Origin of the sequence: Pseudoxanthomonas suwonensis, from assembly GCF_000972865.1 — a bacterium.
In the GTDB taxonomy this organism is placed as follows: domain Bacteria; phylum Pseudomonadota; class Gammaproteobacteria; order Xanthomonadales; family Xanthomonadaceae; genus Pseudoxanthomonas; species Pseudoxanthomonas suwonensis_B.
In genome coordinates this window covers 2,509,894-2,621,980 of sequence record NZ_CP011144.1, presented here as the reverse complement: position 1 = coordinate 2,621,980, position 112,087 = coordinate 2,509,894, and the positions used below count along the sequence as shown (strand labels likewise).

The 112,087-nt window shown below is 69.1% G+C and carries 107 protein-coding genes, 1 tRNA gene and 2 pseudogenes (2 of these 110 running past the window's edge); 45 read left to right on the top strand and 65 right to left on the bottom strand.

From position 1 onward, the window contains the following. The 7 genes from WQ53_RS10920 to WQ53_RS10890 all read left to right on the top strand — a co-directional run. Positions 1-1,267, top strand: partial view of an efflux RND transporter periplasmic adaptor subunit gene (locus WQ53_RS10920; protein WP_052632313.1) — the 3' portion only. It extends 5 nt beyond the left edge of the window; 1,267 of the gene's 1,272 nt are visible here — the last part of the coding sequence; the start codon falls outside the window, past its left edge; the stop codon is at positions 1,265-1,267. 209 nt (positions 1,268-1,476) lie between these two features. Beyond that, positions 1,477-2,205: an ABC transporter ATP-binding protein gene (locus WQ53_RS10915; protein WP_052632311.1), complete on the top strand. Its 729-nt coding sequence runs from the start codon at positions 1,477-1,479 to the stop codon at positions 2,203-2,205. 10 nt (positions 2,206-2,215) lie between these two features. Next, the gene (locus WQ53_RS10910; RefSeq protein ID WP_052632310.1) at positions 2,216-3,517 is read left to right on the top strand and encodes an ABC transporter permease; all 1,302 of its coding nucleotides are present in this window, start codon (positions 2,216-2,218) and stop codon (positions 3,515-3,517) included. A gap of 66 nt (positions 3,518-3,583) precedes the next feature. Continuing rightward, positions 3,584-4,816 carry an ABC transporter permease gene (locus tag WQ53_RS10905; protein ID WP_052632308.1) on the top strand — a complete coding sequence of 411 codons (1,233 nt, stop codon included), beginning with the start codon at positions 3,584-3,586 and terminating at the stop codon, positions 4,814-4,816. A gap of 31 nt (positions 4,817-4,847) precedes the next feature. Then, positions 4,848-5,345, top strand: coding sequence for a nuclear transport factor 2 family protein (locus tag WQ53_RS10900; protein WP_052632305.1), 498 nt, complete (start codon positions 4,848-4,850; stop codon positions 5,343-5,345). A 37-nt stretch (positions 5,346-5,382) separates the two neighbouring features. Further along, complete coding sequence (locus WQ53_RS10895) at positions 5,383-6,720, top strand: sigma-54-dependent transcriptional regulator (RefSeq protein ID WP_052632302.1); 1,338 nt, start codon at positions 5,383-5,385, stop codon at positions 6,718-6,720. A gap of 40 nt (positions 6,721-6,760) precedes the next feature. Beyond that, the gene (locus WQ53_RS10890) at positions 6,761-8,101 is read left to right on the top strand and encodes a sensor histidine kinase (protein ID WP_052632299.1); all 1,341 of its coding nucleotides are present in this window, start codon (positions 6,761-6,763) and stop codon (positions 8,099-8,101) included. A gap of 451 nt (positions 8,102-8,552) precedes the next feature. On the opposite strand, the gene glmU is transcribed toward WQ53_RS10890, so the two are convergent. Continuing rightward, on the bottom strand, positions 8,553-9,926 hold the full coding sequence (gene glmU, locus WQ53_RS10885; protein WP_052632296.1) for a bifunctional UDP-N-acetylglucosamine diphosphorylase/glucosamine-1-phosphate N-acetyltransferase GlmU: 1,374 nt from the start codon (positions 9,924-9,926) through the stop codon (positions 8,553-8,555). Positions 9,927-10,115: 189 nt separating this feature from the next. On the opposite strand from glmU, the gene WQ53_RS10880 reads away from it, so the two are divergent. Further along, on the top strand, positions 10,116-10,499 hold the full coding sequence (locus WQ53_RS10880) for a GtrA family protein (RefSeq protein ID WP_052632293.1): 384 nt from the start codon (positions 10,116-10,118) through the stop codon (positions 10,497-10,499). A gap of 169 nt (positions 10,500-10,668) precedes the next feature. On the opposite strand, the gene WQ53_RS10875 is transcribed toward WQ53_RS10880, so the two are convergent. The 4 genes from WQ53_RS10875 to WQ53_RS10860 form a co-directional block, all read right to left on the bottom strand. Continuing rightward, positions 10,669-11,247 (bottom strand): anthranilate synthase component II, encoded by a 579-nt coding sequence (locus tag WQ53_RS10875; protein ID WP_052632290.1) that lies wholly within the window; start codon positions 11,245-11,247, stop codon positions 10,669-10,671. A 10-nt stretch (positions 11,248-11,257) separates the two neighbouring features. Further along, complete coding sequence (trpE, locus tag WQ53_RS10870) at positions 11,258-12,730, bottom strand: anthranilate synthase component I (RefSeq protein WP_052632286.1); 1,473 nt, start codon at positions 12,728-12,730, stop codon at positions 11,258-11,260. Positions 12,731-13,318: 588 nt separating this feature from the next. Further along, the gene (gene rpe, locus WQ53_RS10865) at positions 13,319-13,993 is read right to left on the bottom strand and encodes a ribulose-phosphate 3-epimerase (RefSeq protein ID WP_052632283.1); all 675 of its coding nucleotides are present in this window, start codon (positions 13,991-13,993) and stop codon (positions 13,319-13,321) included. Positions 13,994-14,034: 41 nt separating this feature from the next. Next, complete coding sequence (locus tag WQ53_RS10860; RefSeq protein ID WP_052632280.1) at positions 14,035-14,367, bottom strand: J domain-containing protein; 333 nt, start codon at positions 14,365-14,367, stop codon at positions 14,035-14,037. 139 nt (positions 14,368-14,506) lie between these two features. On the opposite strand from WQ53_RS10860, the gene WQ53_RS10855 reads away from it, so the two are divergent. Then, the gene (locus WQ53_RS10855) at positions 14,507-15,460 is read left to right on the top strand and encodes a phosphoribosylaminoimidazolesuccinocarboxamide synthase (RefSeq protein ID WP_052632277.1); all 954 of its coding nucleotides are present in this window, start codon (positions 14,507-14,509) and stop codon (positions 15,458-15,460) included. 312 nt (positions 15,461-15,772) lie between these two features. After that, the gene (locus WQ53_RS10850; protein WP_052632274.1) at positions 15,773-16,255 is read left to right on the top strand and encodes a DUF962 domain-containing protein; all 483 of its coding nucleotides are present in this window, start codon (positions 15,773-15,775) and stop codon (positions 16,253-16,255) included. 252 nt (positions 16,256-16,507) lie between these two features. Here WQ53_RS10850 and WQ53_RS10845 read toward each other — a convergent pair whose 3' ends face one another. Continuing rightward, positions 16,508-17,401: an NAD-dependent epimerase/dehydratase family protein gene (locus WQ53_RS10845; RefSeq protein ID WP_052632271.1), complete on the bottom strand. Its 894-nt coding sequence runs from the start codon at positions 17,399-17,401 to the stop codon at positions 16,508-16,510. Positions 17,402-17,951: 550 nt separating this feature from the next. Between WQ53_RS10845 and WQ53_RS10840 the strand changes: the two genes are divergently transcribed. Genes WQ53_RS10840 through WQ53_RS10815 form a run of 6 tightly spaced genes read left to right on the top strand, consistent with a single transcriptional unit; the run spans position 17,952 to position 23,978 of the window. Continuing rightward, positions 17,952-20,783, top strand: coding sequence for a monovalent cation/H+ antiporter subunit A (locus tag WQ53_RS10840; RefSeq protein WP_052632268.1), 2,832 nt, complete (start codon positions 17,952-17,954; stop codon positions 20,781-20,783). A gap of 28 nt (positions 20,784-20,811) precedes the next feature. Next, on the top strand, positions 20,812-21,258 hold the full coding sequence (locus tag WQ53_RS10835) for a Na+/H+ antiporter subunit C (protein WP_052634049.1): 447 nt from the start codon (positions 20,812-20,814) through the stop codon (positions 21,256-21,258). Continuing rightward, positions 21,255-22,820 carry a monovalent cation/H+ antiporter subunit D gene (locus WQ53_RS10830; protein ID WP_052632265.1) on the top strand — a complete coding sequence of 522 codons (1,566 nt, stop codon included), beginning with the start codon at positions 21,255-21,257 and terminating at the stop codon, positions 22,818-22,820. Before WQ53_RS10835 ends, WQ53_RS10830 begins: the two co-directional genes overlap by 4 nt. A gap of 2 nt (positions 22,821-22,822) precedes the next feature. Further along, positions 22,823-23,335 carry a Na+/H+ antiporter subunit E gene (locus WQ53_RS10825; protein ID WP_052632262.1) on the top strand — a complete coding sequence of 171 codons (513 nt, stop codon included), beginning with the start codon at positions 22,823-22,825 and terminating at the stop codon, positions 23,333-23,335. Positions 23,336-23,373: 38 nt separating this feature from the next. Then, entirely contained in the window at positions 23,374-23,616 is a 243-nt protein-coding gene (locus WQ53_RS10820; RefSeq protein WP_236685953.1) for a K+/H+ antiporter subunit F, read from the top strand. Continuing rightward, entirely contained in the window at positions 23,613-23,978 is a 366-nt protein-coding gene (locus WQ53_RS10815; protein WP_052632256.1) for a Na+/H+ antiporter subunit G, read from the top strand. The genes WQ53_RS10820 and WQ53_RS10815 overlap by 4 nt, the downstream gene beginning before the upstream one ends. Before the next feature lie 239 nt (positions 23,979-24,217). On the opposite strand, the gene WQ53_RS10810 is transcribed toward WQ53_RS10815, so the two are convergent. From WQ53_RS10810 to hppD, 5 genes are all read right to left on the bottom strand, one after another. Then, the gene (locus WQ53_RS10810) at positions 24,218-25,168 is read right to left on the bottom strand and encodes a calcium/sodium antiporter (protein WP_052632253.1); all 951 of its coding nucleotides are present in this window, start codon (positions 25,166-25,168) and stop codon (positions 24,218-24,220) included. A 65-nt stretch (positions 25,169-25,233) separates the two neighbouring features. Further along, positions 25,234-25,884 carry a hypothetical protein gene (locus tag WQ53_RS10805; protein ID WP_052632250.1) on the bottom strand — a complete coding sequence of 217 codons (651 nt, stop codon included), beginning with the start codon at positions 25,882-25,884 and terminating at the stop codon, positions 25,234-25,236. Positions 25,885-26,494: 610 nt separating this feature from the next. Next, complete coding sequence (hmgA, locus tag WQ53_RS10800; RefSeq protein ID WP_052632247.1) at positions 26,495-27,796, bottom strand: homogentisate 1,2-dioxygenase; 1,302 nt, start codon at positions 27,794-27,796, stop codon at positions 26,495-26,497. After that, positions 27,793-28,227: an endonuclease domain-containing protein gene (locus tag WQ53_RS16395; protein WP_330217134.1), complete on the bottom strand. Its 435-nt coding sequence runs from the start codon at positions 28,225-28,227 to the stop codon at positions 27,793-27,795. The genes hmgA and WQ53_RS16395 overlap by 4 nt, the downstream gene beginning before the upstream one ends. Positions 28,228-28,366: 139 nt before the next feature. Beyond that, positions 28,367-29,491: a 4-hydroxyphenylpyruvate dioxygenase gene (gene hppD / locus WQ53_RS10795; protein ID WP_052632244.1), complete on the bottom strand. Its 1,125-nt coding sequence runs from the start codon at positions 29,489-29,491 to the stop codon at positions 28,367-28,369. 93 nt (positions 29,492-29,584) lie between these two features. Between hppD and WQ53_RS10790 the strand changes: the two genes are divergently transcribed. Beyond that, positions 29,585-30,094 carry a MarR family winged helix-turn-helix transcriptional regulator gene (locus tag WQ53_RS10790; RefSeq protein WP_082112982.1) on the top strand — a complete coding sequence of 170 codons (510 nt, stop codon included), beginning with the start codon at positions 29,585-29,587 and terminating at the stop codon, positions 30,092-30,094. Between the two features lie 632 nt (positions 30,095-30,726). On the opposite strand, the gene WQ53_RS10785 is transcribed toward WQ53_RS10790, so the two are convergent. The 4 genes from WQ53_RS10785 to WQ53_RS10770 form a co-directional block, all read right to left on the bottom strand. Next, positions 30,727-31,341: a thioredoxin family protein gene (locus tag WQ53_RS10785; RefSeq protein ID WP_052632241.1), complete on the bottom strand. Its 615-nt coding sequence runs from the start codon at positions 31,339-31,341 to the stop codon at positions 30,727-30,729. A 2-nt stretch (positions 31,342-31,343) separates the two neighbouring features. Then, positions 31,344-32,867 carry a peptide MFS transporter gene (locus WQ53_RS10780; RefSeq protein WP_052632238.1) on the bottom strand — a complete coding sequence of 508 codons (1,524 nt, stop codon included), beginning with the start codon at positions 32,865-32,867 and terminating at the stop codon, positions 31,344-31,346. A 213-nt stretch (positions 32,868-33,080) separates the two neighbouring features. Further along, on the bottom strand, positions 33,081-34,661 hold the full coding sequence (locus tag WQ53_RS10775; RefSeq protein WP_052632235.1) for an AbgT family transporter: 1,581 nt from the start codon (positions 34,659-34,661) through the stop codon (positions 33,081-33,083). Positions 34,662-34,779: 118 nt separating this feature from the next. After that, entirely contained in the window at positions 34,780-35,673 is an 894-nt protein-coding gene (locus WQ53_RS10770; protein ID WP_052632232.1) for a tryptophan 2,3-dioxygenase, read from the bottom strand. Between the two features lie 219 nt (positions 35,674-35,892). Here WQ53_RS10770 and pdhA point away from each other — a divergent pair, with 219 nt between their 5' ends. From pdhA to WQ53_RS10750, 4 genes are all read left to right on the top strand, one after another. Continuing rightward, positions 35,893-36,975 carry a pyruvate dehydrogenase (acetyl-transferring) E1 component subunit alpha gene (gene pdhA / locus WQ53_RS10765; RefSeq protein ID WP_052632230.1) on the top strand — a complete coding sequence of 361 codons (1,083 nt, stop codon included), beginning with the start codon at positions 35,893-35,895 and terminating at the stop codon, positions 36,973-36,975. A gap of 82 nt (positions 36,976-37,057) precedes the next feature. Next, the gene (locus WQ53_RS10760; RefSeq protein WP_428992289.1) at positions 37,058-38,044 is read left to right on the top strand and encodes an alpha-ketoacid dehydrogenase subunit beta; all 987 of its coding nucleotides are present in this window, start codon (positions 37,058-37,060) and stop codon (positions 38,042-38,044) included. A 224-nt stretch (positions 38,045-38,268) separates the two neighbouring features. Beyond that, positions 38,269-39,690: a dihydrolipoamide acetyltransferase family protein gene (locus WQ53_RS10755; RefSeq protein WP_052632225.1), complete on the top strand. Its 1,422-nt coding sequence runs from the start codon at positions 38,269-38,271 to the stop codon at positions 39,688-39,690. 457 nt (positions 39,691-40,147) lie between these two features. Next, entirely contained in the window at positions 40,148-40,531 is a 384-nt protein-coding gene (locus WQ53_RS10750; RefSeq protein WP_052632222.1) for a VOC family protein, read from the top strand. A 193-nt stretch (positions 40,532-40,724) separates the two neighbouring features. Here WQ53_RS10750 and WQ53_RS10745 read toward each other — a convergent pair whose 3' ends face one another. The 3 genes from WQ53_RS10745 to WQ53_RS10735 form a co-directional block, all read right to left on the bottom strand. Beyond that, positions 40,725-41,657: an MBL fold metallo-hydrolase gene (locus WQ53_RS10745; RefSeq protein ID WP_052632219.1), complete on the bottom strand. Its 933-nt coding sequence runs from the start codon at positions 41,655-41,657 to the stop codon at positions 40,725-40,727. A 323-nt stretch (positions 41,658-41,980) separates the two neighbouring features. Next, a complete protein-coding gene (locus tag WQ53_RS10740) occupies positions 41,981-42,295 on the bottom strand; it encodes a hypothetical protein (RefSeq protein WP_052632216.1) in 315 nt (104 codons plus the stop codon). Then, positions 42,295-43,656: a tryptophan--tRNA ligase gene (locus tag WQ53_RS10735; protein ID WP_052632212.1), complete on the bottom strand. Its 1,362-nt coding sequence runs from the start codon at positions 43,654-43,656 to the stop codon at positions 42,295-42,297. Before WQ53_RS10735 ends, WQ53_RS10740 begins: the two co-directional genes overlap by 1 nt. Positions 43,657-43,794: 138 nt before the next feature. Between WQ53_RS10735 and WQ53_RS10730 the strand changes: the two genes are divergently transcribed. Continuing rightward, positions 43,795-44,643, top strand: a complete 849-nt coding sequence (locus WQ53_RS10730; RefSeq protein ID WP_052632209.1) for a hypothetical protein — start codon at positions 43,795-43,797, stop codon at positions 44,641-44,643. Between the two features lie 86 nt (positions 44,644-44,729). On the opposite strand, the gene WQ53_RS10725 is transcribed toward WQ53_RS10730, so the two are convergent. From WQ53_RS10725 to birA, 7 genes are all read right to left on the bottom strand, one after another. Next, entirely contained in the window at positions 44,730-44,945 is a 216-nt protein-coding gene (locus WQ53_RS10725; protein ID WP_052632207.1) for a CsbD family protein, read from the bottom strand. A 288-nt stretch (positions 44,946-45,233) separates the two neighbouring features. Continuing rightward, a complete protein-coding gene (locus WQ53_RS10720; protein WP_052632204.1) occupies positions 45,234-45,386 on the bottom strand; it encodes an entericidin A/B family lipoprotein in 153 nt (50 codons plus the stop codon). A gap of 99 nt (positions 45,387-45,485) precedes the next feature. Next, positions 45,486-46,409 (bottom strand): arginase, encoded by a 924-nt coding sequence (gene rocF, locus WQ53_RS10715; protein ID WP_052632201.1) that lies wholly within the window; start codon positions 46,407-46,409, stop codon positions 45,486-45,488. Between the two features lie 184 nt (positions 46,410-46,593). Beyond that, positions 46,594-46,669, bottom strand: a tRNA-Thr gene (locus WQ53_RS10710). 15 nt (positions 46,670-46,684) lie between these two features. Beyond that, positions 46,685-47,344, bottom strand: coding sequence for an SPOR domain-containing protein (locus WQ53_RS10705; RefSeq protein WP_052632198.1), 660 nt, complete (start codon positions 47,342-47,344; stop codon positions 46,685-46,687). A 37-nt stretch (positions 47,345-47,381) separates the two neighbouring features. Continuing rightward, positions 47,382-48,143 (bottom strand): type III pantothenate kinase, encoded by a 762-nt coding sequence (locus WQ53_RS10700; protein ID WP_052632195.1) that lies wholly within the window; start codon positions 48,141-48,143, stop codon positions 47,382-47,384. Beyond that, positions 48,140-49,180: a bifunctional biotin--[acetyl-CoA-carboxylase] ligase/biotin operon repressor BirA gene (gene birA, locus WQ53_RS10695; protein ID WP_082112981.1), complete on the bottom strand. Its 1,041-nt coding sequence runs from the start codon at positions 49,178-49,180 to the stop codon at positions 48,140-48,142. The genes WQ53_RS10700 and birA overlap by 4 nt, the downstream gene beginning before the upstream one ends. 61 nt (positions 49,181-49,241) lie before the next feature. Between birA and WQ53_RS10690 the strand changes: the two genes are divergently transcribed. Both WQ53_RS10690 and WQ53_RS10685 read left to right on the top strand, forming a co-directional pair. Beyond that, positions 49,242-49,532: a hypothetical protein gene (locus WQ53_RS10690; protein ID WP_052634047.1), complete on the top strand. Its 291-nt coding sequence runs from the start codon at positions 49,242-49,244 to the stop codon at positions 49,530-49,532. After that, positions 49,499-50,281, top strand: a complete 783-nt coding sequence (locus tag WQ53_RS10685) for a zinc-dependent peptidase (RefSeq protein WP_052634046.1) — start codon at positions 49,499-49,501, stop codon at positions 50,279-50,281. The genes WQ53_RS10690 and WQ53_RS10685 overlap by 34 nt, the downstream gene beginning before the upstream one ends. A gap of 332 nt (positions 50,282-50,613) precedes the next feature. On the opposite strand, the gene WQ53_RS10680 is transcribed toward WQ53_RS10685, so the two are convergent. The 5 genes from WQ53_RS10680 to dusA all read right to left on the bottom strand — a co-directional run bounded on the left by WQ53_RS10680 (position 50,614) and on the right by dusA (position 55,355). Next, a complete protein-coding gene (locus WQ53_RS10680) occupies positions 50,614-52,032 on the bottom strand; it encodes an ATP-binding protein (RefSeq protein WP_052632188.1) in 1,419 nt (472 codons plus the stop codon). A gap of 49 nt (positions 52,033-52,081) precedes the next feature. Continuing rightward, the gene (locus WQ53_RS10675; RefSeq protein ID WP_024868732.1) at positions 52,082-52,765 is read right to left on the bottom strand and encodes a response regulator transcription factor; all 684 of its coding nucleotides are present in this window, start codon (positions 52,763-52,765) and stop codon (positions 52,082-52,084) included. Between the two features lie 66 nt (positions 52,766-52,831). Then, positions 52,832-53,248: a hypothetical protein gene (locus tag WQ53_RS17425; RefSeq protein ID WP_428992245.1), complete on the bottom strand. Its 417-nt coding sequence runs from the start codon at positions 53,246-53,248 to the stop codon at positions 52,832-52,834. Between the two features lie 170 nt (positions 53,249-53,418). After that, positions 53,419-54,360, bottom strand: a complete 942-nt coding sequence (locus tag WQ53_RS10665) for an arginine deiminase-related protein (RefSeq protein ID WP_052632185.1) — start codon at positions 54,358-54,360, stop codon at positions 53,419-53,421. Beyond that, positions 54,357-55,355, bottom strand: coding sequence for a tRNA dihydrouridine(20/20a) synthase DusA (gene dusA / locus WQ53_RS10660; RefSeq protein ID WP_052632182.1), 999 nt, complete (start codon positions 55,353-55,355; stop codon positions 54,357-54,359). Before dusA ends, WQ53_RS10665 begins: the two co-directional genes overlap by 4 nt. 116 nt (positions 55,356-55,471) lie before the next feature. Here dusA and WQ53_RS16390 point away from each other — a divergent pair, with 116 nt between their 5' ends. Together WQ53_RS16390 and WQ53_RS16825 are read left to right on the top strand one after the other, a co-directional pair. Beyond that, entirely contained in the window at positions 55,472-56,740 is a 1,269-nt protein-coding gene (locus tag WQ53_RS16390; protein ID WP_082112980.1) for a tyrosine-type recombinase/integrase, read from the top strand. 144 nt (positions 56,741-56,884) lie between these two features. Then, entirely contained in the window at positions 56,885-60,136 is a 3,252-nt protein-coding gene (locus tag WQ53_RS16825; RefSeq protein ID WP_144409307.1) for an SNF2-related protein, read from the top strand. Positions 60,137-60,256: 120 nt separating this feature from the next. Here WQ53_RS16825 and WQ53_RS10650 read toward each other — a convergent pair whose 3' ends face one another. The 7 genes from WQ53_RS10650 to WQ53_RS10620 form a co-directional block, all read right to left on the bottom strand. Further along, the gene (locus WQ53_RS10650; protein WP_158497839.1) at positions 60,257-61,636 is read right to left on the bottom strand and encodes a ThiF family adenylyltransferase; all 1,380 of its coding nucleotides are present in this window, start codon (positions 61,634-61,636) and stop codon (positions 60,257-60,259) included. Continuing rightward, on the bottom strand, positions 61,629-62,093 hold the full coding sequence (locus WQ53_RS17080) for a Mov34/MPN/PAD-1 family protein (protein WP_052632172.1): 465 nt from the start codon (positions 62,091-62,093) through the stop codon (positions 61,629-61,631). The genes WQ53_RS10650 and WQ53_RS17080 overlap by 8 nt, the downstream gene beginning before the upstream one ends. A 7-nt stretch (positions 62,094-62,100) precedes the next feature. Continuing rightward, positions 62,101-62,553, bottom strand: a complete 453-nt coding sequence (locus WQ53_RS17075) for a DUF7665 family protein (protein ID WP_052632169.1) — start codon at positions 62,551-62,553, stop codon at positions 62,101-62,103. A gap of 4 nt (positions 62,554-62,557) precedes the next feature. Beyond that, positions 62,558-63,061 (bottom strand): hypothetical protein, encoded by a 504-nt coding sequence (locus WQ53_RS10635; protein ID WP_052632166.1) that lies wholly within the window; start codon positions 63,059-63,061, stop codon positions 62,558-62,560. A gap of 130 nt (positions 63,062-63,191) precedes the next feature. Continuing rightward, positions 63,192-66,554, bottom strand: coding sequence for an ATP-dependent helicase (locus WQ53_RS10630; RefSeq protein ID WP_144409305.1), 3,363 nt, complete (start codon positions 66,552-66,554; stop codon positions 63,192-63,194). Between the two features lie 12 nt (positions 66,555-66,566). Next, a complete protein-coding gene (locus WQ53_RS10625; RefSeq protein WP_052632158.1) occupies positions 66,567-67,196 on the bottom strand; it encodes a hypothetical protein in 630 nt (209 codons plus the stop codon). Next, positions 67,193-67,957 carry an RNA polymerase sigma factor gene (locus tag WQ53_RS10620; RefSeq protein WP_144409304.1) on the bottom strand — a complete coding sequence of 255 codons (765 nt, stop codon included), beginning with the start codon at positions 67,955-67,957 and terminating at the stop codon, positions 67,193-67,195. Before WQ53_RS10620 ends, WQ53_RS10625 begins: the two co-directional genes overlap by 4 nt. Positions 67,958-68,335: 378 nt before the next feature. On the opposite strand from WQ53_RS10620, the gene WQ53_RS10610 reads away from it, so the two are divergent. From WQ53_RS10610 to WQ53_RS16375, 3 genes are read left to right on the top strand one after another with little or no spacing between them, the layout of a single operon-like run. Then, positions 68,336-69,496, top strand: coding sequence for an AAA family ATPase (locus WQ53_RS10610; RefSeq protein WP_052632151.1), 1,161 nt, complete (start codon positions 68,336-68,338; stop codon positions 69,494-69,496). Continuing rightward, positions 69,489-71,843 carry a S8 family peptidase gene (locus WQ53_RS10605; protein ID WP_082112977.1) on the top strand — a complete coding sequence of 785 codons (2,355 nt, stop codon included), beginning with the start codon at positions 69,489-69,491 and terminating at the stop codon, positions 71,841-71,843. The genes WQ53_RS10610 and WQ53_RS10605 overlap by 8 nt, the downstream gene beginning before the upstream one ends. Before the next feature lie 24 nt (positions 71,844-71,867). Then, positions 71,868-72,113, top strand: a complete 246-nt coding sequence (locus tag WQ53_RS16375; RefSeq protein ID WP_082112976.1) for a DUF2188 domain-containing protein — start codon at positions 71,868-71,870, stop codon at positions 72,111-72,113. Positions 72,114-72,277: 164 nt separating this feature from the next. Here WQ53_RS16375 and WQ53_RS10600 read toward each other — a convergent pair whose 3' ends face one another. The 5 genes from WQ53_RS10600 to WQ53_RS10580 all read right to left on the bottom strand — a co-directional run bounded on the left by WQ53_RS10600 (position 72,278) and on the right by WQ53_RS10580 (position 75,257). Next, a complete protein-coding gene (locus WQ53_RS10600; protein ID WP_052632147.1) occupies positions 72,278-72,931 on the bottom strand; it encodes a nucleotidyl transferase AbiEii/AbiGii toxin family protein in 654 nt (217 codons plus the stop codon). Continuing rightward, entirely contained in the window at positions 72,928-73,434 is a 507-nt protein-coding gene (locus tag WQ53_RS10595; protein ID WP_052632144.1) for a helix-turn-helix transcriptional regulator, read from the bottom strand. Before WQ53_RS10595 ends, WQ53_RS10600 begins: the two co-directional genes overlap by 4 nt. 388 nt (positions 73,435-73,822) lie before the next feature. Then, entirely contained in the window at positions 73,823-74,317 is a 495-nt protein-coding gene (locus tag WQ53_RS10590) for a hypothetical protein (protein ID WP_144409303.1), read from the bottom strand. 10 nt (positions 74,318-74,327) lie between these two features. Continuing rightward, positions 74,328-74,633, bottom strand: coding sequence for a winged helix-turn-helix domain-containing protein (locus tag WQ53_RS10585; protein ID WP_052632140.1), 306 nt, complete (start codon positions 74,631-74,633; stop codon positions 74,328-74,330). A gap of 3 nt (positions 74,634-74,636) precedes the next feature. Next, a complete protein-coding gene (locus WQ53_RS10580) occupies positions 74,637-75,257 on the bottom strand; it encodes a hypothetical protein (RefSeq protein WP_144409302.1) in 621 nt (206 codons plus the stop codon). 525 nt (positions 75,258-75,782) lie between these two features. On the opposite strand from WQ53_RS10580, the gene WQ53_RS10575 reads away from it, so the two are divergent. Next, positions 75,783-76,073, top strand: coding sequence for a hypothetical protein (locus WQ53_RS10575; RefSeq protein WP_052632136.1), 291 nt, complete (start codon positions 75,783-75,785; stop codon positions 76,071-76,073). 47 nt (positions 76,074-76,120) lie between these two features. Next, positions 76,121-76,618 carry a hypothetical protein gene (locus tag WQ53_RS10570; RefSeq protein ID WP_052632134.1) on the top strand — a complete coding sequence of 166 codons (498 nt, stop codon included), beginning with the start codon at positions 76,121-76,123 and terminating at the stop codon, positions 76,616-76,618. A 124-nt stretch (positions 76,619-76,742) separates the two neighbouring features. Here WQ53_RS10570 and WQ53_RS10565 read toward each other — a convergent pair whose 3' ends face one another. The 10 genes from WQ53_RS10565 to WQ53_RS10520 all read right to left on the bottom strand — a co-directional run bounded on the left by WQ53_RS10565 (position 76,743) and on the right by WQ53_RS10520 (position 87,293). Beyond that, a complete protein-coding gene (locus WQ53_RS10565; protein ID WP_052632132.1) occupies positions 76,743-77,288 on the bottom strand; it encodes a hypothetical protein in 546 nt (181 codons plus the stop codon). Between the two features lie 134 nt (positions 77,289-77,422). Continuing rightward, positions 77,423-77,884: a hypothetical protein gene (locus tag WQ53_RS10560; protein ID WP_052632130.1), complete on the bottom strand. Its 462-nt coding sequence runs from the start codon at positions 77,882-77,884 to the stop codon at positions 77,423-77,425. Between the two features lie 112 nt (positions 77,885-77,996). Continuing rightward, positions 77,997-78,725, bottom strand: a complete 729-nt coding sequence (locus WQ53_RS10555; protein ID WP_052632128.1) for an HAD family hydrolase — start codon at positions 78,723-78,725, stop codon at positions 77,997-77,999. 317 nt (positions 78,726-79,042) lie between these two features. Next, the gene (locus WQ53_RS10550; RefSeq protein WP_052632127.1) at positions 79,043-79,390 is read right to left on the bottom strand and encodes a calcium-binding protein; all 348 of its coding nucleotides are present in this window, start codon (positions 79,388-79,390) and stop codon (positions 79,043-79,045) included. 189 nt (positions 79,391-79,579) lie between these two features. Beyond that, complete coding sequence (locus tag WQ53_RS10545; RefSeq protein WP_052632126.1) at positions 79,580-79,993, bottom strand: hypothetical protein; 414 nt, start codon at positions 79,991-79,993, stop codon at positions 79,580-79,582. A 210-nt stretch (positions 79,994-80,203) separates the two neighbouring features. Beyond that, entirely contained in the window at positions 80,204-80,395 is a 192-nt protein-coding gene (locus tag WQ53_RS10540) for a CPXCG motif-containing cysteine-rich protein (RefSeq protein WP_052632125.1), read from the bottom strand. Further along, positions 80,395-81,090, bottom strand: a complete 696-nt coding sequence (locus tag WQ53_RS10535) for a M15 family metallopeptidase (protein ID WP_052632124.1) — start codon at positions 81,088-81,090, stop codon at positions 80,395-80,397. Before WQ53_RS10535 ends, WQ53_RS10540 begins: the two co-directional genes overlap by 1 nt. A gap of 49 nt (positions 81,091-81,139) precedes the next feature. After that, positions 81,140-82,702, bottom strand: a complete 1,563-nt coding sequence (locus WQ53_RS10530) for a serine hydrolase domain-containing protein (RefSeq protein ID WP_052632123.1) — start codon at positions 82,700-82,702, stop codon at positions 81,140-81,142. Positions 82,703-82,773: 71 nt separating this feature from the next. Then, positions 82,774-85,797, bottom strand: coding sequence for a TonB-dependent receptor (locus tag WQ53_RS10525; protein ID WP_052632122.1), 3,024 nt, complete (start codon positions 85,795-85,797; stop codon positions 82,774-82,776). Further along, positions 85,794-87,293, bottom strand: coding sequence for a transglutaminase-like domain-containing protein (locus tag WQ53_RS10520; protein WP_082112974.1), 1,500 nt, complete (start codon positions 87,291-87,293; stop codon positions 85,794-85,796). The genes WQ53_RS10525 and WQ53_RS10520 overlap by 4 nt, the downstream gene beginning before the upstream one ends. A 206-nt stretch (positions 87,294-87,499) precedes the next feature. On the opposite strand from WQ53_RS10520, the gene WQ53_RS10515 reads away from it, so the two are divergent. From WQ53_RS10515 to WQ53_RS10485, 7 genes are all read left to right on the top strand, one after another. Then, a complete protein-coding gene (locus WQ53_RS10515; protein WP_052632121.1) occupies positions 87,500-88,978 on the top strand; it encodes an SH3 domain-containing protein in 1,479 nt (492 codons plus the stop codon). After that, entirely contained in the window at positions 88,975-90,072 is a 1,098-nt protein-coding gene (locus tag WQ53_RS10510; protein ID WP_052632120.1) for a dipeptide epimerase, read from the top strand. Before WQ53_RS10515 ends, WQ53_RS10510 begins: the two co-directional genes overlap by 4 nt. A gap of 47 nt (positions 90,073-90,119) precedes the next feature. After that, positions 90,120-90,968: a MurR/RpiR family transcriptional regulator gene (locus tag WQ53_RS10505; RefSeq protein ID WP_052634043.1), complete on the top strand. Its 849-nt coding sequence runs from the start codon at positions 90,120-90,122 to the stop codon at positions 90,966-90,968. Between the two features lie 114 nt (positions 90,969-91,082). Continuing rightward, positions 91,083-91,808 carry a L,D-transpeptidase family protein gene (locus WQ53_RS10500; protein ID WP_052634042.1) on the top strand — a complete coding sequence of 242 codons (726 nt, stop codon included), beginning with the start codon at positions 91,083-91,085 and terminating at the stop codon, positions 91,806-91,808. Next, positions 91,808-93,067 carry a dicarboxylate/amino acid:cation symporter gene (locus WQ53_RS10495; protein WP_052632119.1) on the top strand — a complete coding sequence of 420 codons (1,260 nt, stop codon included), beginning with the start codon at positions 91,808-91,810 and terminating at the stop codon, positions 93,065-93,067. Before WQ53_RS10500 ends, WQ53_RS10495 begins: the two co-directional genes overlap by 1 nt. A gap of 94 nt (positions 93,068-93,161) precedes the next feature. Next, positions 93,162-93,659: a hypothetical protein gene (locus WQ53_RS10490; RefSeq protein WP_052632118.1), complete on the top strand. Its 498-nt coding sequence runs from the start codon at positions 93,162-93,164 to the stop codon at positions 93,657-93,659. A 146-nt stretch (positions 93,660-93,805) separates the two neighbouring features. Further along, positions 93,806-94,117 carry a hypothetical protein gene (locus WQ53_RS10485; RefSeq protein WP_052632117.1) on the top strand — a complete coding sequence of 104 codons (312 nt, stop codon included), beginning with the start codon at positions 93,806-93,808 and terminating at the stop codon, positions 94,115-94,117. Between the two features lie 492 nt (positions 94,118-94,609). On the opposite strand, the pseudogene WQ53_RS17420 reads toward WQ53_RS10485, so the two are convergent. The 3 genes and pseudogenes from WQ53_RS17420 to WQ53_RS10475 form a co-directional block, all read right to left on the bottom strand. Further along, positions 94,610-94,864, bottom strand: a pseudogene (locus tag WQ53_RS17420) (fibronectin type III-like domain-contianing protein); the annotation flags it as partial. Positions 94,865-94,968: 104 nt separating this feature from the next. Next, a pseudogene (locus tag WQ53_RS10480) lies at positions 94,969-96,799 on the bottom strand (glycoside hydrolase family 3 N-terminal domain-containing protein); the annotation flags it as partial. A 234-nt stretch (positions 96,800-97,033) separates the two neighbouring features. Further along, positions 97,034-97,378: a BON domain-containing protein gene (locus tag WQ53_RS10475; protein WP_052632115.1), complete on the bottom strand. Its 345-nt coding sequence runs from the start codon at positions 97,376-97,378 to the stop codon at positions 97,034-97,036. 165 nt (positions 97,379-97,543) lie between these two features. Here WQ53_RS10475 and WQ53_RS10470 point away from each other — a divergent pair, with 165 nt between their 5' ends. Beyond that, positions 97,544-98,587 carry an oxidoreductase gene (locus tag WQ53_RS10470; protein WP_052632114.1) on the top strand — a complete coding sequence of 348 codons (1,044 nt, stop codon included), beginning with the start codon at positions 97,544-97,546 and terminating at the stop codon, positions 98,585-98,587. 251 nt (positions 98,588-98,838) lie between these two features. Here the strand turns inward: WQ53_RS10470 and gnd are convergent, their stop codons facing one another. Continuing rightward, positions 98,839-99,747, bottom strand: coding sequence for a phosphogluconate dehydrogenase (NAD(+)-dependent, decarboxylating) (gene gnd, locus WQ53_RS10465; protein WP_052632113.1), 909 nt, complete (start codon positions 99,745-99,747; stop codon positions 98,839-98,841). 282 nt (positions 99,748-100,029) lie between these two features. On the opposite strand from gnd, the gene WQ53_RS10460 reads away from it, so the two are divergent. Continuing rightward, positions 100,030-100,890 (top strand): PA4780 family RIO1-like protein kinase, encoded by an 861-nt coding sequence (locus WQ53_RS10460; protein ID WP_052632112.1) that lies wholly within the window; start codon positions 100,030-100,032, stop codon positions 100,888-100,890. A 100-nt stretch (positions 100,891-100,990) separates the two neighbouring features. Here WQ53_RS10460 and WQ53_RS10455 read toward each other — a convergent pair whose 3' ends face one another. The 4 genes from WQ53_RS10455 to WQ53_RS16365 all read right to left on the bottom strand — a co-directional run bounded on the left by WQ53_RS10455 (position 100,991) and on the right by WQ53_RS16365 (position 104,771). After that, a complete protein-coding gene (locus tag WQ53_RS10455) occupies positions 100,991-101,728 on the bottom strand; it encodes an rRNA pseudouridine synthase (RefSeq protein WP_052632111.1) in 738 nt (245 codons plus the stop codon). Between the two features lie 131 nt (positions 101,729-101,859). Further along, complete coding sequence (locus WQ53_RS10450) at positions 101,860-102,675, bottom strand: S1 family peptidase (RefSeq protein WP_052632110.1); 816 nt, start codon at positions 102,673-102,675, stop codon at positions 101,860-101,862. Between the two features lie 76 nt (positions 102,676-102,751). Continuing rightward, positions 102,752-103,567, bottom strand: coding sequence for a hypothetical protein (locus WQ53_RS16815; RefSeq protein ID WP_144409301.1), 816 nt, complete (start codon positions 103,565-103,567; stop codon positions 102,752-102,754). A gap of 142 nt (positions 103,568-103,709) precedes the next feature. Then, a complete protein-coding gene (locus WQ53_RS16365) occupies positions 103,710-104,771 on the bottom strand; it encodes a DUF2569 family protein (RefSeq protein WP_082112972.1) in 1,062 nt (353 codons plus the stop codon). Between the two features lie 186 nt (positions 104,772-104,957). Here WQ53_RS16365 and WQ53_RS10445 point away from each other — a divergent pair, with 186 nt between their 5' ends. Next, complete coding sequence (locus tag WQ53_RS10445; protein ID WP_052634041.1) at positions 104,958-106,415, top strand: GGDEF domain-containing protein; 1,458 nt, start codon at positions 104,958-104,960, stop codon at positions 106,413-106,415. 15 nt (positions 106,416-106,430) lie between these two features. Here the strand turns inward: WQ53_RS10445 and WQ53_RS10440 are convergent, their stop codons facing one another. After that, the gene (locus WQ53_RS10440) at positions 106,431-106,784 is read right to left on the bottom strand and encodes a cupin domain-containing protein (protein ID WP_052632109.1); all 354 of its coding nucleotides are present in this window, start codon (positions 106,782-106,784) and stop codon (positions 106,431-106,433) included. 161 nt (positions 106,785-106,945) lie between these two features. Between WQ53_RS10440 and WQ53_RS10435 the strand changes: the two genes are divergently transcribed. Together WQ53_RS10435 and WQ53_RS10430 are read left to right on the top strand one after the other, a co-directional pair. Continuing rightward, a complete protein-coding gene (locus WQ53_RS10435) occupies positions 106,946-107,803 on the top strand; it encodes a transglutaminase-like domain-containing protein (protein WP_052632108.1) in 858 nt (285 codons plus the stop codon). 174 nt (positions 107,804-107,977) lie between these two features. Continuing rightward, entirely contained in the window at positions 107,978-108,322 is a 345-nt protein-coding gene (locus WQ53_RS10430; RefSeq protein WP_052632107.1) for a hypothetical protein, read from the top strand. 184 nt (positions 108,323-108,506) lie between these two features. On the opposite strand, the gene WQ53_RS10425 is transcribed toward WQ53_RS10430, so the two are convergent. Beyond that, positions 108,507-109,157, bottom strand: coding sequence for a DUF4136 domain-containing protein (locus WQ53_RS10425; protein WP_052632106.1), 651 nt, complete (start codon positions 109,155-109,157; stop codon positions 108,507-108,509). A gap of 152 nt (positions 109,158-109,309) precedes the next feature. Between WQ53_RS10425 and WQ53_RS10420 the strand changes: the two genes are divergently transcribed. Beyond that, entirely contained in the window at positions 109,310-109,744 is a 435-nt protein-coding gene (locus WQ53_RS10420) for a VOC family protein (RefSeq protein WP_052632105.1), read from the top strand. Between the two features lie 130 nt (positions 109,745-109,874). Then, positions 109,875-110,483: a phasin family protein gene (locus WQ53_RS16810; RefSeq protein ID WP_052632104.1), complete on the top strand. Its 609-nt coding sequence runs from the start codon at positions 109,875-109,877 to the stop codon at positions 110,481-110,483. A gap of 64 nt (positions 110,484-110,547) precedes the next feature. Here WQ53_RS16810 and WQ53_RS10410 read toward each other — a convergent pair whose 3' ends face one another. From WQ53_RS10410 to WQ53_RS10400, 3 genes are all read right to left on the bottom strand, one after another. Further along, positions 110,548-110,934, bottom strand: coding sequence for a hypothetical protein (locus tag WQ53_RS10410; RefSeq protein ID WP_052632103.1), 387 nt, complete (start codon positions 110,932-110,934; stop codon positions 110,548-110,550). 308 nt (positions 110,935-111,242) lie between these two features. Beyond that, the gene (locus tag WQ53_RS10405; RefSeq protein ID WP_052632102.1) at positions 111,243-111,914 is read right to left on the bottom strand and encodes a hypothetical protein; all 672 of its coding nucleotides are present in this window, start codon (positions 111,912-111,914) and stop codon (positions 111,243-111,245) included. Continuing rightward, positions 111,911-112,087: the 3' end of a glutamate carboxypeptidase gene (locus WQ53_RS10400; protein WP_052632101.1), read on the bottom strand. It continues 1,101 nt past the right edge of the window; only the last 177 of its 1,278 coding nucleotides appear in the window; the start codon falls outside the window, past its right edge — the gene reads right to left on this strand; its stop codon occupies positions 111,911-111,913. The genes WQ53_RS10405 and WQ53_RS10400 overlap by 4 nt, the downstream gene beginning before the upstream one ends.

Below are 112,087 nucleotides of genomic sequence, written 5' to 3'. Positions count from 1 at the left end.
CCCCGACACCTCCGCCCAGGACCGCCCGCTCTCCGCTTCCGCGCACCGCCCGGCCTGGCGCCGCTGGCTGTGGCCGGCTGTGGCCGCGGCGGCGGTGCTGGCGCTGCTGGCCTGGGTGGTCGCGGGCTGGGGCGCCGGCTCGCGCTCCTACGACGCGTCGCGGATCCGCATCGCCGAGGTCAAGCGCGGCGACCTGGTCCGCGACATCTCCGCCGACGGCCGGGTGATCACCGCCAACAGCCCGACCCTGTACGCGATCGCCGGCGGCACGGTGGCGCTGAAGGTGGTGGCCGGCGACGCGGTCGAGAAGGACCAGGAGCTGGCGGTGATCGACAGCCCCGAGTTGCGCAGCAAGCTGGTGCAGGAGGAATCGACCCTGGCCAGCATGGAAGCCGAGGCCAGCCGCGCGCAGCTGGACGCGCGGATCGCCACCCTCAACGCACGCAAGGCGCTGGACCAGGCCCAGATCGAGCACACCGCCGCGCAGCGCGACCTGGAACGCTACGAACGCGCCCACGCCGGCGGCGCGGTCTCCAACAACGAACTGGCCCGCGCCCAGGACGAGCTGAAAAAGGCGCAGATCGGCCTGCAGACCGCGCGCAGCGACGCCGGCCTGCAGGGCCAGGGCGCAGCCCTGGACGCGCGCAACAAGCGCCTGCTCGCCGACCGCCAGCAGGCGGTGGTGGCCGAACTGCAGCGCCAGGTCGGTGCGTTGACCCTGCGCGCCCCGTTCGACGGCCAGGTCGGCCAGGTGCAGATCGCCCAGGGCACCAACGTGGCGATCAATGCCCCGATCCTCGGCGTGGTCGACCTGAGCGAGTTCGAGGTCGAGATCCGCGTGCCGGAAAGCTTCGCCCGCGACCTCGCCATCGGCGTGCCGGCACAGGTGACCAGCCAGGGCACCCGCTACCCGGCCAAGGTCTCGGCGGTGTCGCCGGAAGTGGTCAACGGCGAGGTCACCGCGCGCCTGCGCTTCGAGGAGGGCCAGCAGCCGCCGGGCCTGCGCCAGAACCAGCGCCTGTCGGCGCGGATCGTGCTCGATACCCGCGAGAACGTGCTGATGGTCGAGCGCGGCCCGTTCGTCGAGCAGGACGGCGGCCGCTGGGCCTGGGTGGTGGACGGCCGCAGCGCCAACCGCCGCCCGATCCAGGCCGGCGCCAGCAGCCTGGGCCACGTGGAGATCGTCTCCGGCCTGAAGGAAGGCGACCGCATCGTCGTCTCCGGCACCGACCAGTTCGGCGACGCCGAGCGCGTCGCGATCAACTAGGGAGATCCGAACAGCTTCCGTCATCCACAACTAGCCGTCGTCCCCGCGTAGGCGGGGACCCAGTGACTTGCAATTCACTGGAAGCAAAGTCACTGGGTTCCCGCCTTCGCGGGAATGACAAGCAGAAAAACCGGGTTGTCCAGGCTTTCCCAACCTCACTCTTCCCTCTACCGCCCCACCCGCACCCAAGACAAGAAAGGAATCCCGCCATGCTGGAAATGCGCCAGGTCTCCAAGATCTACCGGACCGCGATGGTCGAAACCCACGCGCTGCGCTCGCTCGACCTGCACGTGCGCGAGGGCGAATTCGTCGCGGTCACCGGCCCGTCCGGCTCGGGCAAGACCACCTTCCTCAACATCGCCGGCCTGCTGGAGACCTTCACCGAGGGCGATTACCTGCTCGACGGCGACAACGTGCGCGGCCTGTCCGACGACGCGCGCAGCCGCCTGCGCAACCACAAGATCGGCTTCATCTTCCAGGGCTTCAACCTGATCCCGGACCTGAACCTGTTCGACAACGTCGACGTGCCACTGCGCTACCGCGGCCTGTCCGCCGCCGACCGCAAGGCGCGGATCGAGAAGGCGCTGACCCAGGTCGGCCTGTCCTCGCGGATGAAGCATTACCCGGCCGAACTGTCCGGCGGCCAGCAGCAGCGCGTGGCGATCGCCCGCGCTCTGGCCGGCGAACCGAAGCTGCTGCTGGCCGACGAACCGACCGGCAACCTCGACTCGCAGATGGCACGCGGGGTGATGGAACTGCTCGAGCAGATCAACGCCGCCGGCACCACCATCGTCATGGTCACCCACGACCCGGAACTGGCCGCGCGCGCGCAGCGCAACGTGCACATCGTCGATGGCGTGGCCACCGACCTGTCGGTCGAGCCGAACCTGGCCCGGCTGGCACGCAACGACGCCGCCGCGTCCGACGCCACCGCCTGAGGAGGCGCCCATGTTCGCCTACTACTGCAACCTGGCCCTGCGCAGCTTCCGCCGCGACAAGGCCTTGACCGCCTTGATGGTGGTCGCCATCGCCTTGGGCATCGGCGCGTGCATGACCACGCTGACCGTGTTCCACGTGCTGTCCGGCGACCCGATTCCGGGCAAGAGCGACCGGCTGTTCTACGTGCAGCTGGACCCGGAGGACATGCAGGGCTACACCCCGGGCGAGGAACCGGCCGAACAGGTCACCCGCTACGACGCCGAGGCCCTGCTGCGTGAGAAGCGCGGCACCCGCCAGGCGATGATGACCGGCGGCGGCATCTCGGTCACGCCCGGGCGCGAGGGCCTGGCCCCGTTCGTGTCCGACGCGCGCTACACCACGGCCGACTTCTTCCAGATGTTCGATGTCCCGTTGCTCCATGGCGGCGGCTGGAGTGCGAGGGAAGACGAGGCGCACGCCCGCGTGGCGGTGATCTCCAGGGCCCTGAACGAGCGCGTCTTCGGTGGCGGCAACAGCGTCGGCAAGCAGCTTCGCATCGACCAGACCGACTTCACCGTGGTCGGCGTGGTCGACGAATGGCGGCCGACGCCGCGCTTCTACGACATGAACAGCGACCGCTATGGCGAGCTGGAGGACGTGTTCCTGCCTTTCAGCACCTCGCGCGACCTGCAGATGGGCCGCAACGGCAGCATGAGCTGCTGGGGCGACAGCGATGGTGACTCCACCGGCGTCAACGCGCCCTGCGTGTGGATCCAGTACTGGGTGGAACTGGACTCGCCGGAGAAGGCGGCCGCCTACCGCGACTACCTGGTCAACTACTCCGACCAGCAGCGCACCGCCGGCCGCTACAAGCGCCCGACCAACGTGCGCCTGCGCAACGTGATGGAGTGGCTGGATTTCAACCGGGTGGTGCCCAACGACGTGGTGATGCAGCTGTGGCTGGGCTTCGGCTTCCTGCTGGTGTGCCTGGTCAACACGGTGGGCCTGCTGCTGGCCAAGTTCCTGCGCCGCGGCAGCGAGATCGGCGTGCGCCGTGCCCTGGGCGCCTCGCGCGGGGCGATCTTCACCCAGTGCCTGGTCGAAGCCGGTGCGATCGGCGTGGCCGGCGGCATCCTCGGCCTGGGCCTGTCGCTGCTGGGACTGTGGGCGGTGCGCCAGCAGCCGGCCAGCTACGCCGAACTGGCCCACCTGGACCTGGGCATGCTGCTGCTGACCTTCGTCGTGGCCATCGTCGCCAGCGTGCTGGCGGGCCTGCTGCCGGCCTGGCGGGCGATGCAGGTGACGCCGGCGATCCAGCTCAAGAGTCAGTGATCTGCTCCTCCCCCTTCGCTTCGCGAACGGGGAGGAGCAGAACAAACAAACCTACGGAGACGTTCCATGGACATCCGACCGATCCTTTCCACCCTGATGCGGCACAAGACCGCCGCCTCGTTGATCGTGGCCGAGATCGCGCTGACCTGCGCGATCATCTGCAACGCCCTGTTCATGATCAGCGACCGCCTCGACCAGATCCGCGAGGTCAGCGGCCTGGCCGAGAACGAGCTGGTCCGCGTGCAGATCACCAGCATCGGCAGCGATGCCGACCAGTCTGCGCGCACCCGCACCGACCTGGCTTCGCTGCGTGCGCTGCCCGGGGTGAAGGACGCGACCATCCTCAACCAGGTTCCGTTCGTCAATTCCTCGTGGAACAGCGGCGTGCGCCTGAACCGGGAACAGCAGCAGTCCACCCTGAGCGCGACCACGTACATGGCCGAGGACCAGTTCATCGAGACCCTGGGCCTGAAGCTGGTGGCCGGCCGCGACTTCACCCCGGACGAATTCGTCGAATTCGAGAATTTCGACCTGCCCGGAGTCTCGCCGCTCATCCCGTCCGCGATCATCACCCGTTCCATGGCCGAGAAGCTGTTCCCGGGCGAGGATGCGGTCGGCAAGACGTTCTACAGCTGGAGCGAGCAGCCGACCCGCGTCATCGGCGTGGTCGAGCACCTGGTCCGGCCCAGCCAGATGGGCGGCCCGACCGCACGCGAGTACTCGATGGTGTTCCCGCTGCGCCCGCACTACAACCTGGGCGGCAACTACGTGATCCGCACCGATCCGGAGCGCCGCGCCGAGGTGCTGGAGGCGGCCAAGGCCACGCTGCAGGCCAACGGCGCCGACCGGATCATCCTGGAGGAGAACACCAAGACCTTCGAGCAGCTGCGCCACGAGTACTACCAGGCGCCGCGCGCCATGGCCTGGCTGCTGGGCATCGTCTGCGTGGCGCTGCTGCTGATCACCGCGCTGGGCATCATCGGCCTGGCCAGCTTCTGGGTGCAGCAGCGGACCAAGCAGATCGGCGTGCGCCGCGCGCTGGGCGCCACCCGCGGCCAGATCCTGCGCTACTTCCAGACCGAGAACTTCCTGCTGGCTTCCATCGGCATCGCGCTGGGCATGCTGCTCGCTTTCGCGATCAACCAGCTGCTGATGGGCAAGTACGAGATGGCGCGGCTGCCGCTGCTGTACCTGCCGGCCGGCGCGGTGCTGCTGTGGGGCCTGGGCCAGCTGGCGGTGTTCGCCCCGGCCAGGCGCGCGGCCTCGATCCCGCCGGCGGTAGCCACCCGCAGTGTCTGAAGCCGACCGACCACTGGAGGAGACGCACCGCATGACGCACCGGATCCCGATCGGCCTGCTGCTGGCCACGCTGGCACTGGCAGCGGCGCCATCGTCGGCGGACGAAACCGCGGAGGACGCCAACGCCGGCCTCCGCGCCACCATCGCCCGGCTCGACCACGACGTGTTCGACGCCTTCAACCGATGCGCCGATCCGGCGGAACTGGACCGGCACGCAGGCTATTTCGATCCGGCCGTCGAGTTCTACCACGACACCGGGGGCGTGACCTGGTCACGCGAGGCGATGCTCGAGAACACCCGCCGCTACGCCTGCGGAAACTTCACCCGCGAGGTGGTACCCGGCAGCCTGCGGGTCTACCCGGTGCCCGGCTTCGGCGCGATCGCGCAGGGCGGACACCGCTTTTGCCAGGCTGCGACCGGCACCTGCGAGGGCCTGGCAGACTTCACCATGGTCTGGCGGCTCGACGACGGGCAGTGGCGCATCACCCGCGTGCTCAGCTACGGCCACCGCAGCGCCGCGGGCCAATAGCCTTTACGATCCCCTTCCCGTCCGCCACCGCTCATCCATGTCCACGATCCTGGTCATCGACGACAACCCCGCCGTCGCCACCGCGCTGGAAGTGCTGTTCTCGCTGCACGACATCGCCACCCTGCACGCGGCCTCGCCCGCGGCGGGGCTGGCGCTGCTCGACGGCGAAGCCGTGGACCTGGTGATCCAGGATATGAACTTCACCGCCGACACCACTTCCGGCGACGAGGGCCGCGCGCTGTTTGCCGCGATCCGCGAGCGCCACCCGGACCTGCCGGTGGTGCTGTTGACCGCCTGGACCCACCTGGAAAGCGCGGTGGAGCTGATCAAGGCCGGTGCCGCCGACTACGTGGCCAAGCCCTGGCAGGACGCCAAGCTGCTGGCCACGGTCAACAACCTGCTGGAACTGGCCGATGCGCGGCGCGAGCTGGACCAGCGCCGCGACGGCGAACGCCGCCGCCGCGACGACTTGGCCCGGCGCTACGACCTGCGCGGCGCGGTATTCGCCGACCCGGCCAGCGAGCGCGTGGTCGCGCTGGCCTGCCAGGTCGCCCGCTCGGACCTGCCGGTGCTGATCACCGGCCCCAACGGCAGCGGCAAGGAGAAGATCGCCGAGATCATCCAGGCCAACTCCACGGTCAAGGAGGGTCCGTTCGTCACCGTGAACTGCGGCGCGCTGCCGGCCGAGCTGATCGAGGCCGAGTTGTTCGGCGCCGAGGCCGGCGCCTACACCGGCGCCAACAAGGCGCGCGAGGGCAAGTTCGAGGCCGCCGACGGCGGCACCCTGTTCCTGGACGAGATCGGCAACCTGCCCCCGGCCGGGCAGATGAAGCTGCTGCGGGTGCTGGAGACCGGCCGCTTCGCCCGGCTGGGTTCCAACCGCGAGCGCCAGGTCAAGGTGCGGGTGGTCAGTGCGACCAACGCCGAACTGCCGGCGATGATCCGCGACGGCACGTTCCGCGAAGACCTGTACTACCGGCTCAACACCATCGAGCTGGCGATGCCGCCGCTGGCCGAGCGCCCCGGCGACATCCTGCCGCTGGCCGAGCGCTTCGGCGACGGCGGCAAGCCGTTGTCCGCGCCGGCCGCCACCGCCCTGCAGCGGCACCCGTGGCCGGGCAACGTGCGCGAGCTGCGCAACGTGGTCCAGCGCGCGCAGCTGCTGGCCACCGGTCCGCGGATCGAAGTCGCCGACCTGGGCCTGCCGCGGGCGCCGGCCGCGCGCGGCGGCCCGGCGCAGGAGCCCGGGCGCGAGCAGATCGAAGCGGCGCTGGAACGCGCCGGCGGCGTGATCGCCCAGGCCGCGGCCGAACTGGGCATGAGCCGGCAGGCGCTTTACCGGCGCATGGAGCGCCACGGCCTCAAGCCCGCATGATCGCCCTTTCCCATGCGCACGCCCGCGTGAGCCGTCCAGGATGATCCGCCGCACCCTCACCCTGCGCCTGTTCCTGCGCCTGCTGCCGGTGCTGGCGCTGGCCGCGGCGCTGCCGTGGAGCTTCGCCTACTGGATCGACCGCGGCTGGGTGCTGGCCGTCGCCTCGGCGGCGATCCTGCTGGCGCTGATGTGGTGGAGCCTGCGCCGCGCGCTGGCGCCGCTGCGCGCGCTGTTCCGCGCCCTGGCCGGCAGCGTCAACACCTACCGCGACGGCGAGTTCAACTTCGGCGTGCACTGGCGCAGCGACGACGAGCTGGGCGAGCTGGTCCGCGCCCATGCCGAACTGGGCGAGGTGCTGCGCGAGCAGCGCCAGGACCTGGTCCAGCGCGAGCTGCTGCTCGACACCATGGTCCAGAACACGCCGGTGGCGATGCTGCTGTCGGCCGAGGGCGGCGACGCGATCCGCCGCGTGGTGTACGCCAACCTGGCCGCGCGCAAGCTGCTCAACGACGGCCGCAAGCTGGAAGGCCAGCGCATGGGCGAGCTGCTGGAGGCTTTGCCGGTGGAGCTGCGCGAGGCGGTGGCGCGGGGTGGCGACAGCCTGTTCGCCGTGCCCGACGAGGGCGACGACGAGGACGTCTACCACCTGTCGCGGCGCCACTTCAGCCTCAATGGGCGCCGCCACGAACTGCTGCTGATCCGCCTGCTCACTCCCGAACTGCGCCGGCAGGAAGTGCAGACCTGGAAGAAGGTGATCCGGGTGATCAGCCACGAGCTCAACAACTCGCTGGCGCCGATCGCCTCGCTGGCGCACTCCGGCGCCGAACTGGTCCGGCGCGGGCGCCACGAGCGGCTGGGCGAAGTGTTCTCCACCATCGAGGACCGCGCCCGCCACCTGGAGGGCTTCATCCGCGGCTATGCGCGCTTCGCCAAGCTGCCGCAGCCGCAGCTGCAGACCGTGGCATGGGCCGAGTTCCTCGGCCGGTTGCAGCGCCAGATCGGCTTCGAGCTGGAAGGCGCGACCCAGGACCTGCGTGCACGGGTGGACCCGGCGCAGATGGAGCAGGCGCTGCTGAACCTGGTCAAGAACGCGCACGAGGCCGGCGCCGACGCCACTCCGCCCAGCGACGAGGTGCGCGTGCGCCTGCTGCGCCTGCCCGGCTGGACCCGGCTGGAAGTGCTGGATCGCGGCCCCGGCATGAACGAGGCGGTGCTGCAGAACGCGCTGCTGCCGTTCTATTCGACCAAGCGTCATGGTACCGGCCTGGGCCTGGCATTGACCCGCGAGATCATCGAGGCGCACGGCGGCCGGCTGTCGCTGCAGAACCGCACCGACGGCGGCCTGTGCGTGGCGGTGATGCTGCCGGAGGCCGGTGGCTGACGGGAACGATCCGCGGCCCGGACGAAGCGCTCCTTCGGACGGATGATCACGACGCGATCCATGTTTCTTGTAGGAGCCGGGTTCAGCCGGCGACACGACGACATCGGCACAGGCGACGCCCTCGTGGTTCCGACGCCCGTGTCGCCGACTGAAGTCAGCTCCTACAGAAGAGCGCCGAGCCGCAGAAGGTGAACGCCCCTCGCGGTTTGCTGTTTGTAGGAGCCGGGTTCAGCCGGCGACCCGACGCCACGTCGGCACAGGCGACACCCTCATGAGTCCTGACGCCCGTGTCGCCGACTGAAGTCAGCTCCTACAGAAAAGCAGCCACGCCGTAGCTGTTGTAGGAGCCGGGCTTGCCTGCGACGCGATGCCGTCGGCACAGGCGACGCCCTCATGATTCCGACGCCTGTGTCGCCGACTGAAGTCGGCTCCTACAGGAACCCGGCCGCGGTCAGGCCTTGGGCTTCTTCTGCGGCCGCTTCCAGCCTTCGACCGTGGCCTGGCGCACCCGCGACACGGTGAGCGTGTCGGCCGGCGCGTTGCGGGTGATGACCGAACCGGCGCCGATGGTGGCGTTGGCGCCGATCTCCACCGGCGCCACCAGCGAGGAGTTGGAGCCGATGAAGGCGCCATCGCCGATCGTGGTGGTCGACTTGTTCACCCCGTCGTAGTTGCAGGTGATGGTGCCGGCGCCGACGTTGACTCCCGCGCCCACCTGCGCATCGCCCAGATAGGTCAGGTGGTTGGCCTTGCTGCCCACGCCAAGCACCGCCTTCTTGGTCTCGACGAAGTTGCCGATGTGCACGCCGTCGGCCAGCACCGTGCCCGGGCGCAGGCGCGCATACGGACCGATCTGCACCGCGCCCTCGGCGACCACGCCGTCCAGGTCGCAGTGCGCCCGCACCTCGGTGCCGGCGCCCAGGCGCACGTCCTTCAGCCGCGTGAACGGGCCGATGCGCACGCCGTCGCCCAGTTCCACCTCGCCCTCCAGCACCACGTTGGCGTCGATCTCCACGTCGCGGCCCACGCGCACGCTGCCGCGCTGGTCGAAGCGCGACGGATCGAGCAGGCGCGCGCCCTGCACGCACAGCGCATGCGCGCAGCGCAGCTGGAAGGCGCGCTCGAGCTGGGCCAGCTGCCACGGATCGTTGGCGCCCTCGGCCTCCAGCGGATCATCCACCGCCACCATCTCGGCCGGGTTGTACTCGGCCGCGGCCATGGCGAAGACGTCGGTCAGGTAGTACTCGCCCTGGCTGTTGTCGCTGGACAGGCGCGCCAGCCAGCGCTTCAGCGAATCGGATTCGGCGGCGATGATGCCGGTGTTGACGGTGCGGATGTGCCGCTGTTCCTCGTCGGCGTCGCGGTGCTCGACGATCGCCGCCACGCGACCCTGCGAGTCGCGCACGATCCGGCCGTAGCCGGCCGGGTCCTCCGGCTCGGACACCAGCACGCGCAGCAGGCCCGGCGCGTCGACGAGCTGGCGCAGCGTGGCGGGCGAGGTCAGCGGCACGTCGCCGTACAGCACCAGCACGTCGACCGTCTCTGGGATGGCGGGCATCGCCTGCTGCACCGCATGGCCGGTGCCGAGCTGCTGCGCCTGCTCGACCCAGCGCAGGTCCTCCTGCCCGGCGAAGGCCGCGCGCACCGCCTCGCCGCCGTGGCCGTAGACCACGTGGATGCCGGCCGGTACCAGCGTTCGCGCGGTGTCGATCACGTGCGCCAGCATCGGCCGGCCGCCGATCGGCTGCAGTACCTTCGGCAGCGCCGATTTCATCCGCTTGCCCTCGCCGGCGGCGAGGATCACCACGTGCAATGCCTGGGTCATGGACGGCCCGATCCTGGAAAACACGCCGATTCTACGCCGGGCCCCGTGGCCTCTTGTAGGAGCCGGGTTCAGCCGGCGACACGATGCCGTCGGCACAGGCGACTCCCCCATGGTTCCGACGCCCGTGTCGCCGGCTGAACCCGGCTCCTACAATGGGGGCCGTACCCACGTCCGCCAGCGACCTGCCAGATGCCACTCCTCCGCCAGGGCAGCCACTACATCGCATTCGGCGTGCTCCAGCTGCTGCTGGACTGGGCGCTATTCGTGGGTCTCACCGCGCTGGGCATGTCCGCCACGCCGGCCAACCTGGCCAGCCGCACCAGCGCGGCCCTGCTCGGCTTCTGGCTCAACGGCCGCTACACCTTCGCCGACGGCCAGGGCGGCCGACTGGGCTGGCGCCGCTTCGTCCGCTTCTGGCTGCTGTGGCTGGTGATGACCGCGGTCAGCACGGTGCTGGTGGCCACGGTGGAGGTGCACCTGGGCCTGGCATGGGCCTGGCTGGCCAAGCCGGTCGTCGAGGGCGGACTGGCGGTGGTCAACTTCTTCCTGCTGCGGCACGTGGTGTACCGCTGACGGCCGGCTGTATCCACGGCAAGACGGCGCGCCGACGTGGCTCGGCGCTCCTTGCAGGAGCCGGGTTCAGCCGGCGACACGACGCCGTTGGCACAGGCGACGGCCTCGTGGTTCCGACGCCCGGGTCGCCGACTGAAGTCGGCTCCTACAGGAACCATCCGGAACCCGTTCAGCGCTCGAGGAAATTCTTCAGCAGCGCGTGTCCGTGCTCGGTCAGGATCGACTCCGGGTGGAACTGCACGCCCTCGACCGGATGCTCGCGGTGGCGCAGGCCCATGATCTCCTCGAACGAACCGTCCGCGTTCTCGGTCCAGGCGGTGATCTCCAGCCCGTCCGGCAGCGAGCCGCGCTCGACCACCAGCGAGTGGTAGCGGGTCGCCTCGTAGCCATCGGGCAGGCCGGCGAACACGCCGCGACCCTCGTGGCGGATCCGCGAGGTCTTGCCGTGCATGATGTTGCCGGCGCGCACCACCCTGCCGCCGTAGGCCTGGCCGATGCTCTGGTGGCCCAGGCACACCCCCAGCACCGGCGTGTGCGGACCCAGCTCGCGGATCACCTCCAGCGATACGCCTGCCTCGTTCGGCGTGCACGGACCGGGCGAGATGACGATCCGCTCCGGCGCCAGCGCCCGGACCTGCTCCACCGTCAGCGCATCGTTGCGCACCACCTGCACCTCCGCGCCCAGCGTCTGCAGGTACTGGACGAGGTTGAAGGTGAAGCTGTCGTAGTTGTCGATCATCAGCAGCATGGCATCCCCCTCACAGCCCCTTCGCCGCCTGCGCCACCGCGCGGAACAGCGCGCGGCCCTTGTTCATGGTCTCGTCCCACTCCTTCTGCGGGTCGGAGTCGTAGACGATGCCGGCGCCGGCCTGCACGTGCAGGCGGCCGTCCTTGATCACAGCGGTGCGTATGGCGATGGCGGTGTCGGCGTCGCCGTGCCAGCCGATGTAGCCGATGCTGCCGGCGTAGACATTGCGCTTGATCGGTTCGAGCTCGCGGATCACCTCCAGCGCGCGGATCTTCGGCGCGCCGCTGACCGTGCCGGCCGGGAAGGTGGCGCGCAGCACGTCGGCATAGCTCAGTCCGGGCAGCAGCTTGCCGGTGACCTCGCTGACGATGTGCATGACGTGGCTGTAGCGCTCGATCACGAAGCGCTCGCCGACCTCGACGCTGCCGGCCTCCGAGACTCGGCCGACATCGTTGCGGCCCAGGTCGATCAGCATCAGGTGCTCGGCGCGCTCCTTCGGGTCGGCCAGCAGGTCCTGCTCCAGCGCCAGGTCCTCGGCCGGGGTGGCACCGCGCGGGCGGGTGCCGGCGATCGGGCGCACGGTGACCTCCTCGCCCTGCTGCCGCACCAGGATCTCCGGCGAGGAGCCGACCACCTGGGTCTCGCCGGTGTCGAGGAAGTACATGTACGGCGACGGGTTGAGCGCGCGCAGCGCGCGGTACACGTCCACCGGCCGTGCGTTGAACGGCACGCTCAGGCGCTGGCTCAGCACCACCTGGAACACGTCGCCGGCGCGGATGTACTCCTTGGACTTCTCCACCGCCTCGATGAAGCCCTCGCGGGTGAAGCCGGAGACGAAATGGCTCTCGTCGAGCACGTCGCGGCTCAGTGGCGCCGGGTAGCTGCCGGGCCGGCGCAGCTTGTCGACCAGCGCGTCCAGCCGCTGCTGCGCCGCGTCCCAGGAGCCGGGCTCGCGCGGATCCGCGTGCACGATCAGGTACAGCCGGCCCTTGAGGTTGTCGAATACGGCCAGCTCTTCGGACAGCATCAGGTAGATGTCCGGCGTGCCCAGCTCGTCGCGCTTGTCGCCACCGGCCAGGCGCGGCTCGATGTAGCCGATGCACTCGAAGCCGAACCAGCCCACCAGGCCGCCGGTGAAGCCCGGCAGCCCCTCCAGCTTCGGCACCGAGCACGACGCGCGCAGCGCCTCGACCTCGGCAAAGGGATCGGCGACTTCGCGCTGCTCGACCACCCGGCCGTGCTCGCGCACTTCCATCGCATGGCCGCGGAAGGCGATCGTGCGCCCGGCTGGCAAGCCGATGATCGAGTAGCGGCCGAAACGCTCGCCGCCCTCGACCGACTCGAGCAGGTAGGTGTGCGGGGCGTCGGCCAGCTTCAGGTAGACCGACAGCGGCGTGTCCAGGTCGGACAGCACCTCGCGGACGACCGGGATGCGGGTGTGGCCTTCAGCAGCGTGGCGCTGGAACTGTTCGGGCGTGACCAAGGCGGGCTTCCTTCCGGCGGATCGGGGCATGGCAAGGGACGACGGCGTTGAGCCGCCATCGCCGGCACCGGCGCGCGGAAGCAAGGGTGAGCCTGATCGTCTGGCCGAACATGGCCGCCACTTTAACCGGATTGGCGGCGGCCGCGCAGCCGGCGGTTGCCGGCGAAACGGGCGCGGGAACGCAGGTACGGCTCGAGGGAATCGGCGCACATGGGCCGATCTGCCCAACAATTCCGTCGTCCCGGCGAACGCCGGGACCCAGTGCCTTGGAACGGCCAGCGACGTAACCGGAGGCGCAAAGTCGCTGGGTCCCGGCGTTCGCCGGGACGATGGTGTCGGGATGGGGGCGACGGCAACGGATGTCCGGTCCGATGGCAGGTGCATGCAGTGGCGTGAACCGCAGGCCGGTCCCGCGTCATCGCGCTGTCACTCCCGTGCGGCAGCATCGAAGGCCATAGCAGGGAAGACGGGCGGAGGCGGGATTGCCTCCTGGTGGCAGGGGCCGGCGGCGCGTGGAGGCGTCGCCGGCCGGCAGGTCCGCGGCGACCGGACCCGCGGCGATTCCCGGATCGGCCTCGACCGCGCGGGTCAGCCCCGCACCGCGTCCACCGCCGCCTTCATCCTGCCGATCACCGACGCGTAGTCGGGGGCGTTGAAGATCGCCGAACCGGCAACGAAGGTGTCCGCCCCCGCCGCGGCGATCTCGCCGATGTTGTCGGCCTTGACCCCGCCGTCGATCTCCAGCCGGATCGGCTTGCCGGTCTTGTCGATCATCGCCCGCACCGCGCGCAGCTTGTCCAGCGTCGCGGGGATGAAGGCCTGGCCGCCGAAGCCCGGGTTGACCGACATCAGCAGCACCAGGTCCAGGTCCTCCAGCACCCAGTCCAGCACTTCCACCGGCGTGGCCGGGTTGAGCACCAGCCCGGCCTGGCAGCCATGTGACCTGATCAGCTGCACGGTGCGGTGGACGTGGCGGCTGGCCTCGGGGTGGAAGCTGATGACGGTGGCGCCGGCCTCGGCGAAGTCCGGCACGATCCGGTCGACCGGTTCGACCATCAGGTGCACGTCGATCGGCGCGGTGACGCCGTGCTTGCGCAGCGCCTGGCAGACCATCGGGCCGATGGTCAGGTTGGGCACGTAGTGGTTGTCCATCACGTCGAAGTGGACCCAGTCGGCGCCGGCGGCCAGCACGTTGTCGACTTCCTCGCCCAGCCGGGCGAAGTCGGCCGAGAGGATGGACGGGGCAATGACGGTGGGCTGCATGGTCGGCTCGCGGGAATGAAGGACGGTGGCGCCACCCGGGTCTAGCGGCGCAGGGTACGGATGCGGTCGTAGGCGGCGTTGATCGCTCGGGCGCGCTTCTCGGCCTGGGCGCGCAACTCGGGCGCGGCCCCGGCCATCTTGTCCGGGTGGTACTGGGACATCAGACGACGGTAGGCCTGGTCGATCTCCGCGTCGCTGGCGTCGGCGGTCACGCCCAGCTCGGCGTAGGGATCTTCGCGCCGGCGCAGGCGGAACCAGTCGCTGTCGAAGGCATGGCCGATCAGCAGCCCGATCAACGCGCCGACCAGCGGATTGGGGCGGAACAGCAGCGCGCCGGCGATCAGGCCCAGCAGTTTTCCGTACCAGCGGTTCATTCGGCAGGCGGCGCCAAGCGTGCGGAGCGCCAATTCTACGGCACAGCCGGCCCGGCTCGCCGTACACTGTGCGGCCGGCCGCCGTGCCCCCTTGCCGGCGCGGCCCCGGGACGTTCCTTGCCCTGCCCCGGAGACTGCGTTGTCCACGACCCTGCTCCAGTCCGACCTGCCCGGCCTGCCGCTGCGCCACCGCGGCAAGGTGCGCGACGTGTTCGACCTGCCGCGCGAGACGATCCCCGCCGATGCGCTGGCCGCCGCCGGCCAGGACGGCGCCTCGCCCGACGGCTACCTGTTGATGGTCGCCACTGACCGCCTGTCCGCGTTCGACGTGGTCCTGCCCGACCCGATCCCCGGCAAGGGCGAGATGCTGTGCCAGATCTCCAACTTCTGGTTCGGCAAGACCGCGCACCTGATGCCCAACCACCTCACCGGGATCGATGTTGCCGCGGTGCTGCCGCCAGGCGTGGACCCGGCGCTGTATACCCGGCGCGCGGTGGTGACCAGGAAGCTCAAGCCGGTGCCGGTGGAGGCGATCGCCCGCGGCTACCTGATCGGCAGCGGCTGGAAGGACTACCAGCGCACCGGCCAGGTCAGCGGCATCGCATTGCCAGACGGCCTGCGCCAGGCCGAGCAGCTGCCCGAGCCGATCTTCACCCCCTCGACCAAGGCCGCGGTCGGCGACCACGACGAGAACATCGACTTCGACGCGATGGTGCGTACGGTCGGCGGCGAGCTGGCCGAGCGCGTGCGCGACGCGACCCTGCGCCTGTACCGCTACGCCGCCGCCTACGCGGCGGAGCGCGGGATCCTGCTGGCCGACACCAAGTTCGAGTTCGGCACCGACGCCGACGGTCGCCTGTACATCATGGACGAGATGCTGACCCCGGACTCCTCGCGCTACTGGCCGGCCGACGAGTACCAGGTCGGCAGCAGCCCGCCGAGCTACGACAAGCAGATCGTGCGCGACTACCTGGAAACGCTGGACTGGGACAAGACCCCGCCGGGTCCGTCGCTGCCGCCCGAGGTGATCGAGCGCACCCGTGCGCGCTACGCCGAGGCGCTGCAGAAGCTGGCCGGGATCGCGGTCGACTGAGCGGCGGTCGTCGCCTGCGCTGAGGGCATGGCGCCCTCCGGCCACCTGCACGCCGCTGCTTTCTGTAGGAGCCGGGTTCAGCCGGCGACACGACGCCCTCGGCACAGGCGACGCCCTCGGGATTCCGACGCCCGTGTCGCCGGCTGAACCCGGCTCCTACAAGGAAGCGGGAAACCGGCGTGCGGGAGATCGCGGCGCTGCGTCTTTGCACGCACCCGGGACAGGCCGCGTCCGCTCCACGCCATTGCGCCGTCCGGCGCACAAGCCATCGGCCGCAGGGTTATGCTCCCTCCCATTCCTGGGAGGGAAACGATGAACGCGACCATGCCGATGCGGCCGATCGACCGCTACTTCGCCAGCTACTCCGACGACCACCGCAACGAGCTCAACCAGCGCATCCACGTGGTCGCGGTGCCGGCGATCCTGTGGTCGGTGGTGGCGCTGGTCTGGTGCATCCCCTCGCCGGGCCCGTGGGCGAAGACCGGGATCTGGGCCGCGCTGGCGATGTTCTTCGCCTGGATGTTCTATTACCGGCTCTCGCGCCCGCTCGGGCTGGGCATGCTGGCGGTGCTCTTCTTCTGCGGCTGCCTGTGCCGGCTGATCGAAATACGCTTCGGCCTGCCCACCTTGCTGTGGTCGGCGCTGGCCGTGTTCGTGGTGGCTTGGATCGCGCAGTTCATCGGCCACAAGTACGAGGGCCGCAAGCCCAGCTTCCTCACCGACCTGGTGTACTTGCTGATCGGCCCGGCATGGGTGCTGTCCAAGCTGTACCGGAGGCTGGGCTGGAAGTATTGAGCGGCCGGTGGCCACCCGCGCGCACTTAAATTCCGTCGTTCCCGCGTAGGCGGGAGCCCAGTGACTTCGCCTTTGCTGCCAATCAACCCTCTACAAGCATCAAGTCGCTGGGTTCCCGCCTACGCGGGAACGACGGAGATGACCCGGTGACGACAATCCCCATGGCAAAAAACCCGGCGGCGCGGCGCTGGCGACACTGTCGGCGCGACGCCCGCATGATTCCAATATCCATGTAGCAACCAAGCCTGGTCGCTACAGTCCGTGCTCCGCGGTGTCCGGTGGCGGGGAAAACATCTCGGCCGACGGGTGGAACGGCCGCGGCGCATAGTCCAGGTCGCGCCGCGCGGCGGAATCGTCGAAGGCCAGGTCCTGGCGCATCCGCGCCAGCACCGCCGCGCCCGCGTCGTGCACGCCCAGGCGCCGAGCCGCGCCCGCGGCGAGCGAGAACAGCGCGCCGGGCAGCAGCAGCAGCCGCGCCGGCGGCCGCAGCGCGGCCAGGACCCGCGCCACCATCTCCCGGTACGCCAGGGTCTCGCCGCCCGGCAGGTCGTAGGAGTGGAATCCGCCGTCCTCCCGCGCCAGCGCGGCCAGCGCCGCCGCGGCCAGGTCGCCCACGTGCACCGGCTGGCGCAGGCCGCATGCATCGCGTGGCAGCACGAAGTACCCGTGGCGGCGCGCCAGCGCCGCGATCCGGCTCAGGTTGCGGTCGCTGCCCGCGCCGTACACCAGCGTCGGCCGCAGCAGCGTCGCCGCCACGCCACGCGCGGCGGCGGCATCGGCCAGCCGGGCCTCGGCATCGTGCAGCCGCGCGGCCAGCTCGCGCTCGGCCGGATCGGGCGATGTGCCCTTTACGTGCACGCTGGTCGAGCCGAACGCGACCACGCGCGCGGCGCCGGTCGGCGACCGTGCGTACCAGTGCGAGAACAGGTCCAGCGGTCCGCAGCTGAGGATCGCGTCGAAGTCCCCGGCCGCACCGACCGCGTCCGGCAGCGCGCCCGTCCGCCACTCCACGCCGGGCGACGGCGGCTGCGCGTGCCGCGACAACGCCACTACCCGCCCCCCCTGCCGCACCAGCCGCGCCAGGACGCAGCGGCCGATCTGGCCGCTGGCGCCGAACAGCAGGACGCGTGGCGCCTGGGCGCTCATGGCGTGGCGTGGTAGGCGGCGCGGGCTCGCATCGGCCCATTGTAGGAGCCGGGTTCAGCCGGCGACACGGGCGTCGGAACCACGAGGACGTCGCCTGTGCCGACGGCGTCGCGTCGCCGGCTGAACCCGTCTCCTACAACAGCCGCGGCGCGCCCGCTCTCCTGTAGGAGCTGACTTCAGTCGGCGACACGAGCGTCGGAACCACGAGGGCGTCGCCTGCGCCGACACCGTCGCGTCGCCGGCTGAACCCGGCTCCTACAACAGCACCGGCGCGGCCGCTCTTCTGTAGGAGCTGACTTCAGTCGGCGACACGAGCGTCGGGACCACGAGGGCGTCGCCTGCGCCGACGGCGTCGCGTCGCGGGCAAGCCCAGCTCCTACGGGTGGCACCGACGTCGGGAAAGCGCGACAGTCGCCCATGTCCCGAGGGTGCGCCGCCGGTGGGCCGGCCCGCAGGAAACCGCCGACCGGGCGGTGCGACCTGCCCGGCGCCGGCGGGCCGGCTGTTACACTCGAACCCGTTTCGCGTCGATCGACCCCCGCCTCCCCGGATGATCCCCTTTCTGGAAATCCTGCTCGCCCTGCCGTTCCTGGCGGCCTTGGCGATGGTATTCATGCGCAAGCGATCGCGCGGGCAGGTGGCATGGGTGGCCGCGGCGGCGCCGCTGCTGGGCCTGTTGCTGCTGGCCTGGATGACGCCGGCGGTGCTGCAGGGCTGGGTGCCGCGCGCCGACCACGCCTGGATCCCGCAGATCGGCCTGGACCTCACCCTGCGCCTGGACGGCCTGGCCTGGATGTTCGCCGGCATGGTCCTGGCCATCGGCGCGCTGGTGGTGATGTACGCGCACTACTATCTGGCCGACGAGGACAGCGCGCCGCGCTTCTTCGGCTGCCTGCTGCTGTTCATGGGCTCGATGCTGGGCGTGGTGGTCGCCGGCAACCTGCTGCTGCTGATGGTGTTCTGGGAGCTGACCAGCATCAGCTCGTTCCTGCTGATCGGCTTCTGGTACCGGCAGCAGGACGCGCGCGAAGGCGCGCGCATGGCCCTGGCGATCACCGGTGGCGGCGGCCTGGCACTGCTTGGCGGCGTGCTGCTGATCGGGCGCATCGTCGGCAGCTACGACCTGGACACCGTGCTGGCCTCGGGCGACCTGATCCGCGCCAGCGAGCTGTACCCCTGGGTGCTGGGCCTGGTCCTGGCCGGCGTGTTCACCAAGAGCGCGCAGTTCCCGCTGCACTTCTGGCTGCCGCACGCGATGGCCGCGCCCACGCCGGTGTCGGCCTACCTGCACTCGGCCACGATGGTGAAGGCCGGCGTGTTCCTGCTGGCGCGGCTGCACCCGGCGCTGGCCGGCACCGAGCTGTTCTTCTACGTGGTCACCAGCGTCGGCGCGATCACCCTGCTGCTCGGTGCCTGGTACGCGATCTTCCAGCACGACCTCAAGGGCCTGCTGGCCTACTCCACGATCTCGCACCTGGGCCTGATCACGGTGCTGTTTGGCCTGTCCACGCCGATGGCGGTGGTCGCCGGCGTGTTCCACATCCTCAACCACGCCACCTTCAAGGCCTCGCTGTTCATGGCCGCCGGCATCATCGACCACGAGACCGGCACCCGCGACATGCGCCGCCTGGGCAACCTGCGCCGCTGGATGCCCGTCACCAGCACCCTGGCGATCATCGCCTCGCTGGCGATGGCCGGCATCCCGCTGCTCAACGGCTTCCTGTCCAAGGAGATGTTCTTCGCCGAGGCGCTGGAGATCGAGGGTCACAGGACGATGGGCAACCTGGTCGCGGTCGCGGCGCTGCTGTACGGCATGTTCGGCGTGGCCTACAGCCTGCGCTTCGTCCATGAGACCTTCCTCGGCGAAGGCCCGCGCAGGCTGGACCGCGAGCCGCACGAGCCGCCGCGCTGGATGCGGATCCCGGTGGCGGTGCTGGTGCTGCTGTGCGTGGCGGTGGGCGTGGTCCCGGCCTGGACGGTGGCCCCGGTGCTGCACGCCGGCGCGGCGGCGATCCTCGGCGACGACATGCCCGCCTACAGCCTGGCGGTGTGGCACGGCATCAACCGGCCGCTGCTGATGAGCCTGGCCGGCATCGTCGGCGGCATCGTCCTGTACCTCGGGTTGCGCCGCCTGCTCAACCTGCACGCGGCCGTGCGCCGCTCGCTCGGCCGCCACCTGTTCCGCTGGAACATGGAGGCGCTGTACGGCCTGGCCGAGCGCTTCACCCTCAAGATCGCCAACGGCAGCCTGCAGCGCAGCCTGGTCTGGCTGGTAGTGGCGGCGCTGCTGGCCGGTGCCGCGCCGTTCCTGTCCGGCGCCCATCCGCCGCTGCAACTGGGCGCATCGCAGCCGATGCCGCTGCTGGGCTGGCTGCTGTGGCTGGTGCTGGTCGCCTGCGCGCTCTACACCATCCGCCTGTACCGGCAGCGCCTGCTGGCGTTGATCGTGCTCGGCGGCGCCGGGCTGATGGTCAGCATGACCTTCGTGTTCCTGTCCGCGCCGGACCTGGCGCTGACCCAGTTGCTGGTGGAGATGGTCAGCCTGGCGCTGCTGCTGCTGGGCCTGCACTACCTGCCGCCGCGCTCGCCGCCCGAGCGCGCGCCGCGGCGGCGCGCGCGCGACGTCGCCGTCGCCCTGGCCGCGGGCCTGGGCATCGGCCTGCTGGCGTACGCGATGATGACCCGCCCGGCCGCCGATCCGGCCAGCCTGGAGATGCTGGCGCGCTCGCTGCCCGAGGCCTACGGTCGCAACGTGGTCAACGTCATCCTGGTCGACTTCCGCGGCTTCGACACCTTCGGCGAGATCACCGTGTTCGGCATCGCCGCGCTGATCGTGCACGCGCTGCTGCGCCGCGCCAGGATGGCACCGGAGAAGGTGATGTCGGGGCCACCGATCAAGCTGCCGGTACCGGCCGACCTGGCCCAGCTGATGCTGCCGCTGACCCTGACGGTGTCGGTATTCCTGTTCCTGCGCGGCCACAACGCCCCCGGCGGTGGTTTCATCGCCGGCCTGGTGCTGGCGGTGCCGCTGCTGATCCAGTACGTGATCCAGGGCGCGACCTCGGTCGAGTCGCGCTTCGGCTTCGACTATGTCCGCTGCATTGGCGTGGGCCTGATCGTGGCCGGCGTCAGCGGCGCGGCCTCGATCCTGTTCGGGGTCGAGTTCCTGACCAGCGGCCACGTGGACCTGGAGCTGCCGCTGGTCGGCGAGCTGCCGCTGGCCAGCGCGATCGGCTTCGACACCGGCGTGTACCTGGTGGTGTTCGGCGGCGCGATGCTGATCCTGTCGATGATGGGCACGATCAAGCCCTCGCGCACCCGCGTGGCGCACCTGGGCGTGATCGAGCCGGGCGATCGTTCGACCCGGACCGGGGAACTGTGATGGGGACGCGCCGCATGGAGGTGTGCTGATGGAACTGGCGATGGCGAGCGCGATCGGCATCCTCACCGCCGCGGGCGTGTACCTGCTGCTGCGCGCGCGCAGCTTCGACGTGATCCTGGGCCTGACCCTGCTCTCGTACGCGACCAACCTGCTGATCTTCGCCGGCGGCCGGCTGGTGGCCGGCAAGCCGCCGGTGCTGCGCGACGGCGTGGCCGCCGACCTGGCCAACTACACCGATCCGCTGCCGCAGGCACTGGTGCTGACCGCGATCGTGATCGCCTTCGCCATGACCGCGGTCAGCATCGTGGTCGCCATCCGCAGCCGCGCCGACAACGACAGCGACCACGTCGACGGCCGCCGCGCCGAGCGCGAGTTCCTGCGCGCCGAGCGACGCCGGCACGAGGAGGCGCGCGAGGAGGCGCGGGCCGCGGCGCAGGCCGAGGCCGAGGCCGAGCGGACCGGAGACCGCCCATGAGCCATCTGCCGGTCCTGCCGATCCTGATCCCGCTGTTCGCCGCGGCGCTGGCCCTGTTCTTCGAGAACCGGCGCTTCGGCATGGCCCCGCAGCGGGTGGTGGCCTGGACCTCGATGGCAGCGATGCTGGGAGTCTCGGTCGCGCTCGCGGTGGAGGCGTCCAGCGGCCGCATCCCGGTCTACCTGGTCGGCGACTGGCCGGCGCGGCTGGGCATCGCGCTGATGGTGGACCGGCTGGCGGCGCTGATGCTGCTGGTCGGCCAGCTGCTCGGTGCGGCCACCCTGCTCCACGCCTGCGCCGGCTGGGACCGGCGCGCGCCGCACTTCCACGCGTTGTTCCAGTTCCAGATGATGGGCCTGAACGGCGCGTTCCTCACCGGCGACGTGTTCAACCTGTTCGTGTTCTTCGAAGTGCTGCTGATCGCCTCGTACGGGCTGATGCTCAGCGGCGGCCGCGGCGAGCGCATCCGCGCCGGCATGCACTACGTGGTCTTCAACATCGCCGCCTCCACCCTGTTCCTGATCGCGCTGGGCCTGCTCTACGGCCTGCTGGGCACGCTCAACATGGCCGAGATGGCGGTGCGGGTGGCGCAGGCGCCGCCGCAGGACCTGGCGCTGATCCAGTCCGCGGCCGGCCTGCTGCTGGTGGTGTTCTGCGCCAAGGCCGCGCTGCTCCCGCTGTACTTCTGGCTGCCCGAGACCTACACCCACGCGCCGGCGGCGGTGGCCGGCCTGTTCGCGGTGATGACCAAGGTCGGCCTGTACGCGGTGCTGCGGGTGGCCACGCTGAGCTTCGGCGCGGCCGGCGCGCTGGACGGCTTCGCCTGGCCGGCGCTGCTGGCACTGGGCGGCGCCAGCCTGTTGCTGGCCTCGCTGGGCGTGTTGGCCGCGCAGCGGCTGCGTTCGCTGGCCGCCTACCTGGTACTGGGCTCGGCGGCGACGCTGTTCATCGCCTTCGCCCTGGCCACGACCGGCACGATCGCCGCGGGACTGTACTACCTGGTCCACAGCACCTTCGCCGGCGCCGCGCTGTTCCTGCTGGCCGACCTGATCCGGCGCCGCCGCGGCAGCGCCGGCGACCGCAAGGACCTGGTCGCCGCACTGCCCCGGCGGCTGGTACCGGGCGTGCTGTTCCTGGTGGCGGCGGTGTCGCTGGCCGGGTTGCCGCCGCTGTCGGGCTTCATCGGCAAGCTGCTGCTGCTCGAGGCGGTGCCGGCCGGCAGCCGCACGCTGTGGGTATGGGCGCTGGTGCTGGGCAGCAGCTTCCTGATGCTGGTCGGCCTGGCGCGCGCAGGCACGCGGCTGTTCTGGCGCGTGGAACCCTGGCCCGACGCCTCGCCGGAACGGCTGGCCGAATACACGCCCGTGGACGCGATGAAGGCCGCGCCGAGCCGGCCGCTGGAGACCGCCGCCACCGTCCTGCTGCTGGGCTACGGCATCGTCATGGTGGTGGCCGCCGCGCCGCTGCTGGACTACACCCGCGCCGCCGCCGCGCAGCTGCAGTCGCCCGGCGACTACGTGCAGCAGGTGCGCGCGGCCACGCCGCACCTGAGGGAGCCCTGAGCATGAACCGGAAACACGTGCCCGCCTGGCGCCGGCGCTGGCTGCCCTCGCTGCCGCTGGCGGCGACCGTGTTCTGCTTCTGGCTGCTGATGAACGACCAGGTCACCACCGGCCACGTGCTCATGGCGCTGGTGCTGGCGCTGCTGATCCCCACCTTCGCCGCGCGCCTGGACCGCGAGTTCGCGCGCATCGGCAGCCTGCGCGGGGCGCCGCGGATGCTGGGCATCCTGCTGCTGGACATCGTGCGCTCCAACATCACCGTGGCCCTGCAGGTGCTGGGCCCGGAGGAGGAGATCACCCCGGGCTTCATCTGGGTGCCGCTGGACATCGCCAACATCCACGGCATCGCCGCGCTGACCAGCATCATCACCCTGACCCCGGGCACGGTGTCCTCGGCGCTGTCGGACGACCGCCGCTACCTGCTGGTGCACGTGCTCAACCTCAAGGACGCCGACGAGGTGATCCGCGAGATCAAGACCCGCTACGAAGCCCCGCTGATGGAGATCTTCCCGTGACCCCGCAATCGCTGGTCGCCGTGGCCATCGTCGGCTCCATGCACCTGGTCGGCCTGGCCATGCTGCTGGCGCTGTACCGGCTGCTGAAGGGCCCGGCGGTGCCCGACCGCATCCTCGCCCTGGACACCCTGTTCGTGGCCGCCATCGCCCAGCTGATCCTGTTCGGCATGCACCTGGGCACGGCGGTGTATTTCGAGGCGGCGCTGGTCATCGCCATGCTCGGCTTCGTCGGCACCGTGGTGCTGAGCAAGTACGTGCTGCGCCGGGACATCGTCGAATGAGCTGGGTATACGCCATCGCCCTGGTGCTGCTGCTGGCGGCCGGCTGCTTCTTCATCCTGGTCGGCTCGCTCGGCCTGGTGAAGCTGTCGGAGTTCTTCAAGCGCCTGCACGCGCCGACCAAGGCCAGTACCCTGGGCGTGGGCTGCGTGCTGGCGGCCTCGGTCGGCTACCACATGCTCGCCGGCAGCGACCCACAGCCGCGCGAACTGCTGATCACCGCCTTCCTGTTCATCACCGCGCCGATCAGCGCGCACCTGATGGCCAAGGCGGCGTTGTCGCTGCACATGGCCGAGCGACCACCGCAACCGGCCGACGACGAGGGCAGCGGCGAACCGCGCATCAGCGGCACCCAGCACGAGTGAGCGCGGCCGGCGAGGACGGGCGCTTCTTGCAGGAGCCGGGTTTGCCGGCGACGCGACTCCATCGGCCCAGGCGACGCCCTCGTGTTTCCGACGCCCGTGTCGCCGACTGAAGTCAGCTCCTACAGAAGGCGGTTGCGGCGCGGCTGTTGTAGGAGCCGGGTTCAGCCGGCGACCCGACGCCGTCGGCCCAGGCGACGCCCCCGTCAACCCGATGCCCGTGTCGCCAGCAAGCTGGGCTCCTACAGGAACAGCAACAGTTCCAGCACGACCCAGGCCAGGAACACCAGGCACAGGATCACGCCCTCCTGCCGGGTGACCCGCCGGCCGCTGCGCAGCAGCGTGTAGACCAGCAGGGTCAGCGCCAGCACCGCCGGCAGCTCGAACTTCACGAACGAGGCCGGCAGCGCCAGCGGCTGCAACACGGCCATGCCGCCGACGATGGCCAGCAGGTTGAACAGGCTCGAGCCGATCACGTGCCCGGCGACCATGTCGCCCTGCCCGCGCCGCGCCGCGGCGATGGCCGCGGCGATCTCCGGCAGCGCGGTGCCGATCGCCACCGGCAGCAGGCCGACCATCAGCGGGGTCAGGCCCCAGGCCTGGCCCAGGCCGAGGCCGCCGGCCACCACCCAGCGCGCGCCGAACCAGAGCAGGGCGAAAGCGATCACCAGCCGGACCAGGTTAAGGCCCAGCCCGGCGCGGGTCGCGGCGAAGCCGGCGATCTCCGCCTGCACCTCGTCGGATTCGCGCGCGCCCTTGCGCAGCAGGAAGGCGGTGGTGGCGAGGAAGCCCAGCAGCAGCACCGCGCCTTCGATGCGGCCGATGTAGCCATCCAGGCCGAACACCATCAGCGCGAACGTGGCCACCGCCAGCAGCACCAGCAGCGGCACCAGCATCCGCGCGCGCAGCAGCAGCGGCGCGGCCAGCGCCGCCAGGCCCAGGGTCAGGCCGAGGTTGGCCACGTTGCTGCCCACCGCATTGCCCAGCGCCAGGTGCGGCTGCTCCTGGACCACCGCGCGCAGGTTGACCGCCAGCTCCGGCACCGAGGTGCCGAAGGCGACCAGCAGCAGGCCGGCCACGAACGGGCGCACGCCCCAGTGCTGGGCCAGCCCGGATACGCCCTTGACCACCGAGTCCCCGCCCAGCGCCAGCAGCAGCAACCCCAGCGCGAACAGCCCCAACGCCTCCGCCATCGCCGCACCCTCCCTTGGCCTGCCGCGATTCTATGCCGGCGCCGGGCCCGGCCGTCGACTCCGGCTCAGCTGCAGCCTTCGACGTAGTCAACCTGCGGCGGCAGGCCCACGCGCCACTCCTGCACCCGGCCCTGCGCGTCGGTCTCGAACAGCAGCACCGCAGCGCCGCTGTCGCCGGCCACGCGCAGGTACCTGCCGCCCTCCACGTACTTGTGCAGGCGTTCCTCCACCCGTCCGGGATAGAGCGCGGCGATCTCGGCGGCGGTCATGCCGATGCGGCCGCCACCCGGCGCGGTGGCCGATGGATCGTCCACGTCCACCCGCACGAAACGCCCGTCTTCCACCATGAAGCCGATGCCGTAGCCGTGCGCAGGGCGCGGTTGCGGCAGCAGGTAGTGGCAGGCGTCGCCCGTCGCCTCGTCCCCGCCTTCCAGCGGCCGGTCCCAGGCCTGGCGCAGGGCCTGCGCATCGCTGCCGAAGGGCACCGGTCCGAAGCCGGAGAAATCCACCGCCAGCGGCGCCAGCGCCACGGCCGCGTCCGGCACCGTGGCCGGCGGTATCTCCTCCACCGGCTCGTCCAGCGCCGACTCCTCCGCGTCCGCGGTCGCGGCATCGTCCAGAGCATGCGAGTCCGGGGCCTGCGAGCAGGAGGCCAATACCAGGGCGAGGGTCAGCAGGCAGGCATCAAGCGTCCTGGAAGTCGTCCTGGAAGGCATCGGGTTCCCCTGTGCGATCGACGCGGCGAGGTTGGCAGGCGGCACGTCAACGGCGGGCGAAGGCCGGGCCGCCGTGTGCAGGAGTGCTGGGAGCGCCCGCGGTCGGAGAATGGCCTGGCTCGCGGCGGTGCGGATCACCGACGGCCGTTCCGTTGCAGGAGCCCGTTCGCGTGCGACACGGGCGGCGGGACCACGACGGCGTCGCTTGGGCCGACGGCGTCGTGTCGCCGGCTGAACCCGGCTCCTACAACAGCCGCAGCGCGACCGCTCTCCTGTAGGAGCTGACTTCAGTCGGCGACACGGGCGTCGGGGTCACGAGGGCGTCGCCTGTGCCGACGGCGTCGGGTCGCCGGCTGAACCCGGCTCCTACAACAGCCGCAGCGCGGCCGCTCTTCTGTAGGAGCTGACTTCAGTCGGCGACACGGGCGTCGGGACCATGAGGACGTCGCCTGTGCCGGCGTCGTCGGGTCGCCGGCTGAACCCGGCTCCTACAACAGCCGCAGCGCGGCCGCTCTTCTGTAGGAGCTGACTTCAGTCGGCGACACGGGCGTCGGGGTCACGAGGGCGTCGCCTGTGCAGACGGCGTCGGGTCGCCGGCTGAACCCGGCTCCTACGATGGCTGGAAGTTGCGGCGCAGGCCCGCCCAGCACGCCTGGTAGTCGCGCTGCCGGTGCGCGGCGTCCAGCGCCTGCGCGGTCGGCCGTATCACCGCGCGCGTCTCGAACATGAAGGCCATGGTCCCGGCGACCACGTCCGGCTTCGACAGGTCGGCGCTGGAAGCCTTGTCGAAGGTGGCCGCGTCCGGCCCGTGCCCGCTCATGCAGTTGTGCAGCGAGGCGCCGCCGGGCACGAAGCCCTCGGCCTTGGCGTCGTAGGCACCGTGCACCAGACCCATGAACTCGCTGGCCACGTTGCGGTGGAACCACGGCGGCCGGAAGGTGTGCTGCGCCACCAGCCAGCGCGGCGGGAAGATCGCGAAGTCGACGTTGGCCGTGCCCGACGTGTCGCTGGGCCCGGTGAGCACGGTGAAGATCGACGGGTCGGGATGGTCGAAGCTGATCGAGCCGATCGTGTTGAAGCGGCGCAGGTCGTAGCGGTACGGCACGTAGTTGCCGTGCCAGGCGACCACGTCCAGCGGGCTGTGGCCGATGTCGGCGCGCCACAGGTGGCCCTGGAACTTGGCCACCAGCTCGAACGCGCCCTCGACGTCCTCGTAGGCCGCCATCGGCGTCTCGAAGTCGCGCGGGTTGGCCAGGCCGTTGGCGCCGATCGGCCCCAGCTCCGGCAACCGCAGCGGCGCGCCGAAGTTCTCCAGCACGTAGCCGCGCGACGGGCCGTCGGGCAGCTCGACGCGGAAGCGCACGCCGCGCGGGACCACCGCGATCTGCTGCGGCTCCACCTCCAGCACGCCCATCTCGGTGGCGATGCGCAGCCGGCCCAGCTGCGGCACCAGCATCAGTTCGCCGTCGGCGTCGTAGAAGAAGCGGCCGGCCATGTCGCGGTCGGCTGCGTACAGGTGGATGGCCACGCCCTGCTGTGCGGCCGGCCCACCGTTGCCGGCGACGGTGTACAGGCCCTCGACGAAATCGGTCGGGGTCGCCGGCAGCGGCAGCGGGTCCCAGCGCAGCTGGTCAGGGGTGACCGGGCCGTCGCCGAAGTCGTTGTGTAAGGCGGTTTGCACGAAAGGCGCGAAGCTGCCGTGCATCACCGCCGGGCGGATCCGGTACAGCCAGCTGCGCCGGTTGTGCCCGCGTGGCGCGGTGAAGGCGCTGCCGGACAGCTGCTCGGCATACAGCCCGTGCGCGACCCGCTGCGGCGAGTTCTGCCCGACCGGCAGCGCGCCGGGCACGGCCTCGGTGGCGAATTCGTTGCCGAAGCCGGTCATGTAGCGGAGGTCGGACGATGCATTCATGGCTCTGGCCTTTGAGGCCCTCTCCCTTCGGCGACCGAAGGAAGTCCCCGTGGGAGAGAGGGGTTGGGGAGAGGATCGGTCTCCGAAACGGCGTTCCAGATCGCCTCGAGAACGGCTTCGGGCTGGGTCAGTACTTCATTGTCCCAGAAGCGCAGTGCGCGCCAGCCATGGGACTGAAGGTGTCGGGTCCTGGCAACGTCCGCTTCGGGGGTGTGCTGCGATCCATCCAGTTCGATGACCAGATTCCTTTCGACGCAGCAGAAATCGGCGATGTACGGCGGAATCGGATGCTGGCGGCGGAACTTGAGGCCGGAGAGGCGACCGGCACGCAGGTGCTGCCACAGTTGGCGCTCGACATCGGTGGACTCGCTACGCATCTGGCGGGCGTGGCCGAGGGTATCGGTAGACAACGGTGGTTTGACGTTCGTCACTTCGCCGTACCCTCCCCCCAACCCCCGCTCCGCGCCCCGGCCCTCGCGCCAGCGCGAGGGCGCTCAGTGGACCGCGAACCGGTGGTTCGCAAACGGTCCCCTTCGCCCCGGAGGGAGAGGGGCTTTCCCCACTAGCGCGTCAGAGAACCCCGCGCCGCATCTGGTCGCGCTCGATGCTCTCGAACAGGGCCTGGAAATTGCCCTCGCCGAAGCCCTCGTTGCCCTTGCGCTGGATGATCTCGAAGAAGATCGGGCCGATCGCGTTCTGGGTGAAGATCTGCAGCAGCTTGCGCTGCTTGGTCTCCGGGTCGGCGTCGATCAGGATCTTGTTCCTGCGCAGCCGCGCCAGGTCCTCGCCGTGCTCGGGGATGCGCTGGTCGATCACGTCGAAGTAGGTCTCCGGCGTGTCCAGGAACTCCACCCCGGCCTCGCGCATCCGCTCCACCGTCACGTAGATGTCGTTGGTGAAGCAGGCGATGTGCTGGATGCCTTCGCCGCCGTAGGTATCCAGGTACTCGTTGATCTGCGACTTCGGATCGGACGACTCGTTGAGCGGTATGCGGACCATGCCGTCCGGCGCGGTCATCGCCTTGGACAGCAGGCCGGTCTTGGCGCCCTTGATGTCGAAGTAGCGGATTTCGCGGAAGTTGAACAGCCGCTCGTAGTAGTCGGCCCACTTGGCCATGTTGCCGTGGTAAAGGTTGTGGGTCAGGTGGTCGATGAAGGTCAGGCCGAAGCCCTGGGGCATCAGCTCCACGCCCGGCAGGTATTCGTAGTCCGGGTCGTGGATGGTGCCCTTCTCGTCGTAGCGGTCAACGATGTAGAGCATGCAGTCGCCGATGCCCTTGATCACCGGCGCGGCCACCGCCTTGCTCAGTTCGTCGCGCGCGTCGAACGCCTCGGCGCCGTTCTTCAGCGCCTGGGTGCGGGCCCAGTCGGCCAGCTTCTTGACCCGGATCGCAAAGCCGCAGGCGCTCGGGCCGTGCTGCTCGGCGAAGCGCGCGGCGAAGGAGTCCGGGTCCTCGTTGATCAGGAAGGTGCAGTCGCCCTGGCGGTAGGTGCTGATCGGGCGGGTCTTGTGCCGCGCGACCTGGACGAAGCCGAGCTTGCGGAAATAGTCGTGCAGCTGCTGCGCCTGCCCGGCCGGGGCGGCGAATTCGACGAACTCGAAGCCGTCGATGCCCATCGGGTTCTCGAACTGGCTCACGGTCATGCCCGCGTCGGGGGCCGAATTGGTGGGGAGGGCTTGCGATTGCGCGCTCATGATGGCTTCCTGAACACCCCGTCGGGAAAACGGGTTCTGATCCAGCCTCCTTTATAGTTACGTCTGCAACCATAAGCAAGGTGCCCTGCCGCAATGTCCGCCCCGAACGCTTCCGAAGCTCCCGGCACCGCGACCGCGGATGCCCCCCGCCATGCCCAGCTCGAGCTGGAGAATTTCCTGCCGTACCGGCTCAGCGTGCTGTCCAACCGGGTCAGCCAGACCATCGCCGACATCTACCAGAAGCGTTTCGGGCTGGCGATCACTGAATGGCGGGTGATGGCGGTGCTCGGCCGTTACCCGGACCTGTCGGCCAACGAGGTCGCCGAGCGCACCGCGATGGACAAGGTCGCCGTCAGCCGCGCGGTGGCGCGCCTGCTCGAGCGCAGCCTGATCAAGCGCGAGATCCACAGCGACGACCGACGCCGCTCGGTGCTGGCGCTGTCGGAAGTGGGCTATTCGGTCTTCGACGAGATCGCGCCGATGGCGCTGGCCTGCGAGCAGCGGCTGGTGGCCACGCTCGACGAGGAGGAGAAGGTCGTGCTCGACCGGCTGCTGCGCAAGCTTTCCGGGCCCGGCCTGGTGGCGTTGCGCGAGGGCGGTTGAGCCGCGGTCGCTTCCTTGTGCGGAGTCGTGCGGCCGGCGTCGCGCGACGTCGGCACAGGCGGCTCCCTCAACGCTCCGACGCCCGTGTCGCCCACTGAAGTGGGCTCCTACAGAGGAGCGGCTGCCACGCCGCTGTTGCAGGAGCCGGGTTCAGCCGGCGACACGACGCCGTTGGCACAGGCGACTCCCTCATCATTCCGACGCCCGTGTCGCCCACTGAAGTGGGCTCCTACAGAGGAGCGGCTGCCACGCCGCTGTTGCAGGAGCCGGGTTCAGCCGGCGACGCGACGCCGTTGGCACAGGCGACTCCCTCATCATTCCGACGCCCGTGTCGCCGACTGAAGTGGGCTCCTACAGAGGAGCGGCTGCCACGCCGCTGTTGCAGGAGCCGGGTTCAGCCGGCGACACGACGCCGTTGGCACAGGCGACTCCCTCACCATTCCGACGCCCGTGTCGCCCACTGAAGTGGGCTCCTACAGAGGAGCGGCTGCCACGCCGCTGTTGTAGGAGCCGGGTTCAGCCGGCGACGCGACGCCGTTGGCACAGGCGACTCCCTCATCATTCCGACGCCCGTGTCGCCCACTGAAGTGGGCTCCTACAACAGCGGCGGCGCTGCTTCGGGAGGCGCGGGATCAGGGCGCCGGCGGCGGAGCCCACTGCTCCAGGAACTCGCGGATCCGGCGCGTGTCCGGCTTGCCGTTGCGCAGCAGCTCGGCGCCGGCCTGCTCGTGCAGTACCTGCGCGTCGGCATCCAGCACCAGCAGGTGCGGCGCCGGCGCATCCGCGCTCTCTGGCCACGCGGCCAGGAACGCGGCATTGCCCGGCGCACTGCGGTCGACCTTGACCCAGATGAAGCCGGCATCGCGCAGGTGCCGCAGTGGCGCCTCGCCCTCGATCCGCTGGTCCAGCGCCGCGCATTCGCCGCAGGTCGCATCGCCCAGCTCCAGGACGATGCGCCGGTTGCCGCGCTTGGCCTCCACCTTCGCCGTCTCCAGGTCGGCGACGGCATCGCGCTCGGGATCGAACGCCGCGCCTAGCCCGGCGATCGCCGCGATGTCGGCCGCCGCGGGCGTGTTGCCCGAGGCGACCGGTTCGGTGACGTCCGCCACCGGCGGCTTCTGCGGCGAGGTGTCCACCGGCAGCGGCGGGCCGGAGGGCGGGATCTCCTCGCCGCCGCACGCCGACAGCAGCAGCGCCAGCATCACCGGGACCACCGCCGCGCCGGGCCGGCGACCGCCGCCCGCCATCCTCACTTCACTCCGTGCATCAGCCGGTTGACCAGCGGCGCGATCAGGAACAGCAGCACGCCCGAACCGAGCAGCGCCCAGAAGCCGAAGGTATAGCCGGCGTGCGCCGAGGCCACGGTCATGCCGCCCTCGCCGCTGACGCTGGAGGCGAAGATGCCCGACAGGTTGTTGCCGATGGCGATCGACAGGAACCAGCCGCCCATCGCCAGGCCGGTCAGCCGCACCGGCGCCAGCTTGGTGGTCATCGACAGGCCGATCGGCGACAGGCACAGCTCGCCCACCGACTGGATCACGTAGACCATGAACAGGGTCCAGAACGGGATCTTCAGCGTCTCCGGATCGACCAGGCTGGACAGGGCGAACATCAGCAGCAGGAACGCCAGGCCGTTGAAGATCAGGCCCAGGCCGAACTTGCGCGGGATCGACGGATTGGCCGAGCCCATCTTCACCCAGATCCAAGCCATGATCGGCGCCAGGGTGATGATCGCGATCGAGTTCACCGACTGGAACCAGCCCACCGGGAACTCCCAGCCCCACAGGTCGCGGTTGACGATGTTCTGGGCCAGGAAGTTGAACGAACTGCCGGCCTGCTCGAAGAACATCCAGAACAGCACGTTGAAGCCGAAGATGATCAGCATCGCGATGACCATGTCGCGCTGCACGGAGCCTTCGCGCATGCCCTCCACCAGCAGCATCACCGCCGGCGCCACGAACAGGGCGATCAGGATCCAGTTGAGCACGCCGGCTTCGATCGTGAGCAGGAAGTAGAAGGCCGGGATCGCGACCAGCGCGCCCAGCGCCACCATCAGCAGCCGCCCGGTCCCGGCCATGGCGCCCTCGGCGGCGCCGATGCCCTTGAGCTGGCCGCGGCCGAACCAGAACCACACCAGGCTCAGCACCATGCCGATGCCGGAGGCGATGAAAACCACCTTGTAGGCCGGCATGCCATCGCTGCCGAACACCTTCTCGGCCAGCAGGCCGGTCAGGATCGGCGCGATGAACGCGCCCAGGTTGATGCCCATGTAGAAGATGGTGAAGCCCGAGTCGCGTCGCCCGTCGCCGGTGGCGTAGAGCTTGCCGACGACCGTGGAGATGATCGGCTTGAACATGCCGTTGCCGACGATGATCGTGGCCAGGCCCAGCTTCAGGAACGCCTCGCTCGGCACCGTGATCAGGAACAGGCCGGCGGCCATGAACACCGCGCCGACCAGGATCGAGCGCTGGTAGCCGATCAGCTTGTCGGCGACGTAGCCGCCGAAGATGGCCGCCGCGTACACCAGCGCCAGGTAGGCGCCGTACAGCTCGCTGGCCGGCGCCTCGCCGGTGGCGTCGCCGTTGAAGAACTGGGCGACGATGTACAGGACCAGGGCCCAGCGCATGCCGTAGAAGGCGAAGCGCTCCCAGAACTCGGTCATGAACAGCATCCACAGCGGACGCGGATGGCCCATGACCTGGGCGAATTCGGGCAGGTGGTGCGAAGGCGGCGGCGGGGCCGCGACCTTGGGCTCGACGACGTCGGCGCTCATGGAAATCCTTTGCTGAATGGGCTTCTGGAAGGGTCCATGACGGTTCAGGGGCCCCCGGAGTGGGGCGAGAATCACCGACGCCGGCGCCGGACGTCAATGCGCGCGTGCGCCGGCGGCGGCCGTGCACAGGCCGCCGCCGGACCGGGAAAGCCCAGGCCCGGCGCGGACTTGCACGATCCGCCGCCGCGCCCCACCCCGATGGGGCGGGCCGGCTCAGCCGGCCGGGTAGTGGAAGCTGGCGCCGATGCCCAGCGGGATCCCCAGCCCCCAGAACGCCAGCAGCAGCAGCGTCCAGAGCACCGTCAGCGCCAGCGAGTACGGGATCATGAGCGACACCAGGGTGCCGATCCCGGCCGAGGTCACGTAGCGCTGGCAGAACACCACGATCAGCGGGAAATACGGCATCAGCGGGGTGATGATCGTGGTCATCGAGTCGCCGACCCGATAGGCGGCCTGGGTCAGGTCCGGCGAGACGCCCAGCTGCATCATCAGCGGCACCATGATCGGTGCCAGCAGCGCCCACTTGGCCGAGGCCGAGCCGATGAACAGGTTGACGATGCCGGTCATCGCGATCAGGCCGATGATCGTCAGCCATACCGGCAGGCCCTGCAGCAGCACCGCGCCCTCCACCGCCATCAGCGTGCCCAGGCCCGAGCCGTTGAAGCCGGCCAGGAACTGGGCGATGAAGAAGGCGATGACGATGTAGTAGGCCATCCCGCTCATCGCCTTGGTCATGGCCGCGATGATGTCGCGATGGGTCTTCACCGTGCCGGCGACGTAGCCGTAGACCACGCCGGGGATCAGGAACAGGATGAAGATCAGCGCCACGATCGACTGCATCACCGGTGCCTGCGCCACCAGCAGCGGGTTGCCGCCGGCGAGCACCGCGGGCGTGTCCGCCGGCGCGCGCCACGGCGAGGTCTCCGGCAGCAGGCTCAGCACGAACAGCGCCAGCGCGACGAGCATCGCCAGCGTCGCCCACAGCAGGCCGCGGCGCTCGGCGGCGGTCAGCGGCTCCATCTTCGGCAGGTCCTTGGTGTCGCCGTCGACCTCGGTCCGCGCCAGGCGCGGCTCGATGATGCGGTCGGTGACGAACCAGCCGATGGCGATGATCAGCGCGCTCGACACGGTGGTGAAGATCCAGTTGTTGAGCGGGTTCACCACCAGCGCCGGGTCGAGGATGCGCCCGGCCTCCTGGGTGAAGCTGGCCAGCAGCGGGTCGAGCGAGGACGGCACGAACAGCGTCGCCGAGAAGCCTCCGGACACGCCGCAGAACGCGGCCGCGATCCCGGCCAGCGGATGCCGCCCGGCGGCGTAGAAGATCACCCCGCCCAGCGGGATCACCAGCACGTAGCCGGCGTCGACCGCGACGTGGCTGAGCACCGCGACCGCGACCAGCGCCGGGGTCAGCAGCGACTTCGGCGTGATCGACAGCATCCGCCGCAGCGCCGCGTTGATGTAGCCGGTGTGCTCGGCCACGCCCAGGCCCAGCATCGCCGTGAGCACCACGCCCAGCGGCGCGAAGGCCATGAACACCCGGTACATGTTGGCCATGAACGCGGTCAGCGACTGGCCCGACAGCAGGTTGACGATCCGGATCGGCTCGCCGGTGGCCGGGTTGATCGCCTCGAATTGCACGCCCGACAGCAGCCAGGACAGGCCCCAGACCAGCAGCATCAGGATCAGGAACAGCGCGGCCGGGTCCGGCAGGCGGTTGCCGACGCGCTCGATGGTGTCGAGGAGGCGGCCGACCAGGCCGGGAGGCGCGCCGGCGCCGGATGCGGATGGGTTCATGCGTGGAGGTTCCCCTGGAAACGAAGGCTCGCCGGCACCGCCGCGCGGCGCCCCGGACAGGGACCATAACCCCAGTGGCGTGCCCGGCGCCAACCCGTCCGGGTCCCGGGCCGCGACCTCAGTACGCGGCGTCTCCCGGCGCGGCCGCGCCGGCCAGGCCGATGCTGGTGCGCACCGCGAACAGCTCCGGGAAGAAGGTCAGCTCCAGCGCCTCCCTGAGGAAGCCCACCCCGCTGGAGCCGCCGGTGCCGCGCTTGAAGCCGATGATCCGCATCACCGTGCGCATGTGCCGGAAGCGCCACAGCTGGAACTGGGTCTCCAGATCGACCAGGTCCTCGCACAGCGCGTACTCGCGCCAGTAGCGGTCGGTGTCCTCGTAGATGCGCTCGAACACCGGCAGCAGCGCCGGGTCGGAGACGTGGGCGCCGGTCCAGTCGTGGCCGGCGTCCAGGTATGCGGCCGGGACCGCATGGCCGAAGCGGGCCAGGTAGCGCAGGAATTCCTCGTACAGGCTGGGCAGTTCCAGTTCCGCGCGCAGCGCCGCCTGGCCGTCCGGGTCGTGGGCGAACACCCGCACCATCCCGGCGTTCTTGTTGCCCAGCAGGAACTCCACCGCCCGGTACTGCAGCGACTGGAAGCCCGAGGACGGCCCCAGCAGGTGGCGGAAGCCCATGTACTCGGACGGGGTCAGGGTCTCCAGCACCGACCACTGCTCGGTCAGCTGGCGCAGCACCTGCTTGCTGCGCGCCAGCACCTTGCGGCACTGCCAGACCTGGTCGGCCTTGAGGAACTCGCGCGCCGCCTGCAGTTCGTGCATCAGCAGCTTCAGCCACAGCTCCGAGACCTGGTGCTGGACGATGAACAGCATCTCGTCGTGGTGCGGCGGGTCCGACAGCGGCGTCTGCGCCGACAGCAGCCGGTCCAGCTGCAGGTAGCCGGCATAGGTCATCCGGCCTTGCAGGTCGGTGTGGATGCCCGGTTCGAGCGGACGCTGGTTCTTGTCGAGGGTCATCGGAGACGGCACGGCACGGTATGCGTGGGGCCGGCAAGGGTAACGCAGCGGGCCGACCGGCGTTCTGCCCAACGCTGTCATGCACCGGGTGCGGCGCAGCCGCCGGCCGCAAGTGCGCGGAATACAAGCGATGTTGCGCTGCACGGCGGGTTTTAACGGGGCATTCCGTACCATGTGCAACCTTCCCGTATCGCATTCCGGCTTCCGCTGGCGCACGCAATGACCCTCGCAGCAAGCTTCCAGATCGACTACCTGCAGTACCTCGGCGCGGACGGCCAGCCGGTCCGCGAATTCCCGCCTGCCCTGCGCGACCCGGCCGCGCTGCTGCCCCTGTTCAAGCAGATGCTGTACGTGCGCGCCTTCGACACCAAGTCGATCGCCCTGCAGCGCACCGGCAAGCTCGGCACCTACGCCCCCTGCCTGGGCCACGAGGCCACCCACGTCGGCATCGGCGCGGCGATGGCCGAGGGCGACGTCTACGCGCCCAGCTACCGCGAGTACGGCGTGCTGTTCATGCGCGGCGTGCGCCCGCGCGAGGTGCTGCTGTACTGGGGCGGCGACGAGCGCGGCAACGACTTCCAGGAAGGCGGCGCCCGCCACGACTTCCCGTTCTGCGTGCCGATCTCGACCCAGTGCCTGCACGCGGCCGGCGCGGCGCTGGCGTTCAAGCTGCGCGGCGAGCCGCACCTGGCGGTGGCCACCTGCGGCGACGGCGGCAGTTCCAAGACCGACTTCTACGCCGCGCTCAACTCGGCCGGCGCCTACGACCTGCCGCTGGTGCTGGGCGTGATCAACAACGGCTGGGCGATCTCGGTGCCGCGCGCGGCGCAGACCGGCGCGCAGACCCTGGCGCAGAAGGGTATTGCAGGGGGGCTGTTCTGCCTGCAGGTCGACGGCAACGACCTGGTCGCCGTGCTCGAGGCCATGCGCATCGCCAGCGAGCGCGCCCGCGCCGGCGAAGGCGGCAGCGTGATCGAGTTCATGACCTACCGCCTGTCCGACCACACCACCGCCGACGACGCGCGCCGCTACCGCGACGATGCCGAGGTCAAGGATGCGTGGGAGCGCGAGCCGATCACGCGCCTGCGCACCTGGCTGACCGCGCAGGGCGCCTGGAGCGAGGCCGAGGAAGCGGCCTGGAAGGAGGAGTGCGAGCGCCTGGTCAACATCGAGGTCGACGCCTACCTGGCCACCCCGGTGCAGCCGGTGGAGGCGATGTTCGACTACCTGTACGCGGATCCGCCGCCGGAGTTGCTGGCCCAGCGCGCGGCCGCGATCGCCCTGGAGCAGCGCCATGGATGAGGTCCGCAACAACGCCCCCGCCCCGGCGCAGTCCGGCGGCGACGCCGCCGCGTCGCACGACGCCATCCGCGGAGGACAGCCGATGACCGCCACGCCCATCACCCTGATCGAGGCCATCACCCAGGCCCTGGCCTGGGAACTGGAACACGACCCGTCGGTGCTGGTGCTGGGCGAGGACGTGGGCGTCAACGGCGGCGTGTTCCGCGCCACCGCCGGCCTGCAGCAGAAGTTCGGCGCCCAGCGCGTGCTGGACACGCCGCTGGACGAGACCACCATCGCCGGCCTGTCGGTCGGCCTGGCCGCGCAGGGCATGAAGCCGGTGGCCGAGGCCCAGTTCGACGGCTTCGTCTACCCGATGGTCGACCACCTGATCTGCCATGCCGCGCGCCTGCGCAACCGCACCCGCGGCCGCCTGCACTGCCCGCTGGTGCTGCGCGTGCCCTGGGGCGGCGGCATCCGCGCGCCGGAGCACCACAGCGAGGCCAACGAGGCGATCTTCACCAACGTGCCCGGCCTGCGCGTGGTCATGCCGTCCTCGCCGCAGCGCGCCTATGGCCTGCTGCTGGCCGCGATCCGCGACGAGGACCCGGTGATCTACATGGAGCCCAAGCGGATCTACCGCCAGTACAAGGAGGTCGTCGCCGACGACGGCGAGGCGCTGCCGCTGGACGTGTGCTTCGTCCTGCGCGACGGCACCGACGTGACCCTGGTCGCCTGGGGCGCGCAGATCAAGGAGGCGCTGGAGGCCGCCGACGCGCTGGCGAAGGATGGCATCAGCGCCGAGGTCATCGACGTGGCCACCCTGCGCCCGCTGGACTTCGACACCATCGCCGAGTCGGTCTCGCGCACTGGCCGCTGCGTGATCGTGCAGGAAGCCCCGCGCACCGCCGGCTTCGGCGCCGAGATCGCCGCGCGCCTGGCCGAGCACTCGATGTACGACCTGCTCGCCCCGGTCGAGCGCGTCACCGGCTACGACACCCACATCCCGCTGTTCCGGCTGGAGATGAAGTACCTGCCGAGCGTGGAGCGTATTGTCACTGCGGCCAAGCGCGCGGTGGCGGCCGGCTGAGCCGCGAATCCCCCTCCCTTTCGCCGCAGGCGAAGGGGAGGACCGGGGAGGGATGCCTTTGATCTTGCCGTTGCTGATGCAATGGCGCGATGGCAAAGACAAAAGCAAAAGCACCCCTTCCCAACCCTCCCCTGCGCTGCGCGCAAGGGAGGGAGACAGGCAAGATCGAAAACCCCCGACCCCGCGGCACGCGAGGCGGAAGACCAAAAGACCCGAGAGACCCCATGACCGACACCAAGACCTTCCACCTGCCCGACCTGGGCGAGGGACTGCCGGACGCGACCATCGTCGAGTGGTTCGTCAAGGCAGGCGACAGCATCCGCCTGGACGAACCGCTGGTGTCGATGGAGACCGCCAAGGCCGTGGTCGAGGTGCCCTCGCCGGTGTCCGGCAAGGTGCTGAAGCTGGCCGGCGGCGCCGGCGAGGTGGTCGTCACCGGCGCGATGCTGGCCGTGTTCGAACCCGATCCCAACCTGCCGCAGCGCGCCGAGGGCCAGGACACCGGCCACCACCATGGCGACCACGCCCCGGCGAAGGTCGTCGCCAGCGACGAGGGTGGCGAACTGCCTGCGCAGCCGGCGCCGTCCGAGGCGCGCGGCGGTGACGCCGGCACCGTGGTCGGCGCGATGCAGTCCTCGGATGCGGTGCGCAGCGAGCAGGCCATCTCGGTGGGTGGGATCAAGGCGATGCCCGTCGTGCGCGCGCTGGCGAAGAAGCTGGGCGTGGACCTGGCGCGGGTACGCGCGACGGGCGCCGACGGCACGGTCACCCTGGCCGACGTGAAGCAGGCCGCGGCCGATCCCTCTGCTCTGCTCCCCTCTCCCCCCGGGAGAGGGGCCGGGGGAGAGGGTACGGCGGAGGCGGCACGGCGACCGGTCGCAACGTCGGCGCCCGCACCCTCTCCCCAACCCCTCTCCCGGGGGGAGAGGGGCTCAGAACGCACTCCGGTTTCCGTCGCCGGCAAACCAATGCGCACCCGCCCGCCGGGCGCGGCAAGCACCGCCGCCAGCGGCCAGCCCGAGCAACTCAAGGGCGTGCGCCGCAACATGGCCCGGGTGATGGCCGACGCGCACAGCAAGGTAGTGCCGACCACGCTGGTCGACGACGCCGACCTGCACGCCTGGATCGGCAAACAGGACATCACCGCACGCCTGGTCCGCGCGATCGTCTGCGCGTGCAGGACCGTGCCCGCGCTCAACGCCTGGTTCGACGGCGACGCGCTGGCGGTGACCCGGCACCCGCACGTGGACGTGGGCATCGCGGTGGACACCGACGACGGCCTGTTCGTGCCGGCGCTGCGCAATGCCGACATGCTCGACGCGCGCGGCATCCGCGAGGGCATCAACCGGCTGCGCGTCCAGGTCGAGGAGCGCAGCATCCCGGCCAGTGAACTGGCCGGCTACACCATCTCGCTGTCCAACTTCGGCATGTTCGCCGGCCGCTATGCCACCCCGGTGGTGGTGCCGCCGTGCGTGGCCATCGTCGGCGCCGGCAAGCTGAGCCACGACGTGGTCGCGGTGATCGGCGGCATCGAGGTGCACCGCCGCCTGCCGATCTCGCTGACCTTCGACCACCGCGCCGCTACCGGCGGCGAGGCCGCGCGCTTCCTCAAGGCGCTGCTGGACGACATGGCGCTGCCGCACTAGCCGGCGCCGCGGGACGGCCCCGCGCCGTCCCGCTTTTTTTTGTAGGAGCCCAGCTTGCTGGCGACACGGGCGTCGGAGCCATGAGAGCGTCGCCCGTGCCGAGGGCGTCGTGTCGCCGACTAAACCCGGCTCCTACAACAGCAAACCGCACGGGGTTTTCCCCTTCTGCGGCTTGGCGCTCCTCTGTAGGAGCCGACTTCAGTCGGCGACACGGGCGTCGGGATCATGAGGACGTCGCCTGGGCCGACAGTGTCGCGTCGCGGGCAAGCCCAGCTCCTGCAACGGTCGCGTCGGCGCTTCTGCAGGAGCCCAGCTTGCTGGCGACCGGGCGCCGGGGCGATGAAGAAGACGCCTGTGCCGACGCGCCCCATCCTGGGAAAAACCGCCCCGCATCCCGTCACACGCCCTGCGACGACGGCGACGTATCGTCGGCAGCCCCTTCCGCCGGAGCCACGCCATGCCGCACCACAGCCGCCTGAGCAACCTGGTCCTCGACTGCAGGGTCGACGACCTGGCCGAAGCCGTCGAGTTCTGGAGCAAGGCCCTGGGCAAGCCGGTGGCCAGCCTCGACCAGGACGGCGACGGCAGGTACGCCGAGCTGGAGACTGCCGCCGACGAGCCGATGGTCCTGCTGCAGAAGGTCGAGCACGACTCGCGCGTGCATTTGGACATCGAGACCGACGACATCGACGCCGAAGTCGAGCGCCTGGAGAAGCTGGGCGCGAAAAAGGTCGCCTTCGTCCACCGCTGGTGGGTGATGGAGGCGCCAACCGGCCACCGCTTCTGCGTGGTGCGCCAGCAGCGCAAGCCGTTCGGCCCGCACCTCAACCGTTGGGAGTGACATGCGGCTCATGCGTTCATCGTCGCGCCACTTCTTGCAGGAGCCCAGCTTGCTGGCGACGCGGGCGTCGGAGCCACGAGGGCGTCGCCCGTGCCACTCCTTTGTAGGAGCTGACTTCAGTCGGCGACACGGGCGTCGGGATCATGACGCCGTCGCCTGCGCCGACGGCGCGTGTCGCGGACGAGCCCGGCTCCTACACGCGCCGCGCGCGGTCCAGCCAGACCTCCAGGCCCTGCGCATTGAGCTCGATGTCCATCTCCAGCACGCCCAGCACCGCAGCGGCGTCGAGCGGGCAGCCGTGCGCCTGCGCGCGCTCCAGGTAGTACTCCGACAGCGCGGCGACCAGCGCGCGGTGCCGGTCCGGACCGCCGTCGCAGGCCTGCGCCAGCGAGACCATCGCATCGATCTGCTCATGCAGGTCGGCCGCCAGCCGCGCCACGTCGCCGACGCGGCCGAAGTGGGTCAGGTACATCGCCTGCGGCGACGCGCCCATCATCCGCGCGATCGAGGCCTGCATCGCCTCCGGCTCGAACTGCACCGGCGAGGAAGTGGGCAGGATGAAGGCGCCGCGTTCGCTGTCCAGCTCGCGGTAGGACAGGCCGAAGGTGTCGCCGGTGAACCAGCTCCTGCTGCGCGCGTCCCACACGCACTGGTGGTGGCGCGCATGGCCGGGCGTGTCGATGCAGCGCAGCGGGCGACCGGCCAGGTCGACGACGTGCCCGTCTTCGGCCACCACGACGCGCTCGGCCGGCACCGGCACAAGTTCGCCGTAGTGGCGCGCGAACTCGGCCTCGCCATACACCGCGGTCGCGCCGGCGACCAGGCGCGCCGGGTCGACCATGTGCGGCGCCGCGCGCGGATGCGCGACCAGGCGCGCGTTCGGCAGGTGCCGCATCAGCACGCCTGCGCCGCCGGCGTGGTCGAGGTGGACGTGGGTCAGGACCAGCCAGTCGACGTCGGCCGGGGCCAGACCGGCCTGTTCCAGCGCCGCCAGCAGCACCGGCACGCTGTGGTTGGTGCCGCAGTCGACGAAGGCGCCGCGCCCCTGCTCCACCACCAGGTAGGCCGCGTCGAAGCGCGGGCGCACGTAACCCGTGTCGATGGTGTGGATGCCATGTTCCGGCATGTGCCGCCCTTCCCTGCTGCCCGTCTCCTGCAACGCGCTTGCCATCCTATGCCAGGCGCGCGCGGGGCAGCGATCCCGCTTTGGTCGTAGGCGAAAAGCCGATCCCGCTGCCCTGTAGGAGCGCACTTCAGGGCGCGACCCCCGCCACTCCGGCACAGGCGACGCCCCCAGATCCCGACGCCCGTGTCGCCAGCAAGCTGGGCTCCTACAGAAATGCCGACGCGGCCGCTGTTGTAGGAGCCGGACTTGCCGGCGACCGGCGCCGTCGGCACAGGCGACGTCCTCATGGTTCCGACGCCCGTGTCGCCCACTGAAGTGGGCTCCTACAGGGGCGGATTGCGCCAGCCGGCCAGCAGCCGCATGCGCAGCGGGATCGCCAGCGCCAGCACCGCCAGGAACGCGCCGTAGGCGTAGAGCACCGCCAGCACCTGGCGCCAGATCGGGCCGCTGAGCGCGTCGGCCACGCCTTCGGCGTAGCCCCAGTGCATGCCGGCGATGCTCAGCGCCAGGGCCAGCAGCAGCACCGTCGTGTCATAGGCGCGCCGCGCCAGCGGTCGCGGCGTGCGCGGGTAGAACCAGTACAGGACACCGAGCAGGCCGAACCAGGGCAGGAACAGCAGCAGCGACAGCCAGGCCATCAGGCCTCCGCTTCGGCCAGCTGGCGCAACGCATCGAGGATCTCGTCCACGCCGGCCAGATCCCCGCCCAGCGTGCCGATCCGCTCGCCGAGCAGGCCGACCGTGCGCAGCTCCATCTCGTGCAACGCATCCAGGCCCTCGCGCCGGAGCCGGGCGATTACCTGTCCGGCCTCGCGCGGCGAGCCGTGGCCGTCGCCCTGCAGCAGCAGCCGGCCATCGCCGTCGACCAGCTTGAAGTGGAAGCGGCCGTCGGCCTCGCGGTACTGCTTGATCTGCGGCAGCTTCGCGGCCGTCGCCTTCTTCTTCGCGGCGGCGGCGCCCGGCGCCGAGAACCGTCCCAGGCCGACCGCGCGCTGCAGGCCGTCCAGCAGCGGCACGGTGACGTCGCGCGCCTTGCGCGCGCCCTCCAGCAGGATCTCCTCCAGCTGCGCCGGCCGGTCGATCAGCTGCGCGTACTGCTCGCGCATCGGCGCCACGGTCTCGTCAACCAGGACGAACAGGCGCTGCTTGGCATCACCCCAGCCGATGCCCTCGGCGAAGGCGTGACGCATCTCCTCGGTCTGCGGCGGAGTGGCGAAGGCCTGGTACAGCTGGAACAGGGTGGAACCTTCGGTGTCCTTCGGTTCGCCGGGCGCGCGCGAGTCGGTGACGATGGACATCACCAGCTTCTTCAGCTCCGCCGGCGGCGCGAACAACGGGATGGTGTTGTCGTAGCTCTTGGACATCTTGCGCCCGTCCAGGCCGGGCAGCGTGGCCACGTTCTCGTCGATCTGCACCTCGGGCAGCACCAGCGGCTCGCCGCCATTGCCGGTGGCCTGGCGCCAGGGGTCGCCGTAGAGGTGGTTGAAGCGCTGGCCGATGTCGCGCGCCATCTCGATGTGCTGGATCTGGTCGCGGCCCACCGGCACCTTGTGCGCGCCGAATGCGAGGATGTCGGCGGCCATCAGCACCGGATACATGTACAGGCCGGCGGTGACGCCGTAGTCCGGGTCCTCGCCGGACGCCAGGTTCTTGTCCACCGCCGCCTTGTAGGCGTGGGCGCGGTTGAGCAGGCCCTTGGCCGCGACGCAGGTCAGCAGCCAGGTCAGCTGCGGGATCTCGACGATGTCCGACTGCCGGTAGAAGGTCACCCGCTGCGGGTCCAGGCCGCAGGCCAGCCAGGTCGCGGCGATCTCCAGGCGCGAGCGGGCCACGCGCTGCGGATCGTCGGCCTTGATCAGGGCGTGGTAGTCGGCCAGGAAGAAGAAGCTCTCCACCCCCGGATCGCGGCTGGCGGCGATCGCCGGGCGGATGGCGCCGGCGTAGTTGCCCAGGTGCGGGGTGCCGGTGGTGGTGATGCCGGTGAGGACGCGGACGGTCATGGCGGATGCAGCGGGAAAGACCCGGCGATTCTACCTTGGCCCGCGCACGGGTCCGTCGATCGGACCGCACGGGCATCCGCCAACCCCACCACGCCCATCCGCGCGTTGATTACGGCAACCCACCGATGGACTGCCGCCATGCACCGATCCCTTGCGCTCCTGACCCTGTTCCTGGCGCTGCTGTGCGCCACGTCGCCTCCGGCAGCCGCCGGGCAGATCCGGCACCCGGGCTCGCCCGTGCAGGTGGATATCGTCGACCGCGAAACCGGGCAGGTGCTGCCGCACCACCGCCACCGCGGCCAGGACTGGCTCGCGGCCGAGCCCGGGCACCGCTATGCCGTGCGCCTGCGCAACCTCGGCGGCGCGCGCGTGCTGGTGGTGTTGTCGGTGGACGGCATCAACGCCATCGACGGCCGCACCGCCGACGTGTGCCAGGCCGGCTACGTGCTCGAACCGTGGCAGACGCTGGAAGTGAACGGCTGGCGCAAGTCGCTGCACGCCGTGGCCCAGTTCGTGTTCGTCGATCCGGCTGCCAGCTACGGCGCGCGTACCGGGCGCCCGGATAACCTGGGAGTGATCGGCGTGGCCGTGTTCCGCGAGAAGCCGCCGGCGTACTACCCGCGCCCGGCGACCGGCATCGCCGGGAGCCGGGCGCGGGACGCCGAAGGCAAGGCCGCGGAAGCGGCAGCCCCGACCGCCGACGCGGCGGCGCGGAGCGAGGCGCGCCGGCCCGGCGGCGCATACGGCGCCCCGGCGCCGCAATCCAGTGTCGGCACCGGTCACGGCAGCCTGGAAGGCTCGCAGGCCTACTACACCGCATTCGAGCGCCAGGGCCGGCCGGTGCAGGTCACCGAGCTGCGCTACGACACGTTCGGCGCATTGCTGGCGCGCGGCATCCCTGTCGAGCCCTACTACGGTCATCGCCATTCGTCCTATCCGGACCGGCCACGCGCCTTTCCCGGCGGCTTCGTCCCCGACCCGCGTTGACGCGCGGAAATGCCGCGCCACACACGAAGAGAGGCGGCCTGGGCCGCCTCTCTTCGTGCATTGGACGTCGTATACCCGTACCCGCCTCAGTGGCGATAACGGTCGTCCAGCGTGCTCTCGAACTCGCGCACTTCCTTCTCGGCGCGGTCCTTCTCCCAGCCATAGCGCTCCTGCAGCTTGCCGGCGAGGTACTGGGCGTTGCCTTCGGCGATGTCGAAGTCGTCATTGGTCAGGTCGCCCCACTTGGCCTGCATCTGACCCTTCAGCTGCTTCCAGTTGCCACCGATGATGTCGCGATTCATGTGCTGCTCCGTTGTGGTTGGCTTGATCGGACGGTCGTCTTCGTTGTTTGCGACCGTGGCGACAGGGTCACCCGCGGGGCGTTCGGCGCCGATCCAGCGCGCGTCAAGGCGAAGTTATCCGGCTGAACCTTTCATGCATGCATCGTCCCGGCGCACGCCGGGACGACGGTTGGCTGGGATCATCCACAACGTATTCCGGTCCGGCGCCACACGATGCGGTGTCGTGGACAGCAAGAAAAAAAGGGCCGGGAAAACCCGGCCCTTCATGCGGCAGAGTGCCGACGGCGGTCAGCAGCGGCCGTCCTTGCAGTCCTGCGCCTTGTCCTCGACCTTCTCGCCGGCCTTCTGGATGTCCTGACCCGCACCCTTCACGGTGTTGCAGGCCGACAGCGTGCCGGCGGAGAACAGGGCGAGCAGGGTCAGGGCGATGATGCGCTTCATGTTCGGGCTCCTCGTGACGGATCGGCCGCACTGCGTGCGGGTTGGCGGCCAATCTGGCGGGCTGCCCGTCGAACCGGTGTGAATGCGCCCGGGCCCGGTTCAGTCGCGCATCAGGGTCGATTTGCCGAACAGGCTCTCCACCAGGTCGACCGCCAGTTCGGCGGTGATGTTGTGGTCGTCCAGCACCGGATTGAGCTCGACGATGTCCAGCGAGCCCATCCGCCCGGTGTCGGCGATCATCTCCATCACCAGCTGCGCCTCGCGGTAGTTCGGCCCGCCGGGCACCGTGGTGCCCACGCCAGGGGCGATGCCCGGATCCAGGAAGTCGACGTCGAAGCTGACGTGCAGGTGGGTATCGGCGTCCACGCCGTCCAGCGCCTGCGCCATCACCCGCTTCATGCCGACCTCGTCGATGTAGCGCATGTCGTAGATGTCCAGGCGGTGCTGCTTGACCAGGCGCTTCTCCTCCGGATCGACCGAGCGGATCCCGATCTGGCGGATCTCCTGCGGCAGCAGCGCCGGCGCATCGCCGCCGAGCCGGGTCAGCGCCTCGGGACCGAGCCCGCACAGGCAGGCGACCGGCATCCCGTGCACGTTGCCCGAGGGCGTGACCTCGCTGGTGTTGAAGTCGGCATGGGCGTCCAGCCACAGCACGCGCAGTTTCTTTCCGGTCTCGCGGCAGTGCCGCGCCACCGCGGTGATCGAACCGATCGCCAGGCAATGGTCGCCACCCAGCATCACCGGCATGCGTCCGGCGCGCAGTTCGCGCAGGCTGGCCTCCATCAGCGCGCCGTTCCAGGCCACGACCTGCTCGAGGTGACGGTAGCCGGCGTCCGGCGGCAGCCAGGGATTGGCCGGCCCGGCCAGGTTGCCGCAGTCGCGCACGTCGACCCCGCGCCCGGCCAGCGCCTCGGCCAGGCCGGCGATGCGCAGCGCCTCCGGCCCCAGCGAGGCGCCACGGTGGCCGGCGCCGATGTCGGTCGGCGCGCCGATCAGGGAAACGGGCGGATAGCTTCGGGCCATGGGCATCGCGATCGGTTGCGTGGGCCGTACAGTCTAGTCAGCCGCGCCGCCGCGGACCCGCCGCAGTGCAGCGAGCACGCGCGCCTGCGCGACAGACACGCGCACGCACGCACGCCGCGCGCGCTGGAAGCTTTCAGGAGTGCGGCAAGGAATCCGCATGCAGGCGCGCAGCCGCGTGCGGAGATGGTGCCGCCTATCCGATTCGAACGGATGACCTACCGCTTACAAGGCGGTTGCTCTACCAGCTGAGCTAAGGCGGCGTCGCGCATCGGATTCTAGCGCAGCGTGTTCCGTCCCAGCGCGGCGCAGTCCTGTTCCTGGGCGCCGGGGAAGGTGGTGCGCACCGCGGCGATGTCGCCACTGGCGCCTTCCAGCCACCAGCGCGATGCACCGGCGGCGCCCTGCGCGCGCAGTTCGGCCGGGAAGCCGGCAGCGCGGAAGGACGCGGCGCGGCGTTCGGCCGTGTCGCGGCTGCGGTAGGCGCCCAGGGCAATGCCGTTGGCGTCGGCGCCCTGGTTGAGGACGAAGAAATCCTCGAAGCCCGCGGCGGCGATGCGCGCGGCCGTGGCCTGCGCCGCGGCGCGGTCGCTGGCCGGTGGCAGCACCACGCGGTAGCCGGCGGCCTCGCCGGGCTGCTCGCGGATGGCGCCATCGCGCAGCAGCGCACCCAGGCCGGCCTGTGCGACCTCGGCCGCACCACGCTCGCTGAACGGTCCCAGGCGCAGGCAGGCGAGCGGTTCGACCGCCGGTTCCTCCACGGGTGCATCGGCGGGCTCCGCCGCCTGCGAAGCCGGCGGCGGCAGCAGCCGCAGTTCGGCGCCGCCCTTGTCCGACACAGGTGCGGGCGCCGGCGGCGGCGGCGAGCGCAGCAGCCACCACGCGACGACCCCGAGGTTGAGGGCGACCAGGACGACGATCAGGGCACGGGAGAACATGGGCGGCGATTCTATCCGACGCGGCTGAGCGGGCCGGTCAGCCGCTGGCCGGCGCAGGCCGGTCGCCGCCATTCGCGCGTGCCCACAGCGCCAGGCCTTCCAGCACCAGCGCCGTGCGCAGCGTCGCCTGCGGCAGCAGCGGCAGCAGCGCGTCGGCGCCACCGCCGTGCAGCAGCAGCGCCGGCACGCGGCCGAGCCGCTGCGCCGCCTGCTGCAGCGAACGCTCGACCAGCGCCACCGCCGCGCCGTCGCAACCGGATGCCAGCGCGTCCTCGGTGTCGTCGGCGAACTCGCCGTAGCGGCCGCCGGCCGCCGGCAGCTGCACCGCGCGCTGGTGCAGCGCCTGCCGCATCAGCGTCGGCGAGGCGGCGATGCGGCCGCCGTGGTGCACGCCGTCGGCATCGAGCAGGTCGATGGTCAGGGCGGTGCCGACGCCGGCCACCAGCACGTCGCCGCCGCCGGCACGAGCGCCCAGCAGGGCCAGGAAGCGGTCCACGCCCAGCCGCTCCGGCTGCGCGTAGGCCACGCGCACGCCGGCGCACTCGGCCGCGGTGCGGGCCACGTGGACCCGTTCGAAGCGTTCGCGCAGCAGCGCCAGCACCTGGGTGGTCAGCGCCGGTGCGGCCACGCTCGCCACCCAGGCCTCGCGGCCGCGAGGCAGCGGGCCCTGGCTGGCGTCGCCGGCAACCAGCGCATCGGCGCCGTGCGGCCAGGCCAGCACCTCGCCGATGCCGTCGCCGTGGTGCCAGGAGGCGGCCTTGAAACGCGAGTTGCCCAGGTCGAACAGCCAGTCGCTCATTGCGGTCTCACGCTCACTTCGCCGGCATGGAATATGCGTTCGTCGCCCGCCGCGGTCAGCACCCGCAGGCCGCCGTCGTCAGCCAGGCCGGCGGCGCGGCCGGCGAGCTCCTCGCGGCCGGCCAGTACCCGCACCTGCCGGCCGGCGAGCGCGTCCAGGGCGGCGTAGCGTGGCAGGAAAGGCGCCAGGCCGTCGCGGTCGAACGCGTCCAGCGCCGGCAGCAGGCCGGCCAGCACCGCCGCGGCAATGGCATTGCGCGGCGGCAGGGCGCCGCCGCGCAGCTGCGCCAGGTCGGTCCAGGGCTGTTCGATCGTCGCCGCCGATGCGGCCGGCAGGCGCACGTTGATGCCGATCCCGACCACCGCGTGCACCGGCCCGGCGTGTTCGCCGCCGCCCTCGACCAGCAGCCCGGCCAGCTTGCGGTCGCCGGCAACCAGGTCGTTCGGCCACTTCAGCCCGACGGTGTCGAAGCCGTGCCCACGCAGGGCCTCGGCCACGGCCACCCCGGCCACCAGGCTCAGCCCGCCGAGGCGGGCCAGCCCGCCCTCGAAGCCGCGGCGCACCGACAGGCACACCTGCGCGCCCAGCGGCGAGGCCCAGGCCCGGCCCAGGCGGCCGCGGCCGGCGCTCTGGCGCTCGGCCAGCAATACCGCGGTGCCGGGTGGCGCCGGCCGGCGCAGCAGCTCGCTGTTGGTCGAGTCCAGGCTCCAGGCCACCTCCAGCGAACCGATGCCCGCGGCCACGGTCGCCGGCAGCGCGGCGCGCAGGGCCTTCACGTCCAGCAGGTCCGGCGGCTGCGCCAGCGCGTAGCCCTGCCCCGGCCGGGCCTCGACCTCGACCCCGGCCGCACGCAGCGCCTCGATCCGCTTCCAGATGGCGGCACGGGTCACCCCGGCCTCGCGCGCCAGCGCGTCGCCGGACACCGCGCCGGCACCCAGCCGGACCAGCAGTTCGCGATCGTCCACGTGCCCCCCAGGCCGACCGGCCAGTCCAGGCCGTCGATTATCGCCCGCCGGCCCGGCGTGGCCCAGACACATGCCGACGGCCCGCAGGCGCGCTATAGTCCGGGGTCTCCGCTGCCGGTCGATGGATCCGCCGATGCGCCGCCTGCTCCCGTTCCTGCTGCTGCTCGCCGCCCCGGCGATGTGCTGGGCGACGGCTTCCGAATCCGATCCCGCGCCCAAGCGCGGCGCCTGCGTCTATGCACGCCCGGCCCCGGCCCTGGTGGCCGACGGCGATGCACCGCAGGCGCGCCCGGCCACGCCGCCGGCGGCGCGCAGCACGCCGCGCACCAGCGCCACCGGCGGTGGCGGCAGCGACGGCGATGCGGTGGCACCGCGCACCCGCGGCAACCGCTGGCACAGCTTCCTGCCGGGCATGTTCCGCTGATCAGGGCGCTGTCGCGCTGGCTGCGGCCGGCTTCCCCGAGCATCGACGACGTTACCTGGCAGGCCGCCTGCGCACCCCTGCCGTGGGTGGCCGCGCTGGAACCGAAACGCCGCGAGCGCCTGCGCCCGCTGGCCGCGCGCTTCCTCCACGAGAAGACCATCACCCCGCTGTCCGGGCTCGAGCTGGACCCGGTGCAGCGGGTCCAGCTGGCTGCGCTGTGCTGCCTGCCGCTGCTGGAGTTCGGCGAGGCCGGGCTGCGCGGCTGGTCGCAGCTGCTGGTGTACCCGGATGCGTTCCGCGTGCGCCGCAGCCACGTCGACGCCGCCGGGGTGCTGCACGAATGGGACGATGAGCTGGCCGGCGAGGCCTGGGACCAGGGTCCGCTGATCCTGTCCTGGGCCGACGTGCAGGCCGACCTGGCCCAGCCCGATGCCGGCTTCTGCGTGGCCGTGCACGAGATGGCGCACAAGCTCGACGTGCTCGACGGCGAACTCGACGGCACCCCGCCGCTGCCGGCGCGCTGGCAGCGCGAATGGGCGCGCGATTTCCAGCGCGCCTACGACGCGTTCTGCGCGGAGGTGGACGCCGGCCGCGAGACCACGATCGATCCGTACGCGGCCGAGGCGCCGGAGGAGTTCTTCGCGGTCGCCACCGAGTACCACTTCTCTGCGCCGGCGCTGCTGGCCGAGGCGATGCCGCAAGTGGCCGCGCACCTGGCGCGCTTCTACGGCCCCGCCCGCCCCTTGTAGGAGCACAGCTTGCTGGCGGCCGGGGCGTCGGAACCACGAGGACGTCGCCTGGGCCGAGGGCGTCGCGTCGCCGGCTGAACCCGGCTCCTACAAACAGCAAACCGCGCGGGGCCTTCCCCTTCTGCGGCTCGGCGCTGTTCTGTAGGAGCTGACTTCAGTCGGCGACGGGCGTCGGAGTCATGAGGTGTCGCCTGTGCCGACGTGGCGGGGGTCGCCGGCTGAACCCGGCTCCTACAACGGCAACGGGCGTCGGGAATCTGCGGAAGGCGCGCGGGCCGGCAGGTGTGTCATCGCAAGACGGGCGCCTGCACACATCCGACGCATCACAGGGATCAGAGCCCCGGCGGCAGGGTGACCTCGAAGCGCGCGCCGCCCAGCTCGGGCGAACGGGCGACCTGCAGGTCGCCGCGGTAGTCGCGGACCAGGTCCTGCACGATCGACAGGCCGATGCCGTGGCCCTGCACCCGCTCGTCGCCGCGCACGCCGCGCTGCAGCACCCTGGCCACGTCCTCCGGGACGATGCCGGGGCCGTCGTCGTCGACCGCCAGCTGCAGGCCGGCGCGGCGGTTGGGCGCGGACGGGCCGGAGCGCGCGGTCAGCAGCACCCGGTGCCGCGCCCACTTGAACGCGTTCTCCAGCAGGTTGCCAAGCAGTTCCTGCAGGTCGCCGGCCTCGCCGTAGAACTGCACGCCGGGCTCGATCTCAAACTCGCACAGCACGTTCTTGGAGGCGTAGACCTTCTCCAGCCCGCGCACGATCTCCTCGGCACTCGATTCGATCGGCACCGGCGCGGAGAACAGCTTGTGGCCGCCGGACGCAGCGCGCGCCAGCTGGTAGGAGACCAGGTCGCTCATGCGCTTGAGCTGTACGTCCACTTCCTCGCGCAGCGCCTGGTCGTGCGCAACGGCACCGTCGGTATCGGCGTCAAGCTGGGTGCGCAGCACCGCCAGCGGCGTCTTCAGGCTGTGGGCCAGGTCGGCCAGGGTGTTGCGCTGGCGCTCCAGGTTCTCGCGCTCGCTGTCGATCAGCGCGTTGATGCTCTCGGTCAGCGGTTCCAGCTCGCGCGGATGGCGCTCGCTCATGCGCTGCAGCTGGCCGCGCTGGACCCGGGTCAGCTCGGCGATCACCCGCTGCAGCGGGCGCAGGCTCCAGTTGAGGATCACCACCTGCAGCAGCAGCAGGATCAGGCCGGCGCCACCCAGGTAGACCCACAGTGCGGCGCGGAACACACGCACCTGCGCGGCCAGGATCTGCGCGTCCTCCATCACGAAGATGGTGTAGGGGAACTCGTTGTCCGGGCCGCGTTCGGCCCAGACCAGGCCGATGCCGTAGCGGTAGACCTCGCCCCCGCTGCCGTCGATCTGGGTCATCGCCAGCGGGCCGTCGAAGCGCTCCTGCCGCGGTTCCAGTTGGCCGGCGACCTCCGGCAGCAGCGGGCCTTCGGCCGAGAGCGAGGCCCAGTGCCCGTTCGGCATCACCACCTCGGCGTACAGGCCGCTGCCGGGCCGGTGGAAGCGCGGATCCGGGCCCAGTTCGGGCGTGTACAGCGAGCCGTCGCGGCCGAAATCGATGTTGTCGGCGTACGCCATGGCGTAGCTCGCCAGCCGCTGGCGCAGGTTGGCCTGGGCGGTCTCGGCGAAGGCGCGGTCCAGGGCGAAGCCGGCCAGCATCAGGAACGCGACCAGGCTGATGCTGGCCGCGGTGAGCTGGCGTGCCTTGAGCGAGCGCGGCCGCCATGGCCGGAACCCCATGCGGCTGCGCTCCACGGGTTGCCCCGACGTCTGCCCCGGTTCCAGCCGGTCAGCCGTCGGTGCGCGGGATCGCGAAGCGGTAGCCACGACCGCGGACGGTCTCGATCGGCTTCAGCTCGCCGTCCGGATCCAGCTTCTTGCGCAGGCGGCCGATGAAGACCTCCAGCACGTTGGAGTCGCGGTCGAAGTCCTGCTGGTAGATGTGCTCGGTCAGGTCGGCCTTCGAGACCAGCTCGCCGGCGTGCATCATCAGGTACTCGAGCACCTTGTACTCGTAGCTGGTCAGGTCGACGTTGCTGCCGTTGACGCTGACCGTCTGCGCGGCCAGGTCCAGCGCGACCGGGCCGCACTCCAGCACCGGCTTGCTCCAGCCGGCGGCGCGGCGGACCAGCGCGTTGAGCCGGGCCAGAAGCTCCTCGACGTGGAACGGCTTGACCAGGTAGTCGTCGGCGCCCTGCTTGAGGCCCTCGACCTTGTCCTGCCAGCTCGAGCGCGCGGTCAGGATCAGCACCGGGAAGTTCTTGCCTTCGTCGCGCAGGGCCTTGACCAGCTCCATGCCCGACATCTTGGGCAGGCCCAGGTCGATGATGGCCACGTCGAACGGCACTTCGCGGCCCATGTACAGGCCTTCCTCGCCGTCCTGCGCGGCATCGACCGCGAAGCCCTCGCGCTTCAGGCGCGCGGCCAGCGTTTCCCGCAGCGGCGCCTCGTCTTCGACCAGAAGGATACGCATGCACTCTCCCTGAGTTGCGGTTTTCGTGTGGGCGGCCCGCGGACCCGGGGCCGACCGTTCCAGTGTCTAGCGCTCGTCGTTATCGGAGCGTGGCGGCGCGCTGCGCCGCTCGGCCCCGGGGTCGTCCATGTAGCGGACCCGGCCACGATCGTCCATGTATTTCACCCGGGTGATGCTGCGCCCTTCGAACGGCACCTGCTCGGCGCCCAGGATCTGGCCCCCGGTGGAACGCTGGACCCGGCGCACGGCCTCGGAGATCGAGCGGCCGTCCTGGCGGGCCGACTCCTGGCCGGCCTCCCGGCGAGGCGGCGGCGGCACATCGCGGCCGCGCTGCATCAGCGATTCGCGCGGGCGCACCTCGCGCGGCCCCTGCGACCTCGGCCCGGCTTCCTGCCCGGCGGGGCGCGGGGGTTCCTGCGCGCCGACGTCGCTGGCCGCCACGCCCAGGGCGAGCGGCAACATGGCAATGGCGAGTCGGAACATGCGGGACATTACTGAATACCTAACGGACTCTGGCGCTAATGGCAAATCCCGCCCCAAGGCCGGGGGCGGAATCCAAGGCGCTGGCTGGAAGACGATGGTCGTTAGAAAGCGGTGAATCCGGTCTGAACTTATCCACACCCGGGGCCGCCCCTGTTCAGCCGGCGGCCCACTCAGAACACCTCGGCCACGCAGCAGCGCAGCGAGCCGCCACCGGCCTCGATCGCCGCCAGCGGCACCTGACCCAGCTCGAATCCGGCCGCCGCCAGCGCCTGCCGCTGCGCCGGATCGAGCGAGGCGGCGGCCGCCCCGCTCATCCACACCCGCCGCGGCGACAGCGCGATCGCGTTGCCCGCGAACGCGGCCTGCTGGGTGGGCGTCAACAGCACCGCATGCGGCGCGTACAACGCGGCGATGGCGTGGGCCACGGCCGGGTCGGCGAAGCCGGCCGGGCTGGCCAGCAGCGCGCGACCGGCCAGCACCGCCAGCACCACGTTGGCGTGGTACTCGCCCGGGGCCAGGTCGAACAGCAGGGTGGCGCGCAGGCCGAAGGCCTCATGCATCAGCCGCGCGCCGGCCTCGTCGCAGCGCTCGGACAGGCCGCAGTAGCCCAGCCCGCGGGCGCGGTCGACCACCAGCGAACCGGTCAGCTCGCACGGGTGCGGCTGCTGCGACAGGTCCACCTCGGTGGTCCCGACCACCTCGCGGAAGAAGCCACGGATGTCGGCCCGCGCCGCCTCGGGCTGGCGCACGGTATGGCGCATGCGGCCGACGACCAGCCGCGGCAGCGCCTGCGGATACGCCCGCGCGTCCGGCCGCGCGGTAGCGAAGACGTTGTTGGGGAACACCGCGTCGGGCGCGGCTGGATCGCCGGCGAAGGCGAACACCGGCACGTCGGCCGCCAGCGCCTGCTGCAGCGCGCGGTGCTCGGCCAGCGCGGCATCGCCGCGGTAGCACTCGGCCGCGGCCATGTAGCGGTTGTCGCGGGCCGATTCCTCGGCGCGGGCGAACCCCTCGGGGGTGACCAGGAACGCGGCCCGCGCGGTGGCCGGGCCGAAGTCCGGCGCGCAGCCGCGGGCCAGCGCCAGGAACGCGCCGGGGTCGCGGGTGATCACGCCGCCGCGCGCCGCTGCGCCGCGGTGGCGGCCAGCGCCTGTTCGACCAGGGCCCAGCCGGCGCCGGGGCGGTGCGCGCCCTCGCTGAGCACCTGGCGGAAGGCGCGTCCGCCCGGCTGGCCGTGGAACAGGCCCAGCACGTGGCGAGTGATGTGCTTGAGCGCCACCCCGCGCGCCAGCTGCGCCTCGACGTAGGGGCGCAGCGCGCGCAGCAATTCCCCGCGCCCGCGCAACTCGCCGCCGTACAGGTCGACCTCGAGCCGGTGCAGCAGGTACGGGTCGTGGTAGGCGGCGCGGCCGAGCATCACCCCGTCGACGTGCCGCAGTTGCGCCTGCGCCTGGTCCGGCGCGGCGACGCCGCCGTTGACCAGCACCCGCAGGTCCGGGCGCTCGCGCTTGAGCCGCCAGGCCCACTCGTAGCGCAGCGGCGGGATCTCGCGGTTCTCCTTCGGCGACAGGCCCTGCAGCCAGGCGTTGCGCGCGTGCACCACGAAGGTGCCGCAGCCGGCCGCGGCCACGGTGTCGACGAAGCCGCGGAAGCGCTCGTAGTCGTGCTCGTCGTCCACGCCCAGCCGGCACTTCACCGTCACCGGCACCGTCCGTCCGTCGACGGCCGCCGCCGCGATCATCGCCGCCACGCAGTCGGCCACCAGTGCCGGCTCCCGCATCAGGCAGGCACCGAAGCGCCCGGCCTGGACCCGGTCGGACGGGCAGCCGCAGTTGAGGTTGACTTCGTCGTAGCCCCACTCCGCGCCGATCCGCGCGGCCTGCGCCAGCGCCTGCGGTTCGCTGCCGCCCAACTGCAGGGCGACGGGATGCTCGACCGGGTCGAACCCGAGCAGGCGCTCGCGGTTGCCCAGCACCACCGCGTTGGCATGGACCATCTCGGTGTACAGCCGCGCATGCGGCGCCAACAGCCGGTGGAACACCCGGCAGTGGCGGTCCGTCCAGTCCATCATAGGGGCCGTGGCGAGAATTTTATTCTTGTAATTCATTTACTTACGTATCATAATCAAAAACATGTGAGACGAAAATCGTACTCTCATGTGCACTGGAATTTGCCCGATTTCGCCCCTCTACGCCCTCTTACAGCACACATAGCGCACACGAAATGGCCACGATCACCAAGCTGCCGTCGGGCCACTGGCGGGTCCAGGTTCGACGAAAACAATCGTATGCCAGCGAGACCTTCCTGCGCCATGAGGACGCGCGAAGGTGGGCCACTGAAACCGAGCACCGGATTGATCGTGGCGAACCACCGCTGAAGCGAGGCAAAGTCGACCCGACCACGTTCGCCCATCTGGTCGATCTGCACGTGGAAGACATGTGCGAGGTGGGCAAGGCGCCGCGCCGCTCCAAGGCATTCACGCTCGACGCGCTGAAAGACAAGCTCGGCAAGGTCAGGCTTGAGGATCTCACGCGCGAGCGGCTGATCCAATTCGGCAAGAATCGTGCAAAGGAAGGCGCCGGCCCGGTGACACTCAGCACCGACTTCAGCTACCTCAAGCTCGTACTCACCCATGCGGCGGCCGTGCATGGCGTCAATGTGAAGGCCGAACCCGTCGATCTAGCACGGTTCGCCCTCAAACGATTGGGCCTGATCGGACAGTCGCGACAGCGCGACCGGCGCCCAACCGCCGATGAACTCCAGCGCCTGCTCGACCACTTCGACGACAACTCCAAGCTGCAAATTCCAATGGGTCGGGTCGTGCGCTTTGCTATTGCCAGCGCGATGCGTCAGGAGGAGATCTGTCGTATCCGCTGGAGCGAGGTCGACGTACAGCGGCGCGTTGTCCTTGTACGCGATCGCAAGGATCCGCGAGAGAAGGACGGCAACCACCAGTTCGTACCGCTACTCAATCTGACCGGTTTCGATGCACTGCGTCTAATTCGGGTACAACGCAAGTATTGCCGGCGTGGCGACTTGATCTTTCCATACAACTCGCGTTCGATTGGCACTGCATTCCGACGTGCGTGCAAGCTCCTGAAGATCCATGACCTGCACTTTCACGACCTGCGACACGAGGCGACCAATCGGCTGTTCGAGGCAGGCATGAGCATCGAACAGGTCGCACTCGTCACTGGTCATCGTGACTGGAAGATCCTCAAGCGCTATACCCATCTGCGTCCGGAAGCACTGCACGAGTCGCATAGCAGATCTTCGAGCCTGGCCAAGGCGGCCCAAGCAACCGCATATCTGCTTGCGGTTCAATTGCAGGCGGAATGGGCGAGCCGCGCGGATGCCGCCATAGATGCACGCCAGCCAAGTGATGGAACCTCGGATCGCACGCAACAATTGGCTGGTCTGCTGCTAGAAGGCAGTGGCACCAAAAAAGTACCGCAGCTCGTCAAGGATCAGGCACGACGAAAGCAAAGGTAATGCTTTTTCAGCCCTTCGTTCCTTGATCAGATAGAGACTTAACAACGCTTTCTTCAAACGGAACTCCACTCAAGCGTTCACATCGCTTGTGTACCACCGCGGCACGATGGAATATAACCTCAGGCAGGGGGATGGGGTTGTGCCGTGCGCAAGCGAGGAGACGATCGAACTCTCTTACTGTTCGCTTCTGCCCAAGGAGCTAGCGAGCGCATAGCGATTGATTGGCCGCATGGTGGGAGATTTCCCCTCAATGACGGCGGAGACAAGGTCGAGAACTGGGTCTGGAACGATCTCAAGAGATCGCGTAGCCCATTGATCATCAGCGGCTACTCCAGCCTGGATCGCTTCCTTGAGTTTGCATCGGTCAGCGACCGTGAAGCGCAAGTAAGACTACTGGTCGGAAATGAACCTTTCGCATCACGGCGGCAGGAGTTCCAACTTCTTGAAGATGAGCTTCCAGCGCTCGCAGAGAAGTATTGGCTGGGTCGTGGCGTCTCCCTAATCCGCTCGGCCGCATTGATTCGGACAATCGAACGACTGAAGGAAGGCTCCGTACAGGCGAGATATCTCCGTGGCGGCAACATGCTCCATGCAAAGATCTACTGTAGTGATCAAGCGGCAACCTTAGGCTCAAGTAATTTCACAGAACCAGGGCTTGTCAATCAACATGAAGCCAACGCGCGCTTCGAACGAAATGGCGTCGATGCGGATCGCTATCACGAACTAACAAAAATTGCGGAAGGCTTCTGGTCCCTAGGAACTGACTATTCACATCAACTTATCTCTCTTCTTGAAAGGTTGCTGAGGCCAGTCCATTGGGATGAAGCACTCGCTCGCGCTTGCGCCGAGGTGCTCGAGGGCGACTGGGCGAGCATCTATCTACATGGGGACTATCTGGGCGATGCCGATACGCTTTGGCCAAGCCAAAAACAGGGCATTGCTCAAGCCCTACTGGTTCTTGACCAACAGGGCAGCGTGCTTATTGCAGACGCGACTGGTGCCGGCAAGACTCGCATGGGCACCCATCTGGTTGGTGCCGTCCACGACAACATCGTTCGTTCCGGAAGGTTGTGGCACGGGAAGGCGGTAATGATCGCCCCGCCTACCGTTGTCGAAGAATGGGAACGGGAAGTGCTCAGGACCCATGTCCAGCTGGATGTACGCTCCCATGGCGAGCTTAGCCATCGTGGTAGTCGGCGCCATGCGTTGCGTGTCGAAGAGCTAAAGCGCGCCCAAATCCTGTGTGTAGACGAAGGGCATAACTTTCTTAACCTGAAGGCTCAACGCACGCAGCTAATCCTAGGAAACATGGCGGATCATGTAGTGATGCTAACAGCAACGCCAATCAACCGCGGCATCACTGATCTGTTGCGCATTGCAGATGTCCTGGGGGCCGACAACCTGGAACCTTCCACCATCGAGACATTCCACAAGATGTTGAGGGCGAAAGACTTCACCCGGTCACTGACATCCCCAGAAGTTGATCAGCTGCGTCTAGAGTTGCGCAAATTTACAGTTCGCCGGACCAAGAGCATGCTCAACGTCCTGATTGATCGCGAACCTTCCGCATATCGAAGCACCGATGGAAGGGAATGCCGGTTCCCGAAACACAATCCCAACGTGTACAAACTAGAAGAGCCTATATCCGATCGGGAGCTTGCGCATCGCATCAAGGATCTTGCCGACACGCTATATGGCGTTACTCACTTTGTCCGCCCAATTGAGATGCCTACCCTGCTCCACAGGCAAGGCGTCACAGAAGCACAGTATCTCCATGGCCGCCTTTCCTCGGCAAAGAAGCTAGCGAGATACGCAATCATGAAAGCTCTACGCTCCTCGCGTGCGGCACTTCTCGAACACATTCATGGAACAACCAACACACTTAAAGAATTCTCGCTCACCCAAAGCTTCAGAAAGGATGAAACCGGGAATCAGTATCAGAAAGTACAGGATATTGCGGGACGTATCCCCGAGAACAAGCTGCGTGTGGATCTCCCCGACTGGCTATCTAACGAATCGGCTCACTCCGAAGCCTGTCGGCATGATGCCAGCATCTACCTCGAGATCAGCAGACTAGTACGCGAGATAACCGCTCACCGCGAGACCAAGAAGGCTGAGCTTCTCACGACTCTTCTAGAGGAATCGGAATCCGTACTCGCCTTCGACAGCCGTCCCATAACGCTTGCCCTGCTCCAAGGCATGCTTCGCAGCAAGGGGGTTGGCGCCATGCTCGCGACTGGAGACGCAAAGTCAGATCGTGATCAACTGTTAAGTGCTTTATCCCTGGGATCCCCTGCAAGCAAGGTTCTTGGCCTGTGCTCTGACAGCTTGTCTGAAGGCGTCAACATGCAAAGGGCATCTGTCCTAGTGCACCTGGATATGCCCAGTGTCGTGCGTGTCGCTGAACAACGTGCCGGCCGCATAGACCGGCTGGATAGCCCCCACTCAACTGTTCATGTCTGGTGGCCCGATGACGCCGATGAGTTTGCGTTGAGCTCAGATGAGCGCTTGATCGAGAGATTCGAGACCGTAGAAAGGCTTCTGGGATCGAATGTTCCATTGCCAGAACACCTTCAACGCCAAGCCGACGTTTCTCCCGTAAAAGTTACTGCGAGGCAGATGGTTGAAGAGTACGAGAACAGCGCAGGAAATGCATGGGACGGTATTGATGATGCCTTCTCTCCAATTCGCGGCCTATTGGAGGGCCCAGATTCGCTGATCTCGAAAGACGTATATGAGCGCTATCGCATCGTCACTGAAAAAGTGCTTTCCCGGGTCAGCCTTGTTTCTGCGACACAACCTTGGGCTTTCTTCTGCCTTAGCGCCGGGGCTTTCAACGCACCACGATGGCTTTTTATGTCCTCTGCTAATGAGGATATCCAATCAGAATTTACGGCCATAGTCGCCATGCTTCGTGAGCAGCTTGGACCTGACGTTCACAACCTTCCGCTTGACGACAGGTCGGCCAGGACAATGAACATGTTCCTTGAACGCTTGCCCATGGCGGAACGCCACTTACTCTCCCGAAAGAAACAGCGAGCAATCCACCAACTTCTCGATGTTTGCAGTCATCTCATATCGTATGCGTCAAGCAAGCAACAGGCCGAAGACCTTGAGTTCCTAGAAAAACTGCAAGATCTTCTCAGCCATCCCAGCAAGGATCGCCTACCAGACTGGAATGAGATCGCGGCACGCTGGCTCGACATCATTCGTCCGATCTGGTTTGAACGATTGCGGGAGAAACGATCGCGACCCTTGCTACTGGAGGACATCCGCAGCGATCTGCTCGAACGACCCGATTGGGTACTTGAAGCTGTTCGACGACATTTCGGAGTGATCCCGGCACCGCACCATCCCGATGAGCGGATTCGAGCTTGCATTGTCGGAGTTCCATAATCGGACACTTCTACGACAGCTACCGGCCATAAGCGGACATCCGAAACGGCTGTCTAACGATGCCAAAGCAGCTTCGAGCCTAACGCCTGAGCCAAGCCGCGCCGAACGTTCCAGGCTCGCCTACACCGACAGCGCTGCTGCGACTAGCCCGGGGTTGCTGACTGGCCACGGCATCCCAGCCACGGCCGTGCTCTCGAGCGGCCGAGCCAGATGCAGCGCAATGTACTCCACTCGCGCTCCGCCGTGACACAGCCGCAGCAATTCGCCGATCACTAGCGCCCCCGCTGCCGCGCCAGTGAAAGGCGTGGCGATGCTGCGCCCCGCCAGGCGCAGCGCGCCGCAGCGATCGCCGCTGTCGGCCAGCAGCTGCTGGTAGGCCACCTGGTTGAAGGGGCCGGGATTCGCATCGGCGGGCGCGGTCGCCGGGTCCGGCCAGCAATCCAGCGCCGAGCGCGGGGCCGGGAAGGTGTGCACGTTGATGCCGAGGTAATCGCCGGGGCCGCGTCCGAGGCCGGCCTCTATCACTCGGGAAAAGCCCACCTGCTCGACCAGCCGTCGCGCCGCCGGATTGTCCACCCCCATCAGCGCCACGGCCGGCTCGTCGCTAGCCACGGTGAAGTCAGCGCCGAAACGCCGTTCGATGAGCGTCGTGCGAAAGCCGCGGTGCTCAGCCCAGTCCGCCGCCATGCGAGTCTTGCGGCGTCCCACATCGATCTCGCGACTGAGCAAAGAGGTGCTCTTATTCGCGAGCGAAACCGGATCGAAATCCTGCAGCACCAACTCGCACGGGTAGGCGCCGTAGGGCAGCAGGCCCAAGGTCCACAGGTAGGCCTGGCCCAAGTTACCAACGCCCACCAGCCAAGCCGATTGCGGCAGCACCGTCAGCGCCGGACCTGACGCGGCCGCCGTCCACGGCACCGTCGGATCCCACAATGACCAGCCGATGCGGCGATGGCAGGCCAGCGCCTGCGTTCCGCGGAAGAACTGAAAGATCTCGCTCACCGCCATCGCGCCGGCGAGCACCGCCGCGGCTGCGCAGTTGCCCTGCTCGGCCAGTGGCTCGTCGTCCAGCGACAGCACCGCGGCTGTCCAGCCATTGAAGCTGGCGCGAATGCCAAAGCCTTCGGCGTGCACGCGTCCGATCACCAGGCACGGCACTTGGGGATCCCGCGCGCTTGCGCGCGTGACACCGAAGGCTTCCAGGGTAGCGGCCAAGCCCGCGGGCGCCGGCGTATCCGGATGCCCTCGCCAGCGTGCGCGCAGCGGCTGCTCGGGCCCCAAGTAGCTCACGCCGCCCAGCAGGCACGGCAACGCAGTGGCGGCGGCCGTCAGCAGGGCGGCCTGCGCCATCTCGCCTAGGTCGGCGCCAAAGACCAACTGCACGCGATAGCGCGCGAAGATCGCCAGCGCCTCGGCCTCGGAGGCCGCCTCGCCGGTGTCCAGCACCATCTTGAGCACCCGACTCAGGCGCTCGCCCAGCTCCTCCATCGACTCACTCATGGTCATCCTCCATTACCAAGAACCGACGGCCGCAGCCGCCCACCGCCTGCCATTGGTGGTCGCCTTCGTAGACGTACACGCCCACCGACCAGCGGCGGATTCGCGGCCGCGCGAAGTTGGGCAAGATGATTGCGACGTGGCCGCGCGCGGCGATCAGCGGGTTCTGTCGATCGATGCGGCTCTGTCGGGCGCTGTACGGGTGCACGTGCACATCGCCCACCACCTGCACACCGCGCTCGCGCACGATCGCCCACAGGCGACGAAATGCCGCCGCAGGCAAGTCCACGACGCCACGGGCGTGCACTTCCGGGTGCAGGTCATCGAAGTACAGCACGTCGGTGACGCGGCGACCGTGCTCGGTCATCTGCCCGAGCAGGAAGGCGCCCGATTCGTGGGTCTCACCGCCAGTGCGTGCGTGCAGCTGCGCGATCAGGCCGTCCCACAGCCGGCGTGGCATCCGAAGTTCACTGGGCGCGGGCATAGTCAGGCGACCCCAGCAGATCGGACACGACCCGCACGTAACGGTGGATGCCCACGGCCGGATCCCACAGCATGGACGGATGCTGCTGGCGCCAGGCCTCGTGGCCCTGGATCGCGATGCGATCGCAAGGGATGTACAGCGCGCTGGCGTTCCAGTTCGGGTTGAAGGCGGCGTTGATCCGCTCGTGGCCGCGCGGCCACCGCGCCGGGGACAGGTTGGCGTTGCACTCGACATCCCACGGCTGGGCCGTGGGCGCGTTGCGCGGGTAGTTGGTCAGCTCGAAGCGCAGCAGCAGCCGGCTGCCGTCGCCGGCACGCACCCAGATCAGCGCGTGCGGCCAGGCAATCGAGTCCAGCCCCCAACGGCCCGAGAACGAGCCGTTGAGGAAAGCCCCGGAGTTGACGTCGGCCTCGAAGGCCTGTTGGTCCAAGGACATTATGTCAGCCCTCCACGCGCTTGAAGGGCACCAGGTCGAAGGCCACCGCGCACAGCACGCCATCGGTCAGCGTGCCGATTTGGGCGTCGGAATCGGGGCGCTCGTCGCCACCTTCGAGCTCGAGCACGTGCTCGGCCGCGTCGCGCGGCGACATCTCGAAGGCGTTGTGCGTCGCCCACTGATGCACGTGGCCCACGCGCGTCACCGGCGGGAAGTCGCGCGACTTCGTCACCCCGTTGAAGGTGACGTTGACGCTGACGCGCCGGCAGCGGCCCTGGTGCAAGCGCACCAGCGCCGGTCCGCCCTCGCCCTTGCCCGATACCAGCGCCTGCACCGGCGTCTTCAGCTCCACCGGGCCGTCGTGATCCTCGGCGTGGAGGAGGTCCTGCCCGATGTGGGTAACGCCAAGCGCCTTGAGCGCTTCGCCCACCGTCTGCTGGCCATTCAAGTCGCCGACCAGCACCTGCGCAGCGCCCTCGCGCTGCAATACGATCTTGATGTTTTTCACGCTTCACCACCTTCTGTGTCATTCGTCGTTGGGGAATTCCAACGCCGTCACACAGCTAGTCGCGTAGCGCGAGAAAAAACCGGAAGATGATTTTGAAAGCGGCGAAGAAACTTGGCCAGGCGCGCCCGAATCAGGAAGCCACCGCGACCGGCGGGATCGCCGGACACAAGAAGAAAAACGGGCAACGCGGGCATTGGTCGCCGATGTTCGGCGGGAACTCGCCGGCGGCGATGGCATTGGCAATGGTGCGCACCTCGGCCACGGTGGCATCGAGCTGCTTACCGGTGATCTCCAGATCGACGGTGTCGCCGGAGGTCAGATAATGCATCTGCAAACGCGCATCTTTTCCGTAGAGCTGTTGGCCGGCCAGCAGTCGCAAGGTCTCAGGCAGTTCCACCTTCACCTTCTTGGGGCGGCGACCGGTCTTGTAGCGGCGCACCAGGCCGCCGTTGCCTGGCTCGGTCTGGTCGAGCTCCACGCGCACGCGCACGCCGCCCACGTCCATTTCCACTGGCTGGGAGGTCGCCTCGGGCGCGCGCAGATGTTCTTGCGCCTTAGTGAGCAAGCGCACGGCGAAGTCCTTGTAGACCGGCGAAAACGGATGATCCCCCGGTCCTTGAGTCGCCCACACCTGCTCAAGCTGGGGCCAGTACTCCTCCAGCGGAACTTCGCGCGTTTGCCGCTGCTGCAGCACCCACGACAACACCGCGTAGACCGAGCGGTGAAAACGCGCGTATCCGTCATCGTCCCCGCTGGCGTGCAGGCCCAGGCTCCGGGAGTAGGCGTACTTGCGTGGGCACCGTTCGTACTGATCCAACTCGCGTGCCTCGTGGATCGACGGCTCGAGCTTGAGCTCCGGGCGAGCGGGCAACTCGTCAGCGATCGGCAACGGCGCGCACTGGGGGGCGTCGGTGCGCGTGACCTGCCCCACGATGGACGGCAGGAACTTAGATTCGGAGGCATTGCGGGCGCCCAGCCGCTGGGATCGCGACAGATGCACATAGTCGCGTGCGCGCGAGAGCGCCACGTAAAACAGGCTTTCTTCCTCGAACCGGTCGCTGACATCCTCGGTGCGCAACATGCCGGTCGGCGGCGGGCACGGGACGTAGCGGCCGGATTGCGGAAAGTGGGTGGTGGCCAGGTACGGCAGGTACACCACCGGAAATTCCAGGCCCTTGCTGGCGTGGACCGTCATCAGCCGCACCGCATCGATCGAGGCGGCGGCCGCTGGCAACTCGCGGAGCGCTCGCTCCTCACCGAATTGCTCCAGCCGGCGGATCCAGCGCAGCAGGTTCTTCTTGGAGTTGCCCTTGCGCGGGTCGAAATGCTCAGCGGCGAACTGCAGCAGTTGGAAGACAGCCAAGCGGCGTTGCTGGTCAGCGCTACGCTCGCCTTCTAGCAGTTCATCGATCAGGGCGCGACGCTCGAACAGTACGTGATGGAGCACCTGCGGGACGGTCGATTCGAATGACACGCTGGCCAGGTCATCGCGCAAGCGCTCCAAGGCCGTGCGCCCGGCCGGCGAGCACGCGGCGACGACCGCGGGGTCGGACAACGCCGCCAGTGGCATGTGCTGGGCCGCGTGCGCGTGCTGCAAGAACGTGCGCACGTCTTCTAGGGGCATGCCGTAGGCGCCGGTGGCCGCCAGCCGCAACAAGGCGCCGCGGCTGGGTTCGGCGACGAACGAAATCAACGCCAGCAAATCGCGCACTTCCGCGCGCTCGAAGATGTCGCCCAGATACATCGACGGCACGCCCAACGCCTGCAAACGCACGGCGACGCGCTCGGCGTGGGTATGCGTTCGCACGATGATGGCCTGGTCGCGGTAGCCCACGCCTTGTTGGCGATGGGCCTCGATCGCCTGCGCGATGGCGCTGACTTCCGAATCCAGGTCCGGTGCGACCAGGAGCTGAGGGCGGTGCCCGTCGCCGCGATCGGCTTTGAGCTGCGTGACAGCGCGCCAGACCGGATCGTCCAGGCTGCGGGCGAAAGTCGTGTAGGTATCGATGATACGTTGCCCGGAGCGGTAGTTGCGCTCCAGCGGCAACACCTTGGCGCCGGGGTATTCGGTCGTAAACAGGCGCATATTGCCTGGGGATGCGCCGCGGAACCGGTAGATCGCCTGGCGCACGTCGCCGACCACCCACAAGCGCTCTCCCTCGCCCGCGATCAGCTTGAGCAGGCGCGAGCTGGCGCGGTTGACGTCTTGATACTCGTCCACCAGCACGTGGGCGAACTGGTCGCGGACCGCGGCCAGCACCTCGGGGTGATCTTCCAGCAGGCGGATGGCACGCCAGATCAGGTCGCCAAAATCTACCGCCCCCGCTTCTTCGAGCATCGACTCGTAGCGGGCATAGACCCGAGCCACTTCGTCGGCCCGCTCAGCGGCCTCGCGTTCGGCATCGGTTTGCGCGCCTTGGGCCATTTGCGCCGCCAACGCGGCGTACTGCGCCGGCGTGCAAAGCTCGTCCTTGGCGCGCGAGATCGCGCCCAGCACCGGCTGGATCTGGGCGAGCGGATCATTCAATCGCAGGTAGTAGTTCAACTCCAGGCTCGGCAGCACCGCTTCCAGGCGCTCGAGCGCATCGGCTGGGTCCACCACGCGCACCGGCTCGGGCAGTCCGGCTTGGGCGGCATGCTTGCGCAGCAATTCCAGGCCGAAGGCGTGGAAGGTCCCGGCCCACAGCTCGTTCGCGGTCGGGATCATGCGTGCGATGCGCTCTTTGATCTCGCGCGCCGCCTTGTTGGAGAAGGTCAACGCTAGGATTGACCGCGGATCGGTGCCCGCCTTGAGCAGGTGCTCGATGCGTCCAATCAGCGTGCGCGTCTTGCCCGTGCCCGGGCCGGCTTCCACCAGCGCCGGCGTGCCCACGTGGTGGGCGGCGATGTGCTGCGACGGATCCAGCTCCGCGAGCGGTTTGTCCGGTGACGCAGGCGGCGGATCGGGCACCAGCAGTGCGTACTGCAGCTGTTGGTAGACCAGGCCCGACGCGATTCCCAGCTCGCTGGCGATCTTCGAGGCCGGCCACTGCTGCTCGACGAACAGGTGCCGGGCCAGGTCCACCGGCAATAAGAATTCGCGAGCGAACACGTTGGCATAGCGCTCGCGCATCTCCAGCGCGCTGTAGCCTTCCACGCGCCCCGTGCCCAAGGGCGTGGCCTGTTCGGGCCCCTCGGCGTCGACATCGAAGCTCACCAGCACCGGATCGGCGGGCGATTCGATCACCCAATGACCGAACTCGTGGGCCTGGACGAAGACCTTCGCTTCCGGATCCAGCGCGTTGGAAAGGGTGATGCGCTGACTGGTGCGTTGCAACGCGCCCATACCGCCCCCGAGCAAGGGGTAGTCGGCGGGCACGTGCAAGACGGTGAGTTCGGCGTCCTCCATCGCCGCCTTCAACAACGCAGGGGCCGCCTGGCCGCAGCTTGTTTTTTCCTGCAGGCGCTGACGCACCTGTTGCGCCTTTAGCCGAACCGAAGTGAACGCATCCACGGCAAATACGCTTTAGATGGTCTCACGAAGCCATTGCTGCTTGGCTTCGTCCGACAGTGTGGAGTTCTCAACGGCCTGCTCGAACGTCCAGCGTGTACGGGTGGGGGCTTTGGCCGCCGAGCGGGCCAAAACCACCCTACTGTTGTCTTGAAACAACCAGGCGCTGACGGCGTCCACGCCTTCGTTAAGCGCGGATGAAAAGGCGTTGAGCAGACGTTGAGGCACCGGCGGCAAGATCATGTGCTCTTCAAACAGCGCCAGGATCGACTCGTCGATGCCCAAGCTCTTCGTCCACGCGGCCTGGGGGCCGCGCGCACGAAACGCTGCTTCCACGCGTCGGATCTGGTCGCGGGTCGCGCCGGCCGATCGCACTGGCGACGGCGCGGCCGCGACGTGATCTTGCTTTTGGCTCACACGCTGCAGATGGCTCATGGTGTGGCTGACAAGGTGGTCTTCCTCCTCCACGGTCAGCAGTTCGCTGCCGACTAGCACCGTCGCCGCCCATTCGAGGGCGAACTCGACAATCTCGGTCTCGAACTGCGGGTACTTTTCGGTCCATTCGTCCACCAAGGCCTTGGACGGGCGGTCTGCCGCGGCGGCGAAGGCGCCGAGGACGTCGTCGAGAATAATTTTGTAACTCATAGATCTTTCCTTTCACCAAGCGCTTTAGCGATCTTGCCGATCCACTCGCGGACGGTGCGATCGGAGACGCCCAGCTGCTGTGCAATTTGGGGTTGAGTTCGTTGCAGCGCGCGCGAGAGCAAGAACGCTTCGACGGCCTTTTTAGGCAGATGAGCCACGCGGCGCTGGAGGGCTTCGAGCTCTTCACGGGCCAGAGCACGGACTTGCGGCTCGAACTCCACATCCGGCGGATCCCAGTCAGGCTCGATCAGCTTGCCTTCGCTGTCGTAATGCTGGTCGACTTTTTCCAGAGCCAGTTCGAGGCTGCACGCCCAGGGGTGGTGCCGCGAGCGCATGGCATCGATTGAACGACGCACCAGGTACGAGGAGAAGCGTCGGATGCCGTACTCGAGGCCCGGATCGTTGCGTTCTACGCTCTTGTGCACGCTCTCGAAGATCAACTGCTGGTGATCGAGCAGGTCGTCATCGGAGATGCCGTACAACCGGCGCATGCGGCCGGCGATCATCGGGGTGGCGGCTTTGACCAAGGCCTCGAACGCGGCCCAGTACAACTCCTGGTCTTTCGCGTCGTGGCCCGCACATACGCTGTACAGCAGCGTCTCGGCGCGCAGGTCTTTTTTTCGTGCCGCTTGCTTCAGGCGAGCCAGTCGCTCATCGCGGCTGAGCGCTCCGAGCGCGTCGATTTGGCTTGTCACTTCGGGGAGGCGGCCCAGGGGCTGCTTCCCCGGTTCGCTATCGGGTGGTTCTAGGTCGGCCTTCATACGGCTATTTTCCTCCAGGCTTTCCGACCTCTTCGAGTGCAAGACCGAACCATTCGATCTGATGCCTTACGCGATCGCGGTTAGGCCACGGCCAGCGTCGAACGCGCATTGGGGTCGTTTCCCTCCCAGTCGAAGCGTCGGCGAAAAAACCGGAAGCCCCGCCGGCGCCCCGTCCTCAAGGGGTGTCCCTCGAGTCGAAACATGGGTGAAAAAACCGGAAGTCCTCCCCGGGACCCAACCTGAGAGGGTCGAGGAGCGGCCAGATGCCGCCGGCGGAAAGTTAGTAGGAAAGCGCGGCGGGTCGCAGGATATTAGACGCCGAGGCACGAAGCTGGACACCAGCTTGACAATCGTTTCACAAATCTACAATATCGTCTCATGAAGGACGTCGATATGTTCATGAATGAGCTTTTTCGTATCGTCAACGGGGCGCTTCGTCTCGACATCGATAAGGTGCGGAATTATACGGAATTCCTCGCGGACCGACTGGAAAAGCATGGCGAAACCGTCCCGGCCGGCCGCCTTCGCAAGCTGCTACAAGAATCCGACCACCAGCTTCGCCCCACTGACGCCAAGTTCAGCCGGGCGCTGCCGGTGGATGCCGACAGCCGCTTTCCCCTGATCGAGAAGGTCAACTTGGCGGCCAACCTCGAGCCGGACGTGTTCTTGGCCGATGAGCAGTGGGCCGTTGTTCACGAGTTCGTCAGCGTCGCTAAGAGCTTCGGCCAACTGGAAGCTTCGGGCATGGGCGATTCGCTCAGCCTGCTGATGTCTGGACCGCCGGGCACGGGCAAAAGCCGTGTGGCGCGCTACATCGCCCGCGAGTTGGACCTGGACTTGTACGTTGCCCGTCTGGACGGGGTGATCTCCTCGTTTCTGGGCAGCACCTCGAAGAACATCCGTGCATTGTTCGATTTCGCCTCGCGCACGCCGTGCGTGCTATTCCTCGACGAGTTCGACGCGATCGCCAAGTTGCGCGGCGACAGCCAGGAGATGGGCGAACTCAAGCGCGTGGTCAACAGTTTCATCCAGAATCTGGATGCGCTAGGTCCCAGTTCGATCGTACTAGCGGCCACCAACCACCAGGAACTGCTCGACGCGGCCGTGTGGCGGCGCTTCGGCTACCGCCTGCAACTGGATTACCCATCGGCCGAGATGCGCAAAGGAATGTGGACCGCCTTCCTGCCGCCAATCGAGTTCACCGATAAGGAGATCCAACTGCTGGTCGATTTGTCCGATGGCTTCAGTGGCTCGGACATCCAGGAAGTCGCGCGGCGCTTGCGCCGCCGGACGATTACACAGAAGGACAACCCGACCATGCGCGATGCCTTCTCCATCTTGCGCAACCTGAGCACCGGCGAAGGTGAGTCGCGGCGGTTCTTGTCGGGATTAGTAGGCAAGGGCGAAGCCGAGAGCATGCAGATGCTCAAGGCACGCAACGGAAAGTTGTACAGCAACGCCGTCGTGGGGCAGTTGTTTGGCCTGTCCAAGGCCACGGCCCACCGGCGCTCTCAAAGCGGAGCAATAGACGATGGCTGATCGACCGACACATCCTTCGGGGCAGGACGCGCCGCGTGCCGAGCGCCTGCCCATCAAGCTGATTCTTCCCAAGCAAGGCAAGGAACGGCGCGTTCCCAGTGGCGGCAACCCGCCCACGCCGTTCCGCCCGGTGACGCCGGCCTATCGGCAAGCCCTCTCCAACCAGGTCGCCGCCATCAAGCAGGGCCTGGCCGACCCCATCGCCCGCGTCGGTGCCGCGCCGGTCCGCGTCAAGGTCATCCCCAAGGCCGCGGCCAAAAGCCACCGCCCCGAGCACCTGTTCACCGACACTACGTGCCCGATCATCGGCGCCGGCGGCCCGGGCGAGCTGTTCATCAAGGCCACGCCGCACGGCCTGGACCAGTTGCAGGCACTGATCTTGCACAACACCTCGGCGCGCATGGTCAAAGAACTGTCCTGCGTGGAGATCATCGAGCCGATCACGCCCAGCTTTCGCCGCAAGGGCCTGAAGGCGCATGACGTGCTCAAGCGCTCGCCGCGTGCCGAGCACGGCTTCGCAGGTCGCGTGCGCCTGTTCAACTTCGGCGAGGATCCGGTGCAGCTGAGGCTGGTGCGCGAGTTCGAGCAGCGCTGCCGCGAGTTGAAGGTGCCTTTCGATCGCACCGGCTACGCCGATGCCAGCTTCGTCTATGGGGTGCGCTTCACCAATGAAGAGCAGGTCGAAGCGCTGTCGTCGCTGGTAAGTGTACGCTCGGTAGCTGGTATGCCGCTGGTGCGCACGCTGCGCCCGAGCAACCTCCGCCCGCAGCCGCTGCCGCCGCTGACTACTCGCGACCAGATCGAAGGCGATGTGCCCGTAGTGGTGGTGGTCGATTCGGGCATCTCCGAACACGCGCAGGCACTCAACTCCTGGGTGGTCGGCCGCGTAAGCCACGTCGCCCCGACCTACCGTAACCCCAGCCACGGCACCTTCGTGGCAGGCCTGATCTGCCACGGTGCCGAATTAAACCCGCAGTTGGCCGGCATCGACGCCAGCCCCTGCGCGGTGTTCGACTTGCAGCTGATTCCCAACGACGATCCACAGGTGGGCGATACCGACGCGGTGCGAGAACAGGAGTTCCTGATCTCGCTCGAGGACGCGCTGCAGGCGCACGCCAATGAGTACAAGGTGTGGAACCTGTCGCTGGGCACCGATGCGGTCTGCCGGATGGATGAGTTCTCCGAGTTTGCCGAGGAGCTGGACAACCTGCAGGAAAAGTATCGGGTTTCCTTCGTGATCAGCGCGGGCAACTACATCACCGCGCCGTTGCTCGATTTCCCGCGCTCCGCCGGCCAGATCGATGCCGGCCGCATTACGGCGCCGGCTGACAGCGTGCTGGGAATCGCCGTGGGCTCGGTGTCGCACATGGACTACCAGCACAAGGGCCCGAAGGCGCACGAACCATCGTCCTTCTCCCGCCACGGCGCCGGTCCCAACCACATCATCAAGCCCGACCTGGTGCACTACGGCGGCACCTGCGCCACCGACGGCAGCCACGCGGCGGGCGTGCGCTCGATCTCGGCCAGTGGCAGCGCGGAGGATCTGGGCACCAGCTTTGCCGCGCCGCTGGTCTCGCGCACGCTGGCCCAGATCTACCACCAGATCACGCCCACGCCCTCGCCGGTGCTGGCCCGCGCCTTGCTCACCCACCACGCCCGCGATCCGCGCACGGGACTGCGCGTGCCCGATGGCGAGGAAGACTTCTTCGGCTTCGGCTTGCCGGCTCCCGTGCCTTACTGCCTGGAGTGCAGCCCGTACTCGTCCACGCTGGTCTTCGAAGACATCCTGCGCCCGGGTTTTTACTTGGACTGGGATGACTTCCCGTACCCGCCCTCGCTCAAGCGCAACGGCCGCTACTTCGGCCAGATCGCGATGACCGTAGCCTTCGCACCTTCGCGCGGGGCTCGTTGGGGCAGCGAGTACTGCGAAACCCATATCGACGCGCATTTCGGCGTCTACCACGAGGTCGTCAAGCGCGACACCGGCGAGATCAAGCGCAAGTTCAAGGGCCTGGTGCCGCCCGAGCACAAGAACCCCGGCAAGCTGTTCGAAAGCTTCCAGATCCAGCACCTGCGCAAGTGGGCGCCGGTGCGCACCTACTTCGGCGACCTGGGTGACAAGGGCGAGCGCGGCGATCGCTGGCGCCTGAAGGTGCAGCTGCTCACGCGCCATCACATCGACGATCTGTCCGCCTTCAACGGCCAGCCATTCGCGCTCATCGTAACCATCACCGACCCCACGCGCCGCGTGGCGGTTTACGACGAGATGGCGCGCACGTTGTCCACGCGTTTCCAGGCCCAGAACCTCGCCGTCCGGGCGGCTGCCCGGTTGCGCCGTTCGACGTAGGCGCCTATTCCTAAGGAGAGCGTCATGCCACGTCTGCCAAAATTTACCCTGTCGCACAACGACAAGAAGCAGCGCTGGGATCTCAAGAACGACGCCACTAACCGGGTGGTGCGTACCTTTGAGCACAAGCAAGACGCCACGGCCGGTGGCGTGCTCAAGCATGCGGTCGGTACGGGCGGCGGCTCGGTGAAAATCCAGAAGGAAAACGGCCGCTACCAAGAAGAGCGCACGTACCCGCGTAGCGCCGATCCCAAGTCCTCGCCCGGTTGACGGCTGGAGGGCGTTGGAACTAAAGGTGTCAGGGGCAGTTTCCCGAGAGTGACCCACTCGCTGCCGATGGCCACTTTGGGTCGAAACCAGTTATGGGTGATACCTACGATCAGGCTAAGTATGCTCACGTCGCATACCCCTTCTTGTGGGCCTTCACAAGAAGACTAAAGCAGGGGTTCGATGATCGACTCGGCCTGGAGCAGACATTGATTGAAGTCCATCGTTTCTCCAATGGCGTCGATTGCCAAAAACTCCCGTCTAATAACATCTTCGCGTTCAGATAGTGTCTGCAGAAAAGCAATGCCATGGCGAACCATAAAAGGCTTTGCCATCTCCAACTGTTCCGGCTCTGCACTCGCAACTGCGCATAGATCGAACAGATCCCTCCCCTTTGCACGATCCCCGCGATGCCACATCTTCTTGGCGATAATCTCCGCGGACGTCTCGACCCGAATCATCCGCCCACGGTAGTCGACCGTTTCGTACGGAACACTGGTCATTGCTTTACCAACGACCACGTCGATCTCGCCAACTGGAAGGTACAGCTTGACGAACTCCGCTGCCTCCTCATAGTCGGTGCTGATACCCTCAGCGACATCGCTCAGTCGAGGGTTAACGTAACCTAGGTACTGGGGATCTGGGACAAATAGATCAATATCCTTACTCTGCCGATGCGCGATGCGCAGCATGAGCACGGTGCCTCCACCGAAGGTCCACGTTGCACCAGGAACCCGTTGCTCCAGATGCGACATCAACTCCAACGCATGGGGAAACAAGCGAGTCCAAGGGCCCGGCCTACCCAGATCAAGCTGGCTCATTCCCAGATTCCGCGCTTGCTTTTCACCTCGCGTGCCAAGCTCCGATAGTTCTTCCAGACGAGGTCACGGCCGATATCCGTCTCATCGTGAAGCTGTTCGGCTACCGCCGCCAGCAGGGAAACCGGCGCGTCGTCCAGCAAAGCATGTACGTGCGGAATGTACTTCTCGTGCATTTGTCCCGTCGCAAGCACCTTCTTTAGCGTCGCGCCTGAAATCGGAGTCTTGTAGCTCACGCTGGCGGTAGCTGCCGCACGCGCAAGCGGGGTCATCTTGCGACGCGCCCTGATGGGTGCGGGACGGCCCACATCCACGCGTAGTGCCAGCCCGAGCACCGTGGCAAGCCGCTCGGCCTTGTTGAGCCCCAAGTCCGGAACCGCACCCGTCTCGACCTGATTGACCGTTTGCCGCGACAAACCGCTAAGCACAGCCACTTGGGCCTGGCTTAGCCCCATCTCTGCGCGGCGTACCCGCAAAGCGTCTCCGAGCTCATGGATGGTGCTCATAGGGACATACTAGCCCCGTCCTCACGGTATGTCAAATATATGCGACAAAATCAGGGGTGCCGAAGAGCCGTTTGGGTAACTCTGTGCACACGAAGCTAGGTGCACATTCGAGAAAACAGCAGGGAATTTTGAAGTGCCGTCCAGTCCATCATAGGGGCCACGGACAAGCGCAGTGACGCCGCGTCGGGCGACGGGTTGGACAGCGGCTGGCCGGGAGCGGTCATGGTTTGAACGGGCGGGCAAGAAACGGACAGGCCACTATTCTCTCCGGTCGCTGGCGGCGGGTCGAATCGGACGGCTGAATGAAAGCGAACCCGACCCCGGTCCGCGACGCCGAACGCGCCCACTGGCGGTGATCCGGATGCTCTTCTGTCGATACAAGAGGCATTCAGGACGTCGTGCGATTCCTCAGCGAGCGTTTCAGCGCCAGGTGGACCCATGGGCTCGCGAAGATTGCCAGATAGATCAGGCTTATCCAGGGTTGGTACACGACATAGAGTTCGTGCGGCGTCAGCGACCACGGATTGTCGATCAGCACGAAGCCGACGTAATCCACGACCATCGCGGCGATCAGCCAGAGCAGGCCAAGCGCGAACGTTTCGTGTACCTCCGCGCGCGGGTCAAGCACGCGCTTGCGGAAATAGAGCCACGCGAATACTGGCCACACCAGCACCATGATCAGCACGTGAAAGGGAACGGTCGCGACGAAAGCTGGCGCTTCCAGAATGCTCTGGCCCGCCGCCGCATCGACGGGCACCTGGCAGATCGTGCCGTAGGCAATCGTGAGCGCGGCCGCCAGAACTGTCACCAGCACGTAGGCGATCGCGAAGTAAGCAAGGGCGGGTCCAAGCGCGAACCCTTTCGACGGCGAAGCGTGGGTCATAGTCATTCTCCTAGTCGCGCGACGCTGCGATCATGCTTTCGAGCTGCGTCAGATAGGTCAGCCAAGCCGTGCGTCCGGTCTCGGTCAGATGCACAAGTGTCAGCGGCTTTTTGCCATTGAAGCTCTTCTCGATGCGGACGTAGGCGGCGTCCTCGAGCTTGCCGAGATGGGTCGAGAGATTGCCGTCCGTGGCGTTGGTCCTGGCCTTGATCTCGGCGAAGCTGGCCGGACTGGCGGTCGAGAGAAAAGCCATGATTCCCAGGCGCAAACGCCCATGGATCACGTCGTCGAGCTGCGAGTGATCGAAATCGGACACGGCTCAAACCACGCGGGACGGTTCGCCGCGCATCATCACCAGGCCCGGCGCCAGCAGCACGGCGACGCTGGCCGCCGCTGCGACCAGATAGGCCCAAGGCTCGTTGAGGAACGTCCACAACACCGCGCTCGCCACGAAGGAAAGCCAGGAAAACCAGCGCAGCCAGGCCTGCTGCGCGATCACCGCCGTCGCGCCCAGCGCGACGCCATAGACCGCGAAGCCGACCGCCATGATCGCGTTCTGCGCCACGCCTCGATCGTTGATAGCGTCGTGCGCGACCGAGCCGACGACAACCGCAACGATGGCGAGCGCCGCACCGCGCCAGACCGCGCCATCCACCCGGTTGACCACCGCCGCACGCCCCGGCAACGCCCGCACGCGCCGGCCGACCATCAGCGACCCGATGCCGGCGCAAATCGCGAAACCGGACCAGTTGCCGAGTATCCAGGTCCAATGCGTCGGGCCGAACGCGCCGGCGATCAACGCCCAGTGCATGCCATAGGCGATCGTGAGCAGCGCGCCGAACAGCACGAGATAGCGCCCCCCGATCAGCGGCGCGTTCCGCCCTTCCTCGGCCAGGGTGCGGACATAGGCGAGATCCTCGGCCAAATCGTCGCGCGTCATCGACATGCTCCAAAGTACTTTGAATATCAAAGTATCAGTGATGTCGTGACAACGCAAGCATGTTCGTCTTCGGGCTTCCGTCGGCCGGATCGCGGAAGGATTGCGGTCCGCAGGCCTGGACCAAGAGTGAGCGTTTCGGCGCGCGGCTGACCAGCTACTTGCTACTTGCTGGGTGGCGCTCATTGTTGTTTGTTCGTATGCAAATCAGATGTGCTTAAACTGCACACGCGTCCTTGCAACCAGATACACCACACCCTATTCGCCTCAGGCGCGACAGTCCCGGTCCGACAGCACGGCGCATACCTCCCGGCGGCGCAAGAATGGATCGCTCCTGGGCGAAACCGATCTTTCGCATCCGCATCGCTCTTTCACGAATATGACGGGCGTACCGCAGCGCCACGTCCTTCATCCGTCGTCCACGCGCATTTCACTGCGCCGTACACGCCGCCGCGATTGGATGCGGTGGCCACATGCGCGGGCGCAGTGCGCATGGCGGGCACATCGAAGCGGACGAGGAGAAACACGATGCGCGCCATCCTGCTCACGGCCGTGTTGCTGCTGGCCACCGCCGGCTGCGACCGTCGCGCCGATCCGAACGTGGATCCGGCCAGCACCGGCAGCAGCACGCCGCCGGGCGAGCTGATCGACACCACACCGGATCCGGCACCCGCCACCACGCCGCCGGTCCTGCCGCCGCCGACCACCACCAATCCCGACTGCGAGGGCCGCGCCGGTACCGAGGGCTGTCCCCCAACGGACGACCCGCGGGTGCCGATCGAGCCGCAACCGACCCAGACCCCGCCGCCGCCGCAGTGATGCCGCAGCGTCGCGGCCACTCGCCCGGCCCAGCCAAGGAGTCTTTGATGAAGCCCATCCACCGCAACGTCTTCGCCGGCCTGTGCGTGCTGTCGCTGGCCGCATGCGGCACCGACGTGGCCGCGCCCGGCGCCGGCGACGCGCAACCGGCCGCCCCCACCACAGATGCCCCGCCACCCATCGATGCCACCGGCGGGACCGGCGCCAGCCGCACGACCCTGTCGGTGGCCGACGCACCGGTGCCGCACCTGGTCGACGCCAGCGGCGCGTCGCTCTACGTGCTGGAGGGCAACGCCGACGGCAGCAAGTGCGATGCCGCCTGCCAGGCGGTGTGGCCGCCGGTCCTGGTCGACGACCAGGGCATCGCCACCGGCGGCGCAGGGGTGGACGCGGCGGGCATCGGCACGCACCGGCAAGGCCAGCAGACCCAGCTGACCTGGCGCGGGCAACCGCTGTACCGCTATGCCGGCGACCTCGGCGCTGCACGTACCGCCGGCGACGACATCGACGACGAATGGGGGCGCTGGAGCCTCGCCCGGCCTTGAGTCCGGCCATTCGCGACGAGGCGCGCATCCGCGACGCGCGCTCGCGCCGCGGTCGATCGACCGTCGTCGGCAGCTTGCGGCGGTTGCGACGCCGCCAATTGCCGCGCATCCGCGGGAAGACTTCCTACGGCGTCGAATCGGCGTCCCGCTGCCTCAGCGCCCGGGTCAGCGCCGGGTCGGGCTGCAGCGGCCTGGCCCAGCGCCGGTAGCTGTCGGCCAGCGCCAGGCGCAGGTCGGCGTAGGCCTTCGATCCCGGCGCCGCGCCGAAATCCTCGGCAACCGGCCGCCAGCCGGCCGCGGCACCGGCCTGGCTGCGGCCACGAACGACGCTGCGGCAGGTGGCCTCGGTCGCGCGCGCCAGGAAGCAGGCGAACCACACGTCCCCGGCGCGCCATCCCGGCTGCTCGAGCAGCCCGGCGACGTAGGCGCGCGGCACGCCGGCATAGCGCTCCAGTTCGGCGGCGAATGCCTCGGGATGGCGCTCCGCATAGGCGTCGATGTCAGCCAGGCGGCCGTCGATCCAGGCGTCGCCGGTGGCGTAGCCTGCTGCAACGGCCGGGACCGGCGACACGTCCTCCGGCTGGCTGGCCGCACCGGCGGATAACAGTGCCAGGACGGTGGCCAGGACGATCCGCAACGGGAGCTGCGCCGGGCGCGACAGGAAAGGCATGCGCGGATTCTGCCGTAGCGCACGCTGGCTGTCAGGCGCGTGCGGCCCTGCCGCGCCGGCGGACGACGTCGCATCGACCAGCACAGCGGCCGGCATGGACGTGCCGGCCGCTGCTGAAGCGGATTCAGTTGCCCCTAGCGGCCGCGGCGCTTGTCATGGCCGCGCCCATGACCGCGGTGCTTGTCGTAGCCGCGGTGCTTGTTGTGGCCGTGGCGATGCCGGTCGTCGTAGCGGTAGCTGACCCGGTAGTGCGGCGGCGGCGGCGGGGCGTAGTAGCGCGGCGGCGGCGCGGACCGGTAGATCACCACCGGCGGCGGCGGTGGCGCATAACGGTAGTAGACCGGACGGTGCCAGCGGTCGTACTCCACCACTACCGGGTGGTAGTGGCCGTGGTCGTAGTAGTAGGGCCGGCCGCTGCGGAAGATCAGGTCGGCCACATCCACCAGCAAGCGCACCTGCACGTCCGCCGCCTGCGCCTTGGCGGGCAACAGCGCGGCACTCGCACCCAGCGCGCCGGCCAGCAGCGCGCCCCGGATCCAGGCGCTGTTGCTCCAGCGTGCGACCGATGCGGACTTGATCGACGGCATGTCATTCATGGCAGCGCTCCGTGGCGGGTGACGTTGCGATGACGTTGCGGCCGATCCGGTGAACCGGGATTTAACCCACGCCGCTGAAAACGTTACCGGCCACGACGGCCGCCGAAGGTGTTCAGCCGCCGTTGCGCGCCGCTTCGACGATGCCGCGCACCGCCGGCGGCAACTGCGCCGCCGATTCCACCGACAGCACGCGCGGATGCGCCTCGGCCAGGCCATGTTCGGCCTCGTGCGCCCAGGTCAGTGCGTAGGGCACGTGCACGCCCCAGCCGCCCAGCCGCACCACCGGCTCGATGTCCGAGCGCAGCGAATTGCCGACCATCACGAACTGCGCCGCGTCGATGCCGAACTCCGCCAGCACGCGCGCGTAGGTCGGCGGGTCCTTCTCCGAGACGATCTCGATCCGCGGGAACAGGTCGGCCAGCCCCGAGCTGGCGATCTTGGCCTCCTGGTGGAACAGGTCGCCCTTGGTGATCAGCACCACCGGCAGTTCGGCGGCGATCGCCGACACCGCCTCGCGGACGCCGTCGATCAGTTCGACCGGGTGCTGCAGCGTGGCGCGACCGATCTCCACCACTTGCTGCAGGTCGCGCGCGGCGATGCGGCCGTCGGTCAGTTCGATCGCCGCCTCGATCATCGACAGGGTCATGCCCTTGACGCCGTAGCCGAACACCTGGAGGTTGCGCCGCTCGACCTCGAGCAGGTGGCGCAGGGTGCCGGCGTCGTGCAGGTCGATGTAGCGGCCGATGATTTCCTCGTACTGCTTCTCGGCGGCGCGGTAGTAGTCCTCGCTGCGCCAGAGCGTGTCGTCGCCGTCGAAGCCGACCAGGCGGATGTCGTGCATGTGGGGCACCGGCCGATGCGTAATAGCGCGCAGGATAGCAGTGCGTCCCACGCATCGAACGAAGCCACGAACGGTGGGCGCCCCGAAGACGTGCGGGCCGGGTGTGCTGCGGCAGCGGCCAGGGATGGCCGCGTCGGCGAGTCGGCACATGAATGTGCCGCCGGGACGACCAGCAACACACCCGGCCTGCCGCGGCTCAGACCGAAGCCCAGCACCCCAAACGCTCTTGCCGTTGCCGTGCGGCCTATACCCGGACCAACGGACAAAAAAGAGCGGGCCCGCAGGCCCGCTCCGCTGTGGGACAACTCAGGAGATGATCAGTCCTGGGTCGCCTCGTCCTGCTGCTTCTGGATGAAGCCGCGGTACTCGTCGGCGGTCAGTTCGCCGTTGGCGTCGACGTCGGCCTCGGCGAAGACATTGCTCAGGCCGGCATGGACCTGGGCCTCCTGGCGGCTGAGGCTGCCGTTGCCGTCGACATCCAGGTCGGCCCAGCTCAGGCCCTGGCCGGCGGCCGAGGACTGGGTCGGCTGCTGCTCGGCGGCGCCGGTGGCCGGCGGCGTCTGCTCTTCGGCCTCGGTGGGCGTCTGCGCGAAGGCCAGCGGGGCCGCGGCGACCATGCCCAGGATCAGGAAACCGGTGGTGAGGCGCTTGTTCTTCTTGCTCATGGCTTGCTCCTGCAATCGGGTGGAAGTTGCGTGACGTGCCATCGGCAGTGCACGAAGCGGACATTGCCGCGGTCGCCATGAACCACGCTTGCGCCGCAATCGCGGCATGCACGCAGCGTTAACCACAACACGCGCCGATGCGGTTATGGGCTTGGTTAGGATCCCGTCAGTGGCCGGTTAGCGGCCGGTTCAATGGCCCTGTCCGGGCGGATTTTCGCCGCTACCCGGCACTTCAACGTCGTGCCGGCCAGCCATGCGCCCGCTGAACAGCCACCAGCCCAGCACCGTGCCCGACAGCGCACCGACGATCTGCAGCAACACGCGGGTGCCGAGGAAATCCGGATCGTGGATACCGGCCAGCGCCAGGCGCGCGTAGAGCGGTGATTCCAGTCGGGCAATACCCAGGTAGAACAGGTTCCAGCTGTCCAGGCCGGCGGCGATGACGACCGCGATCGCCATTCCCCAGCCCAACGCATGGCCGATGGCCAAACCGGCGCGGCGGCAGATCCAGGCCCACAGCGCGTAGACGAGCACGCCGATGGCGAAGGCGATGAGGCCGGCTTCGAGGGCGCCTAGCAAGCCTGTGTGCAGTGGCAGGTTCATGAGTGGGTGCATTGGAAGCCGGGTGCAGTCTAGACGAGCGGGCAGCGAAGCGTGGCCGCGCCCATCGCGCCGGGCGCGTCCCCACCACCCGTCATCCCCGCGAAGGCGGGGATGACGGGTGGTGGGTGTTCGAGCCTTCGCAAGCCAACGGAACGCCCGCAGTGTGCTGCGGGAAATTGCGCGTACCGGGCCTCGGTTGCAGCGCGCGGATCAGGCCTCGTCGTCGCGCCGGAGGCTGACCCGCGGCCCGCCATCCGCGTCCTCCACCCGCACCCGGATCGCGATCGGGCGGCAGCAGACCTGGCAGTCCTCGACGTAGTCCTGGTCGCCGGCGCTGGCGTCGATCGCCAGGTCGATGCGCTCGCCGCAGTACGGACAGCACCGTTCCACCCAGTCCGCCATCAGCGCACCGGGAAGTCGTAGGCGGTGTGCGGGTCCGGCTCCGGGCGCAGGGTGAAGTGCCACCACTCCATCGGATAGTTGGCCAGCCCCTGCGCGGCCATCGCCTCGCGCAGGTGGTGGCGGTGGGCGCGCTGTCGCGCGTCGATCCCGGGGTCGTCGGTGTTCGCCAGCGGATCGAAGAAGTCGTAGGGCGTGCCCATGTCCAGCGGCGTGCAGCCGTCCCCGTCGCAGCGGACCAGGGTCAGGTCGACGGTCGCGCCGCGGCTGTGGCCGGAGACCTGGCCGATGTAGCCGGGCATCAGCGCCGACTTGTCGACGTTGGGGTACCAGCGCGCCTTGAGCGCCGGATCGTCTGGCCGCTCGATCCAGCGCACGAAGCTTTGTACCGAATGCGTGGGCCGGTAGCAGTCGTACACGCGCAGGCCCAGGCCTTCAGCGCGCAGCGAGGCCTGCACCCGGGCCAGCGCCTCGGCGACCGGCTGCAGCAGGTAGCAGCGGTTGGCGTCGTAGCCGGGCACCGGCGCGCCGGTGAAGTTGTCGCTGCCGGCGTAGCGCATCTCCACTTCGATGTCCGGCGCCAGCTGCAGGACGTCGACCATGCCGGCCTCGCCGGCGTCGCGCGCGGATGACAGGCGCGGCGGCTCGGCCGCCGCGGCCCACCCCGTGGCAAGCACGGACAGCAGCAGCGCCGCCACGCCGGTACCGCGACGGCGCGATGGGGCCGCGCCGGTCTGGCGCCGTGGCTCAGGGGCAATCACGCTGGCGGGCGAAGGCGAGGTCGGCATAGTCGTAGCTGAAGTCCGCATCCGGATCGACGTGCGACACGGTCAGGGTAGCGCCGTCGCCACCGTCGCGGGAAGGCGGGTGCAGCCAGGCTTCGGCATCGACGCTGTCGTCGTCCCAGTCCACCAGCCAGCGCTCGCCGACCCGCATCAGGCGGCCGCGCATCAGCGGCGAACGCGCCGAGGCGACGCCGATCCCGTCGGCGCGCGGGCAGATCGCCACCTCGCCGAACCACGGATCGCGCCAGACGCCCAGCAGGGCCGCGGCTTCGGCGGCTCCGGCCGGCCGTCGCGACGAGGTATCCGGCAGCGGCTGGCGCGCGGCGCGGTTCGCGCGCTCCTGGTCCAACAGCCCTGCGTAGTGGGCCACGTCGGAGCGCGAGGCCGGGTCGATCGCCTGCTCCATCAGCACCTGGCCCAGGGCAGTACGCGCCGCCTCGCCCGGGCCGTTGATCAGGATCACGATGCCGGTGCGCAGGTCCGGTAGCAGGATCACCGAGGAGTACATGCCCATCAGCGTGCCGGTATGGGCCACTTTCCACTGGCCCTGCACGTCGGACAGGCGCCAGCCGTAGCCGTAGGCGGAGAAGTGGCTGTTGTCCCACTGGCGCATGCGCTCGCTGACCGGCATCGGCATGTGCGCGGTCCATACCGCGCGCCGCTGCGCCGGCGACAGCCACGGATGCGCAGGGTCCAGCCACATGCCGACCCACCTGAGCATGTCGTCCAGGCCACAGCGGATGCCGCCGGCGGCCATCGAGGTGATGTCGGGCACCACCGCGCCGTCCTCGCGCACGGGCACGCTGCGGCCGTCCACGCGCCGGTGCGGCTGGGCGACGCTGCCGGCCTGGTCCAGCCGCCACTGGCCGACCCGGCAGCCGTCCATGCCCAGCGGCTCGAACAGTTCGCGCCGCACCAGCTCGTCGAAGGGCATGCCGGCTGCCGCCGCCGCGACCTCGCCGGCGACCACGTACAGCAGGTTGTCGTAGGCGTACTCCGAACGGAAGCTGCCCACCGGCTTGAGGTGCTGCAACCCGGCGATGATGTCGGCGCGGGTGAAGTCGTTGGGCTCAGGCCACAGCATCAGGTCGCCGGCGCCCAGGCCCAGCCCGCTGTTGTGGATCAGCAGGTCGCGCACCTGCATGTTCGCGGTAACCCAGGGGTCGTGCATGCGGAACTGCGGCAGGTGCCTGGTCACCGGGTCGTCCCACTGCAGCTTGCCGGCATCGACCAGCCGTGCCAGCACGCCGGCGGTCATCGCCTTGGTGTTGGAGGCGATCTTGAACAAGGTGTCCGGGGAGACCGGCTCGCCGCCACCGGCCGACAGTTCGCCGCGCGTTTCCACCGCAACGACCCGTCCGTCGCGGACCACGCCCACCGCGATCCCGGGCAGACCGTAGCGGGCGACGGTGTCGTCCACCGCGCGCGCGATGCGTGCCGCCTCGTCGGTCGCGGCGCGGGACGGCGGGACGGCGAAAACAAGGGCGGCCGCCAGGGCGGCCGCAAAAGGGAGGGGACAACGCATGACCATCGTTCCTCGTGCCCGCCTCCGGTGCCACGCCGCACGGACCGCGCGGCGTGGCACCGGAATGCCGGTCAGAAGTTCCAGCTCACCACCAGCTGCGCGTAGCGCGGGGACTGCCAGCGGGTGCCGGTGCCGAAGTACGGGCGGACCGTACCCGGGCTGGACTCATAGCGCTGGCGCACGTTGATCACTTCCTGCTCGTTGAGCAGGTTGTAGATCGAGAACCGTGCCCTCAGGTCGATCCCGTCGACCGGGAAAGTCCAGGTCACGCTGGCGCCGAGGTTGTAGGTCCATGGCATGCGCCCGAACGCACCGCGCTCGGTGAACTCGTGCACGCGCTGGTCCCAGACGCCGCAGTTGGCCACGCAGATCCAGCCCGTGCCGCCGCCGCTGCCCTCGGTGGTGAAGCTGGCCACGGCGAAGTTCTCGTCCGGCCAGGTCACGCCGAAGGCGGTGATCGGGGCGCCGGACAGCGCGGTCAGCGTGCTGCCGAAGGTCCACATCTCGTTGAGCTTGTAGCTGCCGCGCAGCTTGACCTGGTGGCGATGATCGTTGAACAGGTCGCCGTAGCGCTCGTTGTTGGCCGGGTGGTCCCAGTGCTGGACCATGCCGGTGTCGCCGTAGTTGGTGTCGGAGTTGACCGGGCCCTCGTGGTTGCCCTCCAGCTTCGACCACAGGTAGGAGGCGTTGAACGCCCACTTGTCGTCCCAGGCGCGGTCGATCTGGAACTCCACCGCCTTGTAGGTGCGGCGCGGGTCCTTGTAGCCGACGATGCGGTTGCTGCCGACGGTGATGTAACCCTCCTTGGAGGTATCGATGGTGACCCAGCCGTCCTGGGCGCAGCCCATCGCCGTGGTGCCCCACAGGGTCAGTTCGTCGCCCGGGTTGGCGATCGGGAACAGGGTGCCGTGGCGGACGCCGCAGATCGCGTTGATGCGGACGTCGTCCAGCGCACCTTCCATCTTGCGGTAGGTGCCGTTGACACCCCACGACCAGGTCTGGCTGATCATGCCCTGGAAGCCGAGGATGAACTCGTCCTGGTAGACCGCCTCCAGGTCGCGGTCCACGCTCTGGCGCAGGTCGCCGACGGTGACGTTCATGTCGTCGTCCACCGGTCCGATCTGCGCACCCAGCACCGGCGTCATGTACGACGCGCCGGTGACCGGATTGGTCGCCTGCTGCCAGCCATTGAGCGCCCAGTAGGTGTACTCGTCGATCAGGCCGCCGGCGAAGGTGTAGTTGATGTTGTTGGTGACCGGCAGGTAGTAGCGGCCGGCGTTGCCGAACAGCTTCATCCGGCCGTCGTCCTTCACGTCCCACGAGAAGCCCAGGCGCGGGGACACCAGGTTGTCCATCTTGATGAAGCTGCCGCCAGCGGCGGTCTTGTTCTCGAACGCATCCACGCGCACGCCCAGGTTCAGCACCAGGCTGGGGGTGACGCTCCAGATGTCCTCCACGTACCAGGCGTTGGCGGTGGTGTCGAACTTGCCGCCGTCGATGCGCCTGCGGCCCATGACGAAGGCATCGACACCCGCGGGCAGCGGCACGTTGTTGCCGAGCACCTGGTTCGGGAAGGGAGTGGTCCGGCCGTAGACCGTATAGCGCTGCTGGGTCGGACCCGGATAGAAGGTGCTGCGCTCGGTGCTCATCAGCTCGCGGTCGAGGCCGAAGCGCACCAGGTGGTCGCCAAGCGACCACTCGAAATCCAGACGCCCCACTTCGCGCTCGTCGTGGTGGTCGACCACCGAACTGCTCGGACTGGGATGGCAGCTCACCGGCGGACGCCCCATGGCGGCGTAGGCGGTGCCGTAGCTGGCGTTGTCGATCAGCACCTGCGAGCAGGCGCCGTCGGCTGGCGAGAACACCAGCGCGCGGCTCTGGTTCACGCCGTACATGGCCTTGGCGGTGAAGTTCTCGCCGAAGCGGCCGGTGTAGGTGATCGACCCGCTGTCGCCGCCGCCCTGCGACGTGCTGCTGCCGGTGAAGCTGGTGGTGGTCGCGTTGGCCCAGTTGTAGGCGTAGGCGTTCAGCCCGGTCTCGGTCTTGTCGGAGAATGCCAGCAGCTCGAGCAGGTGGTTGTCGGTGATGTTCCAGTCCAGCTTGGCGCCCCAGAAACCGTTGCTGCCTTCGGTCTCGGTCCAGGTGCTGCCCAGGGCATTGGTGTAGCCGGCGTTGCCTTCGCGCTGTTCGTACATCGCGAACAGGAACACCCGGTCCTTGACCACCGGACCGGAGGCCCAGACGTTGGCCTTCATGAAGCTGTCGTGGTCGCGGCTGGAGCGGACGTTGATGTTGCCGTCGTCGTAGTAGTGGTCCTTGGCGGTGGACTCCAACGCGGCCGGCTCGAAGGTGAAGGTCACGCCGCCGTCGAACTCGTTGCTGCCGCGGCGGGTGACCGCGTTGAGCACGCCGCCGGTGGCGCGGCCGAACTCGACCGAATAGCCGCCGGTCTTGACCTGGAACTCCTGGAAGAAGTCGAACGGCGCGGTGGAGAAGCTCTGGCGCCGGTAGAAGTCGGTGACGTTCAGGCCGTTGATGAACACCGAGTTCTCGGCCACCGAGGAACCGCCGAAGGAGATGCCGCCGAACGACGAGTTGCCGGTGATCACGCCGGGCGCGAGCAGGGCCACCGAGGTCAGGCTCTGCGCCACCGGCAGGCGCGCCAGTTCCTCGCGGTTGATGGTGGTCGACACCTCGGTGGAGTACACGTCGACGCGGTTGATCACGCGCGAGCCGACCACCTCGACCACGTCCAGGTTGACCAGGGCACCTTCGGTGCCCAGGTTGACCGCGGTGGTGCCGCCGATGGTCACGTTGACGACGACGCCGTCGCCCACCGGCTGGCCGTTGCGCACCAGCTGCAACCGGTAGTCGCCGATCGGCAGCTGGGTCAGGCGGTAGCTGCCGTCCGTGCCGACGGTGACCGTCCGGCTGGTGCCGGTGGCGGTGTTGATGATGGTGATCTGGTCGCCCGCGGTGGCACGGCCGGCGACTGCGCCGGTGGCGCTCTGCGCCATCGCCATCGGCGCCATCGCCCCGATGCATGCACCCAGCGCCACGCACAGTGCGGCTTTCCTGAAAGTCCTGCTGTTCATCCCCGTGTCTCTCCCACAGTGGTGTTGATGTTGTCCCCGCCCGCCTTGGTGGCTTCATTGCCTGCCGGCAGCAGTTGCCATTCGAACCGGTAGTCCCATTGGTCGAAATAGAGGTTCCCGCGGCGCCACTCCGCCTCGCCGCGCTGCGAATCCACGGTCTCGGAGCGGAAGTGGTGCTTGGCCGGAACGAAGTCCCGCGAATAGTCGTCGTTGAAGGCGATCCGGTACGCGTCCAGGCCGCCGAGGTAGAACCAGCGCAGCGCCGGGTCGTCGCTGTCGAGCCGGCCGGTGGTCACGTCCATCGGCACCCAGCCGTAGGGCGCCAGGTACAGCCAGCCCCAGTCGTGCATGTTGTCGTAGCCGACCGCGTCGTCGGAGTAGACCCAGCCGGACTGCCAGCGCGCGGGGATGCCGTTGAGCCGCAGCAGCGCCATCAGCAGCAGGGTCTGCTGGCCGCAGTCGGCGTGGCCGGCGTGCAGCGCGTGGTCGCTGATGTTGGAGATCGTCGAGTATTCGCGCGCACCGGCCCACGGAATGTCGTCCACCGCCGCGAACAGCTTCTGCGCGATCCGGTAGGGATGGGTCTCGTCGCCGACGACCCGCGCCGAGAACTCGCGCAGCGCCGGGGTGAACACGATGTGCGGCGGCTGTTCGGCCAGGTACGGCGCCAGCGCCGGGTCGCCGGGCGTGGGCTGCACGTGCTGCGGGTCGATCGCGAAGTGGCGGCCGTACACGGTCAGCTCGTAGCTCACCGAGAACGGCGTCGGCTCGCCGGCCACTGCGGTGCGCTCCAGGTAGGCGGTGCGCTGCAGCGCCGACTCCGGCGCGACCTGGCCGCCGGCCGGCACGCTGCCGAGCAGGCGGATGTCCTCCTGCTGGCCCGCGATCGCGCGCGGGTACGGGATCCAGGCGCGAATGGTCTCGCCGGCCGGCACCGCGTCGGCGTCGACCACCAGCGACTGGGTCACCCGCAGCCGGCGCGGCGCCACGCTGGTCGCGCCGCCGCCCGCGGCGGCGAGCACTTCGGCGTGGTGCGGGTGCAGGCGTTCATACGGCCCTTCGCTGAACGGCCGCACCGGCGGCGCGCGGCGTGCGGCGGCCTCCGGGCTGAGCCGGAACAGGTTGGAAACGGCGCGCTTGAAGTAGCGTGGCTCGCCATCGATGTCCATGCGCTCGACCAGCCCGGCCTGGTCCCAGGCGTCGAATTCGGCCTCGCGCAGGTCGGGGATGGACCGGCGCAGCTGCGCCAGCGCGGCGGCGCGGTCCAGGGTGAAGTCCAGGCGGATGCGGCGCATGCGCTCGCGCTCGAACAGCAGCGCCTGGCGCTGGGCGGCGGCCAGGCCCGGCTGCGACAGCGCCGCCTCGATCGCCGCTTCGGCGCCGAGGAAATCGCCCCGGTCCACCGCGGCGACGGTCGTCTCCAGGGCCGACGCCGGCGCGCCGGCCTGGGCGCTGGCCCCGATCGCGGCGGCCAGCAGGCACAACGCCGGCCACACGGCACGCCGGCCGCGGCGCGGGGGGCGCGGCGGCGGGTTCGAGGCGACAGGCTGGCAACAGCGGGCTTCCACGACGACACTTCCCCGGCCGGTGGTAGCGCTGGTGTAACACGGGTCCGGTAGCGGGTCAATAATTTATTCTTGACTGCGCGAATATTCGGAATAACTATTCTTCCGCACTGCGCCCCCAGGGGAGGACCGGCCAGATGAGCGCCGCGAACAAGGTTTCGATTGCACGGCCGTACCCGCTCCGCCACGGGTGCGCCCGGCCGTGGCTGTCCGCGCCGCTGCTGGCTGCGCTGCTTGCGGCCGCCCTGCCCGCCCTGGCCGCGCCGCCGGCCGCCGATGCGCCGACCGCGGTGGTCGAGGTCCGCCACGCCGACCTGACGCCCGGGCACTGGCTCGCGCAGCTGGCCGACCCGGACCGGGTGATCCTCGACCGCGCCGGCATCGCCGCGCAGAACGCGCGCATGCGCAGCGAAGACAAGTCGATCGTCGACATCGCCGCTCTGCCCGAGCCGCTGCCGCGGGCGCTGGTGCGGGAGAAGATCGAGGCGCTGTCGGCGCCGCCCACCCGCACCCTGTACGACGTGCACGGCAAGCCGCTGCCGCCGCGCGAGCTGGCCGCGCTGCAGCGCGCGCTGGCGCTGGACGCGATCCCGGCCACCCGCCCGCTGCGCTACGGCCTGGTCGTGCACCGCGCCGACCTGCGCGCCTTCCCGACCCGGCTGCGGGCGTTCAGCAGCGCGGGCGAGACCGACATCGACCGCTTCCAGGAATCGGCGCTGTTCCCGGGCGACGCGGTGGCGGTGCTGCACGAGAGCCGCGACCGGCAGTGGCTGTTCGTGGCCAGCGAGCGCTACGCGGCCTGGATCGAGGCCCGGCACGTGGCCACCGGCGACCGCGGCACGGTCCTCGGCTACGCGCAGCGCGCGCCGTACCTGGTCATGACAGGCGCCACCGTGCGCACCAACTACACGCCGGAAGAACCACGCGTGTCGGCGCTGCAGCTGGACATGGGCGTGCGCCTGCCGCTGCGCACCGACCTGCCGCCGGACCGGCCGGTCAACGGCCAGCATCCCTACGCCTCGCACGTGGTCGAGCTGCCGGTGCGCAACGCCGACGGCAGCCTGGCGCTGGCGCCGGCGCTGATCGCCCGCTCGGCCGACGTCGCCCACGACTACCTGCCGCTGACCCCGGCGCACCTGGTCCGCCAGTCGTTCAAGTTCCTCGGCGAGCGCTACGGCTGGGGCCACAGCTACGACGCGCGCGACTGCAGCGGCTTCGTCTCGGAGATCTACCGCAGCTTCGGCATCCTGGTCCCGCGCAACACCCGTGACCAGGCGGTGAGCCCGGCGCTGGACCGGATCGGCTTCGCCCCGGAGGACGGCCGCGACAAGCGCATGGCCGCGGTGCGCCAGCTGCAGGTCGGCGACCTGATATACATCCCCGGCCACGTGATGATGGCCATCGGCCACCAGCGCGGCCTGGCGTTCGTGATCCACGACACCAACGGCGGCAGCTGGCGCGGCGCCGACGGCGCCCGCGTGCGCGCCGGCCTCAACGGCGTGGCGGTCACCCCGCTCGAGCCGATGCTGTTCGGCGAGACCGAGACCTACGTCGACCGCATGACCAGCATCCAGAGGATACGGCCCGTGTCCTCCCCCAATCCGGCCACTCCATGAAGATCACGGACATCGAACTCGGCATGCTGCGCGTGCCGCTGAAGACCCCGTTCAAGACCGCGCTGCGCACCGTCGACACGGTCGAGGACATCGTGGTGCTGGTGCGCACCGACAGCGGCCACACCGGCTACGGCGAGGCGCCGGCCACCGCGGTGATCACCGGCGACACCCATGGTTCGATCGTCGAGGCGATCGACCGCCACATCAAGCCGCGCCTGATCGGCCAGGACGTGGCCAACCTCAACCGCGTCTGCGGGCTGATCCAGGGCGCGCTGGAGCGCAACACCAGCGCCAAGGCCGCGGTGGAGATCGCCGTCTACGACCTGTGGGGCCAGCTCTACGGCGCGCCGCTGTACAAGATGCTCGGCGGCGGCGACCCGGTGATCACCACCGACATCACCATCAGCGTGGACCACATCGACAAGATGGTGGCCGACTCGATCGCCGCGGTCGATCGCGGCTTCGACTCGCTGAAGATCAAGGTCGGCAAGGACATCGGCCTGGACATCGAGCGGGTCAAGGCGATCCACGCCGCGGTCGAGGGCCGCGCCCTGCTGCGCCTGGACGCCAACCAGGGCTGGACCCCCAAGCAGGCGGTGTACGCGATGAGCACCCTGGAGGACGCCGGGGTGCTGCTGGAACTGCTCGAGCAGCCGGTCAAGGCCGCCGACATCGAGGGCCTGAAGTACGTCACCGAGCGCGTGCACACCCCGGTCATGGCCGACGAGAGCGTGTTCGGCCCGACCGACGTGTTCGACCTGATCGAGCGCCGCGCCGCCGACATCATCAACATCAAGCTGATGAAGACCGGCGGCCTGTCCAACGCCATCCGGATCGCCGACATCGCCGCGCTGTACGGGGTGCAGTGCATGATCGGCTGCATGATCGAGTCGGCCATCTCGGTGGCCGCCGCCGTGCACCTGGCGGTGGCCAAGGCCGACGTCATCACCAAGGTCGACCTGGACGGCCCCTCGCTGGGCCAGTTCAACCCGGTCGAGGGCGGGGTGATCTTCGACGAGTCGGAAATCACCGTCACCGACGCGCCCGGCCTGGGCATCCGCGAGATCCGCGGGCTGGAGCTGCTGGCGCGCTGAGCCGCGCCGGTTGCCAGGTGCGCCCGTCCCGGATGAAGATCGCACCCATGCCGCCGCTGGTGAAGATCCGCTCAGAACGCGACCAGATGTCGGCGATCGAACGCCGCATCGCCGACTTCATCCTCGACAACGCCCACCTGCTGCGCGACTACTCCTCGCAGCAGCTGGCCAGCGCGCTGGGGATCAGCCAGTCGTCGGTGGTCAAGTTCAGCCAGAAGTTCGGCTTCCGCGGCTACCCGGACCTGAAGTACAGCATCGGCCAGGCGGTGGCGCGCAACGGCGCCGACGCTCCGGCCCAGGCCGCGCCGGCGGCCGACGGCGACGAGTACACCCGGCTGGAGGAGAGCCTGCGCCGCAGCAAGGCCGCCGCCGAGGAGGAGACCCGCCTGCTCAACCCGCGCGAGGGCATGGAGCGGATCGTCGGGCTGGTCGACGGCGCCGGCAAGGTGTTCGTCTGCGGGCTGGGCGACGACGGCCTGTTCGCGCGCGAGTTCGGCATGCGCCTGTCGCTGCTGGGCGTGCTCACGGTGCACCATTCCGACCCGATCCTGATGATGGCCAACCTGTCGGCGGCCCGGCCCGGCGACGTGCTGCTGGTGTTCTCCGAGTTCGGCCAGCTGCCGCAGCTGTCGCAGATCAGCCGCCAGTTCCAGGCCTGCGAGGGCAAGGTGGTGTCGATCACCCGGCACACCGCCAACCCGCTGCGCGCGCACGCCGACGCGGCACTGGTGGTGTCCGCGCACGACTCCTCGCCGCACATCGAGGCGCTGCTGTACCGTTCCTCGCTGCAGTACCTGCTCGACTTCCTGTTCGTGCTGCTGTGCCAGGCCAACCCGGACCGGCACCGCCAGCTCGGCATCAACCTCGAGCGCATCCGGCACCTGCTGGACACGTGATCCCCCGACAACGAACGAGACCGCATGGCCGCATCGCACGCCGGACCCGCACGCCCATCCCGCTTCGCCTGGCCCGTGGCCGCCGCCCTGGCCCTGGCCTGGGGCATCGCGGCCATGGCGCACGACCCGGCATCCATGCCCGTCGAGCCGCTGCACGACGCCCGCCAGCTGGTGGTGGTGACCACCGCCGGCTGGGACGAGCACCAGGGCCGCCTGCACCGGCTCGAGCGCGCCGGCGAGACCGCGGTGTGGCGCGAGGTGGATGCCTTCGACGTCAGCCTCGGCCGCAACGGCAGCGCCTGGGGCGTGGGCCTGCATCCGCAGACCGACCAGGGCCAGGGGCCGCGCAAGCGCGAAGGCGATGGGCGCAGCCCGGCCGGTGTGTTCGCGCTGGGCACCGCCTTCGGCTACGCCGACGCCACCGCCAGCGCCCTGCCCTACCAGGCGATGCGGGAAAGCGACTGGTGCATGGACGTGCCCGACTCGCCGCTCTACAACCGCATCGTCGACGCGCGCGTGGTCGGCCAGGCCGCCGTGGCCGGCTCGACCGAGCCGATGCGCCTGGACCTGCACCATGACGGCGACCCGCGCTACCGCCTCGGCTTCGTCATCGGGCACAACCCGGAGCACGCGCCCGGCGGCGGCAGCTGCATCTTCGCCCACCTCTGGCGCACGCCCGGCGAGGCCACCGCCGGCTGCACGGCGATGGCCGACGCCGACATGGAAGCGCTGCTGGCCTGGCTCGACCCAGCCCGCGCGCCGCGCTTCGTGCTGCTGCCCGAGGCCGAGTACCGGCGCCTGGCGCCGACCTGGCACCTGCCGTTCCTGGGAGTGCGCTGATGCGCTGGCCGGGCGCGACCGCGCGCGTGCTGCTGGCGCTGGCCGCCGGCGCGATCGTCGGCCTGTCGCTGGCGCACTGGCACCCGGACGCGGCGCTGGCCGCCGCCGGCGTCGCCCAGCCGGTCGGCCGGCTGTGGCTGAGCGCGCTGCAGATGACCGTGGTGCCGCTGGTGCTGGCGCTGGTGATCCTGGGCGTGGCCACCGCCTCGGATGCGGCCGCCTCCGGACGGGTGGCGCGGCGGGCGATGACGGTGTTCGTGGCAATGCTGTCGTTCTTCGCCGCCTACGCGGCGCTGGCGGCGCCGGCGCTGCTGTCGCTGGTGCCGCGCAGCGAAGCGCTCGCCGCGACCCTGCAGGGCTCGGCCGCCACGGTCGAGGCCGGCGCCGCGCCGACCCTGGCGCAGTGGATCAGCGGGGTCATCCCGTCCAACGCGATCATGGCCGCCGCGCAGGGCGCGATGCTGCCGCTGGTGGTGTTCGCCCTGTTCTTCGGCTTCGCCCTGACCCGGATCGAGTCCGAGCGCCGCGCCCAGGTCATCGGCCTGTGCCACGGCATCGCCGACACCATGATCGTGATCGTGCGCTGGGTGCTGCTGGCCGCGCCGCTGGGCGTGTTCGCGCTGATGCTGGCGGTGTGCGCGCAGGCCGGGCTGGGCGTGGTCGGCGCGCTGGCCGGCTACATCGTCCTGCAGTGCGCCATGTACATCGGCGCGATCTTCATCTGCTACGGGCTGGTGGCGATGTTCGCCGGGCGTTCGCCGGCGGCGTTCGCCAGCGGCATCCTGCCGGCGCAGGTGGTGGCGGCCAGCACCCAGTCCTCGCTGGCCTCGCTGCCGGCGATGCTGGAGAGCGCGCGCGACCGCCTGGGCCTGCCGCGCGCGGTGGCCGCGCTGGTGCTGCCGATGGCGGTGACCCTGTTCCGGATCACCAGCCCGATCCAGTACATCGTCGCCGCGGCGTTCGTGGCCTGGGCCTACGGCATCGAGCTGAGCGCGATGCAGCTGGCGGCCGGTTCGGCGCTGGCGGTGGTGATCAGCCTGGGCTCGGTCGGCCTGCCTGGCCAGGTCAGCTTCATGGCCACGGTGATGCCGGTGACCCAGTCGATGGGCCTGCCGGTGGAGCCGCTGGGCCTGCTGCTGGCGGTGGACACCATCCCCGACGTGTTCGCCACCACCGGCAACGTCACCGGTGATCTGACCGCGACCGCGATCGTGGCGCGCAGCAGCCCGGAGGCTGCCGACCCGTCCGACGCCGGCTGAACCGCGGCGTCCTCGCGCTCACGCCCGGATCACCGCGGCGGGCCGACAGTGACGCTCCACAGTGACGGCCGCAGGCCGTCGGAGCGCCCGTACCATGAAGACCCGCCGCATCTACGCCACGCCCAACCTCGCCGCCGCGCAGGCCGCCCTGGCGGCCGCGCGCGATACCGGCATCGACCGCGACTCGCTGTCGCTGATCGCCCGCTCCGACATCGAGATGGAGTCGGTGCCCGACGACCTGCGCGAGGCGCACACCGATTCGGTGCCGGCCGCGCTGCGCGGCGCCGCCGGCGGCGGCGCGGTCGGCCTGGTCGCCGGGCTGGTCGCGGTGGCCGTGCCACCGCTGGGCATCACCCTGGCCGGCGCCGGCCTGATGGCCGCGGTCGGCGCGCTGGTCGGCAGCTGGTCGGCGGCGCTGGTGGGCGCCACCGTGCCCGATCCGGTGCGGCGCCGCTTCGAGGACGCGATCGAGGCCGGGCAGATCCTGGTGGTGATCGACGCCGAAGAGGCAGCACTGCAGCGCGCCGAGGCGGCGGTGATGCAGGCCGGCGCGGTGCCGCTGCCGTACGAGGCAGCCAGCGCGGTGAGTTGATGCGCTTGCGCATGCAGGAACATGTACGCGCCACGCGCGTGCATGGTGGCTGCCCGCATAACTTCACGATCACGCCGCCTATCGCGGTGGTTAACCGTCGCGTCGTTAAGGTGTGGTCATCGACGATCAGCACGAGGAGACGCATCATGAGCCCGCAACCCGGCTACCAGATTCCCGGACGCGCCCCGGTCGAGCCGTTCCCCGATTCGGGGTACTGGAACCAGAAGTTCACCAGCGAGCCGTATTTCCTGGAGGGCGACAGCTACGACGACTACGACGCGGCCTACCGGCTCGGTTACGGTGCGCGGCGCCGCTATGCCGACCGCGACTTCAACAGCCTGGAAAGCGACCTGCAGCACGAATGGGAAACCAGCAAGGGCCCGTCGCGGCTGGACTGGAACCGCGCACGCCAGGCCGTCCTGCGCGCCTGGGAACGCGGCGAGCCGCACGGCACCTGACCCCGCCGCTCTTTGCTTCCTGTAGGAGCCGGGTTCAGCCGGCGACCCGACGCCGTCGGCACAGGCGACGCTCTCGTGGTCCCGACGCCCGTGTCGCCGACTGAAGTCAGCTCCTACAGAAGGCGCCCGCGCCGCAACTGTTGTAGGAGCCGGGTTCAGCCGGCGACTCGACGCCATCGGCACAGGCGACGCTCTCGTGGTCCCGACGCCCGTGTCGCCGACTGAAGTCAGCTCCTACAGAAGGCGCCCGCGCCGCAACTGTTGTAGGAGCCGGGTTCAGCCGGCGACGCGACGCCGTCGGCACACGCGACGCTCTCATGATCCCGACGCCCGAGTCGCCAGCAAGCTGTGTTCCTACAGAACAGCAGCCACACCGTTGTTGTAGGAGCCGGGCTTGCCCGCGACGCGACGCCGTCGGCACAGGCGACGCCCTCATGGTTCCAACGCTCGTGTCGCCGGCTGAAGCCGGCTCCTACACAGTCGCGGGGGAGATCAGGGTGGCAGCAGTTCGAATCGCGCCGGCTCGCCGGTCGCGGACGATGGCGCGATCCAGACATCGAACGTCCCCGGCTCGGCGCCACGGCTTCCATCGGCGCAGGTAAAGGCCAGCTGCGCGCGCGACAGCTCGAACACTACCTCGCGCGCCTCGCCCGGCTGCAGCCGCAGCTTGCGGAACCCCTTCAGTTCGCGCACCGGCCGCACCCGGCTGCCGACCCGATCGTGCACGTACAGCTGCACCACCTCCTCGGCAACACGGTCTCCGGCGTTGCGCACCGTGGCGCGCACCACCACCCTGCCGTCCCACGCCATCGCCGGCGCATCGACGCAAGTGGCGCCGTATTCGATGCGGCTATAACCCAGGCCATGGCCGAACGGATACAGCGCGGTATTGGGATATTCGCGCCAGCGCGCCTTGAACTCGGACATCGCCGGCGTTTCCGGCCGCCCGGTGCGCGGATGATTGTAGAAGAACGGCTGCTGCCCGGAGTCGTGCGGGAAGCTCACCGGCAACCGGCCCGAGGGGCTGTAGTCGCCGAACACCACGTCGGCCACCGCATGCCCGGTCTGGCTGCCCAGGAACCAGGTCACCAGGATCGCCTGCGCGTCGCGCACCGCGCCCTCCAGCGCCAGCGCACGCCCGTTGCGCAACAGCACCACCACCGGCGTGCCGGTCGCGGCCACCGCCTCGGCCAGCGCCTGCTGCGCCGGCGGCAGCACGATCCGGGTACGCGACTGTGCTTCGCCGCTGTAGCGCTGCGGCTCGCCCACCGCCAGCAGCACCACCCCGGCGCGGCGCGCGGCGGCGACCGCCGCCTCGATGCCGCCCTCCATCGGCGCCTCCAGCGCACAGCCGTCGACCACCTCGAGCACGGCATCGTCGGGCAGCGCGGCGCGGATACCGGACTCCAGGGTCACGTAGCGTGACTTGTCGCCGAACAGCGTCCAGCAACCTTCGATGTTGTCGGTGTCGCGGGCGAACGGGCCGACCAGCGCGATGCGCGCATCGCGGCGCAGCGGCAGCAGCTCGCCCTCGTTCCTGAGCAGCACGATCGAGCGCCGCGCCGCGTCGCGGGCCAGCGCCTCGTGCGCGGCCAAGTGCGAAGTGTCGGCCTCGCGCGCCGGGTCCAGCGAGCGGTACGGATCGTCGAGCAGGCCGATGGCGGCCTTCAGCGACAGCACCCGCCGCACCGCCGCGTCCAGCGCCGCCATCGGTACCTCACCGGACTCGACCAGCGCCGGCAGGTGCGCGGCGTAGAAGCCGCTCTGCATGCTCATGTCCATCCCGGCCAGGAACGCGCGCCGGGTGGCGTCGCGGTCGTCCTCGGCGTAGCCGTGCGCGACCAGCTCCATGTCGGCGGTGTAGTCGGACACCACCACCCCGGGGAACCGCCACTGCTCGCGCAGCACCCCGGTCAGCAGCGCGTGGTTGGCGCTGGCCGGCACGCCGTTGATGTCGTTGAAGGCGGTCATCACCGCCAGCGCGCCCGCGTCCAGGGCGGCCTCGAACGGCGGCAGGTGCACGTCGCGCAGCGTGCCCTCGGCGATCTCCACGTAGTTGTAGTCCATGCCCGCGGCCACCGCGCCGTAGCCGACGAAGTGCTTGGGCGTGGCCAGCAGCGAGTCGGCGGCGCGCAGGTCCTGGCCCTGGAAGCCGCGCACCCGCGCGGCGGCGAACGCACAGCCGAGGAAGGTATCCTCGCCGGCGCCCTCGGCACCGCGGCCCCAGCGCTGGTCGCGGGCGATGTCCACCGCCGGCGCGTAGGTCCAGTGGATGCCGGCGGCAGTGGCCTCCACCGCGGTAGCGCGCGCGGTGCGCTCGGCCAGTGCCGGCTCGAAGCTGGCCGCCTCGCCCAGCGGGATCGGGAACACGGTGCGCATGCCGTGGATCACGTCGGCGGCCAGCAGCACCGGGATGCCGAGCCTGCTCTCCTCCACCGCCACGCGCTGGATCTCGAGGCCCTGCGCGGCGCCGACGCCATTGAACAGCGCGCCCACGCCCCCGGCGCGCACCTGCTCGAGCACTTCGGCGGCGTTGTGCACGTTGGCGTCGGGGTTCACGTCCGGCGCGAATGGCCGGACCATGTCGGCGAACACCCCCAGCTGCCCGACCTTCTCCTCGAGGGTCATGCGCGCGAGCAGGGACTCGACTCTCGCGTCGGTGGGCTTGGGGTCGCTCGGCATCGGGGCGGGGGGCGGGACGGGGGCGACCCGATTCTAGCGGAGGCATCCGCCGCGGCGGTCAACGCGTACGCATAAACGGGCACTGCACCACGCATGCGCGGGCATGTAACCCGATGTAACAGAAGGTTTGCGGGAGGTTGGCGGATGCAACAGAAAGCGGCGCGGAGCCGCGAAGCTCCGCGCCGCCATGGCGCCCGTCGTCACTCCGGTGCGCCAGAACCGTGTGTCCGGCTATCAGCGACCGGCCACCCGCAGCGCCGAGGTGTCGACGCTGGCCACGCCCTCGATGTCGCGGGCGATCTTCTTGGCCTTGTCGGCCTGGACCTGGGTTGCGGCCGTACCGCTGAGGTGGACCACGCCGTTGACCGTGTCGACCTTGATGTCGGTGCCAGACACGTCGGTGTCGGCCAGCAGGCTGGACTTGACCTTGGTGGTGATCCAGGTGTCGTTGACCGGCTGCGCCGATTCCCTCTCGGCGGCCGGGTTCTTGGCCGGCTTGTTGTCGTCGTTGGCCAGTGCGGTGGCGCCGCTCAGGGCCGCAACCATGGCGACCGCCAGGATGGAAGCTTGCTTGCGCATCGGTAACTCCTCGTCGGGTGGGTGTGGTGGGAGTCTCGGCGGCGCCGCGTACAGCAGCAGTGAATCCAGGCGTGAAGGTTGTGCTGCGTTCAGCGCGGTGAGCGCGCTTGCACGATGGCGTCATCGCCGCGTGTAATGCCGGGCCGGAATCACGGAGTTCCGCCGATGGCCAACGACCTGCATGTCGCACTGATCGGCTACGGCCTGGCCGGCAGCGTCTTCCACGCACCGTTGCTGGCGGCCACGCCGGGCCTGCACCTGCATACGGTGGTCTCGCGCCAGGCGGACAAGGTCGCAGCCACGTACCCGCAGGCGCGCGTGCTCGCCGATCCGGCGCAGGCGTTCGCCGACCCGGCCATCGACCTGGTGGTCGTGGCCACGCCCAACGACAGCCACGCACCACTGGCACTGGCTGCGCTGGCCGCCGGCAAGCACGTGGTGGTGGACAAACCGTTCGCCTTGAACGTGGCCCAGGCGCAGGCCGTTCGCGACGCGGCCGCGCGCACCGGCCGCGTGCTGGGCGTGTTCCACAACCGGCGCTGGGATGCCGACTTCCTCGCCCTGCGCGCCCTGCTCGACGACGGCGCGCTGGGCGAGGTGGCCGAGCTGCACTCGCACTTCGACCGCTTCCGGCCGCAGGTGCCCGACCGCTGGCGCGACCGCGAAGGCCCCGGCAGCGGCCTGTGGTACGACCTGGGTCCGCACCTGGTCGATCAGGTGCTGCAGCTGTTCGGCCCGCCGCTGGCGGTCGCCGCCGACCTGGCCCGCCAGCGCAGCGGCGCCTCGGCCACCGACTACTTCCACGTGCAGCTGCGCTACCCGCGGCTGCGCGCGGTCCTGCACGCCGGCGCGCTGGTGCCCGGCCACGGCCTGCGCTTCGCCGTGCACGGCACTGGCGGCAGCTGGATCAAGCACGGCCTGGACCCGCAGGAGGACGCACTGCGCGCCGGCGCCGTGCCCGGCGCCGCCGGCTGGGGCCGCGACCCGCGCCCGGGCACGCTGCTGCGGGCGGGCGACGACGGCAGCGTGCAGGAAGCGCCATCACCCGCGCCGGCCGGCGACTACCTGGCCTTCTACGCGGGCATGCGCGACGCGATCCTCCGCGGCGCACCGCCGCCGGTCACCGCCGACGAGGCGCTGCAGGTCATGCGCGTGATCGAAGCCGGCCTGCTCAGCGACGCCCAGCGCCGCGAGATCCCCTTCCCCTGACCAGCGGCGTCCCTGTAGGAGCCGGGTTCAGCCGGCGACACGGGCGTCGGGAATACGAGGAAGTCGCCTGTGCCTGCGTGGCATGTCGCCGGCTGAAGCCAGCTCCTACAACGGCCATGTCGCCAGGCTCTTTTGTAGGAGCCGGGTTCAGCCGGCGACACGGGCGTCGGAACCATGAGCGAGTCGCCTGTGCCGAGGTGGCGTGTCGCCGGCTGAACCCGGCTCCTACAGAAGGCAGGGCGACATGCACCTCAGCCCTGCCTCACCCCATGCCCGCCGAACCGGTCCCGCAACGCCGCCAGCATCTTGTCGGCGAAGGAGTCCTTCTCGCGCGAGCGCAGCCGCTCCAGCAGCGACAGGGTGATCACCGGCGCGGCCACGTCCAGCTCGATCGCCTCGGCCACCGTCCAGCGGCCCTCGCCGGAGTCGGCCACGTAGGGCGCGATGCCCTCCAGCGACGGATTGTCATGCAGCGCCTCGGCGGCCAGGTCCAGCAGCCACGAGCGCACCACGCTGCCATGCCGCCAGATCTCCGCCAGCTGCGGCAGGTCCAGCGCCAGCGACTCCTTGCGCTGCATGATCGCGAAGCCTTCCGCGTAGGCCTGCATCATTCCGTACTCGATGCCGTTGTGGACCATCTTGGCGAAATGCCCGGCACCGCTGGGCCCCACCCGGCCCCAGCCGCGATCGGGCGCCGGCGCCAGGGTCTCGAACAGCGGCCGCAGCCGCTCGCACGCGGCCGCGTCGCCGCCGACCATCAGGCTGTAGCCTTCGGCCAGCCCCCAGACGCCGCCGCTGGTCCCGCAGTCGAGGAAGTGCACGCCGTCCCTGCGACAGTCCGCGGCGCGACGCTGGCTGTCCTGGTAGTTGGAGTTGCCGCCGTCCACCACCACGTCGCCCACCTGCAGCAGCGGCCGCAGTGCTTCCAGGGTCGCGTCCACCGGCGCACCCGCCGGCACCATCAGCCACAGCGCGCGCGGTGCCGGCAACGCCGCCAGCAACGCCTGCAGCGAATCGAACGCCTCCAGTCCGTGCGCCTGCGCCGCCGCCTGGCGCGCGGCCGCACCGGGATCGAACCCCGCCACGCGGTGTCCGTCCCGCTGCAGCCGCGCGGCCATGTTCGCGCCCATCCGCCCCAGTCCGATCATGCCGATGTCCATGCGACCTCCTGCGTACGTGGGGTACAGCCTTGCATGGGGCGCCGGCGCATGCCACAGGCGCATCCGCAGACGGCGGCCACCCAGGGCGGACCGCGACCGCCACGCCGGCATGCGGACCGTTCAAAGCCGGGAGGCCGCAGACTGCCGGGCGCGGCCTCCCCCAGGCCCGTGCCGGGCGCTGCCTGCAGGCAGCCGCATCCCGCCATGGCTACACCTGCCCGAAGATGCGAAAATCTGCCGCCTCATGGCCGGCCTCGCCGCGCCACCTCCCCCAGAGAACCCGTGAAGACTCCCCCAGGCCTGCAGGCGCTGATCGATGACGGCGTCATCGATCACGTGCTGCGACCGCTCAAGAGCGGCAAGGAAGCGGCGGTGTACGTCGTCCGCAGCGGCGACGAGGTGCGTTGTGCGAAGGTCTACAAGGACATGGCGCAGCGCAGCTTCCAGCAACGCGTGCAGTACCAGGAAGGCCGCAAAGTGCGCGGCAGCCGCGAGGCGCGCGCGATCGGCAAGGCCAGCAAGTACGGGCGCAAGCAGCAGGAAACCGCCTGGAAGAACACCGAGGTCGAAGCGCTCTACCAGTTGCGCGCCGCCGGCGTGCGCGTGCCCGAGCCGTTCGGCTACTTCCACGGCGTGCTGGTGATGGAACTGGTCACCGACGCGGAGGGCTTCTCCGCCCCGCGCCTAGGCGAGGTCGAGCTGGGCGCGGAGCAGGCGCGCGAATACCACCGCGTGCTGGTCCGGCAGGTGGTGCTGATGCTGTGCTGCGGGCTGATCCATGGCGACCTGTCCGCCTACAACGTGCTGGTCGGCCCGGACGGGCCGGTGGTGATCGATTTCCCGCAGGTCGTCAGCGCCGGCGGCAACAACGCGGCGCGCACGATGCTGCTGCGCGACGTCAACAACCTCACCGCAAGCCTCGGCCGCTGGGCGCCCGAGCTGCTGGACACCTGGTACGGCGAGGAGATGTGGGCCCTGTTCGAGGCCGGCGCACTGCGGCCCGATACCGAGCTGACCGGCGAGTTCACGCCGGACGAGGGCGCGGTCGACCTGGACAGCGTCCGCCACGCCATCAATGATGCGCGCGAGGAAGCGCTGATCCGGCAACAGGGCCGCGAGGCGGCGGCGGAAGACGGGAACTAGGCCAGGCGACCGGGCGGTTGCGACCGACCCGGTCCTGTCCACGCGGAACAGCAGACGGGCCGTCGGTCGACGAAGCGGTGCAGCCGCGCGCGAGCCGGCCTCAGAACCGCTCGCCCACCGGCAGGTAGCGCCATGCGCCGGGCGGCATCGCGCCGTCCGGACCCTTGCCCAATGCGACCTTGCCGATGCGCAGCCGGCGGATCGACACCACCTCCAGGCCCACCTGCTCGCACATGCCGTGCAGCTGCCCTTCCCGCACGCCCTTGATCGCGAAGCGCAGCCGGGTCTCGTTCTGCCAGCTGACCTTGCACGGCGCCAGCACCCGGCCGTCGTACGTCAGGCCATGGCACAGGCGATGCAGGCCGTAAGGGGCGATCCCGCCGCGGATCTCGACGATGTACTCGTGCTCGATCTGGTCCGCGTCTTCGCTCAGGCGGCGCCACACCCGACCGTCCTGGGTCAACACCATCAGCCCGCTGGCCTCGGTCTCCAGCGGCACCAGCGGGGTCAAGCGATGGAAATGCCGCCGCAGCAGGCGCACGCCGCTGGGGTCGTCGGCCCAGCGTGACACCGGCGCTACCAGGGCACTGGCGGGCCGGGGGCCAGTGATCGCATCGAAACCGGGCGGCTTGTGCAGCAGGATCGTGGCCGGTTCCACCGCTTCCAGGCGGGCGCCCGGGTCGAGTTCGACCCGCTCGACGGTCACCTTGTGCTGCGGCGCCTCCACCACCTGCCCGTCCACCGACACCCAGCCGTTGCGGATGAACTGCTCGGCTTCGGCGCGCGAGAGGTTGAACAGTCCGGCCACGCGCTGGGCCAGTCGAACCGGAGCGGTCATGGGAATCGCCGGGGAAACGGGCACGCAGTGTAGCGACCGGAAGGCCGACGATGCGACGAGCGGACAACGACAGCGAATTCCACGGGAATCCAAGAGCTATGCGGGGCGTTGCACTTCGAGTGTCAATTCACCTACGGCTGTCCAGACACTACACTTTCAATCCAGTCGGCGTAATGGCTCAAACGCACATTGCAGGTCACCTGGTCATAGCGACCGTATTTGGCACTCACCACATGGCCCTCAATCACTTTCCAAGAGGCCAACCCGGACAAAAGCCATTGATCTTCGACCTGGATAAGCGCGGGACCACCGCTGTCCCCGTTGCCAAGGGCACCCTCTAGGGGCAAAGCCGATGACGGCTCGTCGAACCGATAGCAAAACCAGCGGTCGTAAGCACTGGTGATCTCGTTGTAGGCACGACGAAGCTCCGTCCGGTTACGCCCACCGAGACTGTATCCTGCAGCGCCGTTGCCGGTCGCCCCTTTCCCGATGATCTTGACGATCTCGCCGGGCCGCACGCTGTCTTCGTGGAGTGCGACAGGGACGACATCCGTGACGGGCTCGACCAGCTTGACCAGCGCGATGTCGTCAGACGACGAAATAAACACCACGATCAAAATTGCTTCGCCACTGGCCATCGCGTGGTCGATCAGTTCTTGTGGCAGCGGCTTGTATCCAGCGTGGATGACGGTGCGCTCAACGTCCCTGGGCTTTCCGTTGATACCTACTTGTTTGAGTTCGGAGTGCAGCGGGATCGTATGGGCAGCGGTGATCACCCACTGCGGGGCAATCAGTACGCCGTGCCCCTCACTGGGCATATCGACGAGCGCAGGGAATTCAGAGGCCGTAATGCGATACTTCGAGTCGTCAACATCATGCCGGATGACGATGGCGCTGGCAGGGGACGACAGCGCGAGCAAGAGTGCGAGCGACAAAAATCGGGTCACGTGTTATTCCTACAGAAGGAACTAACGCCTTATGTGCCGCGAAGCGACATCGGCTTGAAAGAATTGCCAAGGGCCATCATGGCAGAGTAATGCCTAGTGGGAAAAGGGCCGTTCTGAGTGCTTGATACGCGGGACGCGCACTCGCAATTGACTGGACTGCTGTCCCAAGTATCGTAAGCATTGTCAGGAGCTTTGTATTATTTGGAGAGTCGGCAACCACCTGGGTTTCACACTCTGCAGCAATCTCTAGCAGTTCTTGTCTCTGTGTCTCGGCTAGATCGCTCGCTTGTTGTAATGCGTCACGAATAAGCGTTAGTGACTCTGTGAGCGCGGCGCGGTCATCAGCACCCAGATTTTGGACAACGTTTGCCTGTGCATTTGCGCCCGTTTGCACTGCACCAACAGAACCGTAAAAGTTGTACTGTGCCTGTGCCGAGTCTTGTTCAGGACTGTTCATCAGTGAATCCACGTAGAGATCAATCTCAACATCGTGCTTCTGGATCAAGTGTTGACGCATCGCATCAAGTGAAAGAACTTGATTCCTCGGAAGGCGCTGGAGCTGCTGTTGTAGAGACTGAGACAGTTCAGCGCAGAACGAGTTGACCTGTGAAGATAGCTGCCGCTTAAGATCTTGTCTGAGCGTACCATCCGGCTGAGTTCCGAGTGTGCGTTGAACTCTAGCCAGGCTTTCCCAAGCCAATATGGCGCGAACTTCGAGTTCTCGCTCATGCGCTTGGTGTACTTGTGATGCGTGAACACTAGAGTGAAAAATGCCTCTTTGTGCCGCTCTTGCTGAGATTTGTCGAAGCTCAGAGGGAAACTGCCGTAATCGTTCGGCAGTGCGAGCCTCAAGCAGCCTCGAGTAGCGATTTATAAAGTTTGCATCGAGCATCGAACGATCCTATGGCCCTAAACTACTATTAGCCTCCCCTAGAATGGGGGATGCTGCCCCGCATCTCCCGGCAAGCCGGACGGATCCTGCGTTTGGTCAGGGACTCGGAGCATGTAATTGCATGAGGCGATGCCGGCCTGTGTTATCCGTCGCGGGACACGCCAAGGGTGTTATCTGGCTTCACGTTATCGCCACTGGCGTACGTGGCCTTTACTCGCTTTGACCATTTAAAGTAAGGAAGCCAAATTGCGCTGAATAAAAACGATCCAAGAATACTGGAAATAAGCGCCACACGAATTTCCCCGGAGCCTTGCGCATCACCCAGCATGCTCAATGCAATGACATTGAATAGAAACGTAATGAGTGGATATATAACTAAAAAGGTTATAGCTATCCTTCTTCCGTTAGGGGATCCAGTCCAGATTCGCAATCCCACGATAAATGCATATATGCCCGCAATTGCGCCGCCAAAAGCATTTTGTCCTATTGCGGCATAAAGCGGAGAATCAGCGCTAACTCCATGCTTGGTGGCTAAATCTGAATACTCCGCCATTCCCGAACAACTACTCAATGGAAAAATGACAGTGAGCAAGATGCAAAACAGAGTGAGCCAACCACCAACACGCACCGCTGCAGGTCTTTGTACGGACGTTGACACATTAAGATTCCCGGCTCTGTCCACCTGATTGCCACATGCGGCGCAGAATTTTGAGGAATCTAGTATCTGTGCATTGCATTTCTGACAATTTATCTTCACCCCCCATGTGGAACGTAGCCACCCAAGCGATTCACAGTGTTTCGCATACGTCAGCAGCGCCGCGGCGATGGCCACTAGCAACACAGGCATCTTCAGACCCGCAAAGGCATAGGCCTCCCAAGCCGGCGTGACCAAGTAAATACCGGTGATCTGTAACAATAGCGCCAGTAGCGACACACCGAACATCAACACTGCCCAGCGCCGGCGCAGCAGCAGGCACAGCGCGCCGAGCACGCCACCTACCACCGCGAAGCCGAAAGCCACGTACACCCATCCCGGCGTGGCCAGATGGACCTGCCGGTCCGCCTCCGACAGCGCGGCCATGCCCGCCTCATCCAGGGTCGCCTGCGCGGCGAAAAAGACCAGCCCGATCAAGTTCCACACCAGCGCCAGGATCGCCACCCACCAGTAGCCCCGAGGCCGCACCGGCCCGGTCTGCGTCTGCATGAAGGTCTCCCCTCGTCCCGCGGCGCCAGTGCCGCGCCGCAGAGCCTACGCCCTCGGCGGCCGCCGCGGCATGCTGCGGCGCGGGCTAAACCCGGGCCGGGAGCGGCCGCTAATCCCAAAACCTGTCCCTGCGCATGCCTGCCGGCCGTGCGCCGCCTCCACGCGCCGGCCAACCGGAGCCCGACCATGCCGTTCGACCCCAGCCCCGCCGTCCCCGCCCGCGATCCCGCGGCCGCGACCGTGGCTGCCGGACCGGCGGCGGTGCTGCCGGCGTTCGCCGACGGCATGGCGCTCCTGCCGGGCGAACTGGGCGGGCTGGGCCGGCGCCTGCAGTCGGCGCTGCGCGAGGACGACTGGCGCACCTGCCAGCGCCTGCTGCACCAGTTCCTGGACAAGTACCTGCGCGACTTCGCCGCGAGCCTGGACGCCGGCGGCGCGCTGGTCGAGTCGGACCAGCTGCGCGAGCTACTGCGGCAGGCCGTGGGCGTGGCCCTGGCCTCGCTGCTGCAGCCGCTGCCGGCACTGGCCGACGAGTCCAGCGCGCTGGGCACGGCGCTGAAGCAGTGGCGCCCGGGCAGCGACCTGGCGCCGCTGGCGCGCCGGGTCCGCGAGCTGTGCCACCAGGTCGGCGTGCATGCCGGCGATGCCGCCGAGCAGCAGGCGCTGATGCTGAGCCTGTTCGACCTGCTGCTGGAGAACCTGTTCGAACTGCTCGACGACGGCAGCTGGTTGCGTGGCCAGGTGTCGGTGGTGCGCGAGCTGCTGGCCGGCAACCCCGACCGCCAGACCCTGGAGGCCACCCGCCAGGGCCTGCGCGAGCTGGCCTACCAGCAGGGCCTGCTGAAGAACGGCATCGATCAGTCCAAGGACGCGATGCGGTTGATGATGGTCTCCTTCGTCGAACGCCTGGACGGGATGGCCACCGACACCGGTGAGTACCAGTGCCGGCTCGAGGCGCACATGCACGCGATCCGCGAGTCGCGCACCATCGCCGACCTCGGCCACCGCCTGGAGGACGTGCTCGACGACACCGCGCGGCTGCAGCAGCAGGCGCTGCGCTCGCGCGAGCAGATGCTCGCCGCGCGTGCCGAGGTCGAGGCGGCCGAAGCGCGGATCCGCGAACTGGAGTTGCAGCTGCGCGACGTGGGCGACCTGCTGCGCAGCGATCCGCTGACCGGTGCGCTGAACCGGCGCGGCTTCGAGGAACTGTACGAGACCGAGGCGGCGCGCGCCGAGCGCGAGGGCCGGCCGCTGTCGCTGGTGGTGCTGGACCTGGACGAGTTCGGCCGGCTCAACGCACGCCACGGCCACGCCGGCGGCGACGCCGCGCTGCGCCACGTCGTGGCCACCGCCAACGCCGGCCTGCGCGCCGGCGACGCGGTCTGCCGCCACGGCGGCGAGGAGTTCGTGCTTCTGCTGCCGGGCACGCCGCTGGCCGAGGCCCGCGCGGTGGTGCAGCGGCTGCAGAAGCTGCTGGCGTCGCAGCCGGCGGTGCACGAGGGCCAGCGCATCACGGTGGCCTTCAGCGCCGGGGTAGCGGTGCGGCAGCTGGGCGAGAGCCGCGAGCACCTGGTCCGACGCGCCGACCGCGCCATGTACCAGGCCAAGCACGACGGCCGCAATCGCGTGGTCGTCGCGCACTGAGCCGCGGCGGCGCCCTCAGCCGCGCCGCGGCGCGCGCCCGGCCGGCCGCTCGTCGCCCGCCGGCGTGTACGCCGGCGGTGCGTAGAAATTGAGCGTCTTCAGCGGCGTGCGCCCGGTGTTGCGGATCTCGTGCGGCTCGCCGCGCTCGATCAGCAGCAGGCTGCCGGCCGCCAGCGCGCGCCGCGCGCCGTCGACGATCGCCACGCCGCTGCCGGAGACCACGTAGAGCCACTGCTCGGCGCCGCGGTGGCGGTTGTCCGGCCCGCCCTCGCAGCCGCCGGGCGCGATCACCATCTGCGCGGCCTGCACGCCGCGGCAGTCGAACAGCACGCGGAAGCCGCGGCCGAAACGCAATCGGCGATGCTGCATGGCGGACACTCCACAGGGAACGCGCCCGACCTTGGCGACGAAGCCGTGAATGGCGCGTATGCGGCGGACCTGAACCGGACAGCCTGCCGCGAACCGTTTCACGCGATGTTGCGCGCCGCTCCGCTTCACTGGCCATCCCCCCTCCGCTCCCGGGCACGCCGATGCTGATCCGCCTCGGTTTCGAGATCGCCTACCGCTTCGTCCAGCCCACGCCGATGATGGTGATGCTGGACGTTCATGGCTCGCGCAGCCACGACGTCGTCGCCTCGCTGCCCCTCGGCACCCTGCCGGCGGTGCCACTGCGCCAGTACCGCGACGGCTTCGGCAACACCTGCACCCGCCTGACCGCCCCGGCCGGCCTGCTGATGCTGACCGCCGACGCGATCGTGCGCGACAGCGGCCTGCCCGACCGGCAGCAGCCCGAGGCGATGCAGGTGCCGGTGGAGGCGCTGCCCGACGACACCCTGCTGTTCCTGCGCGGCAGCCGCTACTGCGAGACCGATGCGCTGATGCAGTACGCCTGGGACCGGTTCGGCCACGTCGAGGCTGGCTGGGCACGGGTGCAGGCGATCTGCGACCACGTGCACGGCGCGATCGCGTTCGGCTACGCCCACGCCGACGCCACCCGCGGCGCGCTGCGCGCGCTGGAGGAAGGCCGCGGCGTGTGCCGCGACTTCGCCCATGCCGCGATCGCGCTGTGCCGGTGCCTGAACATCCCGGCGCGCTACTGCACCGGCTACCTGGGCGACATCGGGGTGCCGCCGATGGACGCGCCGATGGACTTCTCGGCCTGGTTCGAGGTCTGGCTGGACGGCGACTGGTACGCGTTCGACGCGCGCCACAACGTCCCGCGCATCGGCCGGGTGCTGATCGCGCGCGGCCGCGACGCGGCGGACGTGGCGATCAGCAGCACCTTCGGCCCGAACACGCTCGAACACTTCCGCGTCTGGACCGACGAGACCGCGGATCCGGTCCTGTCCGGCGAACGCGAAGCCGTGCGCCTGGCGCTGGCCGGCTGAACCGCGGCTGCGCCGCGCGTCCGTTCCGCAAAGGCCTCACGCCCGCCACGGGCGCGTGGCACCGGTGTTTTCACGCGACCTGTGCGTTGCGTTCTCGCCACGGCAACGCGATGTATCGAACGATGGCGGCACGGATGCCTTGTGTGTCCCCGTTTCCACAACAGGAGCCCCCCCATGAACCGCAAGACCCTGCCCTGCCTGATCGCCCTGGCCGCCGCCAGCGCCTTCGCCGCGGGAAGCGCCACGGCCGGCGACGGCAACCTGTCCAGCACCGACAAGGTGCGGAAGATGGACACCGATGGCGACAGCCGCCTGTCGCTGGCCGAGTTCACCGCCGGCGGGCGCAAGACCGCTGACGACTTCGCCCGCTACGACATCAACGGCGACGGCTACATCACCGACGAGGAATTCGATGCCGGCAAGGAGCGCGGCATGACCCCGGGCGAGAAGAAGGACACCCGCGCCAAGGCGCGGCCGGTGCCGTCCACCAACCCGAAGTCGCCCGACCCGACGCCGTAGTAACGCCGGCCCATGCACGCCCGGCCAATGGCCGGGCGTGCATGGCTGCGGTTCAATTCGTCAGTTTGCCTTTTGCTCGTCATTCCCGCGTAGGCGGGAACCCAGCGCCTTGGCTGCACTGCCCGCCTGCATGGGGATGCCGGTAGCTATCAGGCCTTCGCAAAGGCGACGCGCCGCTTCGTCGTCAGGGACGATGTGCCGGCAGCTGCGACAAGGTGTTGCCGGCGATCGCATCCAGCCGCGCCTGCCCGGCATCGCCTGGGCTCACGGTGCCGGTGTTCAGCGCGCGCCAGACCACCTGGATCGAGCCAGGCTCGATCATCTCCACCAGCAGCCCGCCCTCGGTCCGCTCGCGGGTGTTGTAACGCACCACAGGCGTGCCGTCGTCGCTGCGCACCACCAGCTGCGAGCAGCGGCCGCCGGTGCACTGGATCGCCGCCATCGGCGTGGTGCCGCCCACGTCCTCCTGCACCGCGGTGACCTCGCGCACGTCGCGCACGCCCACCCGCCAGGCGACCAGGAAGTCGGCGCGGGCCAGCTCCACCGGGCGGTAGCCCTTGGCCTGCAGGGCGCTGTCCAGCGACTGCTGCAGGCGCGCGCGGAACTGCGCGTCCTGGACCCGCGCGTCCTGCTCCGGCGCGGTGACCGCCGGCATCGGCACGAACGCGTAGCCCTGTCCCGGCAGGGCCGACGCCGGCAGCACCACCGTCACCTTGCCGGCGGGCGTGCTGCGCGCGGCGGTGGGCGAGAACGAACAGCCGGCGGTGGCGGCGAGCAGGCCGCACAGCAGCAGCGGCCCGGCGATACCTGCGATGCGAAGACGGGGAGTGCTCAAGGGACGGCTCCTGCGGCTCGGACGGAACGGTGCGCACAGCATACCCGGCCCGCACCGGAGCGGCCGGGACCCCGCACGTCCCGGCGGACGCTCACGCGCGCTTTACCCGCCCGCGACACACTCACGGGCCCACTTCGACCGGAGAATCGCCGATGGAAACCATGGAACTGCACCGCGGCCGCCTGATCGACCACCTGCAGCTGGTGGTGCGCGACTTGGAAGCCAGCCGAGAGTTCTACGCCGCGGTATTCGACGTACTGGGAATCCCGCTGGCCGGCAGCGGCGAGGACTGGTTCTGGGCCGACGAGCTGTTCGTCTCCACCGCCGGCAGCGAAGCCGCCGCGGGCCAGCTCACCGGCCGCCACCACCTGGCCTTCCAGGCGCGCGACCGTGCGGCGGTCGACGCCTTCCACGCCGCCGCGCTGGCCCACGGCGGGCGCGACAACGGCGCCCCGGGCGAACGCCCCTACCACCCGGGCTACTACGCCGCGTTCGCGCTCGATCCGGACGGCAACAACATCGAGGCCGTGTACCACGGCCCGGCCGAACGCAGCGCCGCCTCGGTCCGGGTGACCTTCGACCAATGAACCGACCGGCGGCGTTGCCTGGCACTCCTGCAGCGGCTAGCGTGGCGGTGCGGCCGCGTGCCGGCGCGCAACCGTGCAAGCGCGCCCCGGTCCGCCGCCCATGCCTCCCTCCCCACATGAGGACGCACGCATGAAGGATCCCACCGCCCTTCCCCTGGCCCTGTACCAAGCCAACGTCAACCTGCAGGCGCGCCTGGCCGAGCTGGCCCAGGACAGCAGCCGGCACTGGCTGGAACTGGGCCAGCGCCTGGTCAACGACGGCATCGTCGAAGGCAGCGCCGAACTGCAGGAGATCCTGTACACGCAGGACTGGCAGAAGCTGGCGTCGGTGCCGGCCGACGCGTTCTGGCGCCAGCTGCAGCAGCGCTTCGGCGACCAGCAGGCGGCCGCGCAGATCGCGGTGGCCGCGCAGTCGGCCTTCACCCAGGGCCTGCAGGACGCGCTGCTGGAATGGCAGCGCGACACCTTCGCCGCGCTGGACGAGGCGGGGCTGCCGCTGCCGACGCTGGAGGCGGACTGGACCGCGCTGTTCGGCGGCTGGGAGGCGGCGCTGCAGCCGGCGGCCCCGACCCCCGCTGCGCCGGCGCAGCGACCGGCGAAGAAGGCCGCGCCGCGCAAGGCCGCCGCGAAGAAGGCCCCTGCGAAAAAGGCGGCAGGCAAGACCGCCGCCAGGCCCGCCAGGAAAGCGGCGAAGAAGGCCACGAAGAAAACCGCGAAGAAGGCCGGCAAGGCGCGCTGAGGTGGCTGCCGGCTTTCCCGGCGCCGCGCTGCGGCCGCGCGATGCCGGGCCGCGCGATCTCCGGTCAGCGGCTACGGCCCAGCGCCAGCCGCATCCCCAGCCACACCTGCAGCGGCAGGGTCAGCAGCAGCCCGGCGCTGAACCAGAGCGGGAAATCGGCGCCCATCCGCACCACCGCGGCAGTGTCCATCGCCAGCATCAGCAGCAAGAACGCCAGCGCATGGCCGCGCGGCGTGCACGGCGCCGAGCGCACCGCCACCCAGGCGCCGGCGATGCCGGACAGCACCACCCACAGCAGATCCCAGGCCAGGCGCGGCGAACCGCCCGCCGGCAGGACCAGCCACGCGGCCAGCCAGCTGCCGAGGAGATTGACCGCGAACACCGCGGCGAATGCCAGCAGCACGGCCAGCAGCGAGCGGAAGGCGGTCCAGGCGCGGCGTCGGAGGGTCATGGGCGGGAAGCATAAGCCGCGGCGATGTTGGCGCAGCCATCGACGAAAGGAAGCAAGCGGCTGGCGCCACCCTATCCGGGACCAGGCCCGCAGCGATTCGCCGGGCGCCAGCCCAGCCGAACGAGGTCGAATGCAAGCGCGACGCCGAGTCGCAGATGCCGCCTGCAACAGCCAGCACCGTCGTCCCGGCGCACGCCGGGACCCAGCGACTTGAATGCTTTGCCGCGACAGGTTGGCGTGGCGACAAAGGCACTGGGTCCCGGCTTTCGCCGGGACGACGGGCGAGGAGCCGACGGTCGGTCGCCGGCCTAGGACGCGCCGTCCGCCGTCCACGGCGGCAACGGCACGCCGCGCGCCCGCATCACCCCGCTGCGCACGCCTTCGTACAGCTCCGGCAGGGGCAGGCCGCGGCGGCAACGCAGGTGGCCGTCGACGACCGTGTAGTCGTCCGGCTCGAACCGCTGGCGCAGTTCCGCGCGATCGATCGTGGTACCGGCGTCGAGGTCGTCGCGATAGGCGATGGGCCGCGGCGCAGGCACCGGCGCGTCGCTGCGGCGGGCGAACGGTTGCCCGCACGAGGCCCATTGCCCGTCGCGGGTCGGGAACACGGCGATGCCCTGGTACTTGTGCAGCCAGGCGCCGTCCGGCCCCTGGCTCACGAACAGCAGCGCCTGCGGGAAACGGGCGAACGGCGGGAAGCCGTAGTGGTCGGCGACCAGGAACTCGACGACCTCGTCCGCCTGCCGGCCGGCCACCGGCTGCAGCACCCGGTAGCGCGCGCGCCACAGCGAATCCAGCATCAGGCACGCCAGTTCGCCGGACTGGCGGTTCTTCGCCGCGCACGGATCCGGCTCCGGCTCGATCGACAGCAGGCGACCGACGAAGGCGAAGGTCGGCGGCGGATCGTCTTCGGCCGCCATGGCGGCGAACGCCGCCAGCGACAGCAGCAGCGCCGCCAGCGGACCGCGCAGCGCCTTCACCGCGCCGGGTCCTGCGAGGCCTGCCGGCCCAGTTCGACCAGCATGCGTGCAGCCAGGTACAGGCGCGGCACGATCGAGTCGACCTCGATGTACTCGTCGCGCGCGTGGTAGCCCCAGCCGGCCAGGCCGAGGCTTTCCAGCACCGCGGCATGGTCCGGGCGTCCGGCAAAGCC

Bases quoted from the DNA above. Each gene is read 5' to 3' on its own strand.
- WQ53_RS10915 (WP_052632311.1), top strand. From the start codon at position 1,477: ATGCTGGAAATGCGCCAGGTCTCCAAGATCTACCGGACCGCGATGGTC.
- WQ53_RS10910 (WP_052632310.1), top strand. From the start codon at position 2,216: ATGTTCGCCTACTACTGCAACCTGGCCCTGCGCAGCTTCCGCCGCGAC.
- WQ53_RS10905 (WP_052632308.1), top strand. From the start codon at position 3,584: ATGGACATCCGACCGATCCTTTCCACCCTGATGCGGCACAAGACCGCC.
- WQ53_RS10900 (WP_052632305.1), top strand. From the start codon at position 4,848: ATGACGCACCGGATCCCGATCGGCCTGCTGCTGGCCACGCTGGCACTG.
- WQ53_RS10895 (WP_052632302.1), top strand. From the start codon at position 5,383: ATGTCCACGATCCTGGTCATCGACGACAACCCCGCCGTCGCCACCGCG.
- WQ53_RS10890 (WP_052632299.1), top strand. From the start codon at position 6,761: ATGATCCGCCGCACCCTCACCCTGCGCCTGTTCCTGCGCCTGCTGCCG.
- glmU (WP_052632296.1), bottom strand. From the start codon at position 9,926: ATGACCCAGGCATTGCACGTGGTGATCCTCGCCGCCGGCGAGGGCAAG.
- WQ53_RS10880 (WP_052632293.1), top strand. From the start codon at position 10,116: ATGCCACTCCTCCGCCAGGGCAGCCACTACATCGCATTCGGCGTGCTC.
- WQ53_RS10875 (WP_052632290.1), bottom strand. From the start codon at position 11,247: ATGCTGCTGATGATCGACAACTACGACAGCTTCACCTTCAACCTCGTC.
- rpe (WP_052632283.1), bottom strand. From the start codon at position 13,993: ATGCAGCCCACCGTCATTGCCCCGTCCATCCTCTCGGCCGACTTCGCC.
- WQ53_RS10860 (WP_052632280.1), bottom strand. From the start codon at position 14,367: ATGAACCGCTGGTACGGAAAACTGCTGGGCCTGATCGCCGGCGCGCTG.
- WQ53_RS10850 (WP_052632274.1), top strand. From the start codon at position 15,773: ATGAACGCGACCATGCCGATGCGGCCGATCGACCGCTACTTCGCCAGC.
- WQ53_RS10845 (WP_052632271.1), bottom strand. From the start codon at position 17,401: ATGAGCGCCCAGGCGCCACGCGTCCTGCTGTTCGGCGCCAGCGGCCAG.
- WQ53_RS10840 (WP_052632268.1), top strand. From the start codon at position 17,952: ATGATCCCCTTTCTGGAAATCCTGCTCGCCCTGCCGTTCCTGGCGGCC.
- WQ53_RS10835 (WP_052634049.1), top strand. From the start codon at position 20,812: ATGGAACTGGCGATGGCGAGCGCGATCGGCATCCTCACCGCCGCGGGC.
- WQ53_RS10830 (WP_052632265.1), top strand. From the start codon at position 21,255: ATGAGCCATCTGCCGGTCCTGCCGATCCTGATCCCGCTGTTCGCCGCG.
- WQ53_RS10825 (WP_052632262.1), top strand. From the start codon at position 22,823: ATGAACCGGAAACACGTGCCCGCCTGGCGCCGGCGCTGGCTGCCCTCG.
- WQ53_RS10820 (WP_236685953.1), top strand. From the start codon at position 23,374: ATGCACCTGGTCGGCCTGGCCATGCTGCTGGCGCTGTACCGGCTGCTG.
- WQ53_RS10815 (WP_052632256.1), top strand. From the start codon at position 23,613: ATGAGCTGGGTATACGCCATCGCCCTGGTGCTGCTGCTGGCGGCCGGC.
- WQ53_RS10810 (WP_052632253.1), bottom strand. From the start codon at position 25,168: ATGGCGGAGGCGTTGGGGCTGTTCGCGCTGGGGTTGCTGCTGCTGGCG.
- WQ53_RS10805 (WP_052632250.1), bottom strand. From the start codon at position 25,884: ATGCCTTCCAGGACGACTTCCAGGACGCTTGATGCCTGCCTGCTGACC.
- hmgA (WP_052632247.1), bottom strand. From the start codon at position 27,796: ATGAATGCATCGTCCGACCTCCGCTACATGACCGGCTTCGGCAACGAA.
- hppD (WP_052632244.1), bottom strand. From the start codon at position 29,491: ATGAGCGCGCAATCGCAAGCCCTCCCCACCAATTCGGCCCCCGACGCG.
- WQ53_RS10790 (WP_082112982.1), top strand. From the start codon at position 29,585: ATGTCCGCCCCGAACGCTTCCGAAGCTCCCGGCACCGCGACCGCGGAT.
- WQ53_RS10785 (WP_052632241.1), bottom strand. From the start codon at position 31,341: ATGGCGGGCGGCGGTCGCCGGCCCGGCGCGGCGGTGGTCCCGGTGATG.
- WQ53_RS10780 (WP_052632238.1), bottom strand. From the start codon at position 32,867: ATGAGCGCCGACGTCGTCGAGCCCAAGGTCGCGGCCCCGCCGCCGCCT.
- WQ53_RS10775 (WP_052632235.1), bottom strand. From the start codon at position 34,661: ATGAACCCATCCGCATCCGGCGCCGGCGCGCCTCCCGGCCTGGTCGGC.
- WQ53_RS10770 (WP_052632232.1), bottom strand. From the start codon at position 35,673: ATGACCCTCGACAAGAACCAGCGTCCGCTCGAACCGGGCATCCACACC.
- pdhA (WP_052632230.1), top strand. From the start codon at position 35,893: ATGACCCTCGCAGCAAGCTTCCAGATCGACTACCTGCAGTACCTCGGC.
- WQ53_RS10760 (WP_428992289.1), top strand. From the start codon at position 37,058: ATGACCGCCACGCCCATCACCCTGATCGAGGCCATCACCCAGGCCCTG.
- WQ53_RS10755 (WP_052632225.1), top strand. From the start codon at position 38,269: ATGACCGACACCAAGACCTTCCACCTGCCCGACCTGGGCGAGGGACTG.
- WQ53_RS10750 (WP_052632222.1), top strand. From the start codon at position 40,148: ATGCCGCACCACAGCCGCCTGAGCAACCTGGTCCTCGACTGCAGGGTC.
- WQ53_RS10745 (WP_052632219.1), bottom strand. From the start codon at position 41,657: ATGCCGGAACATGGCATCCACACCATCGACACGGGTTACGTGCGCCCG.
- WQ53_RS10740 (WP_052632216.1), bottom strand. From the start codon at position 42,295: ATGGCCTGGCTGTCGCTGCTGCTGTTCCTGCCCTGGTTCGGCCTGCTC.
- WQ53_RS10735 (WP_052632212.1), bottom strand. From the start codon at position 43,656: ATGACCGTCCGCGTCCTCACCGGCATCACCACCACCGGCACCCCGCAC.
- WQ53_RS10730 (WP_052632209.1), top strand. From the start codon at position 43,795: ATGCACCGATCCCTTGCGCTCCTGACCCTGTTCCTGGCGCTGCTGTGC.
- WQ53_RS10725 (WP_052632207.1), bottom strand. From the start codon at position 44,945: ATGAATCGCGACATCATCGGTGGCAACTGGAAGCAGCTGAAGGGTCAG.
- WQ53_RS10720 (WP_052632204.1), bottom strand. From the start codon at position 45,386: ATGAAGCGCATCATCGCCCTGACCCTGCTCGCCCTGTTCTCCGCCGGC.
- rocF (WP_052632201.1), bottom strand. From the start codon at position 46,409: ATGGCCCGAAGCTATCCGCCCGTTTCCCTGATCGGCGCGCCGACCGAC.
- WQ53_RS10705 (WP_052632198.1), bottom strand. From the start codon at position 47,344: ATGTTCTCCCGTGCCCTGATCGTCGTCCTGGTCGCCCTCAACCTCGGG.
- WQ53_RS10700 (WP_052632195.1), bottom strand. From the start codon at position 48,143: ATGAGCGACTGGCTGTTCGACCTGGGCAACTCGCGTTTCAAGGCCGCC.
- birA (WP_082112981.1), bottom strand. From the start codon at position 49,180: ATGTGTCTGGGCCACGCCGGGCCGGCGGGCGATAATCGACGGCCTGGA.
- WQ53_RS10690 (WP_052634047.1), top strand. From the start codon at position 49,242: ATGCGCCGCCTGCTCCCGTTCCTGCTGCTGCTCGCCGCCCCGGCGATG.
- WQ53_RS10680 (WP_052632188.1), bottom strand. From the start codon at position 52,032: ATGGGGTTCCGGCCATGGCGGCCGCGCTCGCTCAAGGCACGCCAGCTC.
- WQ53_RS10675 (WP_024868732.1), bottom strand. From the start codon at position 52,765: ATGCGTATCCTTCTGGTCGAAGACGAGGCGCCGCTGCGGGAAACGCTG.
- WQ53_RS17425 (WP_428992245.1), bottom strand. From the start codon at position 53,248: ATGTTCCGACTCGCCATTGCCATGTTGCCGCTCGCCCTGGGCGTGGCG.
- dusA (WP_052632182.1), bottom strand. From the start codon at position 55,355: ATGAATTACAAGAATAAAATTCTCGCCACGGCCCCTATGATGGACTGG.
- WQ53_RS16390 (WP_082112980.1), top strand. From the start codon at position 55,472: ATGGCCACGATCACCAAGCTGCCGTCGGGCCACTGGCGGGTCCAGGTT.
- WQ53_RS10650 (WP_158497839.1), bottom strand. From the start codon at position 61,636: ATGAGTGAGTCGATGGAGGAGCTGGGCGAGCGCCTGAGTCGGGTGCTC.
- WQ53_RS17080 (WP_052632172.1), bottom strand. From the start codon at position 62,093: ATGCCACGCCGGCTGTGGGACGGCCTGATCGCGCAGCTGCACGCACGC.
- WQ53_RS17075 (WP_052632169.1), bottom strand. From the start codon at position 62,553: ATGTCCTTGGACCAACAGGCCTTCGAGGCCGACGTCAACTCCGGGGCT.
- WQ53_RS10625 (WP_052632158.1), bottom strand. From the start codon at position 67,196: ATGAGTTACAAAATTATTCTCGACGACGTCCTCGGCGCCTTCGCCGCC.
- WQ53_RS10620 (WP_144409304.1), bottom strand. From the start codon at position 67,957: ATGAAGGCCGACCTAGAACCACCCGATAGCGAACCGGGGAAGCAGCCC.
- WQ53_RS10610 (WP_052632151.1), top strand. From the start codon at position 68,336: ATGAAGGACGTCGATATGTTCATGAATGAGCTTTTTCGTATCGTCAAC.
- WQ53_RS10605 (WP_082112977.1), top strand. From the start codon at position 69,489: ATGGCTGATCGACCGACACATCCTTCGGGGCAGGACGCGCCGCGTGCC.
- WQ53_RS16375 (WP_082112976.1), top strand. From the start codon at position 71,868: ATGCCACGTCTGCCAAAATTTACCCTGTCGCACAACGACAAGAAGCAG.
- WQ53_RS10600 (WP_052632147.1), bottom strand. From the start codon at position 72,931: ATGAGCCAGCTTGATCTGGGTAGGCCGGGCCCTTGGACTCGCTTGTTT.
- WQ53_RS10595 (WP_052632144.1), bottom strand. From the start codon at position 73,434: ATGAGCACCATCCATGAGCTCGGAGACGCTTTGCGGGTACGCCGCGCA.
- WQ53_RS10590 (WP_144409303.1), bottom strand. From the start codon at position 74,317: ATGACCCACGCTTCGCCGTCGAAAGGGTTCGCGCTTGGACCCGCCCTT.
- WQ53_RS10580 (WP_144409302.1), bottom strand. From the start codon at position 75,257: ATGACGCGCGACGATTTGGCCGAGGATCTCGCCTATGTCCGCACCCTG.
- WQ53_RS10575 (WP_052632136.1), top strand. From the start codon at position 75,783: ATGCGCGCCATCCTGCTCACGGCCGTGTTGCTGCTGGCCACCGCCGGC.
- WQ53_RS10570 (WP_052632134.1), top strand. From the start codon at position 76,121: ATGAAGCCCATCCACCGCAACGTCTTCGCCGGCCTGTGCGTGCTGTCG.
- WQ53_RS10565 (WP_052632132.1), bottom strand. From the start codon at position 77,288: ATGCCTTTCCTGTCGCGCCCGGCGCAGCTCCCGTTGCGGATCGTCCTG.
- WQ53_RS10560 (WP_052632130.1), bottom strand. From the start codon at position 77,884: ATGAATGACATGCCGTCGATCAAGTCCGCATCGGTCGCACGCTGGAGC.
- WQ53_RS10555 (WP_052632128.1), bottom strand. From the start codon at position 78,725: ATGCACGACATCCGCCTGGTCGGCTTCGACGGCGACGACACGCTCTGG.
- WQ53_RS10550 (WP_052632127.1), bottom strand. From the start codon at position 79,390: ATGAGCAAGAAGAACAAGCGCCTCACCACCGGTTTCCTGATCCTGGGC.
- WQ53_RS10545 (WP_052632126.1), bottom strand. From the start codon at position 79,993: ATGAACCTGCCACTGCACACAGGCTTGCTAGGCGCCCTCGAAGCCGGC.
- WQ53_RS10540 (WP_052632125.1), bottom strand. From the start codon at position 80,395: ATGGCGGACTGGGTGGAACGGTGCTGTCCGTACTGCGGCGAGCGCATC.
- WQ53_RS10530 (WP_052632123.1), bottom strand. From the start codon at position 82,702: ATGCGTTGTCCCCTCCCTTTTGCGGCCGCCCTGGCGGCCGCCCTTGTT.
- WQ53_RS10525 (WP_052632122.1), bottom strand. From the start codon at position 85,797: ATGAACAGCAGGACTTTCAGGAAAGCCGCACTGTGCGTGGCGCTGGGT.
- WQ53_RS10515 (WP_052632121.1), top strand. From the start codon at position 87,500: ATGAGCGCCGCGAACAAGGTTTCGATTGCACGGCCGTACCCGCTCCGC.
- WQ53_RS10510 (WP_052632120.1), top strand. From the start codon at position 88,975: ATGAAGATCACGGACATCGAACTCGGCATGCTGCGCGTGCCGCTGAAG.
- WQ53_RS10505 (WP_052634043.1), top strand. From the start codon at position 90,120: ATGCCGCCGCTGGTGAAGATCCGCTCAGAACGCGACCAGATGTCGGCG.
- WQ53_RS10500 (WP_052634042.1), top strand. From the start codon at position 91,083: ATGGCGCACGACCCGGCATCCATGCCCGTCGAGCCGCTGCACGACGCC.
- WQ53_RS10495 (WP_052632119.1), top strand. From the start codon at position 91,808: ATGCGCTGGCCGGGCGCGACCGCGCGCGTGCTGCTGGCGCTGGCCGCC.
- WQ53_RS10490 (WP_052632118.1), top strand. From the start codon at position 93,162: ATGAAGACCCGCCGCATCTACGCCACGCCCAACCTCGCCGCCGCGCAG.
- WQ53_RS10485 (WP_052632117.1), top strand. From the start codon at position 93,806: ATGAGCCCGCAACCCGGCTACCAGATTCCCGGACGCGCCCCGGTCGAG.
- WQ53_RS10475 (WP_052632115.1), bottom strand. From the start codon at position 97,378: ATGCGCAAGCAAGCTTCCATCCTGGCGGTCGCCATGGTTGCGGCCCTG.
- WQ53_RS10470 (WP_052632114.1), top strand. From the start codon at position 97,544: ATGGCCAACGACCTGCATGTCGCACTGATCGGCTACGGCCTGGCCGGC.
- gnd (WP_052632113.1), bottom strand. From the start codon at position 99,747: ATGGACATCGGCATGATCGGACTGGGGCGGATGGGCGCGAACATGGCC.
- WQ53_RS10455 (WP_052632111.1), bottom strand. From the start codon at position 101,728: ATGACCGCTCCGGTTCGACTGGCCCAGCGCGTGGCCGGACTGTTCAAC.
- WQ53_RS16815 (WP_144409301.1), bottom strand. From the start codon at position 103,567: ATGCTCGATGCAAACTTTATAAATCGCTACTCGAGGCTGCTTGAGGCT.
- WQ53_RS16365 (WP_082112972.1), bottom strand. From the start codon at position 104,771: ATGCAGACGCAGACCGGGCCGGTGCGGCCTCGGGGCTACTGGTGGGTG.
- WQ53_RS10445 (WP_052634041.1), top strand. From the start codon at position 104,958: ATGCCGTTCGACCCCAGCCCCGCCGTCCCCGCCCGCGATCCCGCGGCC.
- WQ53_RS10440 (WP_052632109.1), bottom strand. From the start codon at position 106,784: ATGCAGCATCGCCGATTGCGTTTCGGCCGCGGCTTCCGCGTGCTGTTC.
- WQ53_RS10435 (WP_052632108.1), top strand. From the start codon at position 106,946: ATGCTGATCCGCCTCGGTTTCGAGATCGCCTACCGCTTCGTCCAGCCC.
- WQ53_RS10430 (WP_052632107.1), top strand. From the start codon at position 107,978: ATGAACCGCAAGACCCTGCCCTGCCTGATCGCCCTGGCCGCCGCCAGC.
- WQ53_RS10420 (WP_052632105.1), top strand. From the start codon at position 109,310: ATGGAAACCATGGAACTGCACCGCGGCCGCCTGATCGACCACCTGCAG.
- WQ53_RS16810 (WP_052632104.1), top strand. From the start codon at position 109,875: ATGAAGGATCCCACCGCCCTTCCCCTGGCCCTGTACCAAGCCAACGTC.
- WQ53_RS10410 (WP_052632103.1), bottom strand. From the start codon at position 110,934: ATGACCCTCCGACGCCGCGCCTGGACCGCCTTCCGCTCGCTGCTGGCC.